The following is a 112,787-nucleotide window of genomic DNA, read 5'->3' on the forward strand; positions in this document are numbered from 1 at the left end:
CGACACTGCTACCAAATAGCCGGTCGCAACACATATCCCATGGCCATGAGCAAGTCCAGCACTGCCTGTTCAAAGAACGCCGGCTCATTGTCGTGCAACCGAGTCAGCAGCTCACCAGCCACGAATTCGTTGTTACGAGATACACCAGTTTCCACCTGCTCTACCGGATCGAGCTCGCTCTCAGCCTCTGGAAGTACGCTTTGCTTATCAGCGCTTACCTCGTCCCCAGCCTTACACCCAGGATTCCGGCCCCGCCACGTTAGCGCCGCTTCCGTGCCCGCAATCTCTCCCAACAGCTGCTTTTCCGTTAAGCCGGATGGATCGCGCGCTAAAAGGTCACGGCCAAAGTCTGTAATTTGAAAGCGCGCCCGCGCCGGTGAAGTAATGGCGTTCGCCTTCTTGAGGAATGTCAACGCCCATCCAATACGGTTTTCATAGAGCGGCTGCCCCGATGCAATGGTCTCAAGGCGTTCCTCATCCGTGATGCCAACGCGCACCGCAGCCTCCTCGATGAGCACGCTGCGCTTAAAACCTCTCCATTTGACGCCAATACGTGAAGCACCGGAACCATGTATCCATGCCACTTCAAAATTGCCATTAGAGTTCTCCTTGGAAAGCGCGGGTGGATAGGGATTCAAACAATTCATTGAACAAATCCCGGCGCTTTCGTAAGTTCCGTATGACATTCTCTATCGAACGCAAATTTTTACTGATTTTTGCACGTAACTCTGCCGGCGGATAAGGGATTTCAAAGCCCCTCACCAATGAGAGGTTCAAATTAGGCTGAGTCCCACCTCGGCCCAAGCCTCTGAGTTCTTCGTAACTATTCAAGAGACACTGATAGACAAAATAATCATCATTAGGATCCCTCGGTGCGACTACCGCGCACGCTTGATTGGTAGCTGCCTCTATCCCCAAATAGCCAACCCGACCTCGGGTCGCACCCTGCCCGTACATCGCCACTACGCTCGACCCTGCTCGATTAAGTTTGCAAGTCGAGCTTTCCAAGGCGTCTACACTGATTTTCTCTTCTGTTCCGAGAATTATGGTTCCTTTCACTTCGGTCGTCTTCACCCATGGAATATCGCCTTGGTAGAACGCCGCATTTTTCCTGCTCGGGGTAGCACCTGTTCCGACCACAGCTATTTCATCCAATCGACGGTTGTCCGAGAGCTTGGAGAATTCACTAAGCAGGTAAGTAGGCAAACGCAATAGCAGTTGAATCTGATACTGTTCCGCATCAAGTGAATGACGAACAGTGTCCAAAATCGCCGCGATGCGGCGCTGCTCGTCGAGGGGAGGGAGGGGAATCTCAAATCGTAGGAACGCTTCTTCCTTGACTCGCTGTCGGTTAGTTGCGCCAAAACTAAGCGCCTTCGCTTTTGCAGCCAAAATGCCACTAGTAGCAAAGTAGTGAAGATACTTTGGCATGCACCTCGACTCATCGATTTCGAAAATCGGGAAATCTTTAGAAACGACTGCTCCATCAAGAGATTTAGGAATAAGCGCGAAGGCACCGTTACGGGCGTCGATACGCGAGTAAATGAACTGTCCTTCTTTCACTCGATAGCCAGTGAAAACAGCCGGTGTCTTACCTGCTCCAATATTTCGCAGCACGGCACCCTCGCCATGCATTTTGACTGTTACAAAGGACTCCGTCTCTGGGGATGCAATCTTTTCCGGGACTCCAGCAGCCCGGAGCACATCCCCCAACCGCACCATCGGCCAGTCGTGCTTTGCCGTGTCTGCCATGTTATTTCCCCTCGCTGAGCATGGCCTTCAGGTTGGCAAGGCCATGGGTGATGTCGCGGTCGAGTTCTTCGATTTCGGCGATGATGTCCATGGGGTCGCGGGTTTCTTGTGCTTCGAGGACGATCTCCTTGTAGCGGTTCATGGAGAGGTCGTAGTCGGCTTGGGCGATCTCCTCCTTGGGCACGGTGAAGGAGTAGTCGGTGCGGGCGCGCTCGCGCTCGTCGGTGGTGCGGGAGTGCCAGCGGGCAACCACGTCCGGAAGGTTGTTGAGCTTCAGCTGCTCGTCGGTGAGGGTGACGGGCGTGGGGTCGTCGGCACGCGCAGGATCGCTTAAGTCCTGGATGTGGGAGGTAGGGGAGGGGCCGAGCAAGGGGCGCTCGAGAAGCGGAGTGCGTTTGTCATCCAGGGAGTAGCCATCCGCGGTGACGTCATAGAACCACACCTCGTCGGTACCACCGGAATCGGTGCGGGTAAAGCACAGCACGGCGGTGGACACGCCCGAGTAAGGCTTGAACACGCCGGAGGGAAGTTTGATGACAGCGTCCAGGCGCTGATCCTCAACCAAAATTTTACGAAGGGCCTTATGCGCCTTGGTGGAGCCGAAGAGAACGCCTTCAGGGACAATCACCGCAGCGCGGCCGCCCGGCTTGAGCAGCTGCAGGAAGCGGTGGACAAAGAGGAGCTCAGTTTTCTTGGCCGTGGTCACGGACTTGAGCTTGGGATCGATGGAGTCCTTATCCAGGCTGCCCGCGAAAGGCGGGTTGGCCAGGACAAGGTCGAAATCCCCAAACTTTGTGGGTAGCTTCTGCAAGGAATCGTGGTGCGAGATGTTGGGCTCTTCAAAACCGTGCATAAACATGTTCATCGCAGCAATGCGGACCATGGTTTTGTCAAAGTCAAAACCCGTCAGGCCCTTCTTGATGAACTTAGAGCGCGTGTCCTTGTTGTAGAGGTCTTCGCGGTGATGCTGAGCAACCCAATCGTTGGCGGCCACCAGGAAGCCCGCGGTGCCACAAGCCGGGTCGATGATCCGCTGCGTTGGCGTCGGCTCCATGAGTGCGACGAGGAGCTCAATGATGTGGCTGGGTGTACGGAACTGACCATTCGTGCCCGAGGTGGACAGCTTGTCCAGCATGTACTCATACAAGTCGCCCTTCATGTCTTTGTTCGGAAAGCGCAACTGGTCAATGAGCTCCATGACTCGCGAGAGCGTGGCCTCAGATTCAATCTCGAAGGAGGCGTTAGCCATGTGCTCCTGGAAGTCGGTGCCGCCCATCTCCTTGAGGAAGGGGAAGACCTTGGTGATGATGGTGGCCTTGCGGCGGGCGATGTCACGGTCTTCGATGAGGTTGCGCCACCGCAGATCCTGCTGGCTCGCATCAAAGATGTCTTCCGTCGCGGTGGGATCCCCCAACGCCCGGCGCTTATCAATCTGGACCTGACGCTCGTCCAAATCCTTGATGAAGAGCAGGTAGGTGAACTGCTCGATGACGGAAACGGGGTTAGAAATGCCGCCGGACCAGAAGGTGTCCCAGATGCGGTCGACGTTGTTCTTAAGGGCGCCGGTAATCATGTAACTCAGGGTAGCTGTCATGCGGAGCCATGCCGGCTATTAGCTCGCGGTAGGGGACTGCCTCCGAGTCTGCCCCACGCAGGTTTTAATACTAAACCTTCTTCACCACAGCAGGCTTGAGCTTCATCGCGCCAAAACCATCAATCCGGCAATCGATGTTGTGGTCTTCCTGGCCGGTGCCGGCATCGACGTTGAGGCGGATGCCGCGCACCTTGGTGCCGGCCTTGAGCGGCTGCTGAGCGCCCTTGACCTTAAGGGTCTTGGTAACGGTGACCGTGTCGCCGTCGGCAAGCACATTGCCCACGGAGTCGACGATGGTCGGTTCGCTTCCTTCCGCGGACGAGGCATCGGCAGCATCGGCGGAGAACTCATGCGCGCACTCAGGGCAGACGATGAGCGGCGGCATTTCGTAGGTGTACTCAGAGGAGCATTCGGGGCAGGGCGGCAGAGTTGCGGCCGAAGTATCAGACATAGGGGAGAGTTTAGCCTGCGTAGCGCGAAAAGATGATCCTTCTCTCATTCCATTGATGGATACCCCGGTGGGGTATAGGATTGGGTCAACACAATCGGACCTATTCGGAAGACTTATGAAACGCCTCATTTCTCTTGCGGCTGTGTGCGCCGCAGCCATCACCCTGTCCTCTTGCTCTACTGACAGCCCCGTACCGAGTGAAGCCTCGAAGGGCGACGCTGCCGCCACTGACATCCAACAGGTGCCTGCCGAGGAGATCCTCGCCGAGTTCGACCTCGAAGGGTTGGATGGCCAGGAAATCGTGGACAAGCTGGATCACCAGTCCAAGGACGAGCGCAATAGCGATCTCCTCGCATCCGTGCGCCCGAACGAGCTCATCCTCGCTACTGAACAGGGCCAGGCCTCCCTGCCCTTGCCGGAGGACAAGTTCTACGTCTCCATCGCGCCGTACATGACCCAGACCCATGACTGCTTCAACCATTCCCTGACCACCTGTACCGGTGAGCTCAGCAAGGAGGACATTCACGTCACCATCACGGATGACGAGGGAAACGAGCTGGTCAACGAGGACACGACGACGTTCGACAACGGCTTCATTGGGTACTGGCTGCCCGCCGACAAAAAGGGCACCATCACCGTCGAGAAGGACGGCAAGACCGGTGAGGTCCCCTTGGACACCTCCGAGGAGGGCGCAACCTGCATCACCACCCTGCAGATGACCTAATCCGCTCATTGACCCACCACGGTGAATCCCACGTCCTGGGGTTCACCGTTTGTCGTTTTATGGTGTCCACGCAGTGCTTGCCGACGTCAACAGTGTTCTGGGCAAGTCCCCATACGGCCACTCCCTGAAGAAATCTCCGAGCAGGCAATTGACCACAACAAGTCCGCTGGTGTCGTCAACTCTGTTCCTTTTAGCCACGCCACCCCGTCGGCGCCGGCTTCTTGGGCGCAGGCGTTGTGGCTGCCCTGCTCGGCGCCATCGCCGCATTCCTGCAGTCTGTCGGCGTGGTCAAGGCTGACTTCTCCGCTCTGCAGAAGATGTTCCGCTAAGCACTACAGCACTATGCACTAAAGGATGCGCTGAGCATTCAGCCCCCACGTAGGCCCTCCGCTTCGGAAGCGGAGGGCCTACTGCGCTTACTGGGAGGACTCCTCTAGGCAGTCATACAGGAAGTCCATCAAGGTCGTAGCGTCATCGGATCGGAACAGTTCATCGAGGGCAAGGTTGAATTCCAGCCTTCTCGCATTAGGGATATTAAGTGCTGCGTAGCCATTGCTCATCAAGAGGCCTGACGCCACAAGCCGTGCGGTTCGCTTGTTTCCATCGAAGTAAAACTGGCTACGCGTGGCAGAGCAGAAATAGGCCAACGCTTGCTCGACTGGGTTTTCAAGCCCTTGGAGGGACACCGGCAAATCGGCATGGGCTTCACCCAATTCATCAGCAGGGTCGAAAGGGATGAACCCGCCATCCATGAGCCGCACTCCACCGCCATCTCCTTCCACATGGCCTTCACCACGGAAAAGACCAGCGTCCAGGGCCTCGTTCCTTGCTAGCACGGCATGGAGTGCGTTACTGGTGGCTTTATCCACCGCACATTCCTCTTTGAGGACCAGCTCATGGAGCAGGTTGAAAGCTTCTGACAAGTCCAAGATCTGTTGCTGTTCAGCAAGCGCCTTTCCGCCCACGGTGACGCCATCGAGCAACGTACGGACTTCTGGGAGGGTAAACGTGTTTCCTTCCAGCGCGGCGGCATTCCACACCAAGTCAGGAAGTTGCTTGGTTAATCGAAATAACGCACGGTCGGTCCCCAACTCCGAAACGTGCGGCCGCTCATGGTGTTCCCAGCTCACTCGGCTCGTTGCCCTTCTCATCACCTATGCCCCTCCGATGTAGTTTTCTGCGCACACATCAATGGCAAGCTGATGCGGTGATACGTAGTGTATTCCGGCTTCATTAGTTGCGCCGGTGAGCTCTTCACCAGCGACAGACACGAGGGTGATTCCTCCGGATACGGGCTCAGAACTGGCACGGATCCGAGTGGGCAATGAAGACACGATGTCTGCTGGATTTGTGCACCAGATCAATGTTGATTGAGGTTCTTCTTCACCTGCGATCTGCCCCGCGACTCGTTGCGCTGCAAAAGCACCCGACATCGCCCAAGTTTGCCCACTCGCATCAACCGCTGAAGCAATCGTTATGGGATTTGACGGTAAGAAGTGGAGAGCCCCGTGGCGACCATATGGGTTGGAGGCCCACGCGGCCCGTTCCATGAGAGCCTGGTAGCTGCCACCGACGGCCGCAGCGTCACCCCACTGCACAAAGCGGTCAATCCAGGCTTTAACGTCTGGTTCTTCGCTGCTGAGCTCCCCCAGGAGAACTCGGGCGGCTGTCGCGGCGGCGGCATCGCTCATGCGGTGCACCTGTACGGAAACCTCGTATCCGAGCACGCGCATTACCTTGTCCAACCCGGCCAAACTCGGTTGAGCTGCCCCACGCAACCACAGATTGAGCGTATTTCGTGACACTCCCGAGCGCCGCGAGATTTCACTAAGGCTCAGCGGGCTTTTCTTGAGGAGTTGTAGTGCGTCCATAGCCCCACTATAGCCATCTGTCCTATCTTTAGGACACCTGTCCTGCACATAGGACAACAAGGCCGTCTACCAGCAACATGGCAACCGCACCCCGCTGTGTCCTATGATGAGGCAAATGAGCGCGGAGATTTATTCACTTCCCACAACACCTGTGGTCACTACTGACATCGTCGAGCAGGGCCCCCGGATTTCACTGCGCCGGGGCAGCAACATCCTCATGCTGGAGCTGCCCGCTACCTACCCAGAGGCAGACCTGACGGATCCGCGGTGGGTGGTCAAGTCTCATTTCATCGACCGCCCGCACTCAGTGCGCGAATTCGCCACCGAAGAGCCGCTGGAAGTCGGCATCCCTGGGCCTTTTACCCGCATCGAAGTCACCCTGCGCGATGGCGACGAGGACCTCATCGAGACCGTCACCTTTACCGGCATCACCGATGAGGCGCCGTTTATCGTCTATGACCGCACCACGCTCATCGCGCCGCAGGGCACGCTGGAGGCCGCTGAGCCCCTCGGCATCTGGGCCGGCTGGGAAGCGGGCCCGCTGCCGGATCAGGTCAGGGTGCCGCAGAGGGAGCCGGTGGACGTCGCCAAGCACGGCGATTTCGAGTGGGACTTTGACGTCGCCATCCTGCCCAACGCCCGGGGCCTCGACAACGAGCCCGTGTTCACCAAGTCGCCGCGCGTGCACCTCATCGCGGAAGGGGAGTGGCGCATCGATCTCACCTACGCTCCCCTCGGCGGCGAGCAGGAGGAGATTTCAGAGCAGACCTTCGACGCGGGCATCGCCGAGCCCTTCCCGGGCGATCTCTACGAAGACCCGTGGGTGGGCCGGTACAAGGTGTCGCTGTGGCACGACGAGGAGCTTGTCGACGTCCGCTTCATCTCCCTCGCCGAGGGCCTCCACATGCGCGCCACCAACGACGGTCCGCGCGGCATGGACTTCCGCATCATCGACGCCCTCGGCGCGCACTCGCGCTTCAGCTACACGCTGGCCTCTCCGCCGAAGAAGCCCATCGCGCTGGAGAAGGGCCTTCGCACCCTCGAGGACACCGAGGTCTCGCGCCGCGAGGTGGTGGCCAGTGAGGCTGGCTATGAGCTGGAATTCGATGTCTGGCCCGAGGCCCTGTTCAGCCGCGTCAAGCGCATCGGCCTGGAACCCACCGAGCACTCCGATAAGCCGGTGATTTTCGCGGGCCAGCTTGATCAGGATGACATGTTCACCGTCCACTCGCCGCGCCCGCTCCCGCTGGCCAAGTTCGTCACCATCGATGGCAGGCAGAAGATCAAGGAGCTGGCCCGCACGTCGAAGACGACGCAAGCGGTCACCAGCCTCGCCGTGCCCAATGCCGCGCTGGCCAACGCCGTGCGCAAGCAGCCAACGGCGGAGCTTTTCCTCATGTGGTCCACGCTGTCCTATGAGGACTACCTGGACTCCCTTCCGGCGGAGGAGCGCGCGGCCCACCAGGCCCGCAGCTTGGAGCGGCGCATCGTGGAGTATGAAGCTTCCGCGTCCACCAGCCTGATTTACGCGGCGCTGGCAACCATCCGCAAGTCTCCCTTCGTCAGCCGCGGCCTCCTCGATGCCGATGCCAACATTGTCATCGAACAGAACGCTGAGCCACCGGCAGAAGTAGTAGGGTGGGCCTGGCCATTGGCTGAACCAACAGTTGCACCGACCCAGCTCACCGCAACCGAGGACGGCTTCGAACTGCCCGCAGACCTCGCTGAGCAGGGCTCATTGCTTGTCGACGTCCGCGAGCTCCGCGCCGACTCTAACCTCGCCGCCCCCGCTCGCCCCTCCAGCGCCTCCATCGTGATCACGCCGGAAGGCTCTCCCGCAGCTCTGGCCTCAAAGGACTGGACTCCGGAACAGCTGTGGGGCACCTTCCGCGCGCTTCACGTGCTCTCGCAGCGCAGCCCGAACCCGAAGCTGCAGGCGATGTTCGACAGCACGATTGATCGCCTGCGCGCCCAACCGGAGGACGCGCTCCACGCCCTGGCGCGCACTGGCGTTAGCGTGAACCAGCAGGCCCGCTCGCTCGCGCGCACGCGCTTGTTCCACTCGCCGCTGGAGCCCACCGCCGAGTCGAGCGCCGATAGCTGCCTGGATCTTCTGCTCGATCCTTCCGCCAGCGAGAACGCGGAGCTGAACGCCGTGCGCGAATCCGGCGCCGATGGCCTGACCCGCCCGATGCTGCTGAATGCAGCGACCATTCACAGCCCCACGCCGCCCGTCGATGATCTGATGGGGGAGGCCGGCCGCGTCGCCGCGCTGCGCGAGTGCTTTGCCAACAACGGCGCACTCGATGCGCTGGGCACCATCGAGCACCTGCGCAAGGACGCCACGGCACTGGCCTCGCTGGTGCAAAACGCGGGCGTTGACATGTCCGTCAGCCACACCCTTATCGCGCTGGGCGCCTTTGCCAGCGGAAACACGGCTGATGAGCTCAATGCCGCTGCGTGGATGCCCTACATCTCTTATGCCTTCGCACTGGCGTCTCGCGCCGCGGCGAACGACATCATCATGGAAAGCCCCCTGCTCAAGGAGGACATGCCTATGCTTGCCGACGTCCTCCCCCTCGCCCCCCGCCTCTTCTTCTACGACCTCGTGACCGCCGAAGCTCTCTTCCGCGATCGCGACATGTAAGCGCGTGAGGTGTGCCACAATGAGTGAGCATGAAAGTTATCTCCACGAACGTCGCTGTCCGCCGCCCCGAGCCGCACGGGCGGCACGAGTACACGGGCATCGATAAGCAGCCGCGCCCCTTCCTGGACTTGGAGGTCCCCGGGCCCGCCTACGGTGACGGCTCCGGCGTGGTGGGGGATTCCATCGGTGACCACGCCCACCACGGCGGCGCCGAGAAGGCCGTCTACGCCTATGCCCGCGAGGAGCTTGACTACTGGGAGGGCACGCTCAACCGCGTTCTGCGTGACGGCTACTTTGGGGAGAACCTCACTACCGAGGGGATTTCCTGGCCGAATATGCTCATCAACCAGCGCATTCAGGTGGGGGAGTGCGTGCTCGAAGTCTCTATCCCGCGCCAGCCTTGCGCCACCTTCTCCGGCTGGATGGACGAGCCCGGCTGGCTCAAGTCCTTCACAGAGCGCGGCGATTGCGGCTCTTACCTGCGCATCATCGAGCCGGGCCGCATCAATCCCGGCGATGAGATCACCCTCATCAGCCGCCCCGACCATGGCATCACCATGGGCATGGCCTTCGCCGCCAAGATGGGGGACAAGGACCTAGCCCGGCGCGTCGTCGACGCCGGCTGCCTCGCCCCAGTCCACCACGATCAGCTGGTCAAGAGCCTTGAGCCCCGCGGTTAGCTAGCCATTCATAGGTTGTCGCTTGTGAACCGCGCGTGCCATCCATACGCACGAATCGTGCCTTCACCAGTGACTTCAGCGCATATCGGACCTGCGCTCGAGTAAGGTTTGTGGCTGTTTCTATTTCGCCGATAGACAGCGGTTGTGCCGCCGTACGCAGCGCCTCCGCTACGCGCGGGGCGTTAACACCCAGGCGTTCCAAGGTCACTGGTGCATCCACTCGTCGTTCCGGGCCGGTGCCTGATTCCTCCTTGCGTAGTGGCTCCCAGATACGGGCCTCTCCACGAGTGTCCGGCCGCCACATCTTCACCGTAAATTGCACGCCAGAATCTATCAGGTCAGGCTCCGGTAGTCCTTGCTCTCGCGCGGCATCCAGCATGAGCTGCACGCCGCCGCCTTCGCCCTCAATAACAAAAGAGCCATCGTCTGCTTTGAGATATCGGCACAGTCTATAGAGCCGCTGGTTAATCTCCTGGCGCGCCAGATCTCTCGACTTGAGCTGTTCAACCGTCAGATCCCGTAGGCCTCCTGGACTGGAGATAACCATCTTGTCCGGCAGTAGGCGGACATCAATCGATTTACCCGCACCCAACGTATTTGGCCCAAGATCACGGTGCACCAATGCATTAGCCACGGCCTCTCGAATGGCCGGAAGGGGAAGTTCAGGAACTTCCACCATTGATCCGTCCTCTCGATATCGCCGTACGGCGGCTAAACGTTGCCTTACCCATCCCATTACCGAGTTCAACAGCACCGGAACGGGCCCCTCAAAGGTCTCCAACCCCAGCACTCGCCCGTGCTTCGAACCATTTGGTAGCCTTTGCGCCACCGTTACTGCTAAGGAGGGAAAATGCCCTTGGGGATAGAAACCCAGCGCATACAGGCCAGCAAGCGTCAGCTCTCCAGTCGCGGTCGTCACCGCTAGCGCCCGTAAGACGTCCTCATCTTGAGTAAGTCCCGATAGTCGCCGATTCTTTTTCCGCGCCTGAACCAAGAAATCTTGCACCACGTCGCTATCTAGGTCTGCAAGGCTCGTGCCTTCCACAATCGTCGTGTCATAGGACACTGCCTCTTCGGCATGCAGCTTTGCCACGTCCATCATGCGCAGCTCCGAGGCACTCATACGGTAGTCCCCATCAGCCATTCGAAGATACGCTTCTCCCCTGTAGATAGCAGGCTTATCAATAATCGGAAGACCCGTAACCTCCGCAATCACGACATGCGTGCCATCTATTGCCACACTGTCGGTATGCACTGTGACTGGAGGGGTGATGGCATGACGCGCCTGCGAGGCCAGAGCAGCCTCCATCTCCGAAGGATTCTCAATGCCAGTGACAATGAATCCTTCCTTCTCATTGACACCGAGAATGATAAGGCCGCCACTCGGCATGTTTGCGAACGCGCACAATGTCTGCGGTAGAGAGTCCGGAATGCCCCCTTGAGCGGTTTTGACCTCGACTGTTGTTGAATCACCGCCGCGCAACTCAAGCTCAGCCAATAGCTCTCTCAGCTGATTCTCGGACCAATTGTTCACGATGAATACCCGCCCTCAATGTTAACAATGACGGCTCAATGCTAACTTCATTCCTCTTCAATGACAAGAGTTCTCATTGATCTTCCCATTGAGGTGTCATTGACATTCTCATTGAGGCCAAATTATGGCCCTGAAACCCCGTATGTTTAAGCTTTATCTAGCGCATAAACCGCAATGAGTGGTTGGATAAGAGTTATCCAACCACTCATTTGCTGTCTGACGAATGGATAGCCTCTACAAGCCTCACTACGTTACCGAGAGCTGGATCCCCGAATCAGGCTCCGGCATTCCCCGGCGCGATAAGGCCGGAGGCCCTTTTTAGGTCTATGTCCCTGACCATCTTGTAAGTAAGGCATGGAGTTTTCCCCAGAGCTCACCAGCCGGGCAGCACGTATCGAGCGAGAGATCTTGGATCTCAACCGTCATGCTGCTTCTGGCCAGTTGGAATCTGTGGCCCGCTTACTCATGCGTTCTGAGGCGATTTCTTCCTCACGCATTGAAGGTATTGCGCCCAACGTCGACAAGGTTGTCCTCGCGGAACTCGCCCAAAAGGAGGAAGTCCGCGGCTTTAAGGAAAGCGCGGAAGAGGTTGCGCGTAACCTCACCGTTCTGTGTTCCATTGAGAAGAGCTTTGCCACCGAACCAACATCTCCATCGGCCTTCTTGAAAAGCTCCAAAGAGAGTTGATGGGGGAGAAGGGCTCTATCCCCACTGGTCTCCGCACTATTCAAAACTGGATTGGTGGAAGTAACCACACACTCTTTGGGGCCGAGTTCATCCCAGCGCCCCCACGTCTAGTCCATGACCTCGTAGACGACTTATGTCTTTACCTCGATGGCGCTTCGCGCGGTGCTCTCATCCAGGCCGCGATTGCTCACGCTCAATTCGAAACGATTCACCCATTTGCAGATGGCAACGGCCGTGTGGGCCGTGCTCTCATTCATGGGATTCTTCTGCGTCGCGGACTTACTGAATACACCATTCTGCCGGTATGCCTCGTCCTCGGTACGTGGTCCAAATCGAAAGCTACCTGCCTTTTCGCACCATCAAGCGTGGGAAAATCCTCACCATGAAGCGCACGTATAAGTGGGAGCATGTCGAGATTCCCCTCATCCGGAACTAGGCCGCAGTTCATTTTTTAAGAGCCGGTTTGATCGCTTCCGGAGTGCAATACGGCGATGGATACGAGGCCACGTGGGAACTGCGCGCCGCGGAGAACTGGGTGACTGAACGTGTGTCGGTGAACGTTGAAGGCGACGGATGGGGGCGAAGCCTCGAGCTGTTTAGGTCCGAGCAAGGCGTGTGGTCGGCGGAAACCAATGAAGAGGGCGCCCAGCTTGAAGATCTGCCCTCCCCCGGTATCGTCCAGTCAGCCGACCTGAAAGCCGCACTCGATTGCGCTCTCGGTCTGTGTCCTCTCACCAACACAATGCCTATTCGTCGCTTGACGCTGCTTGAGACTCAGGTTCCGAAAACGCAGCTGATCATGGCTTGGATTGATATACCGTCCCTCCAGGTGATCGCATCAGACCAGTACTACAGCTCCGTCGATTCTGAAACTGTCCGATATGAAAGCGGAACACGGGGAGTCGACGTCGAGTTGGAGGTCGACGGTGGCGGCGTGGTCGTACACTACCCTGATCTCGCACGGCGGGTCTGATCCGGAAGCAACTCTAACTAAGCTGGGCGGTATGAACGACCTGACCATCGCACCTGGCCCAGGGATCCCCAGGGGTCTGGTCATCGTCGCCGCCGACCTGACGGAGCGGTTCGCGAAGTCGTCGGGACCAGGTGGCCAAGGCGTCAATACTACGGACAGCAAAGTGCAGCTTTCCGTCGATATCGCTACGTGCTCATCGCTTTCCGACGCCCAGCGTCGCCGCGTCCTCCACAACCACGAGCACCGCCTAGACGGCACCGTCCTTACCGTTACCGCATCGACCCAGCGATTGCAGGTACGCAACCGCGCTGAGGCACGCGAACGCATGGCCGCCCTCTTGCGCGAGGCGCTCGCTCCGCCTCCTCCCCCGCGGCGCAGGACCAAGCCGACGCGGAGCTCGGTGCGACGCCGTCTCGAAGCGAAAAAGCGGCGCTCGGAACTCAAGTCCACGCGACGGCGGCCCCAAATTCCCTAGTTCGAACCATCCGCATGCATATCCTCACGCTGACGGACCTGGTTCGGGTAACCGCTACGCTGAGACAGCTTGGACTGGTTGAATCCGCTCGATTTCCGAGAGGATCTTGTCTTCCGCCACGTCCAAGTCATATTGAGCCTGTAACCCGAGCCAGGAACTGGGGGTTCATCTCGAAAAACTTCGCTAGACGAAGGGCCGTGTCAGCGGTTACAGCGCGCTTACCGTGAACAATTTCGTTGATCCGGCGGGGCGGAACGCCGATGGAGACGGCGAGCTTGTGCTGGGTGATCCCCATTCCTTTGAGGAAGTCCTCCATGAGGATTTCACCGGGGTGAACCGGAGGGAGCTTGTCAGTGGTAGTCAACGATCTCAACCTCCTCTGGCCCCGCCGATCACCTTTCAACGCCTCGAGCCGGTTTCCCGGGGGAATCCGCTCTCGATTCCACAGACGCTCAGTGTCCTTGTCAGCGAACGACTGGATCATGCTTCACCTTATCCCCCATAACGCGAAGCGTCAATAACGCTACGCGTTAAATTTGAACTCCACGGTATGTAGTTGCAAAGTTACTTTCTCGTCAGCCTGCAACAATCAGAAAACTATAATTACGTCAGCACACAGAGAACATATGGGCGCATGGAAACACGTAAAGGTTTTGCGGGATGGCGTGGACGTCAACGTGAAGATTCTGGAGAACCTCGCCGCCCACGTCGCTCCCGCGTTGGGTGGCAGCCGAACCACAAAGGATCAGTCATCTGCTATCCCATCGACTAATTCCTGCAGATCGCAGGACCTTCGCGCAACCGTCAGTTCAGTGCATTTTGAATAGTTCAGCGCACGTTGTATTGTTCAGTACATGCTGACTATTGCTTCACGCCTCGACGTCATGAACCGGCTCGGCCGGGCCATGGCTGATCCGACGCGTTCCCGAATCCTGATGACCCTACTCGACGGTCCGGGCTACCCGGCCGAGATTTCGCAAAGCTTGGATCTGACGCGCTCGAACGTCTCGAACCACCTGTCCTGCCTACGCGATTGCGGCATCGTCGTCGCTGAGCCGGAGGGCCGTAAGACCCGCTACGAAATTGCCGATCCGCACCTCGCGGCGGCGCTCGAAGCGCTGGTCAACGCGACGCTGGCCGTCGACGAGAATGCCCCCTGCATCGACACTGAGTGCTCGGTGCCCGGCTGCGGCGAGAAAGGAACGGACGCATGAGTTCAGCATGTGGATGCGAACACGAACCCGCCACGGAGATCGAAGAGCTCGATCGGCCATGGTGGAAGGACCCCGAGCTACTGCTACCGATCTTCTCCGGCGTAGCCCTCATTACAGGACTGGCGCTGGACTGGTCCGACTTGGAGACGCCCGCAACGGTACTGTATTGGCTTGGCCTGCTGTTGGGCGCTTACACGTTCGCACCTGGAGCGATCCGGAACCTTGTCACGAAGCGCAAGCTCGGCATTGGCTTGCTTATGACGATCAGCGCGGTCGGCGCGGTGATCCTTGGTTTCGTCGGAGAGGCCGCGGCGCTGGCGTTCCTGTACTCGATCGCCGAGGCGCTTGAAGACAAGGCGATGGACCGAGCCCAAGGCGGACTGCGGGCACTGTTGAAGCTGGTACCGCAAACCGCGACCGTGCTGCGCGACGGTACGACGGCCGAGGTCACTGCGAAGGACCTTGAGGTTGGCGAGCTAATGGTCGTACGCCCCGGGGAGCGGATCGCCACGGACGGCATCATTCGGTCCGGACGCTCCAGCCTTGACACCTCAGCGATCACCGGAGAATCCATTCCGGAGGAGGTTGCGCCCGGCGACGAGGTACCCGCGGGAGCGATCAACTCCGCCGGTGTGCTGGAGGTCGAGACGACCGCAGCTGGAACGGACAACTCGCTGACCACACTCGTCGACCTCGTCGAGCAAGCGCAGGCGGAGAAGGGTGACCGCGCCCGGATCGCCGACCGGATTGCCCGACCCCTCGTGCCCGGGGTGATGATCCTGGCGGTGCTGGTCGGCGTGATCGGCTCGCTGTTGGGCGACCCCGAGACGTGGATCACCCGTGCGCTGGTGGTCCTGGTCGCAGCGTCGCCGTGCGCGCTGGCAATCTCCGTGCCGCTGACGGTCGTGGCCGCTATCGGCGCGGCCAGCCAGTTCGGAGTAGTCATCAAGTCCGGCGCGGCGTTCGAGCGACTCGGCGGCATCCGTCACCTAGCGGTAGACAAAACCGGAACCCTTACCCGCAACCAGCCCGAGGTTACCGGAGTGGTCCCGGCAGACGGATTCGATCGGGCGCAGGTGCTTTCCTTCGCGGCGGCGGTTGAGCAGCAATCGACGCACCCCCTCGCCGCGGCGATCGTGGCAGCGGAGCCCGAAGCGCCCACCGCCTTGGATATCAGCGAGGAAGCCGGTCAAGGCATCGGCGGCACCGTCGAAGGCCGACGGGTGCTGGTCGGCAGCCCCCGATGGATCGACGCCGGGCCACTGAAGGCGGACGTTGAGCGCATGGAGTCCGAAGGCCAGACCTGCGTCCTAGTCACCGTCAATGACGCTCTCGCCGGGGCGATCGGGGTACGCGACGAGTTGCGGCCCGAGGTGCCCGATGCCGTGCAGTCCCTGCACGACAACGACGTAGAAGTGAGCATGCTTACCGGCGATAACACTCGCACCGCCCGGGCGCTAGCTGAAATCGCCGGAATCGACGACGTGCGCGCCGAGCTGCGACCGGAGGACAAGGCAAGCATCGTCGCCGAACTCTCCTCCAAGACGCCGACGGCGATGATCGGCGACGGCATCAACGACGCGCCGGCACTGGCGGGCGCAACGGTGGGCATTGCGATGGGAGCAACCGGCTCTGACGCCGCGATCGAGTCCGCTGACGTCGCCTTCACTGGCCACGACCTCCGGCTGATCCCGCAGGCGCTGCAGCACGCCCGCCGAGGCAGCAGGATCATCAACCAAAACATCGTGCTGTCTCTGGCCATCATCATCGTGTTGATGCCACTGGCGATCAGCGGTGTACTGGGCCTGGCCGCCGTCGTCTTGGTACACGAAGTCGCCGAAGTCATCGTGATCTTGAACGGCCTGCGGGCTGCACGAGCGAAACGCTGAGGCTGTAACCGGCAAGTCTTATAAGGGTTAAACCACGCGCCGAGCGCACACACGTTGGACCAGGCGAGTCATTCGAGTTCACCACCTGGTCCTTCTCGATGCGTGCAGGCACGGGAACTGTGGGTGAACCTAATAGTTCAACGGCCCGATAACGCTTGCAGATTCTTCACACGAGGTAGCGGAATGGACCGAGGCCGAACGAAAACCGGAGTTAGAGACAGCGCTCTTCAACATACCCCCAATAACGCGAAACGTCATTAACGCCTCGCGTTACACGTTGAACTTGAACTCGACGGAGTGTCGTCGATAAATAACCATTTGATGCGCGCGTGCGGAATTAACAACGAAATACCGCTAAAACAGACAACATATGGGGTGCACAGAAACACATATAAGTTCTGCGGAAAACCTATAGGGTGCGTCGCTAAAAACCGCTGTGCGCGAAAAACATAAAGGGTTTACGGACCCGGTCCCAGACCCCTCAATACTCTGAGCCGGAAGAATGGAAAGTGGAAGGTTGATGTATCCCCACTATTTATTTTTTCCGTTTTTCGGAGTACATCGGGAGCTACAACTGCGGACCAGCTCTGTGTGAACTAGATGAGAAGGCGCAGCAGCGAATCATCGACGCTGGACAGTTGGTGCTGCGGGCACGCGAGCGGCACCCCCAGCGGTCACTCGCGGAGCACTACAACCCGTTATCGATGGACCCAATTCTGCTCAAGGCTCACAACAACTTGGACCGGGAAGTCGATAAGGCTTTCGATGTGGCACGCAAACTCACCAACGAGCGCCAGCGCCAGGAGCTACTGTTCGCCAGCTACGGGGAGTTGGCGAGGGGCTATGTCTCCTCGCTTTCATCAAAATCGAAACCACCAGCAGGGTCGTTCCCCGTGCGGGTGATTTTGATCGGTCCCGCTGCTGGGTGTAGAACCCTGTCGCTGGCAACGCCGGGAACTATGACTGTGCCCGACGAGAACACGTCACTGCCATAACGCGGCTCACGGTAGACGAACATGGGTCGTTCACTACTACTGGTGGATTTCGGTTTTGGTGGTGGGGGGATTACCGCCGCCGGCCTCGATTTTTCCGTTGAGGAGGTCGTTGACTACTTCCCGATGGTGAAATGGGCCGATGGTGAGGTAGAGAGGAACCAGTCACCTGGAAGAGATCGATCCAGTCGCTGGTGTGCAATCTGGGAGGTAGGGTCGCGGGGTCGATTCCTCGCGAGCGCAACCATGATTGTGTCTCTGAACGTGATGAAAACAACCCTGCCCTTCGGAGAATTTCCCCTATCCCGCGTCCCCGGGCAGTGAAAACGGTGTGCACCATCGCCTGAAAGGCTTTGCGCTGCTCTATCGGAATCTTCGGGTCACCCACCCGGCGGATCACTAAGATCCCCCCGTCAACGTTTGGCTGTGGCCGGAAAGCAGACCTTGGTACTCGGGAACCAAGGTGAAACGTGAACCATGGGGACCACTGAGCCGTCATCATCGTGCTTGCACCTACCCCGGCCCGGCGGCGAGCGACTTCCCACTGCATGAGGAGTACAGCGTCAGTCCATGCCGGCGCATGCAACAACTTTCGAAGAATGGCAGTGGTGAGGTGAAAGGGAATGTTTCCCACAATGACGCAGGGAGTGGCGGGTAACCGGAAGTTAAGGAAATCATCATGGACCACTTCGACCGCCGCCGAGGCGGTCTTTTTTGTGAGTTTGGCAGCTAGTTTTGCGTCTACCTCAACTGCCGTTATCGCCCTCCCCAAGTGGGCCATCGGGTGAGTGAGGGCACCGCTTCCTGGCCCGATCTCAATGATGGGGCCGGAGGTTTGTTTCACAAGATCGACGATGGAGTTGATGATCTTGTGGTCTGTGAGAAAATTTTGGCCATGCTCGTGACGGCCGTATCCGTATGCAGACATCAGGTGTGCTCCTTGGAGTTGAAACGGAGCCGGGCATGACAAATAGCCGCCCGGCTAAAGGACCGGAGCGGTTTCTAACCTGCGGGAGGGAGAAAACCGCCTTAGCGGCTGGTGAGCGGCCGCATGAAAACGGAACCTGAAATCAACATGGGCCTATCGTATCCAATTAATTTCGCAGGGTCCAATACGGTGAGAAAGAAGACAACCGCACCGCAACAGTGCAAGACCTCTCTGGATTGGAATTTGTCCTACCTTCGGCTCGTCGTACAGACGCCACTGGCGTATTTTGTCTCTGGGCAACGAGGGGGAGTTACCCCCACCTCCGGATGTTTTTAAGGTGCACCCCTTATTACGCTGTGGTGCGGGAGTAGTTTTGTCCGACTGATCGGACTACCCACCGACGTGGGGCGGGTAGTTCGAGGTCCCAGCAGATGATCGCGTCGATTTCGCCGCGTTCAAAGGATGCCACCATGGCGTCGTAGTCGGGGCGAGCCACATTCTTCTTTGACGCGGAAATGGACTGATCGACGTAGTTATGTCCTATGTCCAACGTCCAAGCCACGCTGCTTTGCAATGGCTTCACAGTCCTGACGCTGCCGGTCGATGGTGAGGCCATCCACGTCAGCGTCTCGCGAGATACGAAGGTAAATAGGAGCGCGTGTTGCCAAACGCTTTTAATAAGGCCCTTAGCTAACATTGAACTTAAACTCGACCACGTTCCGTAGCCGAATAACCTTTGGAGCCGCGCCGTCAGTTAGCAGAGATGTGGCACCGCAGCGCCTAGGCAAGAGGAGGCAGATGAGTATCGACGATATCGCGGACCACGTCGATGTCGACGCCGAAATACTGGTGCACCAGGATGTTGCGGAAATCCCGAATCTGAGGCCAGACGATCTCAGGGTGCGCGCCGGTGATCTCATCGGGAAGATGGTTCACGGCTTCGCCGGACTGCGACTCACAGCGGCACCGCCTCGGCGAGCGTCGAAGCGGATACCGGGTGCCTGAGCAACTGGGCAGGAAACACGTCGATGCCATCGCGCCCGAACAGAGCGCGACTCTCCTCGAGCAGACCAGACGCACGCATCAGGAGACGTCCCTCCGCAGGGTCCATCCCGACGAGGATGTCGATGTCCGATCCTGCAGACGCGGTGCCGCGCGCGACGGACCCGAACAACTTCGGGTTGGTCGCGCCGTACCGATCGATGAGCACCTGGAACTAGTCAAGACGCGCAACGAGAATCCCGCGTAGGGCAAGCGTCTCAGGCGTCATGACGGTCTCAGACATGCTTCCGGGGGAAACGGGCCCGGCAGCACGTCGACATGGAGCTTTGACATTGAAGCGGAACTCCACCGCGTTCTTAAGGGCCGACGACATTCTCCCGTCTCACCGCCGCACCAGGCGGCACTGACGCGCTGCCACCACTTACAGCCGGTCGTCTCGCCCGCCCGCCATGACGCACTCAACGAACGAGCGATAGAGCAGGCTTACACGCGTCTCGCACTAAACGACCGGGCAGCAGCGTCACGGAGGTTCCGAAGTAGCGGCTATCGCAGTGCACCTAAGGGTTTGGTGAGGGAACCAGCCATTCGGCAGCGGTACGGAACGTAGCCCTCAGTTGCGGGTGCTCCCGCACGATCTCTCGCTGCCGCTCCGCCGGCAACCCGAGCTCGTGCAAGACGTTGAGGATTACGACCGCGGTCGTCACCTCGACGACGGCGATCAGCTCCTCGATGGAATGGTTGGGCGTTCTGCCCTCGTGCGCGAGGTCATTGCGGGCGCGCGTCGTCCACTTCGCCCAATGGTCGACATCCGGTAAGAGCTGTGCGATCGCTTCCTGATCGGGTCGCGCGGCGAGGGCATGGAGCCGATCACGGAGGGTCGGGTCGTTGCGGATCGCCCCCTTGAACCTGTTTCGGTGCTCATCGGGAACCTGCGCCAGCATCGCCTCTCGCATCGCCCTGAACTCCGCGTTGGGGAACGGTTTCTCGTCGATGCGGAGGTTGCGGTGCAACACCTCGGCAGCATCGACTGCCGTCAGAAGATTGTTCTCAACAAAACGGGCCGGTGCGTAGCGCAAGCCCAAGATCATGTTTGTCGCTGCCTCCAGGCGGCCATGGGCCTCGCACCATCGGGGCATGACCTCCTCAAATGGGATCGAGCCGCAGGTGAAGAACATTCGGTGGTGATCGACGACTTTCGCGTCGTGTTTTCCAAGCGCGGCCGGTGAGTAGAGCACATCGGCACGTCGGCGCGGCAGCGGGCGGCCATCAGGGAAGTGCGACTCGGTACCGGCAACTTCCAGTCGGAGCCAGATCACTCCGGCCGCGCGATGCGTCGCCAGGGAGATCAGGTCCTGCACCAGGCTCGCCTCCTGCAGAGCAACACTCAGAGAGAATGGTTCGGCTGGCACGACGCAGATGGACACCGTGTCCCGCATACGTCCGACGCTTCCTCCCTTGCGCTGGTCGAAGAATGGAAGCGTGTGCGTGTGCTGAAGGCGATACTCAGTGTCGTCGACCACGACCGATTGCGCCTCGACCGGCTTCACCGAGATACGCCCGGTCCCATCGATCTTGCCGTCGGGAGCCCCGAGGGATCCTTCGAACACAGAAGACGCCGCCCAGAGACTCAGATCCTCGACTGAGACTTCTGCCCTAGCGAACGCCGGATCCGCGTCACCGCTGACATGCGCGCCGATGATGGCGACCGTCGCGGTCACGGTCTGCTTATCAGGGCTCGCCACTCGCGCACCCATGGTCCTTCTGGTGCTCCTAGGAACACAGCCAAGCAGTGTGATCTCCCTGAGCTCGGCCACACCGTGCATGACTTCCCAGGTGCGGGTTCCTTCGTGAACAGCAGTCCATCCAGACGAGTCCGTCGTCAAGATCCGATCCTCGAAGGTGCCGATCAGCGACAGAGAGAGACCATCTTCCGGGTCGTACCGTAGGACACCCGGGACCTTCTCGCTAGGGGCTTCCGGCAGCCACCACACGCCAGCCCACTCGCCGGCCTTGTCGAGGTTGAGAGGATCATTAGGCATCGTACTCCCGGTCCCGGGCTCCTTCCTGTCTTGCGGCCAGATGTCAGGTCGAAAATCTTTACTCCACCACATGCCCCCCACGTAGGACAATCTACAGCGAGATCATGGTCAACTGAGATCGGATGCGGCGACTGGCACACAATCGCAGTTCGACGCGACGGCACAGCCCTCGCAACTGGCAACAATCAGCGAGGGCAGACCGACGTCGCCCGGTGGACACACGTGTCCGGGGTCTTTGCCGGCTACCTACACACCGTCGGCTTACACGAAGACGGCACCGTCGTCGCCGTCAGCGACGACAGCAGAGGCCAGTGCGATGTCCAGTCATGGACCGGCATCACAGCGATCGCAGCCGGAGCGAGACACTCGCTCGGGCTGCGGGCGACCACACCGAGCAGCAATGCAATGTCAACGCCTGGGCCGCTCGACCACAGATGAACTGAAGTCCAGCGTGCCCGATAATCGGCGGTCGATCACACGTTGAATCTAAACTCCACGCAGACGACATCCTCAGCCTGCTAGACCTCGCAGACCGCCAGCTCGCCAGCAGCCGCTTTGACACGAAGCTCTCACCGCCTACCGGGCGCGCAGTTCCACGGGCACAGCCTTAAAGCTTGCGGATAAGCTCTGCATCAGCCACGAGGTTTTGCGTGAGCTTCTCAGCTTCAAGCCCACTCAAGTCACAGCTGTCGAAACGGGCCAGCCAGTCGGCCCGAACAGCGGGGGAGTCGAACCAGGTTGCGCGCTCGGCTTCAATATCCTCGATGCCGCTCAAGGTACGGCCGTCGCGGGTGCGGATCTCGAGGTCGTCGACAAGCGGGGCAATCGCTTGAAGCCCTGGGACGATGGCTTTAAAGCCCGACGTATGGGAAACCTCATTGGTCCAGCGCGGGTAGCGGCTCACACGCTGCGCCTCCAGGTAGCGCTGGACGACGCCCAGCCTTGAGACCTCCTGCGCCACCGCCAAGCCCACGACCTTCACGCGGAAACCCGCAGACCGAAACTTGGCTATCTCACCCGCGATGAATTCCGGGTTGGACAGCGTGTTCTCAATGATGAGGGAGTGCCCGTGCTGCCGACCATATTCAATCAGCGAGGACATCCAATAGGGCACCGGTCCATTGGTGAGCACGTCCATGCGCAGGGGGTCGCGCTCCATGATCTCGTCGAGGGCGGGGTGCAGCTTCCGAACCTCATCGGAATCAAGGACCGCGTGACCATTCTTTACAGATTCAATAGCCGTTGATTTGCCTGACGCTGGCTGCCCCGCCACATAAATGACCTCTGGAACAGCCGGACCATGAGCATTCGACCGACCAAAATAGCTAGTTTGCAGAGTCTTTAGCCGTTGCTCCATGACCTGCGGATCAACGGGGAAGTCAGCGGCGGAAAGCATAGGCTATGCCGCTTTGTGCTCGGAGGAGAGGGCTTCAAGCCGCTGCGCAAAGAGAGCCGCAGCGGCGCGGATGGCTTCAATGTCGGTTGAATCAACACCACTGACTATGTCCTCTACCAGCCAATTCTGACGAATCCACCATTGTGATTCAACATCGTTGCCTGCTTCAGCGGCCCGAGTGAGGTAGGCAGCTTTCAGCGAGGACGCAACCTCCTTCATGGCGTCGAAGGCTGCGTACTCGATCTCCGGGACTTTGGCGGTGCTCATGGCGCTAAGAATAGCAGCGCCATGGCGGTTTTAGCCGTTGATGATCTGCGGGTACGCCAGGCCCTTGAGGCCCTCGGTACCGAACTCCACACCGTAGCCGGAGGACTTGATGCCACCGAAAGGCACGCGCGGATCCACAGCACCGTGGGCATTGATCCAGGTAGTGCCTGCCTCCAGCTGCGCAGCGACGTCCAGAGCGCGCTCACGGTTGGAGGACCACACGGAGGAGCCCAAGCCCACGTCAAGCTTGTTGGCCTGCTCGATGGCCCATTCCAGGTCTGTGTACTTCACGATCGGCAGCGCAGGACCGAACTGCTCCTCGACGACCAGCGCGTTATCCGGGTCGATATCCGCCACCAGGGTGGTGGGGTAGAAGTAGCCCGGCGCGTCGTAGTCCGGGTCACCACCCAGCAGCACGCGGGCGCCGGAATCCTTGGCGGCGCTGACAAGCTTGTCCACGATGTCGAACTGCTGCTTGTTCTGCAGCGGGCCGAGCACGTTCTCTTCCTCGAGGCCCACGCCCATCGGGGAGGCCTTGGCTACCTCGACGAGGGCTTCGCAGACGGCGTCGTACAGCGACTCCGGCACATACACGCGCTTCATCGCCGCACAGGTCTGGCCGGTGTTGATGAACGCGCCCCAGAAGAGGTCGCCGGCGATCTCCTTCGGGTCAGCGTCATCCAGCACGATACCGGCGTCATTGCCGCCGAGCTCCAGCGTGAGGCGGGTGAGGTTGTCCGCGCTGGCCTCCACGATCTTCTTGCCGGTGGCGGTAGAACCGGTGAACATGATCTTGTCGACGCCCTCGTGGGTAGTCAGCGCCGCGCCAACCTCACCGGCACCGCTGACGACTTGGAGCACACCCTCCGGCAGCACGGAGTTGACCACCTTGAGCAGGCCCAATACGGAGAGCGGGGTGTACTCGGAGGGCTTGACGACGACCGCGTTGCCCATACGCAGCGCTGGCGCAATCTGCCAGATGGTGATCATCATCGGCCAGTTCCACGGGCCGATAGCACCGACGACGCCGAGCGGGCGGTAGTTGACGGTGGCGGTGATGTCATCATCGACGGCGGTGTAGTTGGGGTGCTCGAAGGAGGCGGTAGCATTCAGCCAGCCGGAGCAGGCACCGACCTCGAAGCGGGCGTTCGGGCCGTTGAGCGGCTTGCCCTGCTCACGGGAGAGAAGCTCAACGAGTGCCTCTGCATTAGCGTCGATGGCGGCGGCGGCCTTGGTGAGAAGCGCGCACCGTTCTTCGTCGCTAAGCTTGGCAAAGTCCTTCTGCGCTGCGCGTGCGGTCTCCACCGCAGCGTTAAGGTCCTCAACGGTGTTCTCTGGCGCGCGGCCAACAACCTCTCCGGTGGCGGGGTTGAGGATTTCGCGTCCGTTCTCGTCCGTGATGGCGTTGAGCAGATCAGCGTAGGTGGCGAACTGAGTCATGAGATCTCCTTGTGAAGAAGTCGTGGGCCCGCGAACAAAGCCCGAAGAAACTTTTATTCGGCATGTTACCTGCACCACATCAATCCGCTTGACTCTGCGTGCATACAATTTGTCCACAAATGTGTGAGCTCTCACGATATGATTCCAGCTATGTCTGCTTCAGCCGTTGAGCATTTCGATATCGCGTCATGGCGCACCGCGTCTTCCGATTCCTTTGGTCAACTCGACGTGGACACCGAAGACCCCGCTTCCTTTCACGCCACGCTGCGGTCAACGAAGGTGGGGGATATTTCCCTCTTCGATATGTGCACCTCGCCCCATACGGTGAACCGATACAAGGTTTCTACCGACGAGGCTCCCTTTTGCAAGCTCAGCCTGCAGATTTCTGGCTCATCAACCATGAGCCAGGACGGGCGAACGTGTGAATTGCATCCAGGGGACCTAGCTCTGTACGTGACCCAACGGCCCTACACGCTGCGCTATCCGGAGGAGCAAAACACACTCATCGTGCACTTCCCGCAGAGCTTCCTCGATATTTCACCAGCGCAGATCCAACGCCTCACAGCGAACCCCATCTCCCGCTCGCACGGCTTGGGTGCGGTGGCAGTTCCCCTCTTTGAGCAACTGGCCAAGAACCTGGACCTATTGAAGGGCCCGCACGCCACCGCCTTGGTCCGCTCCGCGCTCACCATGCTGGTTTCGGTCCTCGCCTCCGATGTGGCCGATGAACCCTCAGCGGGCACACTGTTGTTCAACCAGGCAACCGCCTACATCGAGAAGCACCTGGGCGACCCGGACCTAGGCCCCAGCACCATCGCCCAAGCACTCTTCGTGTCGGTGCGCCACCTCCACGCCAAGTTCTCCGAACAAGGCCTCTCGGTCGGCAGCTACATCAGAACCAGGCGCCTCGAGCACATCCGCCGCGAACTCGTGGACCCGCGGCACTCCGAAGAATCAATCAGCCACATCAGCGCCCGCTATGGCCTGCACGATCCCTCGCACCTCTCGCGCATCTTCAAGGCGGAGTATCACGAATCACCGAGTGCGTATCGTTCATACAATCAGGCGCAGTAACTTTTCCCATTTAAATTGGCCTTCATTAATGCAGCTACACTGCTATTTGCACCGAAGGCAATGCCCACATGTAGCCGCAAAGAGCCCTCACCCTAATAAGTATGTCGCGGCCTTTTCAGCGATCATGATAGAGGGCGCATTAGTGTTTCCCGTCGGCACGAGTGGCATTACAGAAGCATCGGCGATTCGGATCCCCTCAAGCCCATAGACCTTAAGAGTGCGCGGATCAACTACAGCCATCGAGTCAATTCCCATCTTGCAAGTTCCAACTTGGTGGTGATACGTGATAGCGGTGCTGCGAACATAGTCCTCAAGATCCTCGTCGGCTACATCTGGACCTGGGTAGACTTCCTCGGGCCCCCACTCGGCCAATGCCTGCTGGCGGCCAACTTCGCGGCACTGCTTTACGGAAGCTACCAATGCATCGACGTCTGCCTGCACCGACAAAGCGCCGAAATCAATAGCAATGGGATCCGAGGGATTTGGCCCCGTCAGGGTCAACTCACCGCGACTGGCAGGCCTAACAATGCCACCCATTAGCGTAAATCCATTATCTGGCCCCTCCATGCCTTCGTTGTACATGGGGATTGAGAAATATAGCGGCTGAGTATCAGGGACGGCAGCCTCAGGACGCGACTTTGAAAACACGTGTACCTCGGCTGGCAGAACTTCCGGGACGGGTACTTCCTTCTTCGTCGTAGTGAAGATAACAGGGGAGAGTAAGTGATCATGGAGATTCTTGCCTACGCCAGGAAGATCATGAGTCGAGGTAATCCCCAACGCCTCGAGTTCTTCTGCCGGCCCAATACCGGAACGCAGGAGGATTTCCGGCGAATTCAACGCACCCGCACAAAGAATCGTCTCATCAGCACGAAGCTCCTGAAGTTCACCAGCAACTTCGACATTAACGCCAAGGATGGCACCACTTTCAACGAGCAGTCCGTGGACGTGCGCGCTTGTGATAATGGTGAGATTGGGTGCATCCTCGACTGGTTTCAGGTACGCGTGCCAAGTGTTGAAGCGGTTTCCGTTGCGAACATTTGCCTGAATCTTGCCCACGCCTTCCACGTCACCGGAGTTGTAATCCTCGTTAAGTGGAATACCCGCTTCCTGAGCTGCTTGGAAAAAGTCATTTTGAAGCGGGTGACGAGTGTAATTCTCCATTACATCAAGCAATCCCTCGCTTCCACGGACCTCCGAAGCGCCACCATCGTAGTTTTCAATCGATTTGAAAACGGGCAGCACGTCCTCCCAGGACCAGCCGTCATTGCCTAAATAGGCCCATGTGTCGTAGTCCTGCTTAGCGCCACGGACCCAAATGGTGGCATTGAGCGCATGCGAGCCGCCCATTACCTTTCCGCGGGGAATGTGCAGGCTCCGGCCAGCTGCCCACGATTGAGGAACCGTACGATAGTTCCAGTCTTGAGGTGAACCCCAAAGGAGTCCCAAGGTGTGCACCTTCTCAATGTCGGGATTGACGTCATAATCGCCAGCTTCAAGAACTACGACATTCTTTCCCGCGTCAACAAGCCGACGGGCAATAACGCACCCGGCTGACCCAGCTCCTACAACGATGTAATCAAAGCTCTTGGTTTTTTCTTGAGACAAATTCAAACCTCCCTGGGTGCAGACGACTCCGCGTGAGCCGATGACTTGGAATATATTCTGCGACACATCAACAGGGCTTGAGTGATAGCGCACACACTTTGGCTAAATGTGCAGAATGCATACCAAGAAGAGATTGAAGAAAAAGAAAGCCGCCCCGTAGGGCGGCCTTCATCAGTATCGCGAAGCTATTGCACTAGTTATGCATTCGCATAAGGGTTAGGCATGGCAATGTACTGCAGCGACGTGTACTCTTCGATGCCCTCGGCACCGCCCTCGCGGCCCATGCCGGACTGCTTGACGCCACCGAACGGGGCGGCGGCGTTGGAGATGACGCCAGCGTTGAAGCCCATGAGGCCGAACTCGAGGCCGTCGCCAACGCGCCACATACGGTTGGAATCCTCGGTGAACACGTAGGAGGCCAGGCCGTACTCCGTGTCATTCGCAAGCGCGATGGCTTCCTTCTCATCGGAGAAGGTCAGAATCGGAGCGATCGGTCCGAAGATCTCCTCCTGGGCAACGCGGGCATCACGGGAGACGTTCGTGAGAACAGTAGGGGAGTAGAAGTAGCCCTTGCCCTCGCCCGGCTTGCCACCGATGAGGACCTTGGCACCCTTGGCCACGGCGTCGTCGACAAGCGCGGTGATGTTATCCAGTGCCTTCTTCTCCACAAGCGGACCGCAGGTAACGCCCTCATCAAGGCCATTGCCCACCTTGAGCTCACCGATGCGCTTGGCGAACTTCTCCGCAAACTCATCAGCGACGGACTCGTGAACGATGAAACGGTTAGCCGCGGTGCAGGCCTCACCGATGTTGCGCATCTTGGCGCCCATTGCACCCTCAACGGCCTGGTCGATGTCAGCGTCCTCAAAGACGATGAACGGAGCGTTGCCGCCCAGCTCCATCGAGGTGCGCAGGACGTTGTCAGCGGCTGCCTTGAGCAGGGTCTTGCCCACCGGGGTAGAGCCGGTGAAGGAAATCTTGCGCAGGCGGGAATCCGCCATGATCGGCTCAGAAATGGCAGAGGCCGACTTACCGGAGACCACGTTCACCACGCCTGCCGGAACGCCGGCATCAATCATGGTCTGTGCGAAGTACTGGGTGGTCAGCGGCGTCAGCTTGGCCGGCTTCACCACCATGGTGCAACCAGCGGCGATGGCCGGGGCAATCTTGCGAGTAGCCATAGCCAGCGGGAAGTTCCACGGGGTAATAAGCAGGCACGGACCCACGGGCTTGCGGCGGGTAATCATGCGCAGGGTGCCCTCCGGCGCCGGCAAGGTGCGGCCGTAGTTGCGTACGGCTTCCTCACTAAACCAGCGCAGGTACTCAGCGCCGTAGGTGACCTCACCATAGGACTCCGCCAGCGGCTTGCCCATCTCAAGGGTCATCAGCGCAGCGAACTCATCCTTGCGCTCCTGCACCAGGTCAAAGGCGCGGCGCAGCAGGTCGGAACGTTCACGCGTAGACGTGCGTGCCCACTCATCCTGCACGGCGCAGGCGGCATCCATAGCCTTCTTCGCGTCCTCAGAAGTAGCGGACGCAAGGGTGGCAATAACCTCACCGGTTGCCGGGTTTTCTACATCGAAGGTGGAGCCATCGGAGGCGTCCACCCACTCACCGTTAATCAGCAAGCCGGTCGGAACCTTGGCCAGCAGCTCGTCAATATTGACCTTGTTGTTTTCACTCATGGTTCTTTTTTACCCTCCCAAATGGAATTTGTCTGCCAGTTGGCGCGCCGCACCTGAAAGAAGCTGAACATCAGCCCCAACCAGGGCAAATGATGCTCCAGATTCTAAATATTTCTGGGCCTGCTCAAGGTTGAAAGCGTTGACGCCTACCTTCTTTCCGGAAGCGCGGACTGCTTCAAATGTGTGATTGACCGCCTCGAGTACATCCGGATGGGTCTGCTGGCCCAGAAGCCCCATCGAGGCCGCTAGGTCCGAGGGCCCGACGAAGATGTTGTCCACGCCTTCGACGGCCACGATGTCTTCCACGTTCTCCACTGCGGTCGCAGACTCGATCTGCACCGTGAGGCTCACCGTGTCCGAAGCGTTGGTGAGGTAGTCCTCCACGCCGTTCCACCGCGAGGAGCGGGCCAGAGCCGAGCCGACTCCGCGTACACCGCGGGGCGGGTAGTGCATAGCCGCGACTGCCGCCTCAGCTTCCTCGGCCGTATCAATCATGGGCACCATGAGGTTTTGTGCGCCCAGGTCCAGGTACTGCTTGATCAGCGCCGTGTTGTTCACCGGCACGCGAACCACGCGCGTCAGGCCATAGGCATCGGTGGCGCGCAGCAAGGAGAGGATGGTTTCGAGGCCATAGGGCGAGTGCTCGCCGTCGATCAGCGTCCAGCTAAAGCCAGCTGAGGCGATGATCTCTGCCGCGGCCTCCGAGCCAGAACAAATCCATGCGCCAACGAGTGGCTGCTCGGCCTTCTCGAGGACGTCCGCGAAGGTGGGCGGCAACTTTACTGGAATCGGCATGTGATGGACCCCAACTTTCCGTAGTCTGCGTGGACGGTATCGCCCGGTTCGACCCACATGGGCTTGGTGAAGGAACCGGCCAGGATGATGTCGCCGGCGGCCAGGCTATCGCCGTGCGCGTGGAGCTTATTGGCAAGCCATGCCACACCCATGGCCGGGTGGTTCAGCACAGCCGCGGCCACGCCCGTATCTTCGATGGACTCGTTGCGATAGAGCAGCGCGGACACCCAGCGCAGGTCGACGTCCGCGGGATCCACCGGGTTGCCGCCGTAGATCATGGCGCCGAGGGCTGCGTTATCCGAAATGGTGTCGACAATGGTGCGTCCCTCCATCTCGATGCGGGAGGAGAGGATCTCCAGAGCTGGGACGACGTACTCCGTCGCGCGCAGCACGTCGAAAATGCTGCAATTCGGTCCCTTCAGCTCTTCCTTGAGCACGAAGGCCAGCTCGACCTCGATGCGGACGTTGGAGAACTGCGCGTGCTCGATAGTGGAGCCGTTCTCATAGACCTGGTCTTCAAAGATTGCGCCGTAGTCTGGCTCGGTGATTCCCGTGGCCTCCTGCATAACCTTTGAGGTCAGGCCAATTTTGCGGCCCACAAGGCGGCGCCCGCTTTCCTCACCGCGGCGTACCCATTCGCGCTGCACCGCGTAGGAGTCCTCGATGCTCATCTCCGGGAAACGGGCAGTCAGCAGCGGGACCATCGTGCGGTCCTTTTCGGCTTGCGCCAGTTCATCTGCGATAGCGATGTGCTGTTTCTCATCCAGCATGTACTTCGCTCCTTAAGGTGTTGTAGAACGTATTTGTTCTGTTTAACAGGTTTGTTGAACCTGAAGGTTTCACGTGAAACGACAACGCGGCCCCGCGTTATGTGCGCTTGCTTCTCGACGCCACGGGGCCACGTTCATCAACCTGAGTACTTAGGTCGTTTTAGAGCTGGTGTCCCAGCTTGTACTCGCCTTGCTTCCACTCCGGCATCTCCTCCGCATCTTCCTTGCGGGTGTAGGAGAAGCCATCCGCGCCAATGGTGGCCTCCAGCTCGGACTCATCCTCACGGGCAACCAGCGGCACCGGGTTGCCGTCCAAGTCGAGGACGGTGGAGCCATCGCGGTACCAAGAAGGAACAACCGGGGTTCCCCACCAGTCGCGGCGCTGGTTATCGTGGACATCCCAGGTCACGACCGGGTTATCCGGGTCGCCGGTGTAGTAGTCCTGGGTGTAGATCTCTACGCGGTGGCCGTCCGGGTCGCGCAGGTACAGGTAGTACGCATTGGAAACACCGTGGCGGCCCGGGCCGCGCTCAATACGGTCGGACTCGCGCAGCGCACCCAACTTGTCACAAATCGCGATGATGTTGTGCTTCTCGTGGGTAGCAAACGCGATGTGGTGCATACGCGGGCCATCGCCACCGGTCATGGCGGTGTCGTGCACCGTCGGCTTACGGCGCATCCATGCGGCGTAAACAGTTCCCTCCTCATCGCGGATGTCCTCGGTGGTGCGGAAGCCGAGCTCCTCCATGTACTTCACAGCGGAAGGAACGTCCGGGGTGATCTGGTTGAAGTGGTCGAGGCGAACAAGCGCGCCAGGGATGTGGGCATCGTATGCCCAAGCCAGACGCTCGACGTGCTCAACCTCGTAGAAGAACTCGTACGGGAAGCCCAGCGGATCCTGGACGCGGACGGAATCGCCGATGCCCTTAACGAAGCCATCCTTGTTACGGCGCACCTCGCAACCGCGCGCCTTGTAGAACTCCTCCGCAAGGTCCAGGTCTTCCGGGGAACGGACGCGGAAGGAGAAGGCAGCGACGGCAGCGACGGGGCCCTGACGCAGCACGAGGTTGTGGTGGATGAACTCCTCGAAAGTGCGGAGGTAGATTTCGTTCTCGTTCTCCTCGGTCACGACGAGACCGAGGGTGTCAACGTAGAACTTACGGGAGGCAGCGAGATCGGTAACGATGATCTCCATGTAGGCACAACGCAGAATGTCGGGGGCCTGAATGTCAGCCATGATGGCTCCTTAGTTAGTTAGTGGTGGGGGAGTAGAGAGTGGACGGCTTAGTCCTGCTTGCCAAAGACCGGGTTGTGTACCTTGTCCAGGTTGATGTGAACAGCCTGCTGGTCGGTGTAGAAGTCGATCGAGCGGTAGCCGCCCTCGTGGCCCAGGCCGGAGGCCTTGACGCCGCCGAACGGGGTGCGCAGGTCACGGACGTTATTGGAGTTGAGCCACACCATGCCGGCCTCAACGTTCTGAGCGAAGTTGTGGGCGCGCTTCAGATCCGAGGTCCACACATAGGCGGCAAGGCCGTACTTCGTGTTGTTGGCCAGCTCGAGGGCTTCTTCATCGGTATCAAACGGGGTGATGGCCACGACGGGGCCGAAGATCTCTTCCTGGAAGATGCGGGCGTCCGGCTTGACGTCAACGAAGACGGTCGGCTGAACAAAGTTGCCTTCCTCGAAGCCCTCCGGGCGCTCGCCGCCGGCGGCCAGGGTGGCCTCCTGCTTGCCGATCTCGATGTAGGAGGTGACCTTCTCGTAGTGCTCCGGGTGGACCAGAGCGCCGACCTCGGTGGTGGGGTCGGAAGGCAGGCCCACCTTCACGCGCTTAGCCTGTGCGGTGTAGCGCTCCACGAACTCGTCGTAGATATCGCGCTGAACCAGGATGCGGGAACCGGCGGTGCAACGCTCACCGTTAAGGGAGAAGACGCCGAAGATGCAGGCATCGATCGCGGTCTCCAGGTCGGCATCGCTGAAGACGATGGCGGGGGACTTGCCGCCCAGCTCCATCGACAGACCCTTGAGGTGAGGGGCTGCGTTGCCGAAGATGATCTGGCCGGTGCGGGACTCGCCGGTGAAGGAAATCAGCGGGACGTCCGGGTGTTTGACCAGCGGGTCACCTGCATAGCCTTCCTCACCAAAGCCGTTGACCAGGTTAAAGACGCCCTTCGGCAGACCGGCCTCCTCAAAGATTCCTGCCCACAGCTGTGCGGAAAGCGGAGTGAACTCGGCTGGCTTCAGGACGACGGAGTTGCCGGTGGCGATAGCCGGTGCGAGCTTCCAGGACTCCAGCATGAACGGGGTGTTCCACGGGGTAATCAGGCCCGCCACGCCAATCGGCTTGCGGTTGACATAGTTGATCTGGCGGCCCGGCACCTTGTAGGCGTCGTCAGCCTGCGCCACGATCAGGTCTGCGAAGAAGCGGAAGTTCTCAGCAGCGCGCTTAGCCTGGCCGTTGGCCTGGGTGATGGGCAGGCCGGAGTCGAAGGACTCCCACGCGGCAAGCTTGTCTGCGCGGGTTTCGACAATGTCCGCAATCTTGTTCAAGACGCGGGCGCGCTCGCGCGGCAAGGCCTTGGACCACGGGCCGTTCTCGAAAGCATCCTTAGCGGCGGCCACCGCCTTCTCAATGTCTTCCGGCTTGCCGGAAGCAGCCTTGATGTAGGGCTTGTTCGTGACCGGATCCAGGACCTCGAATTCATCACCATCTACCGACGAGACAAACTCGCCATTGATGTAGTGAAGAATCTTCTCGGGGAGATCGGTGGGCTTAGCTGCATCGTTGTTCGTAGCCATAGGTGGTTTACACTCCTTAGTCGTTTTTCTTGCGATAGGTGCTGAGGGTGGTCAGTCTGTGTTGCCTGGCCACCTTTTCTATGTAGGTGGGTTCCGCGCCAGCCTCGATGAGGCTGAGCAATTGCTCGTGTTCTCGTGTGGACTCTTGGGCTCTCTCGGGCACGTACCGAAAGGTGGAGACGCGGTGGTATTCCAATTGCTTCCATTGGTCCACCACCAAGTTCTTCAGCCTCTCGTTCGGGCACTTGGAGAAGAGAACGCTATGAAATTCTTTGTTGAGCTGGGTAAATACCTCTGGATCGTGGTGGATATCAAGCTCCCGCATGCGCTGATTAATCTCCCGCGCCTGGGCAATATCCTCTGGGCCAAGATGCGGAGCGGATTGCGCCGTGGCGTTGGCCTCCACGGTGGCAACGATGTCCATGGATTCGTAATAGGCCTCGCGGTTATACGTGGTAACGCTGGCACCGACGTTGCGCTCGTAGGTGACCATTCCTTCCGCCTCAAGCTGGCGAATGGCTTCGCGGACGGGGACCACGCTGATTCCCAAGTCATCCGCGATTGCTGCCAGCACGAGGCGGTAGCCGGGTTCATACTCGCGAGTACGAATCTTTTCACTTATCCAGTTATAGGCTTTCTGGGACTTGCTCTCCCCAGCTGGTGCCGCGGGTTCCGTCATTGACCACCCGCCTTTCCATCACGGAACGCGATGTAGGCTTCCTTGTTCGCTCCGGTCGGCGGGAAGAGGCCATCCAAGCTGGCTCCCGTCTCCACCTGGGAAGCAACCCATTCGTCCTCGTGCTCCTTGGCCAGAGCGGCCTCGGCGACTTCGGCTGCGATGTCGCGGGGAATCACCACGACGCCGTCATCGTCGCCGACGATGATGTCACCGGGAAGGACGGTGGCGTTACCGCAGGAGACGGCGATGTCGCTATCCCACGGAACGTGTTTGCGTCCGAGAACGCAGGGGTGCGCGCCCTGGGTGAAGACGGGAAGGCCAATCTCCTTGACGGCCTCGTAGTCACGCACGCCGCCATCGGTCACAACACCAGCAGCACCGCGCACCTTGGCGCGCAGCGCCAGAATGTCACCGAGCGTTCCGGAGCCGGATTCCTGACGGGCCTCAATGACGATGACCTCGCCCTCCCTGACCGTGTCGAAGACCTTCTTCTGCTCGTTGAGGCCACCGCCATGGGACTTGAACAGATCCTCACGGCCGGCCACGAAGCGCAAGGTGCGGGCGACGCCCACCATCTTGGTTCCCTTGGCTTGCGGGTACACGCCTTCGATCACGGATTGGTTGATGCCGCGCTTGCGCAGCTGAGCAGACAAACCGGCGGTGGGGGCCTTCTCCAGAGCAGACTTAAGCTCCGGGTCGAGGCCGCCCTCATCCTTGGGGGGAAGGCCAGCAGACTCGCGGTCACCGTAGGCATCCTCGCGCTGCTTATCGTCAATGTAGGGCAGATTGCCCAGCTGCGGATCGAAGGAGGCGGGGACTTCCTTCACGGTGGTCTTCAGCTTGCCGGAGCTCACGCCTCCTGGAACGTCGACCTCAACCTCTACGACGTCACCAGGCTCGATGACGGAAGATCCTGCAGGGGTGCCGGTGAGGATGATGTCACCGGCCTCCAGTGTCATGTGCTGGGAAAGGTCGGCAACAAACTGGGCGAGAGGGAAGATGAGGTCTTCGTCGGAGGACGTTCCCTCTTGGACAACCTCTCCGTTGACCCACGTGCGAAGGCGAAGGCCCTTGGGGTCGATCCCCTGGGCGTCGATAAGCTCCGGCCCAATGGGGGTGTACCCATCGCGCGACTTGGAACGGGTATTGGAGCCCTTGTCCTGAACCTTGTAGTCGTACAGGCCAATGTCGTTCGAGGCGGTCACGTAGGCAACGTGCTTCCACGCATCCTCGAGGGATACGTTGCGGGCCGGAGTGCCGATGATAAGTGCGATTTCGCCTTCGAAGGCCAACAGTTCGGTTCCTTCGGGGCGCTCGACTACCCCGTCCGACTCAGCCAGCGTGCTCGTCGCCTTGAGGAAGTAACTCGGGGTCTTGGGCCAGCGACCGCGCTGTGCCGCGCGGGACTCAAAGGCCACATGGACAGCGATCATTTTGCCCGGTTTAACCGGCAAGAACTCAGGTACAGCCATGAAGAATCCTTAATTGTGAACAAATCCTTGCCCAGATCGTATATTATCCCTAGCACCACCGCAAGTGGTTCAACTCACACGTTTTTCCGTATATGGCACACCCCATGCCGAAAGGAATCTCACTATGTCGCACGCAACTGTCACGCCGACAATATCGACGGCTGAACGCCGCCGCGTCGTCGCCGCGACGACCATCGGTACCGCCATCGAGTGGTACGACTACTTCCTCTATGCAGCAGTGGCCGGACTCGTGTTCAACCACCTCATGTTCGGCCCGCTCGAAGGTGGCCTGGCCACCATCATCTCCTTCCTGACCGTTGGCTTGTCCTTCCTGTTCCGCCCAGTCGGCGCCTTCCTGGCCGGGCACTTCGCCGACCGCTTCGGACGCCGCGTGGTCCTCATGGTCACGCTCATCGCCATGGGCGGCGCAACCACCCTGATTGGCGTTCTGCCAACCTATGAAACCGCTGGAATCTGGGCGCCGATTCTCCTCATCACCCTGCGCATCATCCAGGGCATCTCTGCTGGTGGCGAATGGGGCTCCGCGGTGCTCATGGCGGTGGAACACGCCCCGACTGACAGGCGCGGCCTCTACGGCGCAGGCCCCCAGATCGGCGTACCCGCCGGCCTGCTGCTCTCCTCTGGCGTGCTATCCATCATGAACACCATCGCGCCTGGCGACGCCTTCATGGACTGGGGCTGGCGCGTTCCCTTCCTCCTCTCCTTCGTCCTCGTCTTGGTGGGCTACCTCATCCGCATGGGCGTCGACGAATCCCCGGTGTTCGCGGAGATTGCGGAACGCGAAGAGGAAGAAGCCACCAACCCCATTGGCACGCTGTTTAAGAAGTTCACCCCGCTCGTCCTGGTCGCCGCGCTCGTCTTCGCAGGTAACGGCACCGTCGGGTACATGACTACGGGCGGCTACATCCAGCGCTACGCCACCGACCCCGAGGGCCCCGTCGCACTCGACCGCGGTGATGTCCTCAACGCCGTGACCGTGTCTGCCTTCTCTTGGGCCTTGACCACCTTGTTCGCCGGTTTTGTCTCGGATTACATCGGCCGCCGAAATACCTACCTCCTGGGATTCATCTTGCAGGGCATCGGCGCTGCCGCCCTCTTCCCGCTGGTCAATACCGGAAGCCTAGGCCTCCTCTACGGCGCACTCCTCTTCCTCACCGTGGGTCTGGGCCTGACCTACGGCGCGCAATCCGCGATGTACGCAGAACTATTCCCCGCCTCGATTCGCGCCACGGGTGTGTCCATCACCTATGCCCTCGGCTCGGTCCTGGGCGGCGCCTTCGCCCCCATGATTGCCGCTTCGCTCGTCGAGGCAACAGGTACCACTTTTGCGGTGTCGGGCTACCTCGTATCTGCTTCGATCGTCGGCTTCATCTGCACCTTCATCCTGCGTGAGCGCAAGGGAATCGCGCTCGGCGCGGAACACGAGGCCGAGCAATCCCGAGGACACTTCATTTTCAGCCCGCGCTAGACGACGCCCCTCCACATGAGCCCTCACGATTTCACAAGGGCCATTGTGCGAGGCGGGCATATCATATATGATTCCCTTCTAAGACCCAGCTCACATCTCAGAGACGCCTTGAACTGAGTCACCACCCACAAGAGCAAAGATCACATGGCAGTAGGGGAGTGGCCGCTACCCCCACCACCCCTTCGTTCTCGTTCATTACAACCGCTGACTAAGGAGTCCACAGTGCAGTTCCACCACAATGGCTACGTTTCGGAAGACCCCCGCGTGCACGAGCCCGCCGGGTACGGCGTCGATCGCGCTTCTGAACTTCCAGATGAAATGGACGTTCTCATTGTGGGCTCCGGGCCCGCAGGCATGATCGCTGCGGCACAGCTCGCGATGTTTCCCAACGTCAATACGCGCATCATTGAGCGTCGCCCGCATCGCCTTGAGCTCGGACAAGCTGATGGCATCCAGTCCCGCTCTGTAGAGACCTTCCAGGCCTTTGGCTTTGCTAAGGAAATCACGGAAGAGGCCTATGAAATTACGGAGATGGCCTTCTGGAACCCGGATCCGAATGATCGCTCCAAGATTGTCCGCGGTGCCTGCCCTGTTGATGATGAACAAGGAATCTCCGAATTCCCACACCTCATTGTCAACCAGGCCCGTGTGTTGGATTACTTCGCCCGCTATGCACACCGCGCGCCCGGCCGCATCACCCCGGACTATGGCTGGAATTTTGTCTCCCTAGAGGTAGGGGAGGGCGAATACCCGGTGACGGTGCACCTCGAGGATGTCGACGGCAACCCGCGCGACGTTCGCGCTAAGTACGTCGTCGGTTGCGATGGCGCTAAGTCACGCGTCCGCAAGTCCATCGGCCGCTCGCTCAAGGGCGACCAGGCTAACCACGCGTGGGGTGTCATGGACGTTGTCGTTGACACCGATTTCCCGGACTGGCGCACCAAGTGCGCCATCCACTCCCAGGCCGGTTCTATCCTCCACATCCCGCGCGAGGGCGGCTACCTCTGCCGCGTGTACGTCGATCTCGGCGTGGTGCCAGAGGATGACAACCACAAGGTCCGCAACACGCCGATTGAGAAGATCATCGAGAAGGCGAACGAGATTTACGCCCCCTATTTCGTCGACGTCAAGATGGTGGCGTGGCATTCCGTCTACGAGGTGGGCCACCGCCTTGTCGACGCCTTCGACGATAACGACGACGACCCACGCGTCTTCCTCACCGGCGACGCCTGCCATACCCACTCGGCAAAGGCGGGACAGGGCATGAACGTCTCCATGCAGGATGGCTTCAACATTGGATGGAAGCTCGGCCACGTCCTCGACGGCCGCGCGCCGAAGGAGCTTCTCAGCACGTACCACGGTGAGCGCCAGCCGGCCGCCCAGAACCTCATCAACTTCGACCGCGAGTGGTCGACCCTCATGGCCACCCCGACAGAGGAGCTCGATGATCCGGAGGCAGTGGAGAAGTACTACGTTGCCGCGGAGGAGTTCGCCGCCGGCATGATGACGCAGTACGAGGAAAACCTGATCGTCGGCACTACCCAGCACCAAGATCTGGCTTCCGGCTTCCCGGTGGGCAAGCGCTTCAAGTCCTTTGAGGTCCTGCGCCGCTGCGACGCCTACCCTCAGCACCTGGGCCACCAGCACACCGCAGATGGCCGCTACCGCATCTACGCCTTCGCCGATGCCCCCAAGGCCGGCGAGGACTCCACGCTGAGCCAGTGGGCCGAGAAGGTCGGGCCCATCCTGGCCAAGTTCACCCCCGAAGGGGCTGACGAGAATACCTACTTCGATGTGAAGGCCATCTACCAGCAGACGAACCACCACGACTACGAGATTCTCGACGCCCCTCTTCTCTTCCGCCCCCGCAACGGCAAGTTCAATGTTCCGAATTGGGAGAACGTCTTCAACGCACTCCCCGGGGACAAGGACATCTTTGAAGGCCGCGGCATTTCCCGTTACGGAGCCGTCGTCATCGTTCGCCCGGACCAGTACGTCGGTGCCGTCCTCCCACTCGATGTTCCATCAGCGGTCGAGGACTACTTCTCCTCCGCGCTCATCAAGCTCAAGTAGCCCCTCATTCACGTTCAACTCTCGCTGCACTCCTTAGGGCCCGGCATCGTGCCGGGCCCTTTTTGCCGCCTTGCCGAAACCACCCTCATGGACACAGGGGGTCGGGACCGCCAAGTACAGCACCTAGGTTTCACGTGAAACACTCACGCATCGGTCCCTTCAGCTCGTCCATCCGCTTACCACGGGGGTACCCGCCGGTGCATTATCTGTACGGCGGAAGGTATCGGTGTTAGAGTCAGTGATATGAAGAACACAGTTAACCTTTGGTGGTGGCGCGCGTAACCCGCGGGCCTCGTTGTTCTCCCATATTTAAGGCCCGCAGCTGCGGGCTTTTCGGCGTTTTGCTCTCTTGCGAAGCTCGCGGCAGCACACAAAACCGTTGAAGAAAGACAGAATATGCCGTACACAGCCACACGCGAGGTCAGGTACACACCCGACGCCAGCGCACTCTTTTATGCCCTCGCCACCCCACAGAACTCCCTGCTCTTAGAGTCCGCGGACATCGAGTCCAAGAAAAACCTCACGTGCATCGCCATCACAAAGGCTGCACTCAAGGTGGTGTGCCGGGGCCAGGAGGTCACCGCCACCGCGTTGACAACGTCGGGCGGCCTTCTTATCGACGAACTCCGCGCGGACTTCCAATCACGGATCATCCACAGCTCAGAAGGCAGCGTCACCTTCCGCTTCGATCTCCCCACCGAGCACGATGAGCGCGCCCGCCTCCGCGCCACCTCCACCGCTGATATTCTGCGCACGCTGCAGTTTAGCCAGCTCTACTCCGGCGAGTCACTCCCATTCCTTGGAGGCGGATTCGCCTTCGACTACGTCGCGACGTTCGAGGAACTGCCACCGGTACCGGACGGCCCAAACGCGTATCCGGATTATGAGTTTCTCGTCGCCGAGCATGTCCTCACGGTGGACCACCTCACCAAGAGAGCAAAGATTGAGGGGTGGGGCGTCGACAAGCGCGCGCTCGAAGCGGAGCTCGACCGTACCGCTGCCACCGAGCCCATCACCCCAGAAGCCCCCGCACCGTGCGAAACCATCAGCGCACGCGCCAGCATCGATGACGCTGCCTTCCGCCGCCACGTCGAGCGCCTCCAAGGCAACGTGCATGCAGGCGATATTTATCAGGTGGTCCCTTCCCGCGCCTTCAGCCTCGACTGCCCCGATGCCTTCGCCGCCTACCGCACGCTGCGGAAGACCAACCCCTCGCCGTACATGTTCTACCTGCGCGGGGAGGAACACGAGCTCTTCGGTGCGTCCCCTGAGTCGAATCTGAAGTACACGGCCTCCGACCGGCAGGTGCAGCTCTATCCCGTGGCCGGCACCCGCCCGCGCGGTGCGACCCACGAGCTGGATATCCGCAATGAACTGGAGATGCGCACCGACTCCAAAGAGGTCTCGGAGCACATCATGCTCGTGGACCTGGCCCGCAACGACCTCGCCCGCGTCGCCGTCCCCGGCACCCGAAAGGTCGCCGACCTGCTCCAGGTGGACCGCTACTCGCGCGTCATGCACCTGGTTTCCCGGGTCATCGCCACGCTGCACGAGGATTTCGACGCCCTCGACGCCTACCGCGCCTGCATGAATATGGGCACGCTCACCGGCGCTCCGAAGCTGCGCGCCATGGAGCTCATCCGCGAAACCGAAGGTACTCGCCGCGGCTCCTTCGGCGGCGCAATCGGCTACCTGCGCGGCGATGGCTCGATGGATAACTGCATCGTCATCCGTTCCGCCTATGTCAAGGATGGCACGGCCGTCGTCCAGGCCGGCGCGGGCGTCGTGCGCGATTCCGTCCCACAATCCGAGGCCGACGAAACGGTCCACAAGGCCTACGCGGTGCTCAGCGCCATCGCCCAGGCACACAACGCATCTCTGGAGGTCATCCGATGAATCCGCACGTCGTCCTCATCGATAACCACGATTCCTTCGTCTACAACCTCGTCGACGCCCTCGCCGGCTATAACACCACCGTCTTCCGCAACATCGTGCCCGTGGAGGAGGTCCTCGCCGCCCAGCCCGATATCATCCTCCTCTCGCCCGGCCCGGGTCATCCCCGCGACGCCGGATCGATGATGCAGCTTATCGACGCCACCCTCGGCCGCATCCCCATCCTCGGTATCTGCTTGGGCTTCCAGGCGCTCCTTGATCACTTCGGCGGCACCGTCGAGCCCTGCGGCCCAGTCCACGGCTCATCCGTACCCATAACGCTGACCGACGCCGGCGCCAGCCACCCTCTCTTTCAGGGTCTCACCACCGACTCCGAGCCCGATAACCCGAACTATGTTGGCCGCCTCATCCCCGTTGCGCGTTACCACTCCTTAGGCTGCGCGAACGTTCCCGCCCAGATTCGCAGCCTCGCCGAGACCGAGACCGCCATTGGCCCCGTCACCATGGCGGCGGAAACACTCGACGGCATGGCTCTCGGCCTCCAGTTCCACCCAGAATCACTCCTCACGCCGACGGGACCGATCATGATCGAGCGGTGTATTAATCAACTTTCTGTTCACCCCACCATTGAAGGATCCAAGTAATGACTGATAATAAGGCATTGACGACATTGCAAGCCTTCCTCGACATCCAAGAGCCGACCCTGGAGCAAGCCATCGAGGTCTTCACCCCACTGACGGTAGGGGAGTATGACGATATCCATATCGCCGCCCTCCTGACCCACATCCGCACCCGCGGAGAGACCTTCGCTGATGTCGCCGGCGCGGCACGCGCTTTCATCAAGGCCGGCCGGCCATTCCCTGTCACCGGCAAGGGGCTCATGGACACCGCGGGAACCGGCGGCGATGGCGCTAACACCATCAACGTCACCACCGGCGCTTCCCTCGTCGCCTCCGCGGGCGGAGTCAAGATGGTCAAGCACGGCAACCGCTCTGTCTCCTCCAAGTCTGGCTCAGCCGACGTCCTGGAGGCCCTCGGCATCCCGCTTGATCTCGACCCAGACCGCGCAGTCCGCCAGCTCGAGGCATCCAATTTCACCTTCCTCTTTGCGCCGGCCTACAACCCGGCCGTCGCCCACGTGCAACCGGTGCGCAAGGGCCTCGGCGTCTCCACTCTCTTCAACACCATGGGCCCGCTCCTGAGCCCCGGCCGCCCGGAGTTCCAAATCATGGGCATAGCCAACCCCGAGCAAGGCCAGCTCATCGCTGAGGTCTTCAAGGAGCTCGGCCGCACCCGCGCGCTCGTGGTCCACGGTGCTGGCACCGATGAGATTGCCGTTCACGGTACCACCCAGGTCTGGGAGCTTCGCGACGGCACCATTAGCCACTACGAGCTCACCCCCGAAGACCTCGGCATTTCCCGCCATGACTTGTCCGACCTTGCCGGCGGCAACGGGGAAGAAAACGCGAAGGCCCTCCGGGCGGTCTTCGCCGGTGCGGGCAAGCCGGCCCATCACGACGCGATCGTCGCCACCGCCGGCGCCATGTTCTATCTCAACGGCACAACTGACACCATCCAAGACGGCGTCGCGCACGCCAACCAACTCATCCAGGACGGCACCGTGGCCGCATGGCTGAAGAAGCACGAGGAGGCGAACTATGGCTCTGCCGACCGTGCTTGAGGGGATCGTCGCCAAGCGCCGCACGCATCTACCAGCCATCCGTGAACGCCTCGCCCACGTGGACCTCACGACTCTCCCGCGCTCCGAGCGTTCCTTCTACGACGCGCTCAACGGGACCAACCGTTTCATCATGGAATGCAAGTCCGCGTCCCCGTCGCTCGGCCTCATCCGTGAGCATTATGAACCGGGAGCCATCGCCCGCGTGTATTCGCGCTATGCCTCAGCCATCTCTGTTCTCTGCGAACCGGACCGTTTCGGTGGTGACTATGCCCATTTGCAGACCGTGGCGCTGTCCACGCACCTGCCGGTCTTGTGCAAAGACTTCATTATCGATCCGATCCAGGTGTATGCCGCGCGTTACTTTGGCGCCGACGCCATACTGCTCATGATGTCCATCGTCGACGATGAAACCTATGCAGAGCTCAAACATTTGGCAGATTCCCTTGGGCTCGACGTTCTCACCGAGGCGATCACTGAGGACGAAGTCGAGCGCGCCACTGCCTTTGGCGTGGACGTCATTGGCATTAACAACCGCAACCTCCACGACCTCAGCATCGATCTCACCCGGTCCGAGCGCCTGTCTCGCTTTGTGCCCTCCGGCAAAGTTGTGGTTTCGGAATCCGGCATCCGCAACAATCAGACTGTGCGCCGCCTTGGGTCTCATGCCAACGCATTCCTTGTCGGCTCCCAACTCACGGGTACGCCTGATATCGATCGTGCTGCACGCGAGCTTGTCTATGGCCACAATAAGGTCTGCGGACTTACGGCGTGGTCTGCAGCTCAGGCCGCCCGCGCCGCCGGCGCAGTCTACGGCGGGCTTATCTTCGAAGAGGCATCGCCGCGCAATGTTTCACGTGAAACCGCGCTCGACATCATCGCCCACGAACCCGATCTCAGCTACGTCGCGGTCTCTCGCCGCACCACTGGCTGGGAGGAGCTCGCTTTCGACGGCATCTCCGCCCTGCAGATCCACGCCCCTTACCAGGGAAGCACATCCGCCGAACTTCAACTCATAGAGTCCGTCCGCGCGGTAGCGGGGGAGCGGCAGGTATGGCGCGCCATCGATATGACAGCGCCGCACGGCCCGGAGCTCGCCACTGCGCTTGCCGACGCCTCCGACATGCTCATCCTCGACTCTGGCGCCGGCGGTACGGGTAACTCCTTCGATTGGTCAACAATTCCCGACAACGTCAAAGAAAAGGCACTTCTCGCGGGTGGCCTTAAACCCGACAACCTTCACGATGCGCTAGGCGTTGGCACAGCCGGACTGGACATCAACTCCGGCGTCGAAATTAACGGCAGAAAGGACACCGCGCTCATCGCTACGGCCTTCAACACCATTCGTCACTTTACGTATTAACCCTTAACCCAAACCTACCCAAAAGGAACACCATGACTAACCCACAAGACGCGAGGGAAACCCTCCTTCCCGCGTATTTCGGCGAGTTCGGCGGACAGTTTGTCCCCGAGTCTCTCATTCCCGCACTCGACCAACTCGAGAAGGCCTTCGTCGAAGCGCAAAACGATCCCGCCTTCCGCAAAGAACTGTCCGGCTATCTTCGTGACTACCTTGGCCGTCCCACCCCTCTCACCGAGGCAACTAAGCTCGGTGGAAAGGCACGTATTTTCCTCAAGAGGGAGGACCTCGTCCACGGCGGCGCCCACAAGACCAACCAGGTGATTGGCCAAGCGCTCTTGGCCAAGCGCATGGGAAAGACCCGCATTATCGCTGAGACCGGCGCGGGCCAGCACGGGACCGCGACTGCGCTTGCCTGCGCGCTGCTCGATCTTGAGTGCGTCATCTACATGGGCGCTAAAGACGTCGAGAGGCAACAGCCCAATGTCTACCGCATGGAGCTCATGGGCGCGAAGGTCATTCCGGTGGACTCCGGATCTGGCACCCTCAAAGATGCCGTTAATGAGGCGCTGCGCGATTGGACCGCAACGTTCCACGAATCCCACTACCTGCTCGGCACCGCTGCCGGCCCCCATCCTTTCCCCACGATTGTCCGCGAGTTCCACAGGGTGATTTCCGAGGAAGCCAAGGCCCAAATGCTTGAGCGCACGGGCGGGCTTCCCGACGTGGTCGTCGCCTGCGTCGGCGGCGGCTCCAATGCCATCGGCATGTTCGCGGATTTCATCGACGAGGAGTCGGTCGAGCTCGTCGGCGCCGAGCCTGGGGGAGAGGGCCTCGATTCCGGACACCACGGTGCCACGATCAACAATGGCACCATTGGCATCCTCCACGGCGCCCGCTCCTACCTCATGCGCAATGCCGACGGTCAAGTAGAGGAGTCCTATTCCATCTCCGCCGGCCTCGATTACCCCGGCGTCGGTCCACAGCATGCTCACCTGGCGCAGACGGGCCGCGCCACCTATGTCGGCATCACCGACGCGGAGGCACTTGAAGCGTTCCAAATCCTCAGCCGCCGCGAAGGCATCATTCCCGCCCTTGAATCCTCACACGCCCTGGCCTATGCGCTTAAGCGCAAAGATGAGGACATCACCATTCTCGTTTCCCTTTCCGGGCGCGGCGACAAAGACATCGACCACGTCCGCCGCACCCTCGACGCGCACCCCGAATTCAAGATCACGGAGGACAAGTAATGAGCCGATACGAGAAACTCTTCTCCAACCTTGCCGCCCGCAATGAAGGGGCCTTCGTTCCCTTCATCATGTTGAGCGATCCCGACCCAGACACTGCCCTCGACATCGTTCGCGCGGCCGTCGCCGGCGGGGCCGATGCGCTCGAACTCGGCGTCCCCTTTTCGGACCCTGTTGCCGACGGTCCCACCATTCAGGCCTCACACATCCGCGCGCTCGAAGGAGGGGCAACGGTTGATTCCGCCATCGCCCAAATCCGCCAGATTCGAGCCGAATTCCCAGACCTTCCGATTGGCATGCTCATCTATGGCAATGTTCCCTTCACTCGTGGGTTGGAGACCTTCTACTCCGAGTTTCAAGAAGCGGGTGCTGATAGCATCTTGCTTCCCGACGTCCCCGTCCGCGAAGGCGCACCTTTCGTCGCCGCCGCCGACAAGGCCGGCATTGACCCGATCTTCATCGCCCCGGCACAAGCCTCGGAGCAGACCCTCCAGGGCGTGGCTCAATACTCGAGGGGCTACATTTACGCAATCTCTCGCGACGGCGTCACCGGCACCGAGAAGGAATCGGAAACCCGCGGGCTCGTTGATGTAGTGAACAACGTGAAACGCTTTGGTGGGGCACCGATTCTCCTTGGCTTTGGGATCTCAACCCCTCAGCATGTCGCCGATGCCATCTCCGCTGGCGCAGCTGGGGCCATCACCGGATCTGCTTTAACGAAGATTGTCGACGCTCACCTCGACGAGAACAACAAGCCCACCGACGGACTCGCCTCTGCAGTCACCGACTTCGTATCCAAGATGAAGGCTGCTACCAAGCGTGCCGTTGGCTAAGCGCTTTCCCGAACAATCCTGACCCACCTCGGCCTCTTCCATCACGTCGTGCGCCACCACGCGTCACGATGGAAGGGGTCGTTTCACGTGAAACAGCGCGTGTTCCATATGCACAAGCCCATCGGCTACCGTCGTTGTAGCCAGCAGTCACTAATAATGCCGCCTTCTGTGCCTTCCAAAGCCTCCTTGATTCCCTAATCCCCAACAGCGATAGTCTCTTGGCCCTCAGAAGGGGATACCATCGGATGCGTTCGAGTAGCGATCCGCCGGGTCCGTCCTGTCGAAGACCTCGACCAACTCTCCGCCATCAAGCTCAACCTTCAAGGCTTTGGCCTCTTCGTGCATCTTCCGCCGGTGAGCAATGACATCTTCCGCGACGGTTCGTGCCCACACCTTAGACGCCGGGGCCAGAGGACCGGTTGCTTCAGTCACCGCCCAGGTGCCGTCCTCAAACAACCAGACAACATCACCAGTAACTGGGTCCAGGATATAGAAAGCCCGTCCGTCAGTTTTCATGTTGTGGTGGTGCTGACAAAGGGCAACCAGGTTAGATGGGTGCGTAGGGCCACCATCGGCGTAGTTAATCCTGTGGTCCAGTTGGCATGTCCAAGCCGGTCGATTACAGCCAGGCGCCCGACAGGTCCCGTCGCGCCCCTCGACATACTTTCGCGTGAAATCTGAGGGCTGGTAGCCTTCACACGGTTCTGGCGCTTCACTAAAGTCTCTCGTCACAGTCCTCGACGCTGGGACTCCTTCACCGGTCCAGCCGTGTCCCTGAACATAGACCGGCGCTCCCTCCACGTCAGTGGCTTTGAATTCATGCACAACAACTTTTCCAGCCTCCGGCTGAATCTTGCCCGTAATGAGGAGAACTAAGGCATCCGCCATTGAGACGTCATGCTCTTTTGCGGCCAGCTTGATTGTCTCGTGGATTACGACGCCGACGTTACTATCGACCTCTAACTGGATCGAGGCACGTTCTCCCCGGGTGAGGAGTGAATACCGGTTCTTCTTCCGCTTATCCCGGAACGCGATCGAATCATCCAAGACCTTAGCGATGTCGCGCACCTTGCGCCGAATCTTTTCAGCGCTGGGAAAGACCTGGTTGGGTTTAGTCGGTGTTAGCCACGCCTCCAATTGACTATCGATCTCTGAGAGAACTGACTGAATAGGGTTGCCCAGCTTTGCCAGTACTTGATCAATAGCAACCAAGGCTTGCATATCGAGTAGGAATTCAGAATCTTGCAACGCCTTCACCTTCGGCAATTCACTGAGACGAATAAGCCCCATGACATTCCGAGCCACATGTGCCGGAGACTTTCCCGTCTTTTGGCCAAGGGTCATAAATGCAGTGTCTGAATCTGCGTCGAGGGGTGGCTGGACACGTGACCAAAACTCATACTCTGTTCTTCGCATGAGTTGACCCGCCATACATTCTGGATCATGCGGGTTTGAGTGAGAAAAATACGCAGTAGGTACCGAGGTTGAAGAATTTGTTGTGATTCCCATGGGGAGCTGCATCCCTAAATTAGCCGGATAATTGCTTCCCCCACTCCCACCTTTAGAATACATGTTCTAAGCTCGTCCCAAAAGAGCCATTTCGGTTTTCGTCAGAGTTTTTGGGAGCTCCTTGCACGACCGAGCGGCCCGCGACGTCGGCAACAAGGCATACAAAAATCCCCCTCCCGCAGCCAACCTTCCAATTGATTGGTCTAAACGTATAGACCGGAAATGGAACGCAAGCTAGGGAAGGGGGAAGCTTTCAGGGTTTCACGTGAAACCTAAGCTTGAAACCTAAGCTTTGCTGAGCTCCTCGTCGGCAGCAGAGGCGTCGACCTCGGCCTCCAACCCATCAATTCTATTACGAGCGAAACGGTCAACAATCATGGCGATAGCGCCGTCGCCAGTAACGTTCGCGGCCGTACCCACGGAATCGATAGCGATGTAAGCGGCAATCATCAGTGCCACCATCGAATCATCAAAGCCCATATTGGATTGCAACAGACCAACAGCAACCATCACGGCACCGCCCGGAACACCGGGGGCCGCGATCATCATGATTCCAAGAAGAAGGATGAAGCCCAAGGCCTTACCCAAATCTGCTTCCATACCATCAGCCATGTACACAATCGCGAAGGCGTACAACGTCAGCTTGATCATCGAACCAGAAAGGTGGATGGTCGCACAGAGGGGGATAACGAAGCCAGCAACGGGCTTGGAAATGCCGTTCTTCAACGTGGCGTCCAACGTCACCGGAATCGTCGCCGCCGAAGAGGAAGTACCCAACGCGGTGAAGTAGGCCGGTGCCATGTTCTTCAATGCGCGGAATGGATTCTTACCCGCAATTGTGCCGGCGATGATGTATTGAAGCACGAGGTAAACCAGCGTCATGAGGACCGCAAGCAAAAGAACCTTGGCGAAGGCAACGAGGACCGTCCCGATATTGCCATTCATACCCAAGGAGAGGAACATGCCAAAGATATAGAACGGCAGGAGGGGAATCACAAAGCCCCAGATCACCTTGATGACGACGTTCTCAAATTCTTTAGTAATCGCGTAAAGGTTGTCGGATTTCACAGTGGTCATCGCCACGCCAACGCAGAAGGACAACAGCAGCGCCGTCATAACTTCGAATGGAGCCGGCATCTCAACGGTGAAGTAGGGCTCGAGCGCTCCGGCATCGATGTCAGCCACATCAGTGTTGAGCGTCTGCCCACCTAGCAACGTGGGGTACAGGACCTGGGTCAAACCGTAGGCAACGAGGCCCGCCACGATAGTGGAACCATACGCAATTCCGGCAGTAATACCCAGCCACTTGCCGGCACCGCGCCCGAGGCCCGCGATTGCCGGTGCCACGAGAGCAAGAATCAGAATGGGGATGAAGAAGCCAAGAAAATTCGAGAACAGTCCGTTGTATGTTGCGAAGGCCCTGCCGAACCACTCGGGGGCGAATTGGCTAACTATGATGCCCAAGACTATCGCTACGATAATCTTGAACAGCAGAGAGTTGAGAACACTCTTGAATGTCATGATTGAGTCTTTTCTATGGTTGATACCACTACGAGTTTCTCGCCCGGCGATAAACGCTTATTTATCTACCAAGCGACACGAAATGTATATTACAGCACGAAACGAATAAATTGAACCAGCTTTCTCGCTAGCTAGGAGGCGGGATAGACTTAGACGCATGCTCGTAGTCGGAATCATCTTCCTCATCCTTGCCGCGGTCCTCATCATCGTCGGCGGCCTTGCCACACTCCGTAAACTCCCCGGCAACAGTGTTGTTGGATTGCGTCTCGCGGAGATCCGAAAAACCCGGGAGGCATGGGACAACGCCCACGCTATTGCGGGCCCGTTCTGGTTCCTGGGAGGCATCGCTCTCGTTTTCGGTGGCGTTATCGCGCTTCGCGCCGAAGGTTGGATGTGGCTAATCCCCGCACTCACAGCCGTCGTAGCTATCCTCGCGCTCTCCATCGGCTCCAACATGGGTGCCCGCGCGGCCTACCTGTGGGACCAAGCCCATAAAGACGACGATGGTTGCGGCGATTCCTGCAACTGTGGCGACGGCGGCTGCGGGGGAGAGGCGCCGGCTGTCGACGTCTCCGCGATCCGTGCCGCGGCACAACACGCCGACAAGACGGGCCGAGACTAGAGCGGCTTTTTAAGCACAGTGACGTATTCTGGGCAGACAAACGTCCCTATGTGATTTCATCACAAACTATATTTTAGGTGGCCAGCACAACAACGGGTAGACCCGATGATTGGTTCGGCCACCTTTCTTTGTCCTGTGCGAGCACTGAGAGTTAAACATCAATCACGTGGGAACACGGCAGTGTGACGTGACAACAGGAGTCGGGCGGCGCACGATCGTGGTCATGACCAAGAGCACCAAAACTAAAGCGCTACGGCTCGTCGCTGCAACAGCGCTCAGCCTCAGCATCCTCGGCGCGGGGGCCACGTATGCACTCGCCGGAGAACGTCGCGGAGCACACAACGAAGCTGGGACGATCTATAGCGATGTCGGCACATCATACGGTGCCTACGATTTCAGCGGCAGCAGGGAAGAGGAGCTTCCCGTGTGGGACGGTAAACTTAGCTAACGGCACATTGTCCTCTCCCTACACAGCCAATGAATCAGATAGAGTAATCCACATGACTACGTGTTCACGCCGCCTTTTCCTGCTCGGTACTGCGACCACCTTAGCCGGGGCCTACCTCGCCGCCTGTGGCAAGGAGCCTTCCGCGGAAGTCGCAGCGACGGAAATCCCCGTTGGCTCCGCCATCATTGTGGACAAGGTGATCTTCGCTCAACCCACCGAGGGAGAGTTCAAAGCATATTCGCAGACCTGCCCGCACCAGGGTTCCCTCATCACGAAGATTGAAGGCTTGACCGCCACGTGCACGAGTCACTACTCAAGCTTTGACCTCAGCAGCGGCGAAGTCACCGGCGGCCCCAGCCCTAAACCGCTCACTGAGTACGGAGTGGAAAACAACGGGGGAACAGTCAAAAACGTCTCCGCCTAATGGATATCCCTGGCGACTCAGGGGGTTTGAAAAGATGTTTCACGTGAAACCGTGAGGGGCGTCTAGACTCTCTTCTATGATTGAGCGCCTAAAAAGACTCGACCCCCTCATCGTCCTCATCCTGTGCGCCGTCGCAATCGCTATTGCTTTTCCCGCGCGGGGAAGCTTTGCAGACAGCTTCGATGTCCTCACGAATATAGCGATCGCCCTTCTCTTCTTCCTCTACGGCGCCCGACTCTCAACGCGCGAAGCCATCAACGGGATCAAACACTGGAAGCTCCATCTCACTATTCTGGCGTTTACCTTTGTGGTCTACCCAATCATCGGCCTCGCGCTGCGCCCGCTCACCGCGTTCATCCCAAACGATCTTTACTTGGGAATTCTCTACCTCACGCTTGTACCGTCAACAGTGCAATCGTCGGTAGCCTTTACCTCGATCGCCCGCGGAAATGTTCCCGGAGCAATCGTCTCTGCGTCTGCCTCAAACCTCGCTGGAGTTCTGCTTACGCCATTGCTCGTCATGGCACTCATGGGGGCCGGCGATGGGATACACATCGATAGCTCTGTTTTCTTTGAGATTTCTGTTCTTTTGCTCCTACCTTTCGTGCTCGGCCAGCTCACCAGAAAATGGGTGGGCAAACTCGCAGCAAGCAAAGCCACGAAAGTGGTGGACCGAGGCTCCATCGCGATGGTCGTCTATGCGGCCTTTTCTAAGGGAATGGTGGACGGGATTTGGGCGTCGATTAGCGTATGGCAGATTCTGTTTCAGATTGTCTTCTCAACAGCATTCGTCTTCTTTATGCTCTGGCTCACCAAGGCGGTCAGCCAGAAGCTGGGATTCGACAGAGAAGACACCATTGCTATTCAGTTCTGCGGGTCAAAGAAGTCCCTGGCCACCGGATTACCCATGGCCTCGGTGATCTTTGCCTCCGGCGGCACCTCATTGGGGCTGCTCATCCTTCCCCTCATGATTTACCACCAGGTCCAATTGATGATCTGCGCGTCTATGGCGGCACGCTACGCCCGGGTAGAGTGAGAGCACATGAAAAAGCTTTATGTTCGCACCACCATGACCATCCCGGAGGTCGGCACCGCCACACACATCGCGGAGCTTGAGGAAATCAACGCTGAGGCCTGCTCCATGCTGCGCATGATCGCCCTCGCTCCGAATGACTCCATCGTCGGCGCTGCAACACCGGAGACCTCAGTGGGCAATGCCGAGGTCCCACAGCGCGTGGTTCCACACCCCGACACCTACGACGCATTCCCCGACATCAACGCCGAGCTTATCGACGCCTTCCAGTTCCACTCGTTGTGGACAGAGGCCATCGCCCTCTACGGGGACTTTTAAAGCACCACGTTCACCAACAGCATGTACACGGCGGTGCCTCCGAAGATGGACAAACCGGAGTTGCGACGCCACAGGTGCAGCAGGGCAGTAGCCGCGGCGCCTACAAGGGGAGCCACAAAGCTTCCCGTGTCTTGGGTCTGACTAAACAAGGTGTAAACCACCAGGACCGTCATCACGCCCACGGGCATAGTGAAGCCCAGCATGCTGATGAATTGGCTATCCTTCAGGGCCTTCACAAAGACGAAGGGAAGCCAGCGCAAAACAACCGTCACCACCCCGACGGGGATAAGCACGGCGAGGATGCTGCCCAGGGTTACTCCAGCTGGCATTAGGACTCCCTGCGTAGAATCATCGCGCTGTCGGCACGAGGGGAAAGGTAGCGCACCACCAGGAGCAGGAAGTAGGCGCTCAGCGCCACCATGAGTAGCTGCCCTGGAAACAGACAGCCCGCGAGGACACCCAGGACCGCCGCGGACAGGGGAAGCGAGTAATCCTTGTTGTTCTGGAAGGAATCAATCGCTAGGACAATGAACAAGGCGACGAGGGCGAAATCCAGACCCTTCACCGAGGGCGGAATAGCCTGGCCTGCCAGCGCACCAATGATGCCCGAGACAACCCACAGCACCTGGCAGAAAAGCTGCACGGTGAAGACAAATGCACCACTCGGGCGCGAGCCGCGGGGAAAGGCGGAGAGGACGGCATAGGATTCGTCGGTCAGCGCGTACGTGGAATAGGCGCGGCCGAAACGATTCCGAATCTCATCGCGCGGAAAGGTTAACCCGTAGAAGATGTGGCGGAAGTTCACCATGAAACCCGTCACCGCGGCAACGGCGGGCGTCACGCCGCCGGTCACCATGGAAATGGCGAGGAACTCCATCGAACCAGCGTAAATAACGATAGAAAAGATGGGGGTCCACCACCAGTCGAAACCGGTCTGGACCATGAGCACGCCGAAGGCGAGGCCCAGCGGCACCACCCCCACGGCAATGGGCATGCAGGTCCGTATTGCCTTGATGATCTCCGCACGCATGGCAGAGATGTTAGCGCAGGGGGTCGAGAGGAACTCTAATTATCTTCATCGATATAGCGCGGGAAGGTGGCAAACAACGGCAGGGGCATGGCTTGGCGGCGCATGACATCTGACCACGTATCTGTCGATCCGGAGGAGACCACGTCCTGGGGCAGCGCAGGGGCCACGTACCACTCACCGCGATCGATTTCCTCATCGAGTTCGCCCGGTCCCCACTCGAAATGACCGGCGAAAAAGCGCATACCTTCCACCAGTTCGGTGACGGCATCGGGACCCACGCGCAGATCGACGAGTGCCACCCGTGGGGCGAGGCGGCTCAACGAAGGCTGTTTCTCGATGTCGACGCCCTGTTTGGTCAGCGCCACGCCGATGGCCGCCTGCTGGTCGTGCGGGCCGCCGATGTAAAGGGCCTGCGGCTTAGCCACCACGGGCAGCCACTCCGGCATGACGTTGAAGACCGCGACCTCGGAGCGCTTAGTCAGATCCACGCCATACGTACGCCCGGCATGTTGCTCGGTGATGAGGATGACGGAGCGATTGTACTGGGGCGCGAGGACGTCGGGAGCCGCCACGAGGAGCTGGCCAGGGGCGGGATCATTGCGCTCGAGGGCGTTGAAAAGTCTGTCTGCGTACATCCCTATCTAGAATTCCACCACTCGCGCAGCTTCGCAATAGCAACCTCGCGCTCCAGCGGGCCTTCTTCGAGGCGCAGCTCCTTGAGGTAAGACCAGGCCTTGCCTACCTCCGGGCCGGGTTCAAGGCCGAGGATCTCCATGATCTCGTTGCCGTCGAGATCCGGGCGCACGCGAGCGAGGTCTTCCTTGGCCGCGATATCCGCGATGCGTTCCTCCAGCTGGTCATACGTGCGCTGGAGGCGGCGGGCCTTGCGCTCATTGCGGGTGGTGCAATCGGCACGCACAAGTTTGTGCAGGCGCGGGAGAAGATCGCCGGCATCGGTGACATAGCGGCGCACGGCGGAATCGGTCCACTGGCCATCGCCGAAACCGTGGAAACGCATATGCAGGTAGACCAGCTGGCCGATGTCTTCGGTCGTTGCCTTGGGGAACTTCAGCTTGCGCAGGCGCTTGCGGGTGAGCTTGGCACCAACCACCTCGTGGTGGTGGAAGCTGACCTTGCCGTCGGTGGTATCGCGGGTATCCGGCTTGCCAATGTCATGAAGCAGGGCAGCCCACCGCAGGATCAGGTCGGGGCCATCTTCTTCCTGGTCCATGGCCTGGCGCAGCACGGTCAGCGAGTGCGCGTACACGTCCTTGTGCTGCGCGTGCTCGTCGGGAGCCATGCGCAGCGCCGGAATCTCCGGAAACACATAGTCCGCAATACCTGAGTCAACGAGCAGGTCAATGCCCTTCCACGGCGCGACACCGCAGATGAGCTTGTTGAGCTCCACCTGCACGCGCTCCACGGTGATGCGCTGGATTTCGCCCGCCATGTCGGTCATGGCATCGCGCACGCGCTGGGCGACGTCAAACTCTAACTGCGCCGCGAACCGCGCAGCGCGGAGCATGCGAAGAGGATCATCGTGGAAGGAAATCTCCGGCGCATCCGGGGTATCGAGGATGCGATTCGCCAGGTCATCGAGTCCGCCCATCGGATCGTGGAATTCGCGGGTACCGTCCGGACGCAGCTCGATGGCCATGGCATTGACCTTGAAATCGCGGCGCACGAGATCGCCCTCGAGGGTGTCGCCGTAGACCACCTCGGGGTTGCGGGAATCACCGTCGTAGCTATCAGAGCGGAACGTGGTGATCTCAATCTGCTGGCCCTTATAGGCCGCCGAGACCGTACCGAAGTCGATGCCGGTATCCCACACGGTTTCGGCCCACTCCTCCAGAATCGAATACACAACGTCGGGCCGGGCCGGGGTGGTGAAGTCGAGGTCATTGCCCAGGCGGCCGAGCAGGGCATCGCGGACAGAGCCGCCGACGAGGTAGAGGGGGGCGTCGTGAAGCGCAAAGCGTTCCACCAGGCCACTGAGGAGGCCACTGAGCTGGGCGACGGTGGCGTCCGCGCGAGCAAGAACGCCGATTAGCTGAGTGTCCTGAAAATTCACGGATCGAAGTCTACTACGATTAGCAGGGATGACTAAGAACACGCCAGGGTCCAAGCGCCGCCGCCGGCGGGGCGCGGGCCACCGGAACCACCGCACGGGACGCCCCCAGCGCACGTCCACCAACCGCATGACCACGCGGGATGAGACGTCCGCAGGCGGACTCGTCGTGTCCGGATTGGCGGAGGCCGTCGACGAAGACGGCAACGTCGACCTGTCCCAAATCTATGTGGCACTCATCGGCAGGTTGGACCGCCGCGGGCGCCTGCTGTGGTCCATGCCCAAGGGCCATGTGGAAAACGGCGAGGCCAAGGAACTCACCGCCGAGCGCGAAGTATGGGAGGAGACCGGAATTCACGGCAAGGTCTTCGCGGACCTGGGCATGATTGATTATTGGTTCGTCTCCGATGGCGTGCGCATTCACAAGACCGTGCACCACCACCTGCTGCGTTTCGTGGACGGCATCATGAATGACGAGGACCCGGAGGTCACCGAGGTGTCCTGGATCCCGGTCTCCGAGCTCATCGAGCACCTTGCCTATGCGGACGAGCGCAAGCTGGCCCGCATCGCCCACGACCTCCTCCCTGATCTCGCGCGAAAGGAAGCTGCCGCAGGAAAGGCGACTCCGCGGTGAGTTGGCGCGCAGCGGTTGCCATCACGGCGCTGGCGGTGGGCTGCGCCGTCCCCGTGGCCCAGGCACAAACTCCCGACGCCGAGAGCAACGACTCCCACTATTGGCTCGGCTCCCGCGGCCCCGATGAGCTCGAACTCAGCTTGCTCAGCGCGACGGAGGCGCGAGTAGGTGAGACGCTTAAAGTCCAGCTGCGCATCCACAACCCAACCGAGAGCGCCGTTGATGACTTGCAAATAACCTCCCGACGCAGCAATGCTGTGAACTCCACGACGGAGGCCCGCCAAGAGCTCGCTGCGGGATCCTTTCCTTATTATGGGGCTTCGCTCGGCGCAGGAGCACTGGAGCCGGGGGAGAGCCGCGACGTAACCGTGGAGGTCCCCACCGCGTTGGGAGATGACTCCACGCTGGCCATCACCGATCCCGGCGCCTACCCACTGCTGTTTACGCTCACCGGCACCCGCGACGGCCAGGCCGCGAGCTTTGCGGAAGAGCGGACCATCCTGGATTTCAGAGGCGAAAATCAGGATCCGACGCCCGACGCAGAAGACGACAGCAAACACGAGTTCTCACTGATCTATCCCGTGACCGCCCAGGTCGACGTCGTGCCGGGAGATACCGGCGGCGAGGAGCTCATCTTAGAAAGCGAGCAGCTCGCTGAACAGCTCTCACCGGGCGGGCGCCTCGATCAGCTGCTCGACGCCTACCTGCAGCATGATCTGCACGGTTCAGGCTGCGTGGCCCTGGACCCCGCGCTTGTCGACGCCGCCGACCGCATGTCCGCCGGCTACACCGTCAACGAGACCCGCCCCTCCACCGCTAAACACCCCACGCGCCTGCGCGATTCCTGGTTTAGCAGCGCCGATTCCGATCGCGGCAAGCCGGGCGCGGGCGCCCAAGACGCCGCCGCGTGGCTGGAGAAACTGAAGAAGGTGGACTGCCGCATGCTCATGCCGTGGGCTAACGCAGACACCGATGCCGTGGCCCAGGTAGGAAACGAGTGGCTCACCCACGAGGCCGTCGAGCAGGGCGCTGACACCATCGAGCGCGTCCTCGGTGCCCCGCTCAGCACGCCACTGACCGCGCCTGCCTCAGGGACAAGCGAGCACGCGATGCCCGTCCCGCTGCTGGTGGCGGATAATTCCGAGTGGGCCGGTAAGGCCGCCACCTTTGATGCCTCCCTCGGAGCCCTCTTGGCCCAGACCGGTTCTAAGCCGCAGACCACTGGGTACTCCAACCCGGAGCTGCGCTACGACTTTTCGATGGATTCAGAGCAGGCGAGGGCGCTGACGGCGGGGGCGTCGATAAGCGTGGCGTCCGCGCAAGAGGAGACCGTGGCCAAGCTGCCGAACTTCCAGGACCCTGCCGCCGCGCGCGCGGTGATGGAAGCAGCGCAGCGCCTGCTCAATTCCGGGCGCCTCGAGCCCCGTCCCGTTGCCGCGCTGCCCATCGAGCCCGGCAGCGGCAACCCCGGAAGTCCCTACCCAGATCCCGCAGCTTTCCACGACGCCGAGATCACACAGGTGACGCAGCAGGCGCGCTATACCGATGAGCTGATGTCCATCATGGTCAACGATCCCGGTATCGCCATGACGCGCTATAACTTCACGGCACCCCTGCGCCGCGATCTCCTCACGGCGCTCAGCGCTACCGACCGCTCCAGCCTCCACGGTTTTCCATCCTCGGTGGAGCAGAGCCGCTCCCGGCTGGAGAAAAACGCGGATATGCTCCGCGAGCTCCGCGCCTCCGTGGCGCTCATCCCGCCGGGCAACGTCTTTACCCGCGTTTCAGAGTCATCACCGCTGCTCATCGTGGCGGAGAACGGCCTGCCGCTGCCTGTCGACGCCCACCTAGCCTACGACGCCCCCGACGGCGCCACGTTGAACACGCAGGACTTGATTCACATCCCAGCCAAGGGATCTATTACCGTGTCCATGACCGCTGACCTGCCCAGCAACGTTGACCAGATGTCGCTGCGCCTGTGGCTTGCAACACCATCTGAGCACCTCATTTCGGATCCAATCGATATCACGGTGCAGACGCGTGCCGGTATCGTTAGCGTCTATGGAGTCGGCGCGATCGCCGCGCTCGCCCTCGTCCTTGCCGCATTGTTCCGGCTGGGTAAGTGGAAGAAAAAGAAGTCTCACGGATAGTTTTCTCAATGACACATGAACCTAAGTCTGGTGCCCGCCGACGCATTGTCACGCCTTCGCCACCGGCGCCGGTACCGGAAAAGCGCGCGCCGAGTGGCGTCGTTGCTGTCGACGACGAACTCGAGGACCGCTCGGGACTGAAGGGCAAGGCAGCCGCTGCCTCGAGTGAGCCCTCCGGCGAAAAGAACTCCGACGGCGCCGTCGTTCGCGCGACCGGCTCCATGGCCATTGCGACGATGATTTCCCGCATCACGGGATTCATCCGCAACGTGCTCATCGGCTCGTCGCTCGGCCCGGCTATTTCCTCCGCCTTCACCACGGCGAACCAGCTGCCCAACCTCATCACGGAGATCGTGCTGGGCGCGGTGCTGACCTCGCTCGTGGTGCCCGTGCTGGTACGCGCGGAAAAGGAAGACGCTGACCGTGGCGAGGACTTTGTCCGGCGCCTCTTCACGCTGGCCTTCTCCCTGCTGGCCACGATCACAGTGCTTTCCTGCATCTTTGCCCCGCAGTTGACACGCATGATGTTGCCGGAGGACGGCGAGGTCAATGCCGTGCAGGCCACCTCCTTTGCCTACTTACTGCTGCCACAGATCTTCTTCTACGGGCTCTTCGCGCTCTTCCAAGCGGTGCTCAACACGAAGAACATCTTTGGGCCGGGCGCGTGGGCACCGGTGGTCAATAACATCATCTCGATTACGGTGCTCGTGGCCTACCAGCTGCTGCCGGGCAGTCTGCATCCCGATGCGCCTTCGCCGATCACGGACCGGCACGTGCTGCTCCTAGCCCTAGGCACCACGGCGGGCGTGGTGGTGCAATGCCTCATCCTTTTCCCTTATCTCAAGAAGGCGGGCATTAACCTCAAGCCGCTGTGGGGTCTGGATGACCGCCTCAAGCAGTTCGGCGGGATGGCCATGGCCATCGTGGCCTACGTAGCGGTTTCCCAGCTGGGTTACGTCATCACTTCCCGCGTGGCGGCCCATGCTGACAAAGAAGCGCCGTTTATCTACCAGCAGGCATGGCTTCTCCTGCAGGTGCCCTATGGCGTCATTGGCGTCACGCTGCTCACCGCAATTATGCCGCGCCTGTCCCGCAACGCCGCGGACGGTGACGTCAAGGCCGTGGTTCGGGATCTCACGCTGGGCACGAAGCTGACGTTTATCGCCCTGATTCCCATCGTCATCTTCATGACGGGATTCGGCATCCCGATCGCCCGCGGCCTTTTCCAATACGGCGCCTTCAACGCCAAGGCGGCCGAGGTACTCGGCCTCACGCTGAGCTTCTCTGCCTTTACCCTCATCCCATACGCCCTCGTGCTACTGCACCTGCGCGTGTTCTACGCCCGTGAGGAAGCGTGGACGCCGACGTTTATCATCGCCGGCATCACGCTCACCAAGTCGGTGCTCTCCCTGCTTGCCCCACACGTGGCGGATTCCCCCGACCGCGTGGTCGTCCTTCTGGGCACTGCCAATGGCTTCGGCTTCGTGGCCGGCGCGGTGATCGGCGGCTTCCTGCTCAAGCGAAAGCTGGGCAGCCTGGGTGGCCGCGCGGTTATCGCGACGACTATCTGGTCAGTGCTGGCCTCCCTCGTGGGCCTCGTGGTGGCCTTCGTCATCAATTACGTCATCAACCTCGTGCTCCCGGAGCAGGTGCCGCCGTTCGTGTACCTGCTGAAGCTTGCCGTGGCGGGCCTCATCTTCGTGGCTGTTACCGGCATCGTGCTTTCGCGCTCGGGCTTGCCGGAAGTCATCAACCTTGGCCGCCAGCTGCAGCGCATCCCCGGCATGTCCCGCATCATCAAGATCGAGCATGCCGAGGCCATCGAGGTCGAGGCCCCAGAGCAGCTGGAGATCCAGCCGATCTTCAGCGTGGATGCCTTCAACTCCTCGCCGGTACCGCCGCCGATGTCCGCCGGTATTGTCCGCGGGCCGCGCTTGGTGCCGGGCGCCCCGGTCTCCGATGGCCGCTTCCGCCTTCTCAAGGACTACGGCTCTGCCGCGGGTACCCGCTTCTGGAAGGCCCGCGAGCAGGCCACCGGCCGCCTGGTATCGCTGACATTCGTGGACACCACGGGCGAGGCCCCGATGGCACCGGCCACCCCGGCGGTAGCCGCCCGCCGCTCCGCCGAAGTCTCCCGCGCCACGCGCCGCCTGGCTGAGATGGAACTGGATGCCATGGCGGAGAACATCGACATCCTGTCCTACCGCCAGGGCTGCCTCGTCGTGGCGGACTGGGTGGAGGGCACCTCCCTGAAGACGGTCTCGGAGGATGAGGACCTCGATCCGCGCGCCGTCGCCCACGCCTTAGTCCCGCTGGTGCGCACCACGGCTGCTGCCCACGCGGCGGGCCTCGTGCTGGGAATTGAGAACCGCAACCGCATCCGCATTTCCACTGAGGGCATTGCCACCCTGGCCTTCCCCGCGGTGCTGCACAGCAACGATGAGGAGACTGACCGCTCGGCGCTGGCCTCCGCCATCTCGCTCCTCGTGGAGTCCACCAGTCCGACACCGGAGGTGCTACAGGAGATTGCTGCCGACGCCGAGGAGGGCCAGGACTCCGATCTCGAGGACATCGCCAACCGCTTGGCGGCCTTCGCCGGCGATGGCGACGAGGGCGAGGAGACCCTCCAGATTCCAGTCGAGGAGACCCCGCGCAAGGAGGACCCGAGCCCCGCACCGGGCTTCGGCGGCCGCGGTTACTCTGGCTCCGGCATCATCGTCCTAGGCGCGCTGGCCACCCTCTTCGTCGTGGCAATGGCCGCGCTCAGCGTGTGGATCCTGTCTCATGTGGGAAATGAAAAGACTTCCCCAGTGGTGACGAAGAGCGAATCGACGACTGAAACCTCATTCCCCAACGTGCCGCCGGTGCTCCTGAAGGACGTCAAGACCACCTCCGTTCCGGAGGGCAAGGAAGTATCTGGTTCATGGTCCACGAAGAAGGCAGACACTGGACTCCTGCTCAGCATTGACAAGCCCACGCAACTCCGCGCGCTACCGCTTCAGCAGAGCAAGTCCACCGGCGCCAAGTACGAAGTCTATGGCGTTAATACCAAAGATTTTGACCCCACGGATCCTGACTCCGGCAAGCTCACCGAGCTCGCACACGGCACGCTAACCAACGCGCGCCAAGACATCGAGCTCAAGGAGAAGCCCGTGGCCTTCGACGGCGCCCTCATCGTCTTCACCGACATGCCCAAGTCCGGCTCCGTCACACTGAAGGAGGCCACCCTGGTGGGCATCCCAACCAACTAACCCACCACCTCACGCATTTCCCCAGACCTCGATCCCGAAACTCCCTGCTCGCTGACTCAGACGCGCCACGCGCTTGACGACGCCCACCTGCAGGTTTCGGGTAGCAGGTCTGGGGCTTTAGTGTTCTTGCAATTTCTTCCCTTGACAGATAAGTGAAGGAGCGTATAATTCTTGTTGTCACGTCAACAATCTAGAGAAACCTAGAAGAAACGAGGAACCCATGACTATCACCGCAGGAACGTACGCACTGGACCCGGCACACACCACTATCGGCTTTGTTGCCCGCCACGCCATGATCACCAAGGTGCGCGGCAACTTCAACGAGTTCGAAGGCACCCTGACCGTAGGGGAGAACATTACTGACTCCGCCGCCACCGCCACGGTGAAGACGGCGTCCATCGATACCAAGAACGCTGATCGCGATGCACACGTAAAGAATGAGGACTTCTTCGACGTAGAGAAGTTCCCGGAGATGACCTTCACCGCGACCAAGTTCGACGTTAACGACGAGGGTGAGGGCACCGTCACCGGTGACCTCACCATCAAGGGCACCACCAAGTCCGTTGATTTCAAGGTAGAAGAGACCGGCGTGGCCGAGGATCCCTTCGGCAACACCCGCCTTGGCTTCGAGGCTAAGACCTCCATTAACCGCACCGACTTCGGCATCGACTTCAACGCTCCGCTGAAGACCGGCGGCGTGCTCGTCTCCGAGGAGATCAAGATCGAGCTCGAGGTTTCTGCCATCAAGCAGTAGGCCGTCAGGCGTGATACCTCGCCTTGAGAAGTAGTTTTTAGTTGTTGCCCGTAGTGCCCATTTCGGCACTACGGGCAACAACTTTTTGACGACTAAGGCGCCACAACCGAGTAATAAACAACTCCGGGCAGCTTACCTGTGATACGCACCGCAGCGACGTTTAAGATGTAGCGCATGACTACCGCAAACCTCACCCATGCAGAAGCCACCGCCCGCAGCACCGCGCTGCGTTTGAGCACCTACGATCTGCACCTCGACGTCACGAGCGCGCCAACCGACGCCGACTCCTACGAGGTCACCTCACGTATTACGTTCACCACCACTAAGCCCGAGACCTTCGTGGATTACTTGGGCAAGGCCGTGCACGCAGTGCGCGTCAACGACAAGGAGGTGGAGAACACCTTCGACGGTGGACGGGTCTACCTGAGCAACCTTCCAGTGGGGGAGGAACTCACCGTGGAGATCACCGGCTCCTCCTATTACTCCCGCACCGGCCAGGGCCTGCACCGCATGCACGACCAGGCCGATGACACCACCTACCTCTACTCGCACCTCGAGCCATCCGATGCCCGCCGCATCTTCCCCTGCTTTGACCAGCCGGATCTCAAGGCCAGCTACGAGGTGCACCTCACCGGCCCGGAAGGCTGGCAGCTGCTCAGCAATCAACCGGAGATCAGCCGCGAGAAGACGGATAGCGGGGAAGTGGCACACTTCGCGCCGACCCCTCTGCTGTCGACGTATTTGACGGCGTTTGCGGCGGGGCCGTACGTCGAGAAGCACAGCACCTGGACCGCCCCCGATGGCTCCTTGGAAGTGGAGCTGCGCGCCTTTGCCCGCGCCTCCATGGCCGAATACCTGGATGATGAAATCCTGCAGGTCACAGCACAAGGCATGGACTTCTTCCACAGCAGTTTTGGCTACCCGTACCCGTGGGGCAAGTATGATTCCATCTTCGTTCCGGAATACAACCTGGGCGCCATGGAGAACCCCGGCCTCGTGACCTTTACGGAGCATTACCTCTTCCGTTCTGCCGCCACCCGCGCGCAGCATGCCGGGCGCACGAACACCATCCTGCACGAGATGTCGCACATGTGGTTCGGTGATCTGGTCACCCCGCAGTGGTGGGATGACCTGTGGCTCAAGGAGTCCTTCGCGGAGTTCATGGGCGCGGATTCCTCGGTCCACGCCACCGAATACACCGAGGCGTGGGTGAACTTCGCCGGGCAACGAAAGAACTGGGCGTACCTGCAGGATCAGCTGCCCACCACGCACCCGATCAAGGCCGAGATCCCGGACGTCGATGCCGCGCGCCAGAACTTCGACGGCATTACTTATGCCAAGGGTGCAGCGGTGCTCAAGCAGCTGGTGCACTACGTGGGCCGGGAGAACTTCTACGCCGGCGCGCGCGACTACTTCCAGGAGCACGCCTTTGCTGCCGCCACCTTCGAGGACCTGCTCACGGCGCTGAAGAAGCACACCGACCGCGACCTGGACGCCTGGTCCACAGCCTGGCTGCGCACGTGGGGCCCGGACACGCTCACCCCGGAGCTGCACACGGACGGCGATAAGATCCACGAGCTCGCCATCGCGGTGGAAGCCGAGGACACCACGCGCCCGCACCGCCTCAACGTGGCACTCTTCGATGACTCCCTGAACAAGTACGCCACCCTCGACGTCGATCTGGAGGGCGAGCGCACCATCCTCGATGAGGCATCGGGGCTGCAGGCGCCGGCGTTGCTGCTGCTTAACGACGGCGACCACACCTACGCCAAGGTCCGCTTCGACGAGACCTCCTTGGAGACCATTCGCACGCGCCTGTCTGAAGTTCCGGATGAGCTTTCCCGCGCGGTCATCTGGACTTCCCTGTGGAATCTCACCCGCGATGGCGAGTGGCCAGTGCGTTCCTACCTGGACACGGTGCTCAACCACGCCCCGGCGGAGTCCAACCCGACGCTTCTGACCACAGCCTTTGCCAATGCCCGCTATGCCATCGACCACTTCGTGAGCGAGGATGACCGCGAAGAGATTCGCGCCGATTATGCCGAGCGCCTCTGGGAGGTTCTGCAGCAGGCGCCGGCAGGCTCCGATGCGCAGCTCACCGTCGCCCGCGCCGCCATCCAGGCCTTCGCGGCCAACCCAGCAGAATCCGGCACGCCACGTCTGCGCGCGCTTTACGACGGCTCCCTCGACGGCCTCGCCCTCGACCCGGACATCCGCTGGGCCATCCTCCGCGCCTTGGCCGCCCGCGATGCCGTGAACTCCGATGAGCTGGAGGCGGAGAAGGAGCGCGATAACACGCTCACCGGTGCCGCCGCCTACCTGGGCGCCTCCCACGCTTTCCCATCTGCCGAGCTCAAGCGCGAAGTCTTCGATCTCGTACGCACGCCGGGTAAGTACTCCAACGCGGAGGTGGATTCCCTGCTCGCGGCGTTTAACGCCCCGTGCTCGGCCCACCTCACCGAGGCCTTTGCCCAGGAGTATTTCGACTCTCTGGCGAAGCTCTGGGAGGAGCACCCCATCGAGATTGCTAACCGCCTCGTGCGCGGGCTTTACCCGGATCTCGCGATGGCCGACGCCGCCACCAGCGAGTTCCTGAGCAGCGAACGCCCTCGGGCGCTGCGCCGCGTGCTGCTGGAATGCCAGGATGCGCTGCGTCGCGCGCAACGCGTGCGTGCGGCGCAGTAGACGCGGCGCGTAGCGGACTGCAGAATCTTCCCGTAAACTCACAAGCACATTAACGGGGGACAATCACACACCATCGGCTTCGGCCAAGGGACTGTGTTGACCCATGTGTCATTGCTCAAGTTTCCGGGGGGATTCTTCTTGTCAGCTCAGCCGACCGATCGTGAACTCGTCGACGCCTTCATTGGCGGAGATACTAAGGCCTTTTCGGCAATCGTCGAGAAGCACCGTGCGCGCCTGACGGCCATGGCGCGGCGCTATACGCGCAACGATGATGATGCGCAGGACATCGTGCAGGAGGCACTGCTCAAGGCCAGCTGCAACATGGCCTCCTACCGGCACGATGCCACGCTGAGCACATGGCTGCACAGGCTGGTGATGAACTCCGGCTATGACTTCCTCAACCATCGCTCCAACCGGGAGAACGCCTCCCTGGATGCAGAGATCATTGAGGATGACCGCAACTACGCACTCGCGCACAATCCCAGTGAGAACTTGGCGGAACGCATCACGGTGGCCCAAGCGATGGAGACGTTGCGCCAGGACCAGCGAGAAGCGCTGTACCTGACCGACGTAGCAGGCTATCCCATCGATGCGGTGGCCAAAGTGCAGGGCGTTGCGCCAGGCACGGTGAAATCGCGGCGAGCCCGGGCTCGGCAAGTGCTGCGTGCGGCGATAGACTGAGGCCGAGTAGAATCTGATTCTTGATCGGAATTGTCGTCTCAAGGGAGTTTTTTGTGACCATCCACGATGTCGCCATCGTCGGCTCCGGCCCCGCCGGCTACACCGCAGCACTCTACGCAGCACGTGCCGAGCTCAATCCCATCGTCTTCGAGGGCTTTGAATACGGCGGCGAACTCATGAACACCACCGAGGTGGAGAACTACCCGGGCTTCCAGAAGGGCATCATGGGCCCCGAGCTCATGGAAGAAATGCGCGCCCAGGCCATCCGCTTCGGTGCGGACCTGCGCATGGAGGTTGTCGATTCCGTCGAGCTCGAGGGCGAGGTGAAGAAGCTGCACGTCGGTGACGAGGTCTTTGAGGCCCGCACCGTCATCCTCGCCACCGGTGCAGCGCCGCGCTACCTGGGCATTCCGGGTGAATCCGAGCTCGCTGGGCGCGGCGTGTCCGCCTGCGCCACCTGCGATGGCTTCTTCTTCAAGGGCCACAACATTGCCGTCGTCGGCGGCGGCGATTCCGCCATGGAGGAGGCCACCTTCCTCACCAAGTTCGCCGAAACCGTAACGATCATCCACCGCTCCGAGAACTTCCGCGCCTCCAAGATCATGCTGGAGCGCGCCAAGGAGAACCCACAGATCAAGTGGCTGACCAATACCACCGTTGAGCGCGTCCTGGATAAGGACGGCAAGGTTGGCGGCCTGGAGGTCAAGAACGCCCTAACCGGCGAAACCAGCGAACTCGATGTCACCGCCATGTTTGTGGCGATTGGCCATGACCCGCGCTCCGGCTTCCTCGAGGGCCAGGTGGCCACCAATGAGGCTGGCTACGTTGTCGTGGAGCAGCCTTCGACTAAGACCTCGCTGCCCGGTGTCTTCGCCTGCGGCGACTTGGTGGATGACCACTACCAGCAGGCCATCACCGCGGCTGGCTCCGGCTGCCGCGCGGCCATTGATGCGGAACATTTCCTCGCCGATAACCGTTAATAGTCACATGAGCAACATTAAGAACGTCACTACTGATTCCTTCCGCGCGGACGTCGTGGAGGCAGGCAAGCCCGTCGTCGTGGACTTCTGGGCTGAATGGTGTGGGCCGTGCAAGAAGTTGTCCCCGATTCTCGAAGAGGTCGCCGAAGAACTCGATGATGACGTCTCCGTGGTCAAGGTCAACGTGGACGAGGAGCGCACCCTGGGTGCCATGTTCCAGATCATGTCGATCCCATCCGTGCTGATTTTCAAGAATGGTGAGAAGGTCGACGAGTTCGTCGGCCTGCGTTCCAAGGCCGACATCGTGGCGCAGATAAAGAAACAGCTCTAACTGGTATTCTTTAACTCGTTGATGGCGCACTGCGGTGCGCCTCCTTGATCACGAAAGGGGTAGGTGTGAATCGCGTTTTACGTGTAGGTGACCAGAGCGTTCGGGTCGCCGAAGCACGCGCAACCCTTGCCCGCCTCGGCCTGATGACTGACTACCAGGGGACTTTGTCCGACTGGAAGAAGCAAAAGTACTCCGAAGCCGATAAGCACTTTGATAACAATTTGGCCGAGGTCCTCAAGGCCTTCCAGCAATCCCGCGGCATCGTGCCTAGCGGCGATATTGATGACCTCACTCTGCGCGAGCTGCGCCAGGCTTCCTACACGCTGGGCGCCCGCGTTCTGGCCTATGAACCGGGCAACGTGCAGGTGGGCGATGACGTAGCACAGCTCCAAGAACAACTGCAGGAGCTTGGCTTCTACCAAGAACGCATCGATGGCCATTTCGGTGCCCGCACCTACGCGGCGCTGGCGGAATACCAACTCAACTCTGGCCTGCGCAGTGACGGGATCTGTGGCCCTGCCACCATTAACGCCCTCAACCTGCTGGGTCGGCGTATCACTGGCGGCTCGGCGCACAATATCCAGGAACGCGAGCGCGTGCGCAATGCCGGGCCAAAGCTGGCCGGCAAGCGCGTTGTGATCGACCCCAGCCTGGGTGGCCTCAACAAGGGCCGCACGGTCAGGGGACGCTTCGGCAACATCACGGAAGAGGAGATCCTCTGGGACTTGGCCGAGCGTGTTGCCGGGCGCATGATCGCCGCCGGCATGGAGACCATCATCTCCCGCCCGCGCAACGATGACCCATCGATCCGTGACCGCGCAGACATGGCCAATGCATTCGACGCCAACCTGGTTATTTCACTGGCCTGCGATGAATACCCCACGGAGAAGGCCAACGGCGTAGCCACCTTCTACTTTGGGTCGGAATCCGGCAACTCTTCCCTCATCGGTGAGACGCTCTCCGGCTTCATCCAGCGTGAGATCGTTGCCCGTACCGAGCTGGGTAACTGCCGCAACCACGGCCGCACGTGGGCGTTGTTGCGCCTGACGCAGATGCCGGTGGTGCAGGTCGTGCTGGGTTACCTGACCAGCCCCAAGGACGTGGCTATCCTTACCAACCCGGACCGCCGCGATGACATCGCCGAGGCCATCGTCGTCTCCGTCAAGCGCCTCTACCTCTTGGACGAGGATACCGCCGTGACCGGCACCTACCGCTTCGACGAGCTGCTGCGCGCCGAGCGCTCTTCCTAAAGGGCTTAGGCCAAAGCGCGGGCGAGGAGGTCCTCCACCGCGGCTGCGGTCAGCAGGTCGAAAGCCGGTGGAAGCTCGAGGCGCAGGCGCGGGGTAATAGGGTGATCGCGCACCACCATGAAACCGGCGGACTCCAGCGTCTCCACAGGTAATAGGCCTATGCGAGCGGGTTTCTCGCGGAGGAGCTCTTCGGCCTGGCGGGCATCACGAAAGCCAAAGGCCTCAACGGCGCTAGCCTCGCGTGAGGTGAGGTGCATGATGGTGGCGTCGAGAAGCACTGCTTCCAAGCCCTTCGCCGCGCGGTGCGGCTTTACAAATAGCGAAGTCACCAGGACCGCATCCTCCGAGACGGGGGAAGTGGGCAGCTTGGCCACACCGGGGGCAAGCTCAGGCGGACAGAAGAGGAGCGTGGCCTCATCGCCCACGGTAAAACCGCACTCGCCGCAGCGCAGCAGGGTGGCGCTGATCCATGCCTCCTTTTCAAATGCAGGGTCAGCGACCGTGGTTTTCAGCTCCCAAAAAATAGATCGGGCCGCCAAGGGGTTGATAGCAACACCTTCCTTGACGGCCTGAACGAGCATGGCGAGCTAGCTGCCTTCTTTGCCCTCAATGAGCGCTAGGATGCGCTCGAAATCCTCCTGGTCACCGAATTCGACGACCATCTTGCCCTTGCGCTTGCCCATGGTGACGGTGACCTTGGTGTCGAAGCGATCAGCCAAGCGCTCGGCGGAGTCCGTAAAGAACTGCGGCTGCGGGGCAGCGGGCTTCTTGGTTGGCTCGGCTGGCTTGCCATCGCGCTTGTACAGGGTGACGGCTTCCTCGGTGGCTCGCACAGAAAGGCCCTCGGCCACGACGCGATTGGCAATGAGCTCCATGGCCTCTGCATCCGGCAAACCCAGCAACGCGCGGGCGTGACCGCCCGATAACGTACCCGCGGCAACGCGCTTCTGCACGTCCACCGGCAGCTTGAGCAGGCGGATCATGTTGGTCACCTGCGGGCGCGAGCGACCAATGCGGTCAGCCAACTCATTTTGGGTAACCCCAAATTCTTCAAGAAGCTGCTGATAGGCGTGTGCTTCTTCCAACGGGTTGAGCTGCACGCGGTGGATATTCTCCAGCAGAGCGTCCCGCAGGAGGTCATCATCCTTGGTATCGCGGACGATAGCCGGGATGGTGGCCAGGCCCGCCTTGGAAGAGGCGCGCCAGCGGCGCTCACCCATGATGAGCTCGAAGCCGCCCTCCTCGGAAGGCCGGACCACGACCGGCTGCAACAGACCGAATTCCTTGATGGAGTGGACCAGCTCGGCCAGGTCATCCTCGTCGAAGACAGTACGCGGCTGCTTCGGGTTGGGCATGATGTCACCGACGGAAATCTCGCGGTAAGTCGCACCAATCACCGAAGGCTTGGCCTGACGCTTCTTCGAACCCGAGGATTGCTGGATAGTGGGCGCACCCTGCACCCTTTTCGTGCCGGCATCCTTAGGAGCGCCGGTGGACGCACCGAGAATGATATCTGCGGCGGAATCTCCCAAGCGTGGCTTGCGGGAGGGCGCACCCGGGCCGGACGGGATGAGCGCGGCCAAGCCCTTGCCCAAACCGCCCTGGCGCTGCTCCGGCTTGTGGTCTGCCTTCTTATCTGCCACGGTGTCCTATCCTTCCAATTCCGCGAAAATCTCTGGGCTCACGCCAATGGCACCCGTGGTGGGGTGCGGCGTGTAGTCCCCGCGCTTATCCAACTCGCGTGCGGCGGCGGCGTAGGCGCGGGCGCCTGTCGACGACGGGTCATAAGCGATAACCGTCTTACCATAACCCGGCGCCTCCGAAACGCGAACGGAGCGCGGGATGACGTTGCCTAAGACGACGGCGCCGAACTGCTCGCGCACTTCATTGGCCACCTGCTCTGCCAGCTTGGTGCGGGCGTCGAACATGGTGAGCAGCACGCCGGAGATGTGCAGATCCTCGTTGAGGTGCTCACGGATCATGGAGATATTTCCCAGCAGCTGGCCCACGCCCTCCAGGGCGTAGTACTCACACTGGATGGGAATAATGACCTCTTCTGCGCACGTCATCGCATTGATGGTGAGCAAGCCTAGAGATGGTGGGCAGTCAATAAAAACGTACTCAAAGCCATGCTCTTCGAGGAAGCCGTTGTGCAGGGCGTCATACAGGCGAAACTCGCGGCGAACCAGGGAGACCATTTCAATCTCCGCGCCGGCGAGGTCGATGGTGGTGGGGATGCAGTAGAGGTTTTCATCGTCGGGGGAGTGCTGCATCGCATCCTCCGCGCTGCAGTCACCCAACAAAACCTCATAGCTGGATTTGGTGCCGGAGGTGTGCTCCGCGCCCACCGCGGTGGAGGCATTGCCCTGCGGGTCCAAGTCGATCACCAGGACCTTCTTGCCGGCCTCAGCGAGCGCGGCGGCAAGGTTGACGGCGGAGGTGGTTTTACCCACGCCACCCTTCTGGTTCGCGATGGTGATAAGACGAGGATGAGTCATGCCGTCTACTTTAGTTCACGCGCGGGACACGGATAATGGTGGTGCCGTGGATGGTCATGACCTCGGCTTTTCCGCCACCGGCGCGCTTGATGTCGGCTGCGTCGCGCTCCAGCTCCTCGTGCACCGAGGAACCCTTGAGAGCGATCATCTCTCCGCCCTTGCGAACCAGCGGCAGGGACCACTTGGCCAGCTTGCCCAACGGGGCCACCGCGCGGGAGGTCACGATGTCGGCACCCTTAACGGCCTTCTTCACCGGGCCTTCCTCGGCGCGGCCGCGGATGACGGTGACGTTATCGAGGCCCAGCAGGTCGACGACCTCGTTGAGGTAAGTGGAGCGCTTCAGCAGCGGCTCGATGAGGGTGATTGTCAGGTCAGGGCGCGCGATGGCGAGCGGGATGCCGGGCAAGCCGGCGCCACTGCCGACGTCGATAAGCGTGGCGCCCTGCGGCATTACCTCCGCGACCACGGCGCAGTTAATGAGGTGGCGCTCCCACAGGCGCGGGACCTCGCGGGGACCTATAAAACCACGGGTGGACCCGTCCGTAGCCAGCGAATCGTGGTATTTCTGCGCGAGCGGCAGACGCGATCCGAAGACGTCAGACGGGTCCAGTGGCACAGTGTCGGACACAGATTCAGTCACTGTGAAAACTCCTGGGTTACGTTCTAGTTGTTCTTGCGGCGCTGTTTCTTAGAGCGGTGATCCTTCTTGCGTGCGCCCGGCTTCGGGGCAGAAGTGCGCTTGAGCTCAGCCTTGGCGGCTGCCTCTTCTTCTTCCTCCCGGTCCATCTTGGCGTAGACAATGCGGGTTTGGAAGAAGGTCCACACGGTGTTGGCCAGCATGTAGAAGAGCAGGCCGATGGGCCAGATGAAGCCGGAGAACACCAGCATTGCCGGCATAAACCACAGCATCATCTTGTTCATCATGGCCATCTGCTGCTGCATCATCTCCGCGTTCTGACCCTGCGGGGTAGCGGTCTTGCCGGCCGCGCGGCGCGCCTCCTGACGGTTCAGCGTCATGCGGGCGTTGAAGTGGGTCAGCGTCGCAATGATGGCGATGAGCGGCACGATGATGAAGGCCGCCTGTGCGGTGGTGGCTTCCTTAACAATCTCCAGACCGGAGTTGAGGCGCAGGTTGGCCACGAGCGGGACACCGAAGATCTTGGCGTCTACGAACTGCTTCACCAGCTCAGGTTCGAAGATGTAGTTCGCAATGGAGGCGTTCATCTCCTCCGACATTGCTTCACCCGCCGGGTGGCCCACGCCACCGGCGACGGCAACGGTGCGGTCGAAGGAACGCAGCACGTGGAACAGACCAATGAACATGGGGATCTGCGCGAACATCGGCAGACAGCCCGCCACCGGACGAACGCCGGCTTCCTTGTAGATGCGCTGCATCTCTTGGGCAGCCTTGGTCTGGTCATTGGCGTACTTGGTGCGCAGTTCCTGAATTTGCGGCTGGATCTCCTGCATCTTGCGTGAAGAGCGCAGCTGCGTGATGGTCGGCTTGACCATGATGGCCTTGAGCGTCCATGTCAGAAGAACGATGGCGATGATCCAGGTTCCGCCCCATGCGGAATCAAGGACGAAGCTCAAGAGCCAATGCCAGAACCACAGGACGGCTGAAATTGGCCAATAAATGAAATTAAGCACGAGAGTTGTTTACCTCAGTTGTTGTTTGGTCGGTACCGGATCAAACCCGCCCGGGTGCCAGGGACCGCACTTGCATAACCTGGCGAGGGCCATGCCCGTCCCCTTGAAGGCTCCATGGATGGAGATGGCTTCGAGAGCATAGGCACTGCACGTCGGTTCAAAACGACAGGTGGAGACCATCTTAAGGCCTGACAAGTGCTTTTGGTAGAAGCGCACCCCGTGAACTAGGACTCTCCCGAACCCGCGGGCTTCAGGAATCTCCTCTCCTTGAGAGTTCAGATATCCCATGTGCTTAGTGCTTTGCGGATATCACGCTCAAGGCGCTCACTGGTGGCACTACCGCTAGCGGGCAAGGCGCGGATAACAATGTCAACATTGGCGGGCAATACTGTCCCGTTGACGCCATCGCGCATGAGGGACATGCACACATGACGAAGCCGCCGGGAGGTGCGGTGGCGAACCACGGCATTCCCGACGGCCTTCGACACGATGAGGCCGAACCGCGGCCCAGTGGCCGCGATGTCGTCTTCACCGTCGTTAAAGCGCAAATGCACGACGACAGTGCGCGTGCCCGCCCGGCGCCCGCCCTTGATGGTCCTCCGAAATTGCCTCGGGGACGTGAGCTTGTGCTGGGCTGGAAGCATGAATTAAGCGGTGAGCTTAGCGCGACCCTTCTTGCGACGAGCGGCGACGATGGCGCGGCCGGCGCGGGTGCTCATGCGGGTACGGAAGCCGTGCTTACGAGCGCGACGACGGTTGTTCGGCTGGAAGGTACGCTTACCCTTTGCCACGATTAACTCCTTGAAGTTGTTGGTGGATGGCACAGCCACACGCCGGTGAGGGCGGTGGGCATAAACATCCACTGATGAATGGTGTACGTGGGGATGTGGCTTCGCACGTGAAGCGCCGTGAGGCGTGGCGAGGCATTCCCACATGCAACATGTGCACCATGCACTGTTGCGATAGACCATCACAGGTTACGTGACAGATAGTGCGCGAAACAAATCGACACACTGGGTGTCCCCGAAATTACAAAGATGTTTTTATCCGCAGCTAGAACGCCACTTTTTGCCCACATGCTGCGCGACAAGTGCCCCCTCTCGCCGTTCTTGCGCCGCGCTTGGCGCCACCGTGCCGAGCGCGCATAAAAGTGCGTTAGACAGCGCCCCCATAACGCGGTACAACTGAGGAATCGAATTCCACAGTCACCCACAGGGTGTGGATAACTCTCAATGAAGACTTGAGACTTTTGCTGTTTATGCAGGTTAACTGCATTGAGGAGCCGATGTACAGTTATCCACAGCTATGAGATAGGCTGTGGATAAACCACCTATCCACACTTGTGGATAACTTTGTGGATTCCGAGGTTACACACCAAAACATCGTGTGGAATCTTCGGTGGAAATTACAACTTCATGTGATTTCTCATCCTGTATCTCTCCTCATCCATCCGTCCATCCCCGATCCCCAACCCACAGTCACGCAGTAAATACTCAGCTCCCAAAGCCTCTTCTTCAGGGAACCGAGTAGGTGTGGCCGGCCCCGGCCGATGACACCGCGTGAACTGTGACTACACAGAAGGTAGGCGTTTTGTCTGATCCGCAAGCAGCCCTCCGGGCCAGCTGGAAAGCTGTGGTCAGTGATTTACTGGCTCAGTCCGAACAACCAAGTTCGGACGTACCCAATTTCTCCCATAGCCAGCGCCTCAATCTTCAACTTGTAGAACCCATCATGATCGGTGATGGCTACGCGCTGATCGCCGCCCCGCACGAGAACGCCAAGAATGTCATCGAGGCCGAGCTGGGGGAGTACATCACCCGCACCTTGTCGCAGCATATGGGGCGCCCTTGTTCTTTGGCCGTGACCATTGCGGCGCCGCCGCAGCCGGCTCACGAAGAAGCGCCAGAAGCGCCCGCACCCCAGCGCCCCATCCAAACCGAGGCGCCCGAGCACGGCATGGGGCACCAGGCACAGGGTTTCCAGCAGCCCATGCCGCCCACTCCATCTGCCCAGCCAGAGACGCCAAGCCACCATCAACCGCGCTCCTGGGACACCGCGCATTCTCCGGCTAGCTTGGATGAGTTGGCACAGCACTACAGCGATCAGCAGAGCGGCGTTCCGAACGGCTACCCCGAGGCAACCGGGCCGCGCATCCCGCGCGAGGAACCGGCGCACAACCCGAACCGCGAAAAGTCCCTCAACCCGAAGCACACTTTTGAAAACTTCGTCATCGGGTCCTCCAACCGTTTTGCCAACGGCGCCGCCGTGGCCGTGGCCGAAAACCCCGCCCGCGCCTATAACCCTCTCTTCATTTGGGGCGGCTCCGGCTTGGGCAAAACCCACCTGCTGCACGCGGCCGGTAATTACGCCCAGGTCCTGCATCCGGGCCTGCGCGTGAAGTACGTCTCCTCGGAGGAATTTACCAACGACTACATCAATTCCCTGCGTGATGACCGCCAGGAATCCTTCAAGCGCCGCTACCGCAACCTGGACATCCTCATGGTCGATGACATCCAGTTTCTAGAGGGCAAGGAGTCCACGCAGGAGGAGTTCTTCCACACCTTCAATGCGCTGCACCAGGCCAATAAACAGATCATTTTGTCCTCCGATCGCCCTCCGAAACAGCTGACCACGCTGGAGGATCGCCTGCGCACACGCTTCGAGGGAGGACTGATTACGGATATTCAGCCGCCAGACCTGGAAACGCGCATCGCCATCCTCATGAAGAAGGCCTCCGCGGACGGCACCGACGTCGATCGCTCGGTCCTCGAGCTCATCGCCTCTCGCTTCGAATCCTCGATCCGCGAGCTGGAGGGCGCGCTCATCCGTGTTTCTGCGTATTCTTCCCTGGTCAATGAACCGATCAGTTTGGAGATGGCGGAGATTGCCCTGCATGATCTAGCCCCGGACTCTGCGGATCGCCAGATCACCGCGGCGGCCATCATCGAGGTCACAGCGGATTACTTCGACATCGACGTGGATACCCTGCGCGGTTCTGGTAAGAAGCGCGCCGTCGCCCACGCCCGCCAGCTGGCCATGTATCTGTGCCGCGAGCTCACAGAGCTTTCCCTGCCGAAGATTGGTGATCAATTCGGCGGCAAGGACCACACCACCGTCATCTATGCGGACCGCAAGATCCGTAAGGAGATGACTGAGAACCGCAACACGTACGACGAGATCCAGGCCCTAACCCAACGCGTGAAGAACCACAACCAGCGCTAGCACCACGCAGCGCTTGGCGACGCCCCTGCCCACCTCCCGCAATTTCCTCCCCGCGGGCGTGGGTAGGGGCGTCTTTGCTATCCACCCAAAAGTTATCCACACCGTTATTCACAGCTGTGTAATTTCATTGTTGTAATTTGTAGATCCTTATCACGTTTTCTTCTTCCACAGCAGATCAGAAGGGTCATCGCCCTTGTGATTAACTCTGTGATCAGCGCAGACAGATCTGGGGATGAATTGTGGATAACTTTGACCCCGACCCAGTTACTCACATTTCTTGTCATTTGATCACAGTGATCCCACACCCTGACTCACAGATCGTTTCACCGTGAAGAGCTTGGCTTTTAGCGGGTTGTCCACAGATCCCACAGCGCTTATTACTACTTCTATTTTGTTTTCTCCCTAACCAAGAAGAAAAAGGATGTGTGTGATTCGTCGGCGCCCTGCACGGTCGCGCGCTTGAATCGCAAAGCACGGAAGGTGAATGACAAAATCCTGTGCTTCGGCACCGATCCTGTAAGTTGGAGTGAGCTTGCAAGAATCTTCCATCCGCAACTAGAGGAGCGTCTCACCATCATGGAGCAGTCCGTGTCATTTCGCGTTGCCAAAGATGATCTCGCTAACGCCGTAGCGTGGGTCGCGCGCAGCCTTCCTTCGAAGGTCACCCAACCAGTACTGCGCGCCATGCTGATCACCGCGGATGACAATGGTTTGGAATTCACCGGCTTCGACTACGAGGTTTCCACCCGCGTGCGCATCGCCGGCATGGTGGATGAGCCGGGACGCATCGCAGTGGCCGGTAAGTTGCTCTCTGACATCGTTGCTTCCTTGCCCAACAAGGAAATCGAGATGACGCAGGAGGATAACAAGGTTCTGTTGACCTGTGGTTCTTCGCGCTTCGAGCTGCCGCTCATCCCGCTGGATGATTACCCCCAACTCCCTGTCCTGCCGGAGGTCACCGGCACCATTAACCCGCAGCTCTTCGTCGAAGCCATCAGCCAGGTCGTTGCCGCGGCCGGCAAGGATGACACGCTGCCGATGCTCACCGGCGTGCACATTGACATCAATGGTTCTCACGTGGAAATGACGGCAACGGACCGCTTCCGCCTGGCCATGCGCACCTTCGAGTGGGAGCCGGTATCTCCTGACGTCCAGGCCAAGCTCCTCGTCCCGGCCAAGACGTTGCAGGAGACCGGCCGTTCCTTGGACACGCACCTCAACATCCCGGTTGAAATCGCCGTGGGCACTGGTGAGAACATCGCTGCGGAAGGCCTGTTCGGCCTGCATGCGGATAACCGCGAGACCACCACCCGCATGCTGGACGCGGATTTCCCCAACGTTGCACCCTTGCTGCCCAAGACCCACAGCGCTATGGCCAGCATTGAGGTTGCTCCGCTCCAGGAAGCCATTCGCCGCGTCTCGTTGTTGACGGATCGCAATGCGCAGATCCGCATGGAATTCCGCGAGGGCGAGGTGACCTTGGCAGCCGGTGCTGATTCCGGCCGCGCCAGCGAGTCCTTGCCTTGTGCTTTCAACGGCCGTGAGGACTTCGTCATCGCCTTCAACCCGTCCTACCTTAAGGATGGTTTGGCCGTGGTCCACACGGACCGCGTGGTCTTTGGATTTACCGAACCTTCGCGCCCGGCAATCATGATTCCGGAGCCGGAAGAGCTGCCGGCGGCCAACGAAGACGGCTCTTTTCCTACCCCGGAGACTGACTTCACTTACCTCTTGATGCCGGTGCGCTTGCCAGGCTAGGCCATATGTATATTCGCGATCTCGATGTCAGGGACTTCCGCTCCTGGCCCGAGCTCACCCTCAACCTCAAGCCGGGGATCACCCTGTTTGTCGGCCGCAACGGTTTCGGAAAGACCAATATCGTCGAGGCCATCGGGTATACCGCGCATCTTTCTTCGCACCGTGTGGCCCACGATGCCCCCCTCGTGCGCCACGGCGCGCACAATGCCCGCATCTCCGCCACCGCGGTGAACCAGGGCAGAGAGCTCACCGCGCACTTGCTCATCAAACCCCACGCGGCCAACCAGGCGCAGATCAACCGCACGCGCCTGAAGTCCCCGCGCGAGTTACTTGGCGTGGTGAAAACCGTGTTGTTTTCCCCGGAGGATTTGTCCCTCGTGCGCGGCGAACCTGCAGCACGCCGCCAGTATTTGGATGACATCATTGCCTCCCGCACGCCACGCCTGGCGGGAGTGAAAGCTGATTATGACAAGGTCCTGAAGCAGCGCAATGCCTTGTTGAAGTCGGCGTCGCCAAGCTTGCGCCGGGGCTACAGCGACAGTGACGGTGCCTCGGCGCTGGCCACTCTCGACGTGTGGGATACGCAGCTGTCTTCCCTCGGCGCGCAGGTGATTCAGGCACGCCTAGCGCTTGTCGACGAACTCCGCGAGCACATTCCCGCCGCTTATGCCGGGCTCGCCCCGGAGTCGCGACCGGCCGCCATTGACTACAAATCCACCGTGGACATCTCAGACCGCGAGGTTATCGAGGCCATGATGCTCACCGAGCTTGCCACGAAGCGTCAACGAGAGATCGAACGCGGCATCTCGCTCGTTGGCCCGCACCGCGACGATCTGGTGCTCAACCTTGGCACGAGCCCCGCCAAGGGCTTTGCCAGCCACGGCGAGACCTGGTCCTATGCCATCTCCTTGCGGCTGGCGGAGTTCAACCTGCTGCGCCAAGACGGCACTGATCCGATTCTCATCCTTGATGATGTCTTCGCCGAGCTCGATGCGAAAAGGCGCGAAAAGCTCGTTCACCTCGCCGCGGGTGCGGAGCAGGTGCTCATTACTGCGGCGGTGGATGAGGATTTGCCTGGAAATTTGCAGCCCATTGAACGCTTTACGGTCACAGTGCGCGACACCGACGAGGGCCGAATCTCCGAGATCACTCCGTATACGGCGGGCGGTGACGAGGATGACTGAGCAGGACTTCGATCCGGTCAAGGCGCTCTTCGAGCGCACGCGAAGTAATTCCAAGAATCCGCCGAAGCTAAACAAGCCGGCTCCCAAGATGAACCTGACGCCGACTCCTTCGGAGCAACAGCCAACGCCGTATCGGCGTGGCCGGCCCAGCGGACCCGATGGCCGCCGCCGGCGCCGCAGCCTCGAGATCCCTAGCCTCGGCGCACAGATTCAACGAGAGATTGGCAAACGCGGCTGGGAACACGAATTGGCTCATGGTTGGGTCATGGGTAATTGGGAAAACCTCGTCGGCGAGCGCATCGCCGCGCACACGCAACCGCTCACCATCAAAGAGCAGGTTGTCTACGTGGCGTGTGATTCTTCCAGCTGGGCCACCGAGTTGCGCTACCTGCAGCGCCCCATTTTGCAGAAGATTGGAGATCGCCTCGGCCCGGACGTGGTGGTTAAGCTGCACATTCAGGGCCCCAAGCAGCACCGCAACTATGAGGGCCGCCAATGGGTCAAGCCGCAAGGTTCGCAAGATACGTACGGCTGATTTTGGGTGACCGCGAAATTCACGCAAATTTGGGGCTCTCACGGGCGTGCAGTGCCCTTGCGTGGGGGGACACAGTGTAGAATGGCTAGAGTCTTAGATTTAGCTCTAGCCAAAAGGAGAACACGAATCCGTGGCTGAACAACACGCATATGATGCGGGGTCAATCACAATTCTGGAGGGCCTCGAAGCCGTCCGTAAGCGCCCCGGCATGTACATCGGTTCCACTGGTGCCCGTGGCCTGCACCACCTGATCTGGGAGATCGTTGACAACTCCGTCGATGAGGCGATGGCGGGCTTTGCCGACAAGGTCATCGTCACCCTCCGCGAAGACGGCGGCATCGAAGTTATCGATAACGGCCGTGGTATCCCGGTGGAGATGCACGCCTCTGGCGTTCCCACCGTCCAGGTGGTCATGACCCAGCTGCATGCCGGCGGTAAGTTCGACTCCGAATCCTATGCCGTTTCCGGCGGCCTCCACGGCGTGGGTATCTCCGTGGTCAATGCTTTGTCCACCCGCGTCGAGGCAGATATCAAGCGCGACGGCAAGCACTGGTACCAGAACTTCAACAATGCCATCCCGGATGAACTCGTGGAAGGCGATAATGCTCGCGGTACCGGAACCACCATCCGCTTCTGGCCGGACCCGGAGATCTTTGAGACCGTCGAGTTTAATTACGACACGATCGCTCGCCGCCTGCAGGAGATGGCCTTCCTGAACAAGGGCCTGACCATCGTGCTGCGCGATGAGCGCGCCATCTCTAAGGAGCAGGCCGAACTAGAGGAGATCGCCGAGGCTGGCGATGCCCCAGTGAGCCTGAGCAGCCTGGATGAGAAGGGGGAGTCCACTGAGGCTGCCGACGGTGACGAAGACCAGGCGTCCAAGAAAAAGAAGAAGGAAGTCACCTACCACTACCCAAACGGTCTGCAGGACTATGTTGAGCACCTCAACAAGAACAAGACCGCCATCCACCCCACCATCGTTGCCTTCGACGTTAAGGGTGAGGACCATGAGGTGGAAATCGCGCTGCAGTGGAACCAGGGCTACAAGCAGTCCGTCCACACCTTCGCCAACACCATTAATACTCACGAAGGCGGAACGCACGAGGAAGGCTTCCGCGCGGCGCTGACCTCCCTGATGAACCGCTATGCCAAGGAGCACAAGCTCCTCAAGGAAAAGGATGGCAACCTTTCCGGCGAAGATTGCCGCGAAGGCCTTGCCGCCGTCATTTCCGTCAAGGTTGGGGATCCGCAGTTCGAAGGCCAGACCAAGACGAAGCTGGGTAACTCGGAGATTCGAGGATTTGTCCAGCGTTCCGTTAACGAGCACCTCAACGATTGGTTCGATGCCAACCCGGCTGAGGCCAAGGTCATCATCAACAAGGCCGTGTCCTCTGCGCACGCCCGCGTGGCGGCGCGAAAGGCGCGCGAATTGGTACGCCGTAAGTCCGCCGGTGACCTCGGTGGCCTTCCGGGTAAGTTGGCGGATTGCCGTTCCAAGGACTCGAAGCTTTCTGAGCTCTACATCGTGGAGGGTGACTCCGCAGGTGGTTCCGCCAAGGGCGGCCGCGATTCCATGTTCCAGGCCATCCTGCCGCTGCGCGGCAAGATCCTCAACGTGGAAAAGGCCCGCATGGACAAGGTGCTCAAGAACGCTGAGGTTCAGGCCATCATCACGGCCCTGGGCACCGGCATCCACGAAGAATTCGACATTTCCAAGCTGCGCTATGACAAGATCGTGCTCATGGCCGATGCTGACGTGGACGGCCAGCACATCGCTACGCTGCTGCTGACCCTGCTCTTCCGTTTCATGCCGCAGCTGGTTGAGGATGGCCACGTCTTCCTGGCTAACCCGCCGCTGTACAAGCTGAAGTGGGGCAAGGGCCAGCCGGGCTATGCCTTCTCTGACGCCGAGCGCGACAAGCTGCTTGCTGAGGGCTTGGAGCAGGGACGCAAGATCAACAAGGATGACGGCATTCAGCGCTACAAGGGTCTGGGTGAGATGAACGCCTCCGAGTTGTGGGAGACCACCCTGGATCCGACCACCCGCGTGCTTCGCCGTGTGGATCTGGAGGACGCCCAGCGCGCCGACGAGCTCTTCTCCATCCTCATGGGTGATGACGTGTCTGCTCGCCGCTCCTTCATTACCCGCCGCGCGAAGGACGTACGCTTCCTCGACGTCTAAACGCTAGCCCAAAACCCGCAAAGACCAGCACCTCATATGAGGTGCTGGTCTTATTTCGTCGCCAAGCAGGCGTTTAAACAGTACCCATATGGCGCTGCAGAACGCGGCCGATGGTCGCGACGTTGGGCTCCAGGATCGAGGAGGCCTTGCCGCGCAGTGACTTGTAGGTGCGGGCGATGCCAGGCGCGTTCACATTCTCCGCGGCCTTGTCCGCGGTTGCCATGATGGCGGCGGTAATCTCAGCGCTGCGCCCTTCCAGGTAGGTGCCGAAGTCGGACTGCTCAGAGCCTTCGAATTCCTTCCAGTAGGAATCCAGGCTATTGAGTAGTTCCGGAAGCATGTGGTTGATTCCCTTGGACAAGACCTTAGAATCTGCCTTCTTGGCAGCGCCTAAAGCGCCTTTGAAGGCCATTCCGGAAATGCCGGAGAGCGAAGAGACGGTGTCATCGGCGGCCGTGGCCAAGTCCGCCACTACGGCGTTGCGGGTAGGGGATTGGAGAAGCTGGGTGAGGTTTGTCATACAGGCGAGCTTACTGTGCCGGTGCGGTGGAGCCTGCCTTGAGTGCGGCGAGCTGGTCAGCAATCTCCGGGAAGCCGTTGGTGCGGGCCAGGCGCTCGAGGTCGAAGTCGAGGCCACCTTCGTAGAGGCGGTTGTTTTCAGAAGAACCGGAGGACCCGGCCATCCCGATCTGGGCGGCAAACTCATCTGCTTGGGCGCGCAGCGCCGGGACGTTATCCACTACTAGCTTGAGCAGTGCCGCTGCGGCGGCGATGCTACCGCCGATGATGAGCGTCATGTCGATCGGCGTGGAGCCGGTGAGGGAGGAGCCGGCTTCGCCCTGCTCGAAGTCGGGGTTGAGGTTTTTCTGCCAGTCATTGTCGGCGGTCTTAGCGCTCGCAGCTGGCGTTGCGGCGGTGGCGAGGGTGGTGGCCACGACACCGGCGGCGAGGAACTTCTTCAAAGACTTCGAGGGCATAGGGGGATTCCTTCCTACAAGGGAATAGAGACTTCTTTATCATGTTTAACTTACATAACTTCTGCAACAGAAAGATAGACCTCGGCGCAAAATCGCGCGAATTCTTCATTCTTTCCGCTGAGCGCGGGGACAGAACGCAAGACCGTCTCCAGTGATTCCGCCGCCGCATCGCGGTTGCCATGAACGGCAATTCCCTCAATGGTGGCCGTGCTCGCGGCGGCCGCGGCGGCTAGTGCGGCGAAATTACTAATCCGTACCCGATGGGCCCGGCAAAACTCACGGGCGACGAGGAGCAGTTGTTCCACGTTCACTGGCGTGCGCCTCGGGCCTGGCGGATCTCCGCTTCTAATTCTGAACGCCCAGGCAGCAGCCGGCGCGCGGTATCCTGTACGGCGGCATCGGTGAGGGTTCGCGCAGCCGCCGCAACAACGGCGCGGACCACCGCCTCGTGCTTGGAGGTTCCTTGCGCGGAAGCCAACAAGGTCAGCGCATGGTCTTGGTCCGGGGTCAGGCGCAGCGTCATAGCCATAGAGGACATGGTATCATCGTGATACCACAGCTGTGCCACAAACGGCCTTATACGGCCCTAGAAGGTAGGATAGGGCGTTATGAGCGACAATAACGGTGATCTTTTCGATCGCATCCAACCAATTGACATCAATGAGGAGATGGAGTCGAGCTACATCGACTACGCCATGTCCGTCATCGTCGGCCGCGCCCTGCCGGAGGTGCGCGACGGCCTCAAGCCGGTTCACCGCCGCATCCTCTACGCCATGTATGACTCCGGTTACCGCCCGGATCGCGGCTACGTAAAGTCCGCCCGCCCAGTCTCGGACACGATGGGCCAGTTCCACCCGCACGGTGACTCCGCTATCTACGACACACTCGTGCGCCTAGCCCAGCCGTGGAACATGCGCTACCCGCTGGTCGACGGCCAAGGTAACTTCGGCTCCCGCGGTAATGACGGCCCGGCAGCTATGCGTTATACCGAGTGCCGTATGACGCCGCTGGCGATGGAGATGGTGCGTGATATCCGCGAAAACACCGTCGACTTCGCGCCGAACTATGACGGCAAGACGCAGGAACCGACCATCCTGCCCTCCCGCGTTCCGAACCTGTTGATGAACGGCTCCGGCGGTATCGCCGTCGGTATGGCCACCAATATCCCGCCGCACAACCTCAACGAGTTGGCGGAGGCTATTTACTGGCTGCTGGATAACCCGAATGCTTCTGAGGAAGAAGCCTTGGCTGCCTGCATGGAGCGTGTTAAGGGCCCGGATTTCCCGACTGCGGGCCTCATTGTTAGTGAGCAGGGCATCAAGGATGCCTACACCACTGGTCGCGGCTCCATCCGCATGCGCGGCGTGACCTCCATTGAGGAGGTGGGCAACCGCCAGACCATCGTTATCACTGAGCTGCCTTACCAGGTCAACCCGGACAACATGATCTCCAACATCGCGGAGTCTGTGGTCAACGGCAAGATTGCAGGAATCGCCAAGATTGAGGACGAGTCCTCTGACCGCGTGGGCATGCGCATCGTGGTCACCCTCAAGCGTGATGCTGTGGCCCGCGTGGTGCTCAATAACCTGTACAAGCACTCCCAGCTGCAGACCTCCTTCGGTGCCAACATGCTCTCCATCGTCGATGGCGTGCCGCGCACCCTGCGTCTCGATCAGATGCTGGGCTACTACGTTGCACACCAGATCGAGGTCATCGTCCGCCGTACCCAGTTCCGCCTGGATGAGGCCGAGAAGCGCGCCCACATCTTGCGCGGCTTGGTTAAGGCACTCGACATGCTCGATGAGGTCATCGCGCTCATCCGCCGTTCCCCGACGGTGGAAGAGGCGCGTGACGGCCTGATGCAGCTTCTCGGCGTCGACGAGATCCAGGCAGACGCCATCCTGGCGATGCGTCTGCGCCGCCTGGCCGCCCTGGAACGTCAAAAGATCATTGATGAGTTGGCGGAGATCGAGGAGATCATCGCGGACCTCAAGGACATCCTGGCCCGCGAGGAGCGCCAGCGTCAGATCGTCCACGATGAGCTGGAGGAGATCGTCGAAAAGTACGGCGATGAGCGCCGTACCCAGATCGTCGCCGCTTCCGGTGACGTGTCCGATGAGGACCTCATTGCCCGCGAGAACGTCGTTGTCACCATCACCGCTACTGGCTACGCTAAGCGCACCAAGGTGGATGCTTACAAGGCACAGAAGCGCGGCGGCAAGGGCGTGCGCGGCGCGGAGCTCAAGCAGGACGATATTGTCAAGAACTTCTTCGTCTGCTCCACGCACGACTGGATCCTGTTCTTCACCAACTTCGGCCGCGTCTACCGCCTCAAGGCCTATGAGCTTCCGGAGGCCGGCCGCACCGCCCGCGGCCAGCACGTGGCCAACCTGCTGGAGTTCCAGCCGGAGGAGAAGATCGCCCAGGTCATCCAGATTCAGTCCTATGAAGACGCTCCTTACCTGGTGCTTGCTACCCAGCAGGGCCGCGTGAAGAAGTCCCGCCTCACCGACTACGAATCCGCACGTTCCGCTGGGCTCATCGCCATCAACCTCAACGAGGGCGATGCGCTGATCGGTGCCCAGCTGGTCAACGAGGGCGATGACATCCTGCTCACCTCTGAGCAGGGCCAGGCCATTCGCTTTACTGCCGACGACGACCAGCTCCGCCCGATGGGCCGCGCTACCGCCGGCGTGAAGGGTATGCGCTTCCGCGGCGATGACCAGCTGCTGTCCATGTCTGTGGTTAACGACGGTCAGTTCCTCCTGGTTGCCACCTCCGGCGGCTACGGCAAGCGCACGGCCATCGAAGAGTACACCCCGCAGGGCCGCGGCGGCCTGGGCGTGATGACCTTCAAGTACACCCCGAAGCGCGGCAAGCTCATTGCGGCAATCTCCGTGGACGAGGACGACGAGATCTTCGCCATTACCTCCGCCGGCGGTGTTGTCCGCACCGAGGTAAACCAGATTCGCCCGAGCTCCCGCGCCACCATGGGCGTGCGTTTGGTCAACCTGGCTGACGACGTCGAGCTGCTGGCCATTGACCGCAACGTTGAGGATGATGGTGAGGAAGACGCCCAGGCAGTAGCCAAGGGCGAGAAGTCCGTGGAGGACGTCAAGCCTGAGCACCTCAAGCTTGGGGAAGACTCCCAGCAGGACGAAGCTGACAGCAAGGATGCCGATAAGGACGAGGAGTAACCCATGATTGGACGAGAGCTTCACCTAGCCCGGATTTCGCCCATGTCGGCGTTCCGCGTTGGCTTGGCCATGTCCCTCGTCGGCCTCGTTGCCTGGCTCATTGCCGTGTGCTTGTTGTACGTCGGCCTTGACCAGGCGGGCATCTGGGATTCCTTCAATAGCCTCGTCGGCGGTGTTGGCGGCGGCTTTGAGGTCTCCTTCGGATTGGTCGTCTCTGCGGCCGCTCTGTTTGGTGCCATCATCGCTGTGCTGATGACCATCCTGGCGCCCATCATGGCGGTAATCTATAACGCCATCGTGGACGTATTCGGCGGATTCAAGATTCGACTGCAAGACGAACCGTATAACTAGCGAATATCACCGAGAAAAACTACATATGACCAGGCGATTTGTAATAGATCGCCGGTCCTATGTAGAGTAACTACTCGTTCCGGTCAAGGGCCTATAGCTCAGTCGGTTAGAGCGCATCGCTGATAACGATGAGGTCGCTGGTTCGATTCCAGCTAGGCCCACCACGGAACAATGGGGCATTAGCTCAATTGGTAGAGCATCTGCTTTGCAAGCAGAAGGTCAGGAGTTCGATTCTCCTATGCTCCACAGCATAAGTGGAAGGCGCTCGGCGGAAACGCTGGGCGCCTTTTGCGTTGGCTCCTTGACCCGCTTTAGGGGGCGACCTAACCCCCTAAAGCGTTTAGGCCACGTTTTGTCGTTTAGGCCCCTAAAGGGCTTAAGAGACATTTCGTGTGGCTCGATGGGCTCCGGGATAAGCAGGCTTCGCCACCATATGCCGGAGACTCTCTCGAGCAGCCGGCTGGGTGAGCAAGGGGAAGAAAAGAACCCTAGAGCCGTTTATATGAATCGAGGGCTGCTGACCTTTGCTTCGCGAGTTTGGCATGAGCAGTGAGCTACCAATTGCTCCAGCACCCATCTTAATTCAAACATGCATTCGACCTCCTTGCCTTATTCGCGTCATTGCTCTCTTGAACGTCCGGTGGGCTATGTACAATCAGCGGCGTGCATAACTCGTTAACTTCTGTTGAAATCTGCGCTGGCGCCGGCGGTCAAGCTTTGGGTCTCGAAAACGCTGGTTTTGAGCATTTGGTTGCAGTAGAGATTGACGAGTTTGCCGTTCAAACCCTTCGCGTTAACCGACCGCATTGGAATGTTGTTGAAGCAGATGTCCTCGAATTCGATCCTGAGCCTTATGTAGGAGCGGATCTCTTTGCTGGTGGTGTCCCATGCCCGCCCTTCTCTATCGCAGGACAGCAACTTGGTGAAGACGATGAACGTGACCTCTTTCCCCGCGCTTTGGAAATGATCAAGCAGATAGATCCACGCGCTGTAATGCTGGAAAACGTTAAGGGCCTAGGGCAAAAGCGGTTTGAAGAATATCGTGCTCGCATCATCACTCGTCTGGAGCAAATGGGGTACAGCGTCTTTTGGAAGCTGCTTCAAGCTGCTGACTATGGAGTTCCCCAGCTTCGGCCGCGGTTTATTCTGGTCGCAGTCAAAGAAGAATACGCTCCCTACTTCTTCTGGCCGCCAGCGAACTGGCAATGGAAGACCGTGGGCGAAGCTTTAGAAATACTTATGGGACAAAATGGTTGGACAGGTGCCGCAGAGTGGGCTAAAAAGGCGAACAAGGTAGCGCCAACTCTGGTTGGAGGGTCCAAGAAGCACGGCGGCCCCGATGTTGGACCCACAAGAGCCAAAGCTGCTTGGAAAGAACTCGGAGTAAAAGGAACTTCAATTGCCGAGACTGCTCCTGAAGAAGATTTCCCAACTAACCTCGACAAGGACTTACCACGTCTCACTGTTCAGATGGGCGGCGTGATTCAGGGATTCCCTCAAAACTGGATTTGGCAGGGGAAGAAGACCGCGCAATGGCGGCAGGTCGGTAATGCTTTCCCACCCCCTGTGGCTGAGGCCGTCGGCTCGCGGATCGCTGCGGCATTAAATAAAGAACCACTACCTGATGGTGTTTACGCTGCTGAACCAACTCGCGTACCAGATTCACTAAGGTTCTAACTATGACTCAACCAGCCTTAATTACAGCTGCACGTAAACAGTTTCACCAGCAATTAATTGATTCGGGCGTGTTGGCTCTCACTGAAACGCCAAGTGGAGAAAGTATCGCTTCCAATGCTGATAGAGGTCAGCGCGCCAGTAAAGTACTTTCGGCACACATTGCGCGTCAGCTCAATGTTCCTTTAGTTCAAGGTAAGGGCGCCGGACAATCGACGGGGGCAAATTTTGAAAAAGCTGTGCAAAGGTTCCTAGCAGCGACATTTCCTTATATGCAAACAGTTCGTCCCGGGGATTGGATGGTTCAAAATTTAGGTAACTCTAGACGTCAAGACCATCTTGCCCGTTATGAGCCGTATCGTCACTTGGCTGAACTTGCCGAAGCCGTAAAGCAGCATCCGGAACTTGGCGCTGCGCTCGGAAATAGCTACGTCATATCTCCTGATGTTGTAGTTATCCGCAGTGCAGCCTCCGATAATGTTATTAACTCAGACTTGCCGATTGTTGATAAAGAACAAGCACTGCTGTCCCCTTTCCGTGCTTCCAACGGTGAAACACCCGGATTCATACATGCCGTGGTCTCTTGCAAGTTCACTATGCGCTCAGACCGCTCCCAAAACACCCGCTCTGAAGCTTTAAACCTCATACGCAATCGCAAAGGCCGAGCACCCCACATTGTTGCTGTGACTGCTGAACCAACAATGAGCCGTATTGCGTCCTTGGCGCTCGGCACAGGTGATGTAGACATGGTCTACCACGTAATGCTGCCTGAACTTCAACAAGCAGTCTCAGAGGTAGGTTCAGACGATGCTAAGGAACTCATGCGCACCTTGTTAGAAGGTAATCGACTGAGAGACATCGCGGATCTACCTTTAGACTTAGCTGTTTAAAGCTACCAAGTCTTACCTAGCAGCTAAGGGGCAAGTGAACCGCATATTGCTGACGGTTTGAGTTACCTAATTGGCTGTTTCGTGCACTATCGCCTGAAGTACTGCCTGCCGGGCTCGGGATTGGGGATGAGGCGGTCGAGGCTGACTGGCTCGAGGCCCTTCGCGCGCAGTCCGTCGATGACGCAGTCTGCGGCGCCTACGGTTGTGGCGTGAATGTCGTGCATGAGGACGATGGAGCCGGGCTGCGCCCCGCTGACTGCGGCCTCGCAGACGTGCTCAGCATTGCGGTCCTTCCAATCCACGGTGTCGACGGACCAGAGGGCTTGTGCCTGGCCGTTAGCCCTCGCAGCGGCATCCACAGTGCCGTTGGTGGCACCGTACGGGGGACGCATCCACCGAGGGCTCTCGCCCGTTGCTGCCTTGATGGCGGCGGCCCCGGCCTTGATCTCGCCGTCTACGTCGCTGGGGGAGAGCTTGTTGAGCTCACGGTGGGATGCGGTGTGGCTTCCCACGGTGTGGCCCTCAGCCTTCATGCGGCGCAGCAGCTCCGGGTGCACGGTGGCACTAGGGGCTAAGACCATGAAGCTGGCGTGGGCGTCCTTGGCCTTCAGGGTGTCGAGGAGCTGAGCGGTCAACTCGCCGGGGCCATCGTCATAGGTGATAGCCACGCAGTTGGAGCAGGTGGAATCAGCAACCGACTGCGACTGCTGCTTGCCGGATTGTGCGGGCTTCTCAGCTGGCCGCGAGGAGCCGGCAAAGACAGGACTGTTTTGAAGCTCCTTGGGAAGTGCGTCGTAGGCGTCCTGTTCCAGTTGCTTAAGGTCCTTCTGGACGTCGGCGAGCTGTGGCAACTTCGGCTGTTGAATCACCGGCTGGGGAAGCTCCACGGCAGCAGCGGTGCCAGGCAGGGCCGTGGCTGCTGCAAGGGCGATGAGGGAGCGGACAAGAACACTTTTTCGGCGCATGACAACCTTCCACAGACTTTCTTAAGACGCTTTATTGTCTGTCCGGTGAAGGTGGATTATCCCTAGTGACACGCAACTAGAGTGAAAGAAGTTAACTCCTGAGGTTTCGCTAGGCCCGTAATAGGGGTGATTTCGTTGCTTTTACCGAGAGGAGTACGCTCTACAGGTATTGGGGCATTAGCTCAGTTGGTAGAGCGTTGCGTTCGCAATGCAAAGGTCAGGGGTTCGATTCCCCTATGCTCCACAGGGCGCTCACACAGTGAGCGCCCTTTAACTTTTCCGTGCTTTTCCGGTTGGCTTAGTCGACATCCTTAAAGCGCTTGACCAGGACGATGTGGCCGCCTCTTTCACCCACCGGCTCGAAGCCAAGGTGCAGGTAGAGATGGTGGGCGCGGTCATTATCTTTAGCCACCGACAGCGAGATACCTGGGGCGCTCATCTCGCGGGCGAGTTCGGTGGCGGCGTCGATAAGCATGGTGCCCACTCCTTGGCTGCGGAAGCGAGGTTCCACAGCTAGAGCAAGCTCCGGGATGCCTTCAATAACGTGGCCAAAACCATGGCGCTCAGCTGTGCCCCAATTCAGCCACACGCCACCGGCAGGGACGTGGCCCTCCCAGGCGATGAAACCTCCGCGGGAAGGCTCCCAACCGCCGAGGTAGTAGTCAAAGCCTTCCTCGAAACCCGCAGGAAGCTCCTTGTGCTCATCGCCGAAGGTATCGGCGAGGAAATTGATGCGGGCGAGGTAGGTGCGGTCAGCTTCAGTAAGGGAAAGAAGATGCATAGCTTCCATGGTAGGACGCGGCGTGCACCACCTATGAGCCGTGCTCCCACTGGGCATAGGCCGAGGCATAGCGCCCGCCCAGGTTCATCAGCTCGGCGTGGGTGCCATCCTCGACGATCTGACCCTGTTCCATGACGATGATGCGGTCGGCCTCGCGAGCCTGGTCCAGGCGGTGGGCAACGACGAGCGCGGTGCGGCCCCTCGTGACTGCCTTGGCAGCGTGCTCGAGAACCTCGGCGTGTTCGGAGCCGGCCTCGGAGGTGGCCTCATCCATGATGAGCACCGGCGGCTGGCGCAGGATCATGCGGGCCAGGGAAAGCTGTTGCTCGGCTTCAGCACCGATCTCTTCATTACCCGCACCAATGAGCGTATCGAGGCCTTGGGGCAGCCAACGCGACTGCTCATCCAGGCCCACCGTGTTGAGCGCATGCCACAGCTCCTCATCGCTGGCGTCAGGTTTGGCCAGGAGCAGGTCCTCGCGCAAGGTGCCGGAGAAGAGATGGACTTCTTGGGTAATGAGCGCGACGTGCTCTGTAATCCACGTATTGGGCACTGAGGCGGTATCGATGCCATCGAGGCTGATGTTCCCCGCCGATGGGTACTGCAGGCCCGCCACGAGGGCGGCGAGCGTGGATTTACCCGCACCGGAGGTACCCACCAGGGCGGTGGTGGTGCCGGCGGTGAGGGTCAGGGAGACGTCGTCAAGCACGCGTGCCCCGCCGGGGTAGGCGTAGGAAAGGTGCTCGATGGTGATGGTGGGGGCGTCGTGTAGCCGGGGAGTGTCCTTGAGCTCCTTCGTACCAGCGCTGTTGTCCAAGGTGGCCAGGGCCACCGCGCGGCCGAGGGACGTCACGGAATGCTGGATCTCGCCGGCGAAGAAGAGGATGTTGAACACGTGGATCTCCAACCGCATGACCAGCAGCACGGCGGCGGTGGCCTCGCCAGGTGTCAACCATTCCCACATCACCATCGGCACGGACATGAGGACGGAGCCCAGCAGCAACACCGCGAAGGCCAGGGCGCCTTGGCCCAGGATGCGGTTGATGAGCGGCACCTTGTCGCCCCAGGCCTGTACCGTGTCCCAGGAATAGCGCTCCATGCGTGCATGCGCCCAATCCTTCAGGGAGAACTGGCGGAGGGTCTCCAGGGCGCGAATCGTGTCCAGCAGCACGTTGTTGCGGTAGGCCTCCACCGAGGACACCTCGTTGGCCACGGCGGGGATATCCCGCATGGTGCCGCGGATGAAGGGGTAGAGCAGACAACTTACCGCGATGAAAAGCAGCGCATAAGCGGGGTGAATGAAGATCATCATGAGCGCGGTCAGCGGCAGCATGAAGAGCGTGAGCACGAGGCGGTCACCCATCATGGAGATGGTCATGACGACGGTGTCGATGTCCTTGGATAGGCGCGTGATGATGTTACCGGTGCCCAATTCCATGACGGCGGGCACGGGGGCGCCGAGGGCGGAATCCAGCGCTGAGGTGCGCAGATCTACCGAGAGACGGCGGGTAGTGGAGGTAACCAACAAGCGGCCCACTGTGCGGCCGGTGACCTCCACGAGGAAGCCCACCGCGATAACAACGAGCGCGCCCACCATGGCTGCGCGCCCCGTGCCAAGGATGGGGATCTCCACGCCCTGGATGATGTCCACGACGCGGCCAAGCACCTGGGAGACCAGGTTCATCATGATGACCGTAACGGTAAACAGTCCGAAGAAAAGGGCGATGCCAAGCCGACTGGGCGCACTGGGCAGGGTCTTCAGAAAACGGAGACACTCCCGCGGGGAGGCAGGTGCAAGGGCATCCGCGCGATCCTGCTGGCTCATAGCTCCACCACCTCATCGGCGTTGGCGGCCCACGTGGAGGCGGATGTAATGATCACGGTGGTCTTGCCGGCGCGCAGTTCACGCACGCGCTTGGCGACGTCCGCCAGGGTCAACGAATCCAGTCCCGTCGTGGGGTTGTCCAGCACGAGGACATCGGGGTCGAGGGCGAGCGCGCGGGCAAGCGCGACGCGCTGGCGCTGGCCGCCGGAGAGGTTGAGGCCGGCCTCACCGATGGGCGCGGTGGGTAGCTCGCCGTTGGGACCAAGCCCACCGAGGCGGATAACAATATCCTCGCAGGCGGAGGCGTGGAGGGCGTCGTGAAGCTGCGTAGCGCTAGCACTGCGGAGCGGATCGACGTTGTCCTGCAGGGTGCCCTCCAACACGGAGATGCGGTGTGGCGGGCACAAGGCGCCGTGCTCATGGAGGTAGCGCACCCAAGAGTCCACGGTGCTGCGCCCCTCTGTGCTGATAGGCATCCACACGTGCAAGCCGGGGGAGAGGTCAATCGGCGTGCCGGCGGCCTCGGTGGTGTTGGAAGAAAGCTGTCCGAGCAGCTCGCCGACGCGCTCCACGGAGGCACGCGCCCGCGCCCAGTTCTCCGTGAGCAGGCCGAGAGACACACCCAGCGCGGTGAGCGCGGGCGGGACGAGCATGGTGATCGCCATCATCCCGCCGGGGGCGATGCGGCCCTCGAAGGTTTCCCAGGAGGTCCAGGCAAGAATGCCCACGGCAAAGGACGCGGGAACCATCTGGCGCAGCCAGGCCATGAGGGAGGACAGCTTGGCCTCGCGGAGCATGGCACCCAAGGAGTTCTGGGCGGCGTCAGAAAAACGTTGGCGCGCGATGTCCTTGGCGCCGAGGCCTTTGATGACCCGGGAGCCTTGAGCAAAGTCCGTGGCGAGTGAAAGCGCGGTGTTCTCCAACTGGCGGCGGCGCGCGGCGATCCTCGTCAGCGGCTTCGTGGTGGCCCAGGAGGCCAGCGCGGTGGCGAGTGCACCAATCAGCAGCACAGCTGAGACCTGCCAGGAAATCGGGGCCAGGCTGACCACCGCGCCCAAGAGGTAGCCCACCATGACCAGTGGGAAGTTGAGGATCTGCTTGAGTTGGCCGATGTAGTGCGAATCCTCATCCATCGTGTTGAGCAGCCGGCCGGGGCTAATGCCTGCAGTGGAAGCGCTCAGCAACTTATCCAGCAGGTTAAGGCGCAGCGTATGGGTGGTGCGGGCTTGGGATAAGTCTGTGAAGGCATCCGCCGTGGCCTCGCAGATATAGGCGATGAAGAGGAGGATCGCCGTGGCCGCAAGCGGCAGCGCTACGGTGCGCCAGGAAGGCTCGGAGAAGGCATACTGCGTGGTCTGGCCGACGATGACGGAGACCAACGCGCCCAGCGGCGCGTTGATGAGGGTGGCAACGAAGATGCCGATAACGCCGGTGCGCTGGGCGCCGAGCAGACGCCACGTGGCTTTAGCTGGGCGGGAGAAGTTGGTGGTCTCGGTGAGGGAAACCTCGCCGGAAGGTGGCTCATCGGGGAGATACCACGACCACGTCCGCATGCGTGGATAGTGAGTCATAAAGACTCATCCTATAGCGCAAAAAAGGATGGATGAGTGATTCAGATTACGATCGGTGACTCACTGTGGGAACTTAAGCTAGGTGGTAATTTTCCACGTCATAGCCGTTGAACTCGCGGTCGACTCCATAATCATCGACGGAGCTAAACTGCGTGCCGTTTTCAATGGCAAAGCGCAGGTTGTCCACGCGGGTGGACGGATCGCCGCTCACGGCACCTGCGGGGAAATAAAAGGTCTCCCCGTTCTTGAGCTTGACTACGAGCGACTCAAAGCTCATGTCTGATCTCCTTGCCTGCTGTTGATAGGGCTTCCCGCGCAAAACAGCGCGCGGGCACCGATCTATGAGGATCGATGCCGATTAGCCTTCAATTCAAGCAGGTCGGGCGCGCGGGGGCAACGCAGTGAGATCAAGGCAACGAAATGCACACCCCCAAGGTTGGGGGGTTAGTTCTCGTCCTCGGTCTGGAGGCGGTGCTTGCCCTCGGACTCGTGATCATCGGTGATGCGGGAGGTGTCGGCATCCTTCTTGTCGGCGTTGCTGACCTCAATCTCGGTCTCGACGGCGTCCTGGATGGCGGTTTCTTCCTCGCGGTGCTTGGCCAGCTGCTCATCGAGGGAACCCAGCAGCTCTTCATCGCGCTCGACGACGCCTTCCTCGGCCAAGTCGGACTCCTTCTTGGCGTCATCCTCGGTGGTGGAGGTGTAGACCAAGGTGGAACCCTGCGGTGCGGACGGGGAAGAGAAGTCCTCAACGCGCGGCGGGACGGCGGATTCCTTCTCCTTCTTCTGGGTGAAGAAGTAGTAGATGCCACCGCCGATGGCAGCAATGGCGGCAACCAGCGCGGAGATCAGCCAGATCTTCGAGCCCTTCTTCTTATCCTTGCCGCTGATGGCGCGGGCCTTCTTCTGCAGCTGGGCGCTTTGCTTCTGTGCCTTCTTCTCAGCCTTGGAAGCCTTCTTCTTGGCCTGCTTGCGGGCCTTGGTGGCCTTCTTTTCAGCCTGCCTCTGGGTCTTCTCCCACTTCTTGGTGGCCTTGTCCTGGGCGTCTGCGGCGGCAGCGGAGAGCTTCTCGGTTGCTTCCTCGCTGCGCTCCTTGAGCTGTTCGAGGGTGCGCTCGAGGCGGGCATGCGCGGCCTTGGTCACGGCACCGGCTTCGCGGCGTGCCTCCGGGAACCACTCGTCATCGCGCTCTTCCATGCGGGCGGCGGCGGTCTCCAGGACGGAGTAGGCCTCGCGAGCCTTTTCATCGCGGCGTTCCTTGAGGCGCTCCACCAGGGCGGAGGTGGCGCTAATTGCTGTGGACAGTGCGGTGGGGTTCATCGGGAGAGATGCTCCTTTACGTCAATGCTTGAGGCGATTGCTCGGTGGGTAACTGTTTATGGAGTGGTTGTCTGCGCCGGACGGGACACTGCACATGTGTGTCCGCGTTAGCGCTGGATACTCCCTTTCAGCGTAGTGGCGGCAGCTACGTCCTGCCACCACGGGACGAAAGTAGAGAGCGGTTCAAAGAAAATAGACAGCTTTGTACGGAACAGTGGCCTTTTTATTCACCACAGGTTTGGGCAACGGTGCAGCTGGCTGGGTTGGAAAGGTATGACCATTTCCTAAATGCTTTCGCTCAAAATGGACAGCTTGGTACGTTTTCCACCAACAGCACAGATGACCGACCACGATAACCTGCAGAGGAGGTGAGCATGTCCCCGCGACTCTCCGCATCCGCGCCACTAGACCAAATCAGCGAAGATACGCCTAAGCGACCACAGCGCACCGCTCTCTCCTTCGAGGTGATCCCACCGCGCCACGATGCGGACGCCAAAAAGATTGACCGTTTGCTCGACACGCTTGCCGCATATAACCCCGATTACATCGCCGTCACCAGCTCCCAGCGCTCCGGGTGGCTGGAGGGAACCGCGGCCTTCATTGAGAAGATTTCGCGCGATACCGCGATGCGTCCCCTGGCGCACCTGGCTTGTACTGCCGGCACGGAGGAAGAGCTCGTTGGCTGGATCGACACGCTCGTCGACGCCGGCGTGCGCGGCCTCCTCGCGCTTCGCGGCGACCTGCCCGAGGGCGGGATGCCCGAAGGCCACTTGCCGCACGCCGACTCCCTCGTCCGGCTCATCCGCCGCTGGGAATCCGCCCGCGTGGCGCGCTTGGCCGCTGGGCGCTTGGCCGTGGGCGTGGCTTGCTACCCCAACGGTCACGCCGAGTCCGCCACGGCGGACGAGGACATCGACGTTCTCCTGGCCAAGCAACGCCTCGGCGCTGACTTCGCCATCACCCAGCTCTTCTTTGACGCGGAGGATTACGTCCGCTTCGCCCAACGCGCCCGGCTGGCGGGCGTGCGCATTCCGCTCATCCCCGGGATCATGCCGATGACTAGCCGTGCTCGGGTGGAGCGAATGTGCCAGCTGTCCGGGCTGGACGGGCCACCGCAGGTGCTCGATCAGCTCGCGGCAGCGACCTCCCCCGAGGAAGAGAAAGAAATCGGGATGCAGCTTACGGCCTCCCTGGCGAAATCGGTGATGAACGCCGGCGCCGACGGGCTGCACATCTACACGCATAACAATCCAGACATTACGACTGACCTGCTACATCGAATTGGAGTTACCCCATGACCGCACCATTTCCCAAGGCAACGATTGAGGGCTATCCCCGCGTAGGTGCCCATCGTGAGCTTAAGCGCGCGCTGGAGTCCTACTGGTCCGGCAAGATTGATGCCGAGACCTTCGAATCCGCCGCGCACTCCCTGCGCCTCGATACCTACGCCCGCCTCAAGGAGCTGGGTCTCACTGAGGATTACGCCATCCCGGCGGACGTTGCGTACTACGACCACGTCCTCGAGACCGCGCTGACCGTGGGCGCTGCCCAGGGCGAGAGCCTCGATGACGAATTCACCTTGGCCCGCGGCAACAAGGACACCGCGCCGCTGGAGATGACCAAGTGGTTCGACACCAACTACCACTACATCGTCCCTGAAATCAGCGATGACCAGACCTTTAGTGCCCGCCCCCAGCGCGTGCTCAAGATCGTCGAGGAGGCTCGCGCCGCAGGCCACACCGTGCGCCCGGTCCTCGTTGGCCCCGTGACCCTGCTGGCCCTGTCCAAGCAGGCCGAGGGCGCCACCAAGCAGCCGCTCGACCGCCTCGATGAGTTCGTGGACTCCTACCTCACCGTGCTGGAGCAGCTTGCCGACGCCAACGTGGAGTGGCTCCAGCTCGTTGAGCCGGCCCTGGTCGCTGACCTCGCCGCGGCTGACGACGCCACCCTCGCCGCCGCGCTCAAGAGCGCTTATGGCCGCATCCTTAGCGCGGAGAAGCGCCCGCAGGTCTACCTGACCACGCCCTATGGTTCCCTCAATGCTGGCCTTGACGTCATCGCTGAGCTCAAGCCGGAAGCGGTCCAGGTGGATCTCTCGGTGGGCACCTTGGCGCTGGACAATTCCTACCTCGAGCGCGTCGCTAAGCTTGCCGAAGCCACCCACCTCGCCGCCGGCCTCGTCGACGGCCGCAACGTCTGGGCCGCCAACCTGCGCGACCTGCGCGAAAAGCTCGAGACCCTGGGCGAAGGCGTCACCGTAACCACCTCCGTGTCCCTGCAGCACGTCCCGCACACCGTCGAGGCGGAGACCTCCCTGCCGGTCGACGTTGCCACCTGGTTCGCCTTCGCCGACGAGAAGGTCCGCGAGGTCGTCGCACTCGCCGCCGGCCCGCTCGACGCCCCGGAGGCATACGCGCAGGCCGACCGCGCCGTGCGCACCCGCGCCGAGTCCTCCCGCATCCACAACCAGGCCGTGCAGGAGCGCACCGCGCAGCTGCCGGAGGGCCAGGTCCAGCGCCAGCCGGAGTTCGCTGAGCGCAACAAGGCACAGGAGGCCCTCGGCCTGCCGCAGCTGCCGACCACCACCATCGGTTCCTTCCCACAGACCTCTGAGATCCGCGCCGCCCGCGCCGCGCACCGCAAGGGTGAGCTCTCCGACGCCGACTACACCGAGGCCCTGCGCAACGAGGTGAAGTCCGTCATCGAGCTCCAGGAGCGCCTAGGCCTTGATGTCCTGGTCCACGGCGAGCCGGAGCGCAACGACATGGTGCAGTACTTCGCCGAGCTTCTCGACGGCTTCGTCGTCACCGAGAACGGCTGGGTCCAGTCCTACGGCTCCCGCTGCACCCGTCCGCCGATCGTGGTTGGTGACATCTCCCGCCCGAAGGCTATGACCACCGAGTGGGCGAAGTTCGCGCAGTCCCTGTCCGAGAAGCACGTCAAGGGCATGCTCACCGGCCCGGTGACCATTCTGGCCTGGTCCTTCGTGCGCGATGACGTCCAGCAGTCCGTCTCCGCCGACCAGCTCGGCGTGGCGCTGGCCGACGAAGTCCGCGACCTCGAAGAGGCCGGCATCGACATCATCCAGATCGATGAGCCCGCCCTGCGTGAGCTGTTGCCGCTGCGCGAGAAGGACCGCAAGGCCTACCTCGACTGGGCCGTGCGCTCCTTCCGAGTGGTTTCCTTGCAGGCGAAGCCTGAAACCCAGATCCACACGCACCTCTGCTACTCGGAGTTCGGCCAGATCATTGACGCCGTCGCCGGCCTCGACGCCGACGTCACCTCCATCGAAGCTGCCCGCTCCCGCATGGAGCTGCTCGAGGATATCGATGAGAAGTTCCACTCCGAGATTGGCCCGGGCATCTACGACATCCACTCCCCGCGCATCCCGTCCGTGGCGGAGATGGCCGAGCTTATCCGCGCGGCACTCAAGAACGTGCCGGTCGAGCGCCTGTGGGTCAACCCGGACTGCGGCCTGAAGACCCGCGGCTACGAGGAGACCGAGGCCTCCCTGCGCAACCTGGTCCTCGCCCGTGACGAGGTCCGCGCCAGCCTCTAGGGGTTTAAATCTTTGGATTTAAACCTTTTAAAAGTGGTCCATCGCCGTCAGCTCACTGAGCGCGGCGATGTCTCCGTTTCCGGCCCTATCGAAGTGCAGTGCCTTGAGCCCCGCTGCACGTGCACCCTCGACGTCATTAGCCACCGAATCACCAATCATGAGCGTGGAGCCAGGCTCTACCTCTAGGCGCCGACAAGCCTCGAGGTAGGCCTCTCGGTGCGGTTTTGGCTTAGCCATTTCCACGGTGGGAAAGAGCTCAACGCCTGGCAGGTCGAGCCCGCCCGCCCGTAGTTTTGCCTCCTGCATGTCCCGCGCACCGTTCGTCAGAATGCCGACCTTGAGGCCCAGGGATAGGACGTGCTGGAGGGCGGGGAGGGCGTCGCCAAGCGCCTGCCAGTGCTTTTCATACGCGGCCAAATACTTGGCATATTCCGCCAGCGCCTCCTGCTCCGTCATCTCTGGACGGCCCAAGAATTCGCGGCAGCGCTCCACGCGCTGGCCCTGGTGGGTGACCTCGCCGCGCTCGTAGGCGGCGAACCACTTGCGCTCGATCTCCGCGAAGCGCTCATGGTGCCCGCCCGGCAGCCACTCCTCGACGGCCGCATGCATCGCGGCGGTGTGGTCCATGAGGGTGTCATCGAGATCGAAGAGAACGGCGCGAATCATGCTTGCAACCCTACGCAGATCGCTGACAGCGTCGCGGCGGAACAACGAAATGGTGGAAATTTCCATACAATGGCTGGCATGACTCAGAAGACCGCAACTGCAACGATGCACACCAACTACGGTGACATTGTTATCGACCTGTTCGGTAACCACGCACCGGTAACCGTTGAGAACTTCATCGGCCTGGCTAAGGGCGAGAAGGACTACACCACCCAGAACGCCAAGGGCGAGCAGTCCGGCCCGTTCTACGATGGCGCTATTTTCCACCGCGTCATCGACCAGTTCATGATCCAGGGCGGCGACCCGACCGGCACCGGCCGTGGCGGCCCCGGCTACCAGTTCCAGGATGAGTTCCACCCGGAGCTGCAGTTTGACCGCCCGTTCCTGCTGGCCATGGCGAATGCCGGCCCGGGCACCAACGGCTCCCAATTCTTCATCACCGTGGCGCCGACCCCGCACCTGAACAACCACCACACCATCTTCGGTGAGGTCACCGACGCGGCTTCCCAGGAAGTCGTGTCCAAGATTGCGAAGGTCTCCACCGACCGCATGGACCGTCCGGCTGAGGACGTTGTCATCGAGTCCATCGAGATCGCCTAAGCGTTCTTAGCTTTTCATCTGAGCCCGCTGCCACGTGATGTGGTGGCGGGCTCGTTGTTTTAGGAGTCTGCGTGAAGAACTATCTGAAATCAGCACCGGCCACCCTGGTGCTTATGGTGCTGTGCATCGGTGCCTGGTGTGCCGCGGCCATTCAAGGCTCATCCCTCTCCGCGCCCTACTATCGCAGCATGCTGGCCCAAGACTGGACGCTGTGGGGCCCTGAAGTGTCCGAGCACCCCACAACTGTCATTACCGCGGGCTTTATGCACCTCGACGCCGGGCACCTCTTGGTCAACATGGTGATGCTGTTCTTTGTGGGTAGGGAAGTAGAACGCGCCCTGGGCAGCGCGCTGTACGTGGCGGCCTATCTCATCTCCATTGTTGGCTCTTCCGCCGCAGTGCTGTGGATGGATTTCGGCACACCCACGGTGGGCGCCTCCGGTGCCCTCTTTGCGCTCATGGGACTACTCATCGGCGTGTACCGCAGTCGCGGTTTAGACCTGCGCGCGCCCATCGTCTTGGTCGTAGCAAACGTTGTCTACAGCTTTGTGGCGGAGAACGTCTCCGTGTGGGGGCACTTGGGCGGTTTGCTCACAGGACTGCTGTTGGCGCCATTCCTCTTTCGCCAACGTGCGTGGCTGCGTTGGCTGGGGATTTGGATTATCGGGGTGATAGCTGCTGTTGCAGCGGCGCTGCGAGCTGGGCTTTGGGGATAACTCGGGCGTGTTATCCACCAAAACCTCTGTGCGAAAGAATTCCACATAAGTTATCCACATTGTGGATAACTACATTTTTGTAATTTACCGAACGTGTGGGCCAAGATAACCGCAGATCAGCAGCGTATTAGGTTGTGTTCGAAGTTTTTGTGCGGGCTGTGGGAAGCGTGAAAACACTTATCCACAGGGTGTGGAGAAAGGCTGTGGAATTCGTTCTCCACAGAGTTATCCCCACCCTGTGGATAACTTTGTACCCAAGGTGTTAACAGTGCTCCGGCTGCGAGGTGGTGTTGGGAACTGCGCCCCCTCGTTAGCTCACCACTCCTGCGCGAAAGGCCCAGATCACGAGCTGTACTCGCGAACTAGCTCCAACTTTGGCCATCGCAGATGACAAATGAGTCTTGACCGTAGAGGGCTCCAAATACAGCTCGCGCCCGATTTCGATGTTGGTCAATCCTTTGCCCAGGGCCCGTACGCAATCGAGTTCGCGCGGCGTGAGTAGGGCTGAATCTACCGTGGCCCGCGCTTTCCGCCGACCAAATTCCGCAATCACCCTTTTAGTAACCGCAGCGTCGACCATGCCTTCACCTGAGGCCGCGTGTTTGACGCCTTGGATGAGGTCGATCATTGGGGAGTCTTTCAGCATGACGCCACAGGCACCGGCTTCGAGGGCACCAAAGACGTATTCGTCTAGGTCAAAGGTGGTGATCACGATGACTGCTGGGGGATTGTCTTGCTTGTTAATCTCCGTGGTTGCATAGATCCCGTCCCCGTCAGGCATGCGGATATCGAGGCACACCACATCAATGTCGCGAGCCTTTGCAGCTGCTATCGCCTCATTCCCGGAAGCTGCCTCAGCCACAACTTTGATCTCACCGGTGGCCTCGAAGATTGCCTTTAATCCCTGTCTGATCAGAGGTTGGTCATCAACTAACAAGACTCGAATCATGGCTTCCTCCAGGTAATGAGCACCAGCCAACCATCTTCGGTAGGTTCATTGAAAGCGGTTGCACCGACAGCTCGGGCGCGCTCTTGGATGCTGATGGTGCCACGGCCCGTGGGGCTATGTGTGAAAGTGCCGCGGGTGATTATCCGCAGTTCATCATCGCTCAGCATGACATCAACAGGCGCGCCTGTTGCATGCTTGCGGGCATTTGTCAGAGCTTCTTGGGTGATTCGATAAGCCGCGATCAACTCGCCCTCCGACAAGTGGGAGGTGTCCGAAAACGTTACTGCCTGCCCTAGAGCGCGAACCTCCGAAATTAGCGCAGACAGATTTGTCGGCTGAGGGATGCGGTGTATTTCGGCATCGGAAACCGAAAGCTTGCTAACGGTCGCGCGGACATCCTGGAGTGCCTTCGTCGTCGACGAGGTCACGTGTTGGAGATGCTCTTTGGCAGCGGTGGGGTTGACATCGATGCATGCCTGTGCGGCTTGAGCTTGGATGGCGATGGCTGAGAGGTGATGGGCGGTGGTGTCGTGAAGCTCCCGCGCAATGCGGGCGCGCTCTTCGACAATGGCGTTTTCCTCAGCGAGTTCTGCTTGGCGGGCGAGGGATGCGGTGAGCTCACGGTTATTGCGGACAGCGAGTCCAATAGCAAAGAACACTATGAGGGGGAGCAGCCAGCCCAAGGCTGTGAGCAGAGTAAAAAGCGGAGGCTCGATTCCTCCCAGCGGTGGCATGGCAATGGCGCGGAGGGTGCCGACAATGAGACCCGAGATAATGAGGGAAATAGAGTCGCGAGTTTTTGACTTCGTGTGCAGCGCTAGCGAAAACGCAGCCACCGAGGCAGCGATACCGTTGTAGCCGAGGCTGTGGTCTGCGGTGACGAGACAGTAGAGGGACCACAGAAGCTCAGTAGCAGAAATCCCGAGTAGAACGCTTAAGGGAAATTTACGGCGCCAAAGCAGGAGGATGCCTTTGGTAATGATGGCAACAAGAATCAGCCAGAACTGCGCTGGAGACAATGCGGTATTGAAGGGGGTTGGTTCCATCGAGCTAGCCACTAGGAACCCAACGAGGTCAAGGGATAGAACGATGACAGCGAGAGCGATGTCTCTGGCTGAAAGGCGATTCATGAAGTCCATGTTAAAGATTTGCCCTGTAAAAGCGGGTGAGCCCAAGTCCCATGCTCACAACCGACCAGCCGGCAAGTACAGCAATACCTACCCATGGATTCATAGTCTGCGTTGCCCCCTGTCCACCAGCAATTGACACAGCAGAAGAAGGAAGCCAACTGTAAAGATACGGTTCCCACCCGGCCATGACGCCGATAGTTCCTAAGATCACTCCTGCCATCAACACTGCGACAATAACGCCGATGGCTGGACCGATCCTCCGTATGGCTAATACGACACCGATGATCGCGAGGGTCAGTAGTAGCACGGCCAAGCTGCCTCGCAGCCACACGACAGCGACATTAGAAGCAGAAGCAACCAGAGAAACATCATTCATCGGAGCCGCAACTAGTGCGATCAGTGAGTTAAGAACGCACGCTGCCACGCATACTAGGAGGACGGTAATAAGTACAGCCGCGATCAAAGAACGCACCCATTTCATACGCGAACCAGCGCCAACCACCTTCCACACCACTGCACCACTGGAAAATGGGTAGCTAGCTGCAGTGATTGTGAGTGCAACAATGGCGATGAGGAAGATTGAAATGCCTGTGGACTGGCCAGAACCTGTGATATCGAGGGCGGCCAATTGGAAACTGGACGTCGTGGGGTCGGAGCCGTCGATAAGCGCCTGTACTTGTTGGCCTGTTGGACTGTCACCGACTTGTGGCGGGTCAATTTTCAAAAGGAACGGAAGTGCCCACTGCAGGACAGCGCTGATGCCCGCCATCATAACTGCGAGTATGGCGACGATCAGCACGTTCGGGAGGTGGCGAAGGGTATAAAACTCGGATTTCATGTCTAGCCTTTCGTAGCGTGGGCGAAGTAGGTGGCTTCAAGGTCAGGGATTTCACTGAGAACGCCTGTGAATGTGGTGTGACCACGAGAAATGATGACTACGTCGTGGGCGATTGCGGCCGCTTCAGCCAGATGATGGGTTGCCATGATAATTGCCTTCCCACGGGAAGCTTCCGCACACAAGACTTCGCCCAGCCAACGAATGCCGTCAGGATCAAGACCAGAGGACGGTTCGTCCAAGATGATGATGTCGGGATCTTGTAACAGAGCTCCCGCTAGCGCTATACGCCGTTTCATGCCTAACGAGTAAGTTTTGAGCTGCCGGTCGCAGCGGTGCGACATATCGACAAGCTCTAAAACCTCTTGCACTCGATACTTATCGACGCCATATAGCCTCGCCATTGCTTGAAGATGCTGACGCCCAGTGAGACTGGTAACGAGGCCGCCATCGTCGAGGAGCAGCCCGATGGTGCCATTGATGTGCTTCGTTCCGGTGGCTTTCACCAAGCCGAGGGCAGCCCGGAGCGTGGTGGATTTGCCGGCGCCGTTTGGACCAAGCAAAGCGATGATCCGTCCGGGCGATGCCGTGAGGTTCGCGCCGTGGACAACCTCATGTCCGGCGAAGGAGACGGTGATGTCTCGAGCAGTGAATACGGTGTTCATACCTCTGACGATATTGATCAGGGGCATGAGAAACATCGCCTAAGCAGGCAATCTTTTGCCTCCGCCATTTGGGGGAGAAGCCCGTTAATCGAGCAGAGTTGAGTCGGGCCTAAGAGCCAGCGCCGCCCAGAATCTTGGCCACCAGGTTCAGGCGCGTGCTGGCGCCGAAGATGGTGATGAGGCGTGAGACATGCTTCTTCACGGCGGATTCGGAATAGTGGGTGGCGGCAGCGATCTCAGAATTGGAGTTGCCGGCGAGGAGGAGTTTGAGGACGGCAATTTCGGCGTCGTGAAGCTCGTGGCTCTCAATGGCGGCGGCGACGGGATCGCGTGGGGTGGCGGGTTCCCCAATGTAGTCCACCAAACGGTGCATGGCGGCGGGTGCCACGACGGTGCCGCCCTCCACGGCGGCGCGGACCGCTTCGATGATGGAGCGCGGGCGCTGGTTCTTCAAGATATAGCCCGCGCCGCCCGCCCGCAGGATCTTCAGCATCGTGTCATCCGAGTCGAAGGCGGTGACGGCCAAAAACGTCGGTGGATTTGGCGCGGAGTTAAGGTGCTTGAGCAGCGTAATGCCGTCCATGTGCGGCATGTGAATATCGGCGAGGACGAGGTCCGGCTTGGCTTCTTCAAGCTGGGCTAAGCAATCGGCGCCGTTAGTTGCCTCACCGACCACCGTGATGTCCTCGGTGGTCTGGAAGTAGACGCGGAGCGTCGAGCGAACGAGCTCATCATCATCAACGAGGAAAACCCGAATGCTCATGGGAACAGTTTAGCCGCACCACCAGAGCTGGGGGCTGTTGGAGCAACGGAAGTGGTCAGCGAATTCGCCCGCGAAAGACTTGTAGAAGGTGAATCCGGTGGACTCAGTGTTCTCAGTAGCGGTGTCAACGGTGGTGTCAGCAGGAGCCTCAGCGGCGCTGGCGATTGGTGCGGAAAACAGCGCGAGTGCTGCGGCGGCAACGGCGAGGGAAGTACGCATGTCAAACCTTTTTAAATTTAAGAAACGGCGGACTACCGGGAAAGCTTACTATATTTTTCTGAGGCTGGCGGTGGGAAGAGAAAGGCGTGTGACCCAGTGCTCGCCTTCTTTGCCGCTGCCGAAGCTGCCGTGCATTCGACGAACGCGGCGGGCGATTTCACCCAAGCCCAGATTCGTCGTCATGTATTGGCGTGATTGCTGAGCCGCAATCACGGAAGTGATCACCACGTCGATGGTCTTGGAGGTGCTTGTTGCCTCGATGCTTACACGGGATTCAGGGCGAGCGTACTTGAGGATGTTGATGGCGAGCTCAGAGAACACGAGCGATAGCTTTTCCGGCAGTGCAAGCTGGCCATTCTTGCCCACTGTTATCTGCGGTTCGCACTGAAAACCATGACTGCTCAGGAAGCTGACCATAGTGTCGAGGTCTTCCTCCAAGGACTTGACCCCCTTCGTCACGCTTTCGTTCTTCATCACGCGCAATAGATCGCGCACCTCGCCCATGGCGCGGCGGGCGTCGTCAGCAATTGCCTCTGCGGAGTCGGCCGCTGAGGGATCCGTTTGGGTCAGCGCTAGGGTCTCAGAACGCATAACCACGGAGGTTAAGGTCGCGGCTACCGAATCATGGAGGGCTGTCATAAGCGCCTCGCGCTCTTCTGCGGCGCGTTGCTCAGCGGCAAGACGCTGGTCCCAGGTCCTGCGCAGTACGGCCCCAATGACGATGGCCACCGCATACAAGACGAGCGGTATCGACAGGCTTAACGGATCGAAAACAGGCAGATAGTTTATCGAAGGATCCGTCGTGACGATGTAGGTGTACGCCACCGCTGGGGGAACCGCCCACAGCCAGCGCGTGCGAAACGCCACGATGCCGACGATGACGGGGCTCCACGCCAGGAGCAGGAATGACCGCCAATCGGAAAACCACATCGCCAGCGCAAAAAGCGCACCGTACCCGCAGGCCGCCACGCGTGGGTAGCGGACGGCCAGCGGCGTCAGGGTGACGCCGAGGCCAGCGAGGACGAGTGCGCCGGGGGTGAGGAAGTTTTTATCCACCGTGACGGTGAGCATCACCAAAATGATGCAGCCGACGCCGGCGATGCTATAGAATTTCGAGGAGTTCATCGGCGGCGCTGAAAGCTAACGCCAACCCATCGTCATCAGGAGACCGATGATGGCCAAGCCGAAGCCGATGCCGTAGTTCCACGGCCCCAGTGCCTGCATGAACGGAATGGACTCGCCCGCCAGGTAGTTCACCACGAGCCAGAGCAGGCCGATGAGCATGAGGCCCAGCATGATGGCGATGTACCACTTCGGGGTGCCCTCAGAGTTGATCTTGACCGGGGTGCGGTTAGTAGCAGAGCTGGAGGACTGCGGGAGTGCGGAGCCCTCCGTCGTGATCTTGGACTTTGGCATTATTACACCTTCACGAAGAATAGGGGTGGTTAATCTGTGGGATACCTTAGCAGCTGCGGTACTGAGAGCTACTGCGGCAGCAACGCTGCCGGGTCAAACTCCCAGAAACGGACCTGGATGGTCTGATCCTTGCGGATGACATCGCCGCGGCTTGCCGACGCCCACCCAATCTTGTTGCTGTCGATCGGGTTCGACGTCGGGATGCGCTCGCCTACCTCCAAGGAGCCGGACCAGCCCTTGGCGCGCAGCGCGGATTCAGCTTCCTGCTGCGTGGAGTGCACAAGCTCCGGTGCCTGGATGAGCATCGCGTTAGAGACCTCCAGCGTAACAGGGCTGCCCTTCGGAAGCTTTTGGCCCTTCTCGACGACCTTGAGCACCTGGTTTTCCGGCAGCTCAGAATCCACCGAATTCACGGTGACATCAAAGTCCATGGAGGACAGCATCTCAACCGCGCGATCGCGGTCCATGCCGCTGACGTCCGGAACGCTGACTTCCTTCTGGCCCTTGGACACCGTTATGCGGACCTTCGAACCCTTGGACAGCTGCGCGCCGCCCGCTGGGTTCTGGGAAATGATCTCGCCCGCGGGGGCTTCATCATTCACCTGCTCCACGTCGCTATTCAGCTCCAGGCCGGCTTCCTCCAGCGCAGTGGTGGCTTCATCCAGCTTCATGCCGGTGAGGTCTGGGACCTCGGTGACTTCCTTGCCGGAAGACACAGTCAACGTGACTGACGAATTCTTCTGCAGCTCCGAACCTTCCGCCGGGTTGACCCGGATAACCTTGCCACGCGGCACATCGGGGCTGGGCTCTTCGTTGACGGTTACCAACAAGCCAAGCTTCTCCAGCTCCGCCACCACTTCATTGCGTGGGCGGTTGGCCACCTTCGGGATCGTGACCATGCCAGAGCGTTTGGCCGCCTCGTGCTGCGCCTGTTCGCGCTCGCGGGCCTCCTGGCGGGAGCTGTCCCAGAAATCCCAGGCAAAATAGCCAATGATGGCCACGAGGGAGGCGGCGAGCAACGCCGCCAGCCACTTGAGACCGGATCCAGATTCCTCATCGTCGGAGGGGCGGGTGGAGGCCACCGGCGCGCGGTGTTGCGCGGACACGGGTGCCACCATCGTGGTGGGGTGATCCTCGTCGTTGACGTGAGAGCGCGCCGCTTCGGGCAGCTGGCCCTGGGATAAGCGTTCGAGGTCATCGCCCATCTCCCACGCGGACTGGTAGCGGTCCGCTGGGTGCTTGGCCATCGCCGTGAGCACAACGGCGTCAACGCCGAGTCGCTGCCGTTCCGTGAGGTCCGCAGTGATGAAGTCCGACGGCGGTGTTGGTTCCTCTTGCACGTGCTGATAGGCCACCGCAAACGGTGTCTCACCTTCAAAGGGAGTGCGCCCGGTGACCGTTTCATACATGACGCAGCCCAGGGCGTAGACGTCGGAGCGGGCGTCGGCAGGCTTGCCCCGCGCTTGTTCCGGGGAAAGATACTGCGCGGTGCCGATGACGGCGGAGGTCTGCGTCATCGCGGACGTGGAATCATCCAGCGCGCGGGCGATGCCGAAGTCCATGACCTTCACCTGGCCGGTGTTGGTGAGCATGATGTTGGCCGGCTTGATGTCGCGGTGGATGATGCCTGCCTCGTGGGAAGACTGAAGGGCATCCGCTACCGGCTTCAGCACGCGCGCGGCTTCTTCCACCGGCATGGGGCCATCCTCACGGACAATGTCGCGCAGGGTGCGCCCCTGCACGTATTCCATGACGATGTAGGGCACCATCAGGCCGTCGATGTCTTTTTCACCCGTGTCGAAGACAGCGACGATGTTCGGGTGGTTGAGCTTGCCGGAGTTCTGGGCCTCGCGGCGGAAGCGCTCACGGAAATTAACATCGCGCGCCATGTCGGGGCGCAGCATCTTGATGGCAACGGTGCGCCCCAAGACGGTGTCCTCGGCCTCGTAGACCTCGGACATACCGCCGGTGCCGATGGACTGGCGGAGGTGGTACCGATCACTGACCATGGTGGGTTACTGGCCTCCCTGTAGTGCGGATTCTTCGGTGGGGTTGTTCTGTGAGTCTAGTTCGGGCTCGAGCGTTGGGCTGTCATTGACCTGTGGCTGCGTCTCCTCCACGGGGAGGGTGGGCAGTTCCTCATGGGTCGTGTGGTGTGTGGTCACGGAAGGGGAAGGGATGACAGAGTGCGTCGTTGTGACGGTGACTTGAGTAGGTTCCTCTTCCACGGTGGTGATCTCGACGGTCTCGGGGCTTTCCGGTTCCTCTTCCACCGTCGTCTCTGGCTCTACCGTTTCGGTCACGATGACCTCGGTGGGCGGAGGCGGCGGAGTTGGAGAGGTGTTACCCCACAGCCTATAGGCCATGAAGCCAATAGCCACGAGGGCGGCGATGGCCACGGCGATGAGCAGCCCAGTGCCGAAGCCCCCCTGCTTGGCAGGGCGCTCTTCAGACTGCGGTGTGGAAACGGCCGGACGCACCGTGGTGGGGTGCGCCATGTTGGCCAGCATCTCCGTGGAGGCGGAAGGCGAGGGTTCGGCTGCGATAGGCGCGAGCGCCGCGGACTTCGGCTGAGGCGGGCGCTGGCCTTGGCGCACGGCAGCAATCGCGTTGGTGAACTCGTTGCCGTCGGCGAAGCGGGTGCCCGGGTCCTTGCGCAGGGCCATGCCGATCAGTTCACGGGTGGGCGCGCTAATCGACGTCGACAAGGGCTCCGGCGCCTGACTGATGTGCGCCAGCGCCACCGATACCGAGGAATCGCCGCTGAAGGGGCGCTTACCAGCCAGCATTTCATAGCCCACGACGCCGAGCGAATAGACGTCAGAGGTCGGGCCGACTTCATATCCCTGGGCTTGCTCGGGGGAGACGTATTGGGCGGTGCCGACGACCATTCCCGTGCGGGTCAGCGGCACCGCGGCGGCGGCCTTGGCGATACCAAAATCGGTGATCTTGACTTGCCCATTTTGGGTAATCATGAGGTTGCCGGGCTTGATATCGCGGTGCACGAGGCCCATGTGGTGGATCACGGAGAGGCCGTGGGAGGCCTGCTCCATGACGTCGAGGGCCAGCGTTTCCGGCAGTGCGCCTTCGCGGGCTAAGAGATCCGCCAGGGATTCTCCGCGAATGTACTCCAAGGCCATGTAGCAGAAGATGCGGCCGTTATCCTCGAGCTCCCGGTAGTCGTACGTAGCTACGACGTTTTCGGAATCGATGGATTCTGCGGCCTTGGCCTCGTTGCGGAAGCGCGAGAGGAACTCGTTGTTATCGGAGAACTCTGGGCGCAGGACCTTGAGGGCGACCTCGCGGTCATTGCGGACGTCGTCCGCCAGCCACACCGTGGACATGCCGCCGTGGCCGACTATCCACTGCAGCTGGTAGTCCTCGCCGATGAGTGCTTGTAGGTGTTCCTTATTATCAGCGCTGTTCACTACTGCTCACCTCCGTATGCGCGCAGGATGGCGCGGCCGATGGGCGCGGAGACTTGGCCGCCGTAGGCATTCTGGCCTAGGTGCCCGCCGTCCTTGACCACGACGCCTACCGCGATGTCCTTGTCCGGATCGAAAGCCACGTACCACGCGTGCGGGGCAAGGCCCTCGCCGTGCTCGGCGGTACCGGTTTTCGAGGCGAAACCGTTCCCGTCATAGCCATAGGTGCTGTGCTCGGAGGCAAACATGAGGTCCTTGATGGTGTTGGCCGTCTCTTCGCTGACGGCTTCGGCAGCCTGGCGTGGCTGGGTGGAGCGCAGCTCATTCATCTGGGCATCGGTGATGCGGTTGATCAGGTAAGGCTCCATGCGCTTGCCCTGGTTAGCGATGGTCCCGGCCATGATAGCCGCCTGCAGGGCGGACATGGTCACGTCGCGCTGGCCGATGGAGGATTGGGCGACTTGGGCGCCGTCGCCAAGCTCGCCCAGCGCACCAGCGGAAGTCTCCACACCGAGCGAGTACTTCTCACCCACGCCGAAGCCCTCCGCATACTTGCGCAACTCATCGGCGCCGATGCTCTCTGACATCTGCGCAAAAGCCGTGTTGCAGGACAGCGCGAAGGCCGTATGTAGGGTGACGCTCTCTGCGCCGCCGCAGGCTCGGTTGCCGTCGTTGGTCAGCTCCGTGACGGAATCGGGCAGCGTGATGGAGGCGGCGCCGGTCAACGTGGAGTTCGGGTTGAAACCGTTATTGAGGCCGGCGGCGGTGGTGATGATCTTAAAAATCGAGCCCGGGGGCAGGGTGTCCTGCGCAGCGTGGTTAACCAGCGGCGTGCCTTCTTGATTCTGCAACTGTTCCCACCGTTCGCTGGCGTTGTCACCGAGCAGGTCGGAGACGTTGAAACTAGGGGTGGAGGCCATGGCCAGAATCTTGCCCGTCGAGGGCTGGATGGCCACGGCTGCGCCGTTATAGCCGGGCCCGGCTAGCTGGTCGTAGGCGGCTTGCTGCAGTGCGGGATCGATGGTGACCTCGACGTTCGCTCCCATCTGGGGTTTTCCGGAGAGCGTGTCGAGCCAATTGCGCGCCAGCAGCGAATCATCCTTGCCGTTGAGGATGTCATTCTGGGATGCCTCCAGCTGGGAGGCGCCGAAGCGCTCCGAAAGGTAGCCGGTGATGTTGGCGAAGGCGGGGGAATCGGCAGGGTAGGAGCGGGAGTAGTTTCCCTCGGCGTCGGCAGTGGACTGCGCTAAAACCGTGTCGCCAGCGAAAATCTGGCCGCGCGGGGTCGTGCGCATCTCCAAGAAACCGCGAACGTTCTTGGGGTTATGGGCGTATTTGTCGTCGGAGAACGCCTGGATCACGGTGAGGTTCACCAGGAGCACGGCGGTAAGGATGAGGGCAAAGAGGGAAACGAGGCGGATCGATCTGTTCATCGGCTTGCCTCCTGGACGGCTGGGAATAGGGACGTGTCAGTGGGCGCGTTCGAGGTCTGCTCGCGCGCCGGGCGGCGCGCCGCATTGGAGATTCTCAGAAGGATGGCCAGCAGCATGTAATTGGCCATGAGCGAAGAACCACCCGCGGACATGAAAGGCGTGGTCAGACCAGTCATGGGCAGCAGCGCGGAGATGCCGCCGGTGACGACGAAGACTTGCACGGCCAAGGTGAGCGCGAGGCCAGAGGCGACCAGTTTGCCATAGGTATCGCGGCAGGTCAGCGCGGTACGGAATCCGCGCGAGACCAGCATGGCAAAGAGAATGAGCACGGCGGCGAGGCCGATGAGGCCGAATTCCTCACCAATCCCGGCCAGGATGAAGTCCGAGTGCGCTACCGGAACCATGTCCGGGTGGCCCTGGCCCAAGCCGGATCCGGTAATGCCGCCGGAGGACATACCGAACAGAGCTTGGGAAAGCTGGTAGCCGGTGGAGTCATAATTGCCCAACGGATCCAAGAAGTTGGAGAAGCGCTGCTGGATCTTGTCCGAAACCTGGTAGATGCTGAAGCCACCGACCCCCACGAGGATGACGCCGATGAGCAACCAGCTCACGCGGTTGGTAGCCATAAAGAGCATGCCGAGCACGGTGCTAAACAGCAGCAGGGCGGGACCGAAGTCATTGGAAATGCCCATGATGATAATCGCGATGCCCCAGATCACCAGGATGGGAGCCAGATCTCGCAGGCGTGGCAGAGAAATGCCGAGGAACTTGTAGCCGGCCACCGTGAACAGCGAGCGCTTCTGGGTAAGCAGCATGGCGAAGAACAGGATCAGCAAGATCTTGGAGAACTCGCCCGGCTGGATAGAAAATGGCCCCAGCCACAGCCAGATGCGAGCGTCCACGCCCGGCGGTTGCGGCCACACGAGGGGCAAGGCGAGAAGGATCAGGCCGAGCGCGCCCAAGATATAGGAGTACCTGGTCAGTGAGCGGTGATCGCGTAGGAGAATGAGCACCAGCGCGAAGAGGATGAGGCCGACGATGGTCCACATCACCTGTCGCACCGCCAGCCCGCCGCCATTCGCCAGGTCGAGGCGCTTCAACAGAATGAGCCCGGTGCCGTTGAGCACCGCGACGATGGGAAGCATGAGCTGATCCGCGTAGGGCGCGAGGAAGCAGAGCACCAAGTGAGCGACGGCGAAGACGCCGATGAATCCACCGATGAGGTAGAGGACATCGAGGGTCAGCACGTTGCCCTGCGACAACTCGAGGCTGACCAGGGTGATGGCGAAGACCACGGTGGCGAGCACGAGCAGGCCGAACTCGGTGCCGCGGGAAAAGAACTTACTCATCTACTTCACCTCCCGGCAGTTTCCTTTGGATTCGCTCTTGGCATCTTTGTTTTTCTCGTCCTTCGACGCCTTCGGGCAGGGCTTGAGCGCCTTGTCCGAGAGCTGCGAAAGCTGTGTTTGCACCTCGTCATAGGAGCCGGAGGGCAGGTTGCCCACGGCAGCGCGTTCGGATTCGGGCAAATCCTTCAGCGCGAACGGTGCGAAATCACCGTCGCAGGCGCCGTGCCCCAGCTTGAGCGCATTGTCCTTGTTTAGGCACGCATTCTGATACGTGTGGTGTAGCGGGCGGCCGAAGATCTCATAGTCCGCGCCTTCTTGGATGGTGAGGACGCCTTCTTCATCGGCGGTCACGTAGTAGTTGCTGCCCAGGTAACTTTTCATCCAGAGGCCGCCGCTGATGACCAGCACGATGATGATGGCAAGGCACGCAATGACCTTCCACCCAATCCGGCTTCGCTGTGGCCGCCGCTGTGGTTCGTCCTGGGGCTTCTCCTCAGCGGCCTGCGCTTTTGGGGGCGAGATTAGCTTCGCGGCGCGGCTCGCGGAAGAATCGGGGTGCGTTGGTTCCGGGACGACGCCTTGGACGGCACCGACGGTGATTGGGGCTACGTCATCGCCCTCACCGTCCACGACCTCCGCCACCACGATGGTGACGTTGTCCGGGCCGCCGGAGCGCAGCGCTAGATCCCGCAGGGTGGTGGCGGCCTCTTCGACCGTGCCCTGCTTCAGAGCTTGCTCGATGGTAGAGGCCGTCACCGGATCCGACAGGCCGTCCGAACACAG

General features: G+C 60.4%; 108 protein-coding genes, 3 tRNA genes and 1 pseudogene (1 of these 112 running past the window's edge). 50 read left to right on the plus strand and 62 right to left on the minus strand.

The window, feature by feature from the left end:
- Positions 1 to 8: 8 nt before the first annotated feature.
- The 4 genes from HMPREF2808_RS04970 to HMPREF2808_RS04985 all read right to left on the minus strand — a co-directional run bounded on the left by HMPREF2808_RS04970 (position 9) and on the right by HMPREF2808_RS04985 (position 3,797).
- Positions 9 to 638: a winged helix-turn-helix domain-containing protein gene (locus HMPREF2808_RS04970; protein WP_246818510.1), complete on the minus strand. Its 630-nt coding sequence runs from the start codon at positions 636 to 638 to the stop codon at positions 9 to 11.
- Positions 598 to 1,752, minus strand: a complete 1,155-nt coding sequence (locus HMPREF2808_RS04975) for a restriction endonuclease subunit S (RefSeq protein WP_070624064.1) — start codon at positions 1,750 to 1,752, stop codon at positions 598 to 600. Before HMPREF2808_RS04975 ends, HMPREF2808_RS04970 begins: the two co-directional genes overlap by 41 nt.
- A gap of 1 nt (position 1,753) precedes the next feature.
- Complete coding sequence (locus HMPREF2808_RS04980) at positions 1,754 to 3,325, minus strand: type I restriction-modification system subunit M (protein WP_070624066.1); 1,572 nt, start codon at positions 3,323 to 3,325, stop codon at positions 1,754 to 1,756.
- Positions 3,326 to 3,416: 91 nt separating this feature from the next.
- Complete coding sequence (locus HMPREF2808_RS04985) at positions 3,417 to 3,797, minus strand: zinc ribbon domain-containing protein YjdM (protein WP_070624068.1); 381 nt, start codon at positions 3,795 to 3,797, stop codon at positions 3,417 to 3,419.
- A gap of 115 nt (positions 3,798 to 3,912) precedes the next feature.
- Here HMPREF2808_RS04985 and HMPREF2808_RS04990 point away from each other — a divergent pair, with 115 nt between their 5' ends.
- The gene (locus HMPREF2808_RS04990; protein ID WP_070624070.1) at positions 3,913 to 4,521 is read left to right on the plus strand and encodes a CueP family metal-binding protein; all 609 of its coding nucleotides are present in this window, start codon (positions 3,913 to 3,915) and stop codon (positions 4,519 to 4,521) included.
- Between the two features lie 416 nt (positions 4,522 to 4,937).
- Here the strand turns inward: HMPREF2808_RS04990 and HMPREF2808_RS04995 are convergent, their stop codons facing one another.
- Positions 4,938 to 5,651: a Fic family protein gene (locus HMPREF2808_RS04995; protein ID WP_246818511.1), complete on the minus strand. Its 714-nt coding sequence runs from the start codon at positions 5,649 to 5,651 to the stop codon at positions 4,938 to 4,940.
- Between the two features lie 24 nt (positions 5,652 to 5,675).
- Complete coding sequence (locus HMPREF2808_RS05000) at positions 5,676 to 6,392, minus strand: helix-turn-helix domain-containing protein (protein WP_070533677.1); 717 nt, start codon at positions 6,390 to 6,392, stop codon at positions 5,676 to 5,678.
- Between the two features lie 115 nt (positions 6,393 to 6,507).
- Here HMPREF2808_RS05000 and HMPREF2808_RS05005 point away from each other — a divergent pair, with 115 nt between their 5' ends.
- Both HMPREF2808_RS05005 and HMPREF2808_RS05010 read left to right on the plus strand, forming a co-directional pair.
- Positions 6,508 to 9,039, plus strand: coding sequence for a hypothetical protein (locus HMPREF2808_RS05005; RefSeq protein ID WP_246818512.1), 2,532 nt, complete (start codon positions 6,508 to 6,510; stop codon positions 9,037 to 9,039).
- A gap of 29 nt (positions 9,040 to 9,068) precedes the next feature.
- Complete coding sequence (locus HMPREF2808_RS05010; RefSeq protein ID WP_070624075.1) at positions 9,069 to 9,719, plus strand: MOSC domain-containing protein; 651 nt, start codon at positions 9,069 to 9,071, stop codon at positions 9,717 to 9,719.
- On the opposite strand, the gene HMPREF2808_RS05015 is transcribed toward HMPREF2808_RS05010, so the two are convergent.
- Positions 9,694 to 11,253, minus strand: a complete 1,560-nt coding sequence (locus HMPREF2808_RS05015) for an ATP-binding protein (protein ID WP_070624077.1) — start codon at positions 11,251 to 11,253, stop codon at positions 9,694 to 9,696. The two genes, HMPREF2808_RS05010 and HMPREF2808_RS05015, sit on opposite strands and share 26 nt — an antisense overlap.
- 354 nt (positions 11,254 to 11,607) lie before the next feature.
- Between HMPREF2808_RS05015 and HMPREF2808_RS13690 the strand changes: the two genes are divergently transcribed.
- The 4 genes from HMPREF2808_RS13690 to arfB all read left to right on the plus strand — a co-directional run bounded on the left by HMPREF2808_RS13690 (position 11,608) and on the right by arfB (position 13,388).
- Positions 11,608 to 11,940 (plus strand): Fic/DOC family N-terminal domain-containing protein, encoded by a 333-nt coding sequence (locus tag HMPREF2808_RS13690; RefSeq protein ID WP_005530810.1) that lies wholly within the window; start codon positions 11,608 to 11,610, stop codon positions 11,938 to 11,940.
- Complete coding sequence (locus tag HMPREF2808_RS13695) at positions 11,940 to 12,326, plus strand: Fic family protein (RefSeq protein ID WP_083299186.1); 387 nt, start codon at positions 11,940 to 11,942, stop codon at positions 12,324 to 12,326. The genes HMPREF2808_RS13690 and HMPREF2808_RS13695 overlap by 1 nt, the downstream gene beginning before the upstream one ends.
- Before the next feature lie 77 nt (positions 12,327 to 12,403).
- Positions 12,404 to 12,913 carry a putative glycolipid-binding domain-containing protein gene (locus HMPREF2808_RS05025; RefSeq protein ID WP_246818513.1) on the plus strand — a complete coding sequence of 170 codons (510 nt, stop codon included), beginning with the start codon at positions 12,404 to 12,406 and terminating at the stop codon, positions 12,911 to 12,913.
- 31 nt (positions 12,914 to 12,944) lie between these two features.
- Positions 12,945 to 13,388, plus strand: coding sequence for an alternative ribosome rescue aminoacyl-tRNA hydrolase ArfB (gene arfB / locus HMPREF2808_RS05030; RefSeq protein WP_070624079.1), 444 nt, complete (start codon positions 12,945 to 12,947; stop codon positions 13,386 to 13,388).
- Positions 13,389 to 13,442: 54 nt separating this feature from the next.
- Here arfB and HMPREF2808_RS05035 read toward each other — a convergent pair.
- Positions 13,443 to 13,704: pseudogene (locus HMPREF2808_RS05035) on the minus strand (HigA family addiction module antitoxin).
- Between the two features lie 538 nt (positions 13,705 to 14,242).
- Between HMPREF2808_RS05035 and HMPREF2808_RS05040 the strand changes: the two are divergent.
- The 3 genes from HMPREF2808_RS05040 to HMPREF2808_RS13950 all read left to right on the plus strand — a co-directional run bounded on the left by HMPREF2808_RS05040 (position 14,243) and on the right by HMPREF2808_RS13950 (position 17,486).
- On the plus strand, positions 14,243 to 14,602 hold the full coding sequence (locus tag HMPREF2808_RS05040) for a Cd(II)/Pb(II)-sensing metalloregulatory transcriptional regulator CmtR (RefSeq protein WP_005530797.1): 360 nt from the start codon (positions 14,243 to 14,245) through the stop codon (positions 14,600 to 14,602).
- Positions 14,599 to 16,491: a heavy metal translocating P-type ATPase gene (locus HMPREF2808_RS05045; protein WP_070624081.1), complete on the plus strand. Its 1,893-nt coding sequence runs from the start codon at positions 14,599 to 14,601 to the stop codon at positions 16,489 to 16,491. The genes HMPREF2808_RS05040 and HMPREF2808_RS05045 overlap by 4 nt, the downstream gene beginning before the upstream one ends.
- Before the next feature lie 641 nt (positions 16,492 to 17,132).
- Entirely contained in the window at positions 17,133 to 17,486 is a 354-nt protein-coding gene (locus tag HMPREF2808_RS13950) for a type IIL restriction-modification enzyme MmeI (protein ID WP_016423158.1), read from the plus strand.
- Between the two features lie 70 nt (positions 17,487 to 17,556).
- Here the strand turns inward: HMPREF2808_RS13950 and erm are convergent, their stop codons facing one another.
- The 5 genes from erm to HMPREF2808_RS05075 form a co-directional block, all read right to left on the minus strand.
- Entirely contained in the window at positions 17,557 to 18,411 is an 855-nt protein-coding gene (erm, locus tag HMPREF2808_RS05055; protein WP_070517629.1) for a 23S ribosomal RNA methyltransferase Erm, read from the minus strand.
- A 349-nt stretch (positions 18,412 to 18,760) separates the two neighbouring features.
- Complete coding sequence (locus HMPREF2808_RS05060; RefSeq protein WP_224784272.1) at positions 18,761 to 18,994, minus strand: recombinase family protein; 234 nt, start codon at positions 18,992 to 18,994, stop codon at positions 18,761 to 18,763.
- Positions 18,995 to 19,191: 197 nt separating this feature from the next.
- Complete coding sequence (locus tag HMPREF2808_RS13880; protein ID WP_081636726.1) at positions 19,192 to 19,446, minus strand: HepT-like ribonuclease domain-containing protein; 255 nt, start codon at positions 19,444 to 19,446, stop codon at positions 19,192 to 19,194.
- Positions 19,367 to 19,621, minus strand: coding sequence for a nucleotidyltransferase family protein (locus tag HMPREF2808_RS13705; RefSeq protein ID WP_232745419.1), 255 nt, complete (start codon positions 19,619 to 19,621; stop codon positions 19,367 to 19,369). Before HMPREF2808_RS13705 ends, HMPREF2808_RS13880 begins: the two co-directional genes overlap by 80 nt.
- 349 nt (positions 19,622 to 19,970) lie before the next feature.
- Positions 19,971 to 21,452, minus strand: a complete 1,482-nt coding sequence (locus HMPREF2808_RS05075; RefSeq protein ID WP_070512995.1) for an ApeA N-terminal domain 1-containing protein — start codon at positions 21,450 to 21,452, stop codon at positions 19,971 to 19,973.
- Between the two features lie 30 nt (positions 21,453 to 21,482).
- On the opposite strand from HMPREF2808_RS05075, the gene HMPREF2808_RS12960 reads away from it, so the two are divergent.
- The gene (locus tag HMPREF2808_RS12960; RefSeq protein WP_232745421.1) at positions 21,483 to 21,890 is read left to right on the plus strand and encodes an RCC1 domain-containing protein; all 408 of its coding nucleotides are present in this window, start codon (positions 21,483 to 21,485) and stop codon (positions 21,888 to 21,890) included.
- Between the two features lie 169 nt (positions 21,891 to 22,059).
- Here the strand turns inward: HMPREF2808_RS12960 and HMPREF2808_RS05080 are convergent, their stop codons facing one another.
- From HMPREF2808_RS05080 to HMPREF2808_RS05090, 3 genes are read right to left on the minus strand one after another with little or no spacing between them, the layout of a single operon-like run.
- Complete coding sequence (locus tag HMPREF2808_RS05080) at positions 22,060 to 22,848, minus strand: zeta toxin family protein (protein WP_070563600.1); 789 nt, start codon at positions 22,846 to 22,848, stop codon at positions 22,060 to 22,062.
- A gap of 3 nt (positions 22,849 to 22,851) precedes the next feature.
- Positions 22,852 to 23,115 carry a hypothetical protein gene (locus tag HMPREF2808_RS05085; protein WP_070524133.1) on the minus strand — a complete coding sequence of 88 codons (264 nt, stop codon included), beginning with the start codon at positions 23,113 to 23,115 and terminating at the stop codon, positions 22,852 to 22,854.
- Between the two features lie 30 nt (positions 23,116 to 23,145).
- Entirely contained in the window at positions 23,146 to 24,555 is a 1,410-nt protein-coding gene (locus HMPREF2808_RS05090) for an aldehyde dehydrogenase family protein (RefSeq protein WP_070563603.1), read from the minus strand.
- A gap of 150 nt (positions 24,556 to 24,705) precedes the next feature.
- Here HMPREF2808_RS05090 and HMPREF2808_RS05095 point away from each other — a divergent pair, with 150 nt between their 5' ends.
- Positions 24,706 to 25,629, plus strand: coding sequence for an AraC-like ligand-binding domain-containing protein (locus HMPREF2808_RS05095; RefSeq protein WP_070563606.1), 924 nt, complete (start codon positions 24,706 to 24,708; stop codon positions 25,627 to 25,629).
- Between the two features lie 87 nt (positions 25,630 to 25,716).
- On the opposite strand, the gene HMPREF2808_RS05100 is transcribed toward HMPREF2808_RS05095, so the two are convergent.
- From HMPREF2808_RS05100 to HMPREF2808_RS05135, 8 genes are all read right to left on the minus strand, one after another.
- Positions 25,717 to 27,237: a GMC family oxidoreductase gene (locus HMPREF2808_RS05100; protein WP_070565666.1), complete on the minus strand. Its 1,521-nt coding sequence runs from the start codon at positions 27,235 to 27,237 to the stop codon at positions 25,717 to 25,719.
- A 197-nt stretch (positions 27,238 to 27,434) separates the two neighbouring features.
- The gene (locus HMPREF2808_RS05105) at positions 27,435 to 28,922 is read right to left on the minus strand and encodes an NAD-dependent succinate-semialdehyde dehydrogenase (RefSeq protein WP_070521819.1); all 1,488 of its coding nucleotides are present in this window, start codon (positions 28,920 to 28,922) and stop codon (positions 27,435 to 27,437) included.
- A 9-nt stretch (positions 28,923 to 28,931) separates the two neighbouring features.
- Positions 28,932 to 29,717 (minus strand): HpcH/HpaI aldolase family protein, encoded by a 786-nt coding sequence (locus HMPREF2808_RS05110; protein WP_070563609.1) that lies wholly within the window; start codon positions 29,715 to 29,717, stop codon positions 28,932 to 28,934.
- The gene (hpaH, locus tag HMPREF2808_RS05115; protein WP_070521825.1) at positions 29,702 to 30,487 is read right to left on the minus strand and encodes a 2-oxo-hept-4-ene-1,7-dioate hydratase; all 786 of its coding nucleotides are present in this window, start codon (positions 30,485 to 30,487) and stop codon (positions 29,702 to 29,704) included. The genes HMPREF2808_RS05110 and hpaH overlap by 16 nt, the downstream gene beginning before the upstream one ends.
- 160 nt (positions 30,488 to 30,647) lie before the next feature.
- Positions 30,648 to 31,724, minus strand: coding sequence for a 3,4-dihydroxyphenylacetate 2,3-dioxygenase (hpaD, locus tag HMPREF2808_RS05120; protein WP_070563615.1), 1,077 nt, complete (start codon positions 31,722 to 31,724; stop codon positions 30,648 to 30,650).
- Positions 31,725 to 31,771: 47 nt separating this feature from the next.
- Positions 31,772 to 33,286 carry a 5-carboxymethyl-2-hydroxymuconate semialdehyde dehydrogenase gene (hpaE, locus tag HMPREF2808_RS05125; RefSeq protein ID WP_070563617.1) on the minus strand — a complete coding sequence of 505 codons (1,515 nt, stop codon included), beginning with the start codon at positions 33,284 to 33,286 and terminating at the stop codon, positions 31,772 to 31,774.
- A gap of 16 nt (positions 33,287 to 33,302) precedes the next feature.
- On the minus strand, positions 33,303 to 33,965 hold the full coding sequence (locus tag HMPREF2808_RS05130) for a GntR family transcriptional regulator (protein WP_070565662.1): 663 nt from the start codon (positions 33,963 to 33,965) through the stop codon (positions 33,303 to 33,305).
- Positions 33,962 to 35,437: a fumarylacetoacetate hydrolase family protein gene (locus HMPREF2808_RS05135; protein ID WP_070533647.1), complete on the minus strand. Its 1,476-nt coding sequence runs from the start codon at positions 35,435 to 35,437 to the stop codon at positions 33,962 to 33,964. The genes HMPREF2808_RS05130 and HMPREF2808_RS05135 overlap by 4 nt, the downstream gene beginning before the upstream one ends.
- A 124-nt stretch (positions 35,438 to 35,561) precedes the next feature.
- Between HMPREF2808_RS05135 and HMPREF2808_RS05140 the strand changes: the two genes are divergently transcribed.
- From HMPREF2808_RS05140 to trpA, 8 genes are all read left to right on the plus strand, one after another.
- Positions 35,562 to 36,926 (plus strand): MFS transporter, encoded by a 1,365-nt coding sequence (locus HMPREF2808_RS05140; protein WP_070565660.1) that lies wholly within the window; start codon positions 35,562 to 35,564, stop codon positions 36,924 to 36,926.
- A 222-nt stretch (positions 36,927 to 37,148) separates the two neighbouring features.
- Complete coding sequence (locus HMPREF2808_RS05145) at positions 37,149 to 38,999, plus strand: FAD-binding monooxygenase (RefSeq protein WP_070624082.1); 1,851 nt, start codon at positions 37,149 to 37,151, stop codon at positions 38,997 to 38,999.
- Positions 39,000 to 39,395: 396 nt separating this feature from the next.
- Positions 39,396 to 40,895 (plus strand): anthranilate synthase component 1, encoded by a 1,500-nt coding sequence (locus HMPREF2808_RS05150; protein WP_070624084.1) that lies wholly within the window; start codon positions 39,396 to 39,398, stop codon positions 40,893 to 40,895.
- Positions 40,892 to 41,536 (plus strand): anthranilate synthase component II, encoded by a 645-nt coding sequence (locus tag HMPREF2808_RS05155; protein WP_070565654.1) that lies wholly within the window; start codon positions 40,892 to 40,894, stop codon positions 41,534 to 41,536. Before HMPREF2808_RS05150 ends, HMPREF2808_RS05155 begins: the two co-directional genes overlap by 4 nt.
- Positions 41,536 to 42,573 (plus strand): anthranilate phosphoribosyltransferase, encoded by a 1,038-nt coding sequence (trpD, locus tag HMPREF2808_RS05160; protein ID WP_070565652.1) that lies wholly within the window; start codon positions 41,536 to 41,538, stop codon positions 42,571 to 42,573. The genes HMPREF2808_RS05155 and trpD overlap by 1 nt, the downstream gene beginning before the upstream one ends.
- Complete coding sequence (gene trpCF / locus HMPREF2808_RS05165) at positions 42,551 to 43,933, plus strand: bifunctional indole-3-glycerol-phosphate synthase TrpC/phosphoribosylanthranilate isomerase TrpF (protein ID WP_070624086.1); 1,383 nt, start codon at positions 42,551 to 42,553, stop codon at positions 43,931 to 43,933. Before trpD ends, trpCF begins: the two co-directional genes overlap by 23 nt.
- Positions 43,934 to 43,965: 32 nt before the next feature.
- The gene (trpB, locus tag HMPREF2808_RS05170; protein ID WP_070565648.1) at positions 43,966 to 45,180 is read left to right on the plus strand and encodes a tryptophan synthase subunit beta; all 1,215 of its coding nucleotides are present in this window, start codon (positions 43,966 to 43,968) and stop codon (positions 45,178 to 45,180) included.
- On the plus strand, positions 45,180 to 46,010 hold the full coding sequence (gene trpA / locus HMPREF2808_RS05175; protein ID WP_070563645.1) for a tryptophan synthase subunit alpha: 831 nt from the start codon (positions 45,180 to 45,182) through the stop codon (positions 46,008 to 46,010). The genes trpB and trpA overlap by 1 nt, the downstream gene beginning before the upstream one ends.
- 225 nt (positions 46,011 to 46,235) lie before the next feature.
- On the opposite strand, the gene HMPREF2808_RS05180 is transcribed toward trpA, so the two are convergent.
- Both HMPREF2808_RS05180 and HMPREF2808_RS05185 read right to left on the minus strand, forming a co-directional pair.
- Entirely contained in the window at positions 46,236 to 47,354 is a 1,119-nt protein-coding gene (locus HMPREF2808_RS05180; RefSeq protein ID WP_246818514.1) for an HNH endonuclease signature motif containing protein, read from the minus strand.
- Between the two features lie 450 nt (positions 47,355 to 47,804).
- Positions 47,805 to 49,040 (minus strand): dicarboxylate/amino acid:cation symporter, encoded by a 1,236-nt coding sequence (locus HMPREF2808_RS05185; RefSeq protein WP_070624088.1) that lies wholly within the window; start codon positions 49,038 to 49,040, stop codon positions 47,805 to 47,807.
- A gap of 157 nt (positions 49,041 to 49,197) precedes the next feature.
- Here HMPREF2808_RS05185 and HMPREF2808_RS05190 point away from each other — a divergent pair, with 157 nt between their 5' ends.
- From HMPREF2808_RS05190 to HMPREF2808_RS05210, 5 genes are all read left to right on the plus strand, one after another.
- Positions 49,198 to 49,662: an SdpI family protein gene (locus tag HMPREF2808_RS05190; RefSeq protein WP_070596440.1), complete on the plus strand. Its 465-nt coding sequence runs from the start codon at positions 49,198 to 49,200 to the stop codon at positions 49,660 to 49,662.
- 223 nt (positions 49,663 to 49,885) lie between these two features.
- On the plus strand, positions 49,886 to 50,110 hold the full coding sequence (locus HMPREF2808_RS05195; protein WP_070563654.1) for a hypothetical protein: 225 nt from the start codon (positions 49,886 to 49,888) through the stop codon (positions 50,108 to 50,110).
- A 52-nt stretch (positions 50,111 to 50,162) separates the two neighbouring features.
- On the plus strand, positions 50,163 to 50,534 hold the full coding sequence (locus HMPREF2808_RS05200) for a Rieske (2Fe-2S) protein (RefSeq protein ID WP_070624090.1): 372 nt from the start codon (positions 50,163 to 50,165) through the stop codon (positions 50,532 to 50,534).
- Between the two features lie 76 nt (positions 50,535 to 50,610).
- On the plus strand, positions 50,611 to 51,570 hold the full coding sequence (locus HMPREF2808_RS05205; RefSeq protein ID WP_070624092.1) for a bile acid:sodium symporter family protein: 960 nt from the start codon (positions 50,611 to 50,613) through the stop codon (positions 51,568 to 51,570).
- Positions 51,571 to 51,576: 6 nt separating this feature from the next.
- Positions 51,577 to 51,885, plus strand: coding sequence for a hypothetical protein (locus HMPREF2808_RS05210; RefSeq protein WP_070521880.1), 309 nt, complete (start codon positions 51,577 to 51,579; stop codon positions 51,883 to 51,885).
- On the opposite strand, the gene HMPREF2808_RS05215 is transcribed toward HMPREF2808_RS05210, so the two are convergent.
- The 4 genes from HMPREF2808_RS05215 to HMPREF2808_RS05230 are packed head-to-tail and all read right to left on the minus strand — an operon-like array spanning position 51,882 to position 54,986.
- Positions 51,882 to 52,214, minus strand: coding sequence for a branched-chain amino acid transporter permease (locus HMPREF2808_RS05215; RefSeq protein WP_070624094.1), 333 nt, complete (start codon positions 52,212 to 52,214; stop codon positions 51,882 to 51,884). The genes HMPREF2808_RS05210 and HMPREF2808_RS05215 overlap by 4 nt on opposite strands.
- The gene (locus HMPREF2808_RS05220; RefSeq protein ID WP_070624097.1) at positions 52,214 to 52,915 is read right to left on the minus strand and encodes an AzlC family ABC transporter permease; all 702 of its coding nucleotides are present in this window, start codon (positions 52,913 to 52,915) and stop codon (positions 52,214 to 52,216) included. Before HMPREF2808_RS05220 ends, HMPREF2808_RS05215 begins: the two co-directional genes overlap by 1 nt.
- A 35-nt stretch (positions 52,916 to 52,950) precedes the next feature.
- Complete coding sequence (locus HMPREF2808_RS05225) at positions 52,951 to 53,550, minus strand: YqgE/AlgH family protein (RefSeq protein ID WP_070521889.1); 600 nt, start codon at positions 53,548 to 53,550, stop codon at positions 52,951 to 52,953.
- 2 nt (positions 53,551 to 53,552) lie between these two features.
- Complete coding sequence (locus HMPREF2808_RS05230) at positions 53,553 to 54,986, minus strand: CCA tRNA nucleotidyltransferase (RefSeq protein WP_070624098.1); 1,434 nt, start codon at positions 54,984 to 54,986, stop codon at positions 53,553 to 53,555.
- Positions 54,987 to 55,014: 28 nt separating this feature from the next.
- On the opposite strand from HMPREF2808_RS05230, the gene HMPREF2808_RS05235 reads away from it, so the two are divergent.
- The 9 genes from HMPREF2808_RS05235 to HMPREF2808_RS05275 all read left to right on the plus strand — a co-directional run bounded on the left by HMPREF2808_RS05235 (position 55,015) and on the right by HMPREF2808_RS05275 (position 67,699).
- Complete coding sequence (locus HMPREF2808_RS05235; RefSeq protein ID WP_010188049.1) at positions 55,015 to 55,617, plus strand: NUDIX hydrolase; 603 nt, start codon at positions 55,015 to 55,017, stop codon at positions 55,615 to 55,617.
- A complete protein-coding gene (locus tag HMPREF2808_RS05240) occupies positions 55,614 to 57,767 on the plus strand; it encodes a hypothetical protein (RefSeq protein WP_070624100.1) in 2,154 nt (717 codons plus the stop codon). Before HMPREF2808_RS05235 ends, HMPREF2808_RS05240 begins: the two co-directional genes overlap by 4 nt.
- An 8-nt stretch (positions 57,768 to 57,775) precedes the next feature.
- Positions 57,776 to 61,018, plus strand: coding sequence for a murein biosynthesis integral membrane protein MurJ (murJ, locus tag HMPREF2808_RS05245; protein WP_070624102.1), 3,243 nt, complete (start codon positions 57,776 to 57,778; stop codon positions 61,016 to 61,018).
- 220 nt (positions 61,019 to 61,238) lie between these two features.
- The gene (locus tag HMPREF2808_RS05250; protein ID WP_070521904.1) at positions 61,239 to 61,772 is read left to right on the plus strand and encodes a YceI family protein; all 534 of its coding nucleotides are present in this window, start codon (positions 61,239 to 61,241) and stop codon (positions 61,770 to 61,772) included.
- Positions 61,773 to 61,946: 174 nt separating this feature from the next.
- Positions 61,947 to 64,457, plus strand: a complete 2,511-nt coding sequence (gene pepN, locus HMPREF2808_RS05255) for an aminopeptidase N (protein ID WP_070521908.1) — start codon at positions 61,947 to 61,949, stop codon at positions 64,455 to 64,457.
- A gap of 138 nt (positions 64,458 to 64,595) precedes the next feature.
- Complete coding sequence (locus HMPREF2808_RS05260; protein WP_070521975.1) at positions 64,596 to 65,138, plus strand: RNA polymerase sigma factor; 543 nt, start codon at positions 64,596 to 64,598, stop codon at positions 65,136 to 65,138.
- A 53-nt stretch (positions 65,139 to 65,191) separates the two neighbouring features.
- On the plus strand, positions 65,192 to 66,118 hold the full coding sequence (trxB, locus tag HMPREF2808_RS05265; RefSeq protein ID WP_070521911.1) for a thioredoxin-disulfide reductase: 927 nt from the start codon (positions 65,192 to 65,194) through the stop codon (positions 66,116 to 66,118).
- Positions 66,119 to 66,125: 7 nt separating this feature from the next.
- Positions 66,126 to 66,449 (plus strand): thioredoxin, encoded by a 324-nt coding sequence (trxA, locus tag HMPREF2808_RS05270; RefSeq protein WP_070521914.1) that lies wholly within the window; start codon positions 66,126 to 66,128, stop codon positions 66,447 to 66,449.
- A gap of 65 nt (positions 66,450 to 66,514) precedes the next feature.
- Entirely contained in the window at positions 66,515 to 67,699 is a 1,185-nt protein-coding gene (locus HMPREF2808_RS05275) for an N-acetylmuramoyl-L-alanine amidase (protein WP_070521917.1), read from the plus strand.
- A 5-nt stretch (positions 67,700 to 67,704) separates the two neighbouring features.
- Here the strand turns inward: HMPREF2808_RS05275 and HMPREF2808_RS05280 are convergent, their stop codons facing one another.
- Genes HMPREF2808_RS05280 through rpmH form a run of 8 tightly spaced genes read right to left on the minus strand, consistent with a single transcriptional unit; the run spans position 67,705 to position 72,638 of the window.
- Entirely contained in the window at positions 67,705 to 68,280 is a 576-nt protein-coding gene (locus tag HMPREF2808_RS05280) for a hypothetical protein (protein ID WP_070521920.1), read from the minus strand.
- Positions 68,281 to 68,286: 6 nt separating this feature from the next.
- On the minus strand, positions 68,287 to 69,342 hold the full coding sequence (locus tag HMPREF2808_RS05285) for a ParB/RepB/Spo0J family partition protein (protein ID WP_070521924.1): 1,056 nt from the start codon (positions 69,340 to 69,342) through the stop codon (positions 68,287 to 68,289).
- 6 nt (positions 69,343 to 69,348) lie between these two features.
- Positions 69,349 to 70,197, minus strand: coding sequence for a ParA family protein (locus tag HMPREF2808_RS05290; RefSeq protein ID WP_070624104.1), 849 nt, complete (start codon positions 70,195 to 70,197; stop codon positions 69,349 to 69,351).
- A gap of 10 nt (positions 70,198 to 70,207) precedes the next feature.
- Positions 70,208 to 70,837: a 16S rRNA (guanine(527)-N(7))-methyltransferase RsmG gene (rsmG, locus tag HMPREF2808_RS05295; protein WP_070521930.1), complete on the minus strand. Its 630-nt coding sequence runs from the start codon at positions 70,835 to 70,837 to the stop codon at positions 70,208 to 70,210.
- Between the two features lie 23 nt (positions 70,838 to 70,860).
- On the minus strand, positions 70,861 to 71,847 hold the full coding sequence (gene yidC / locus HMPREF2808_RS05300) for a membrane protein insertase YidC (protein WP_070563695.1): 987 nt from the start codon (positions 71,845 to 71,847) through the stop codon (positions 70,861 to 70,863).
- A gap of 9 nt (positions 71,848 to 71,856) precedes the next feature.
- Positions 71,857 to 72,135, minus strand: a complete 279-nt coding sequence (yidD, locus tag HMPREF2808_RS05305) for a membrane protein insertion efficiency factor YidD (protein ID WP_070444526.1) — start codon at positions 72,133 to 72,135, stop codon at positions 71,857 to 71,859.
- Positions 72,123 to 72,491 carry a ribonuclease P protein component gene (gene rnpA / locus HMPREF2808_RS05310; RefSeq protein ID WP_070521939.1) on the minus strand — a complete coding sequence of 123 codons (369 nt, stop codon included), beginning with the start codon at positions 72,489 to 72,491 and terminating at the stop codon, positions 72,123 to 72,125. Before rnpA ends, yidD begins: the two co-directional genes overlap by 13 nt.
- A gap of 3 nt (positions 72,492 to 72,494) precedes the next feature.
- A complete protein-coding gene (gene rpmH / locus HMPREF2808_RS05315) occupies positions 72,495 to 72,638 on the minus strand; it encodes a 50S ribosomal protein L34 (RefSeq protein ID WP_003847033.1) in 144 nt (47 codons plus the stop codon).
- Between the two features lie 799 nt (positions 72,639 to 73,437).
- On the opposite strand from rpmH, the gene dnaA reads away from it, so the two are divergent.
- The 5 genes from dnaA to gyrB all read left to right on the plus strand — a co-directional run bounded on the left by dnaA (position 73,438) and on the right by gyrB (position 80,728).
- Positions 73,438 to 75,069, plus strand: a complete 1,632-nt coding sequence (gene dnaA / locus HMPREF2808_RS05320) for a chromosomal replication initiator protein DnaA (RefSeq protein WP_070521942.1) — start codon at positions 73,438 to 73,440, stop codon at positions 75,067 to 75,069.
- A gap of 576 nt (positions 75,070 to 75,645) precedes the next feature.
- On the plus strand, positions 75,646 to 76,827 hold the full coding sequence (gene dnaN, locus HMPREF2808_RS05325) for a DNA polymerase III subunit beta (RefSeq protein WP_070521945.1): 1,182 nt from the start codon (positions 75,646 to 75,648) through the stop codon (positions 76,825 to 76,827).
- A 5-nt stretch (positions 76,828 to 76,832) separates the two neighbouring features.
- Entirely contained in the window at positions 76,833 to 78,011 is a 1,179-nt protein-coding gene (recF, locus tag HMPREF2808_RS05330) for a DNA replication/repair protein RecF (protein WP_070521948.1), read from the plus strand.
- Positions 78,004 to 78,546, plus strand: coding sequence for a DciA family protein (locus HMPREF2808_RS05335; RefSeq protein ID WP_070596419.1), 543 nt, complete (start codon positions 78,004 to 78,006; stop codon positions 78,544 to 78,546). Before recF ends, HMPREF2808_RS05335 begins: the two co-directional genes overlap by 8 nt.
- A 130-nt stretch (positions 78,547 to 78,676) precedes the next feature.
- Positions 78,677 to 80,728 carry a DNA topoisomerase (ATP-hydrolyzing) subunit B gene (gyrB, locus tag HMPREF2808_RS05340; RefSeq protein WP_070521954.1) on the plus strand — a complete coding sequence of 684 codons (2,052 nt, stop codon included), beginning with the start codon at positions 78,677 to 78,679 and terminating at the stop codon, positions 80,726 to 80,728.
- A gap of 73 nt (positions 80,729 to 80,801) precedes the next feature.
- Here gyrB and HMPREF2808_RS05345 read toward each other — a convergent pair whose 3' ends face one another.
- From HMPREF2808_RS05345 to HMPREF2808_RS05360, 4 genes are read right to left on the minus strand one after another with little or no spacing between them, the layout of a single operon-like run.
- Positions 80,802 to 81,248, minus strand: coding sequence for a DUF6918 family protein (locus tag HMPREF2808_RS05345; protein WP_070521957.1), 447 nt, complete (start codon positions 81,246 to 81,248; stop codon positions 80,802 to 80,804).
- Between the two features lie 10 nt (positions 81,249 to 81,258).
- Positions 81,259 to 81,705, minus strand: a complete 447-nt coding sequence (locus HMPREF2808_RS05350; protein ID WP_070596418.1) for a hypothetical protein — start codon at positions 81,703 to 81,705, stop codon at positions 81,259 to 81,261.
- A gap of 50 nt (positions 81,706 to 81,755) precedes the next feature.
- Positions 81,756 to 82,016: a cell filamentation protein Fic gene (locus tag HMPREF2808_RS05355; protein WP_070521964.1), complete on the minus strand. Its 261-nt coding sequence runs from the start codon at positions 82,014 to 82,016 to the stop codon at positions 81,756 to 81,758.
- Entirely contained in the window at positions 82,013 to 82,234 is a 222-nt protein-coding gene (locus HMPREF2808_RS05360; RefSeq protein ID WP_070533755.1) for a CopG family transcriptional regulator, read from the minus strand. Before HMPREF2808_RS05360 ends, HMPREF2808_RS05355 begins: the two co-directional genes overlap by 4 nt.
- 79 nt (positions 82,235 to 82,313) lie before the next feature.
- Between HMPREF2808_RS05360 and gyrA the strand changes: the two genes are divergently transcribed.
- The 6 genes from gyrA (at position 82,314) to HMPREF2808_RS12965 (ending at position 87,817) form a co-directional block, all read left to right on the plus strand.
- Positions 82,314 to 84,902 (plus strand): DNA gyrase subunit A, encoded by a 2,589-nt coding sequence (gene gyrA, locus HMPREF2808_RS05365; RefSeq protein ID WP_070596416.1) that lies wholly within the window; start codon positions 82,314 to 82,316, stop codon positions 84,900 to 84,902.
- A gap of 3 nt (positions 84,903 to 84,905) precedes the next feature.
- Positions 84,906 to 85,253, plus strand: a complete 348-nt coding sequence (locus HMPREF2808_RS05370) for a DUF3566 domain-containing protein (RefSeq protein WP_070563718.1) — start codon at positions 84,906 to 84,908, stop codon at positions 85,251 to 85,253.
- A gap of 87 nt (positions 85,254 to 85,340) precedes the next feature.
- Positions 85,341 to 85,417 (plus strand) — tRNA-Ile (locus tag HMPREF2808_RS05375).
- A gap of 9 nt (positions 85,418 to 85,426) precedes the next feature.
- Positions 85,427 to 85,499, plus strand: a tRNA-Ala gene (locus HMPREF2808_RS05380).
- A gap of 417 nt (positions 85,500 to 85,916) precedes the next feature.
- Positions 85,917 to 86,930, plus strand: a complete 1,014-nt coding sequence (locus HMPREF2808_RS05385; RefSeq protein ID WP_118790703.1) for a DNA cytosine methyltransferase — start codon at positions 85,917 to 85,919, stop codon at positions 86,928 to 86,930.
- Positions 86,931 to 86,932: 2 nt separating this feature from the next.
- Complete coding sequence (locus tag HMPREF2808_RS12965) at positions 86,933 to 87,817, plus strand: NgoMIV family type II restriction endonuclease (protein WP_083304460.1); 885 nt, start codon at positions 86,933 to 86,935, stop codon at positions 87,815 to 87,817.
- A gap of 86 nt (positions 87,818 to 87,903) precedes the next feature.
- On the opposite strand, the gene HMPREF2808_RS05390 is transcribed toward HMPREF2808_RS12965, so the two are convergent.
- Positions 87,904 to 88,782: a polysaccharide deacetylase family protein gene (locus tag HMPREF2808_RS05390; RefSeq protein ID WP_070596413.1), complete on the minus strand. Its 879-nt coding sequence runs from the start codon at positions 88,780 to 88,782 to the stop codon at positions 87,904 to 87,906.
- Positions 88,783 to 88,953: 171 nt separating this feature from the next.
- Here HMPREF2808_RS05390 and HMPREF2808_RS05395 point away from each other — a divergent pair.
- A tRNA-Ala gene (locus HMPREF2808_RS05395) sits at positions 88,954 to 89,026 on the plus strand.
- 54 nt (positions 89,027 to 89,080) lie between these two features.
- Here HMPREF2808_RS05395 and HMPREF2808_RS05400 read toward each other — a convergent pair.
- The 5 genes from HMPREF2808_RS05400 to HMPREF2808_RS05420 form a co-directional block, all read right to left on the minus strand.
- A complete protein-coding gene (locus HMPREF2808_RS05400) occupies positions 89,081 to 89,572 on the minus strand; it encodes a GNAT family N-acetyltransferase (protein ID WP_070624106.1) in 492 nt (163 codons plus the stop codon).
- 22 nt (positions 89,573 to 89,594) lie between these two features.
- Entirely contained in the window at positions 89,595 to 91,388 is a 1,794-nt protein-coding gene (locus tag HMPREF2808_RS05405; protein ID WP_070596409.1) for an ABC transporter ATP-binding protein, read from the minus strand.
- Positions 91,385 to 92,959: an ABC transporter transmembrane domain-containing protein gene (locus tag HMPREF2808_RS05410; protein ID WP_070562161.1), complete on the minus strand. Its 1,575-nt coding sequence runs from the start codon at positions 92,957 to 92,959 to the stop codon at positions 91,385 to 91,387. Before HMPREF2808_RS05410 ends, HMPREF2808_RS05405 begins: the two co-directional genes overlap by 4 nt.
- 73 nt (positions 92,960 to 93,032) lie before the next feature.
- Positions 93,033 to 93,236 (minus strand): hypothetical protein, encoded by a 204-nt coding sequence (locus HMPREF2808_RS05415; RefSeq protein WP_070562159.1) that lies wholly within the window; start codon positions 93,234 to 93,236, stop codon positions 93,033 to 93,035.
- A gap of 167 nt (positions 93,237 to 93,403) precedes the next feature.
- Positions 93,404 to 94,279 (minus strand): hypothetical protein, encoded by an 876-nt coding sequence (locus tag HMPREF2808_RS05420; RefSeq protein WP_070562156.1) that lies wholly within the window; start codon positions 94,277 to 94,279, stop codon positions 93,404 to 93,406.
- A 374-nt stretch (positions 94,280 to 94,653) separates the two neighbouring features.
- On the opposite strand from HMPREF2808_RS05420, the gene HMPREF2808_RS05425 reads away from it, so the two are divergent.
- Both HMPREF2808_RS05425 and metE read left to right on the plus strand, forming a co-directional pair.
- Positions 94,654 to 95,577 (plus strand): methylenetetrahydrofolate reductase, encoded by a 924-nt coding sequence (locus HMPREF2808_RS05425; protein ID WP_070562153.1) that lies wholly within the window; start codon positions 94,654 to 94,656, stop codon positions 95,575 to 95,577.
- Positions 95,574 to 97,838: a 5-methyltetrahydropteroyltriglutamate--homocysteine S-methyltransferase gene (gene metE / locus HMPREF2808_RS05430; protein WP_070624108.1), complete on the plus strand. Its 2,265-nt coding sequence runs from the start codon at positions 95,574 to 95,576 to the stop codon at positions 97,836 to 97,838. The genes HMPREF2808_RS05425 and metE overlap by 4 nt, the downstream gene beginning before the upstream one ends.
- Positions 97,839 to 97,865: 27 nt before the next feature.
- Here metE and HMPREF2808_RS05435 read toward each other — a convergent pair whose 3' ends face one another.
- Entirely contained in the window at positions 97,866 to 98,504 is a 639-nt protein-coding gene (locus HMPREF2808_RS05435) for an HAD family hydrolase (protein WP_070562147.1), read from the minus strand.
- Positions 98,505 to 98,573: 69 nt separating this feature from the next.
- On the opposite strand from HMPREF2808_RS05435, the gene HMPREF2808_RS05440 reads away from it, so the two are divergent.
- Positions 98,574 to 99,104, plus strand: coding sequence for a peptidylprolyl isomerase (locus tag HMPREF2808_RS05440; RefSeq protein WP_039672975.1), 531 nt, complete (start codon positions 98,574 to 98,576; stop codon positions 99,102 to 99,104).
- Between the two features lie 71 nt (positions 99,105 to 99,175).
- Positions 99,176 to 99,820, plus strand: coding sequence for a rhomboid family intramembrane serine protease (locus HMPREF2808_RS05445; protein ID WP_070624110.1), 645 nt, complete (start codon positions 99,176 to 99,178; stop codon positions 99,818 to 99,820).
- A gap of 310 nt (positions 99,821 to 100,130) precedes the next feature.
- Here the strand turns inward: HMPREF2808_RS05445 and HMPREF2808_RS05450 are convergent, their stop codons facing one another.
- The 13 genes from HMPREF2808_RS05450 to HMPREF2808_RS05510 all read right to left on the minus strand — a co-directional run.
- A complete protein-coding gene (locus tag HMPREF2808_RS05450) occupies positions 100,131 to 100,769 on the minus strand; it encodes a response regulator (protein ID WP_070562142.1) in 639 nt (212 codons plus the stop codon).
- Positions 100,766 to 101,899: a histidine kinase gene (locus HMPREF2808_RS05455; protein ID WP_168164084.1), complete on the minus strand. Its 1,134-nt coding sequence runs from the start codon at positions 101,897 to 101,899 to the stop codon at positions 100,766 to 100,768. Before HMPREF2808_RS05455 ends, HMPREF2808_RS05450 begins: the two co-directional genes overlap by 4 nt.
- Before the next feature lie 10 nt (positions 101,900 to 101,909).
- On the minus strand, positions 101,910 to 102,737 hold the full coding sequence (locus tag HMPREF2808_RS05460) for a hypothetical protein (protein WP_070533553.1): 828 nt from the start codon (positions 102,735 to 102,737) through the stop codon (positions 101,910 to 101,912).
- 2 nt (positions 102,738 to 102,739) lie between these two features.
- Entirely contained in the window at positions 102,740 to 103,399 is a 660-nt protein-coding gene (locus HMPREF2808_RS05465; RefSeq protein WP_070533753.1) for an ABC transporter ATP-binding protein, read from the minus strand.
- Positions 103,400 to 103,508: 109 nt separating this feature from the next.
- Positions 103,509 to 104,162, minus strand: coding sequence for a response regulator transcription factor (locus HMPREF2808_RS05470; protein ID WP_070523264.1), 654 nt, complete (start codon positions 104,160 to 104,162; stop codon positions 103,509 to 103,511).
- 9 nt (positions 104,163 to 104,171) lie between these two features.
- Positions 104,172 to 104,381: a hypothetical protein gene (locus tag HMPREF2808_RS05475; RefSeq protein ID WP_070533549.1), complete on the minus strand. Its 210-nt coding sequence runs from the start codon at positions 104,379 to 104,381 to the stop codon at positions 104,172 to 104,174.
- A 48-nt stretch (positions 104,382 to 104,429) separates the two neighbouring features.
- Complete coding sequence (locus HMPREF2808_RS05480; RefSeq protein ID WP_070533547.1) at positions 104,430 to 105,506, minus strand: sensor histidine kinase; 1,077 nt, start codon at positions 105,504 to 105,506, stop codon at positions 104,430 to 104,432.
- Between the two features lie 15 nt (positions 105,507 to 105,521).
- Positions 105,522 to 105,797 carry a cell division protein CrgA gene (gene crgA / locus HMPREF2808_RS05485; RefSeq protein WP_070533546.1) on the minus strand — a complete coding sequence of 92 codons (276 nt, stop codon included), beginning with the start codon at positions 105,795 to 105,797 and terminating at the stop codon, positions 105,522 to 105,524.
- 68 nt (positions 105,798 to 105,865) lie between these two features.
- Entirely contained in the window at positions 105,866 to 107,806 is a 1,941-nt protein-coding gene (gene pknB / locus HMPREF2808_RS05490) for a Stk1 family PASTA domain-containing Ser/Thr kinase (RefSeq protein ID WP_070533544.1), read from the minus strand.
- A gap of 6 nt (positions 107,807 to 107,812) precedes the next feature.
- Entirely contained in the window at positions 107,813 to 109,225 is a 1,413-nt protein-coding gene (locus HMPREF2808_RS05495; RefSeq protein WP_070533542.1) for a serine/threonine-protein kinase, read from the minus strand.
- Complete coding sequence (locus tag HMPREF2808_RS05500; RefSeq protein WP_070533540.1) at positions 109,225 to 110,655, minus strand: penicillin-binding transpeptidase domain-containing protein; 1,431 nt, start codon at positions 110,653 to 110,655, stop codon at positions 109,225 to 109,227. Before HMPREF2808_RS05500 ends, HMPREF2808_RS05495 begins: the two co-directional genes overlap by 1 nt.
- Positions 110,652 to 112,004, minus strand: coding sequence for an FtsW/RodA/SpoVE family cell cycle protein (locus tag HMPREF2808_RS05505; RefSeq protein ID WP_070533538.1), 1,353 nt, complete (start codon positions 112,002 to 112,004; stop codon positions 110,652 to 110,654). The genes HMPREF2808_RS05500 and HMPREF2808_RS05505 overlap by 4 nt, the downstream gene beginning before the upstream one ends.
- On the minus strand, positions 112,005 to 112,787 hold the 3' portion of the coding sequence (locus HMPREF2808_RS05510; protein WP_070523235.1) for a PP2C family protein-serine/threonine phosphatase. The gene runs 552 nt beyond the window's last position; the window shows 783 of its 1,335 coding nt (coding positions 553–1,335); its start codon lies beyond the right edge, outside the window; its stop codon occupies positions 112,005 to 112,007.

The sequence above is a fragment of the Corynebacterium sp. HMSC078A10 genome, assembly GCF_001811565.1.
GTDB classification, from domain to species: Bacteria; Actinomycetota; Actinomycetes; order Mycobacteriales; family Mycobacteriaceae; genus Corynebacterium; species Corynebacterium hesseae.

Excerpts from the sequence above, each read along its gene's own strand:
- HMPREF2808_RS04975 (WP_070624064.1), bottom strand. The coding sequence starts at position 1,752 with ATGGCAGACACGGCAAAGCACGACTGGCCGATGGTGCGGTTGGGGGAT.
- HMPREF2808_RS04980 (WP_070624066.1), bottom strand. The coding sequence starts at position 3,325 with ATGATTACCGGCGCCCTTAAGAACAACGTCGACCGCATCTGGGACACC.
- HMPREF2808_RS04985 (WP_070624068.1), bottom strand. The coding sequence starts at position 3,797 with ATGTCTGATACTTCGGCCGCAACTCTGCCGCCCTGCCCCGAATGCTCC.
- HMPREF2808_RS04990 (WP_070624070.1), top strand. The coding sequence starts at position 3,913 with ATGAAACGCCTCATTTCTCTTGCGGCTGTGTGCGCCGCAGCCATCACC.
- HMPREF2808_RS05000 (WP_070533677.1), bottom strand. The coding sequence starts at position 6,392 with ATGGACGCACTACAACTCCTCAAGAAAAGCCCGCTGAGCCTTAGTGAA.
- HMPREF2808_RS05005 (WP_246818512.1), top strand. The coding sequence starts at position 6,508 with ATGAGCGCGGAGATTTATTCACTTCCCACAACACCTGTGGTCACTACT.
- HMPREF2808_RS05010 (WP_070624075.1), top strand. The coding sequence starts at position 9,069 with ATGAAAGTTATCTCCACGAACGTCGCTGTCCGCCGCCCCGAGCCGCAC.
- HMPREF2808_RS13690 (WP_005530810.1), top strand. The coding sequence starts at position 11,608 with ATGGAGTTTTCCCCAGAGCTCACCAGCCGGGCAGCACGTATCGAGCGA.
- HMPREF2808_RS13695 (WP_083299186.1), top strand. The coding sequence starts at position 11,940 with ATGGGGGAGAAGGGCTCTATCCCCACTGGTCTCCGCACTATTCAAAAC.
- arfB (WP_070624079.1), top strand. The coding sequence starts at position 12,945 with ATGAACGACCTGACCATCGCACCTGGCCCAGGGATCCCCAGGGGTCTG.
- HMPREF2808_RS05040 (WP_005530797.1), top strand. The coding sequence starts at position 14,243 with ATGCTGACTATTGCTTCACGCCTCGACGTCATGAACCGGCTCGGCCGG.
- HMPREF2808_RS05045 (WP_070624081.1), top strand. The coding sequence starts at position 14,599 with ATGAGTTCAGCATGTGGATGCGAACACGAACCCGCCACGGAGATCGAA.
- erm (WP_070517629.1), bottom strand. The coding sequence starts at position 18,411 with ATGTCTGCATACGGATACGGCCGTCACGAGCATGGCCAAAATTTTCTC.
- HMPREF2808_RS13880 (WP_081636726.1), bottom strand. The coding sequence starts at position 19,446 with ATGGCATCGACGTGTTTCCTGCCCAGTTGCTCAGGCACCCGGTATCCG.
- HMPREF2808_RS05075 (WP_070512995.1), bottom strand. The coding sequence starts at position 21,452 with ATGCCTAATGATCCTCTCAACCTCGACAAGGCCGGCGAGTGGGCTGGC.
- HMPREF2808_RS05080 (WP_070563600.1), bottom strand. The coding sequence starts at position 22,848 with ATGCTTTCCGCCGCTGACTTCCCCGTTGATCCGCAGGTCATGGAGCAA.
- HMPREF2808_RS05085 (WP_070524133.1), bottom strand. The coding sequence starts at position 23,115 with ATGAGCACCGCCAAAGTCCCGGAGATCGAGTACGCAGCCTTCGACGCC.
- HMPREF2808_RS05090 (WP_070563603.1), bottom strand. The coding sequence starts at position 24,555 with ATGACTCAGTTCGCCACCTACGCTGATCTGCTCAACGCCATCACGGAC.
- HMPREF2808_RS05095 (WP_070563606.1), top strand. The coding sequence starts at position 24,706 with ATGTCTGCTTCAGCCGTTGAGCATTTCGATATCGCGTCATGGCGCACC.
- HMPREF2808_RS05105 (WP_070521819.1), bottom strand. The coding sequence starts at position 28,922 with ATGAGTGAAAACAACAAGGTCAATATTGACGAGCTGCTGGCCAAGGTT.
- HMPREF2808_RS05110 (WP_070563609.1), bottom strand. The coding sequence starts at position 29,717 with ATGCCGATTCCAGTAAAGTTGCCGCCCACCTTCGCGGACGTCCTCGAG.
- hpaH (WP_070521825.1), bottom strand. The coding sequence starts at position 30,487 with ATGCTGGATGAGAAACAGCACATCGCTATCGCAGATGAACTGGCGCAA.
- hpaD (WP_070563615.1), bottom strand. The coding sequence starts at position 31,724 with ATGGCTGACATTCAGGCCCCCGACATTCTGCGTTGTGCCTACATGGAG.
- hpaE (WP_070563617.1), bottom strand. The coding sequence starts at position 33,286 with ATGGCTACGAACAACGATGCAGCTAAGCCCACCGATCTCCCCGAGAAG.
- HMPREF2808_RS05130 (WP_070565662.1), bottom strand. The coding sequence starts at position 33,965 with ATGACGGAACCCGCGGCACCAGCTGGGGAGAGCAAGTCCCAGAAAGCC.
- HMPREF2808_RS05135 (WP_070533647.1), bottom strand. The coding sequence starts at position 35,437 with ATGGCTGTACCTGAGTTCTTGCCGGTTAAACCGGGCAAAATGATCGCT.
- HMPREF2808_RS05140 (WP_070565660.1), top strand. The coding sequence starts at position 35,562 with ATGTCGCACGCAACTGTCACGCCGACAATATCGACGGCTGAACGCCGC.
- HMPREF2808_RS05150 (WP_070624084.1), top strand. The coding sequence starts at position 39,396 with ATGCCGTACACAGCCACACGCGAGGTCAGGTACACACCCGACGCCAGC.
- HMPREF2808_RS05155 (WP_070565654.1), top strand. The coding sequence starts at position 40,892 with ATGAATCCGCACGTCGTCCTCATCGATAACCACGATTCCTTCGTCTAC.
- trpD (WP_070565652.1), top strand. The coding sequence starts at position 41,536 with ATGACTGATAATAAGGCATTGACGACATTGCAAGCCTTCCTCGACATC.
- trpCF (WP_070624086.1), top strand. The coding sequence starts at position 42,551 with ATGGCTCTGCCGACCGTGCTTGAGGGGATCGTCGCCAAGCGCCGCACG.
- trpB (WP_070565648.1), top strand. The coding sequence starts at position 43,966 with ATGACTAACCCACAAGACGCGAGGGAAACCCTCCTTCCCGCGTATTTC.
- trpA (WP_070563645.1), top strand. The coding sequence starts at position 45,180 with ATGAGCCGATACGAGAAACTCTTCTCCAACCTTGCCGCCCGCAATGAA.
- HMPREF2808_RS05180 (WP_246818514.1), bottom strand. The coding sequence starts at position 47,354 with ATGACCCTTGGCCAAAAGACGGGAAAGTCTCCGGCACATGTGGCTCGG.
- HMPREF2808_RS05185 (WP_070624088.1), bottom strand. The coding sequence starts at position 49,040 with ATGACATTCAAGAGTGTTCTCAACTCTCTGCTGTTCAAGATTATCGTA.
- HMPREF2808_RS05190 (WP_070596440.1), top strand. The coding sequence starts at position 49,198 with ATGCTCGTAGTCGGAATCATCTTCCTCATCCTTGCCGCGGTCCTCATC.
- HMPREF2808_RS05195 (WP_070563654.1), top strand. The coding sequence starts at position 49,886 with ATGACCAAGAGCACCAAAACTAAAGCGCTACGGCTCGTCGCTGCAACA.
- HMPREF2808_RS05200 (WP_070624090.1), top strand. The coding sequence starts at position 50,163 with ATGACTACGTGTTCACGCCGCCTTTTCCTGCTCGGTACTGCGACCACC.
- HMPREF2808_RS05205 (WP_070624092.1), top strand. The coding sequence starts at position 50,611 with ATGATTGAGCGCCTAAAAAGACTCGACCCCCTCATCGTCCTCATCCTG.
- HMPREF2808_RS05210 (WP_070521880.1), top strand. The coding sequence starts at position 51,577 with ATGAAAAAGCTTTATGTTCGCACCACCATGACCATCCCGGAGGTCGGC.
- HMPREF2808_RS05215 (WP_070624094.1), bottom strand. The coding sequence starts at position 52,214 with ATGCCAGCTGGAGTAACCCTGGGCAGCATCCTCGCCGTGCTTATCCCC.
- HMPREF2808_RS05220 (WP_070624097.1), bottom strand. The coding sequence starts at position 52,915 with ATGCGTGCGGAGATCATCAAGGCAATACGGACCTGCATGCCCATTGCC.
- HMPREF2808_RS05225 (WP_070521889.1), bottom strand. The coding sequence starts at position 53,550 with ATGTACGCAGACAGACTTTTCAACGCCCTCGAGCGCAATGATCCCGCC.
- HMPREF2808_RS05235 (WP_010188049.1), top strand. The coding sequence starts at position 55,015 with ATGACTAAGAACACGCCAGGGTCCAAGCGCCGCCGCCGGCGGGGCGCG.
- murJ (WP_070624102.1), top strand. The coding sequence starts at position 57,776 with ATGACACATGAACCTAAGTCTGGTGCCCGCCGACGCATTGTCACGCCT.
- HMPREF2808_RS05250 (WP_070521904.1), top strand. The coding sequence starts at position 61,239 with ATGACTATCACCGCAGGAACGTACGCACTGGACCCGGCACACACCACT.
- pepN (WP_070521908.1), top strand. The coding sequence starts at position 61,947 with ATGACTACCGCAAACCTCACCCATGCAGAAGCCACCGCCCGCAGCACC.
- trxA (WP_070521914.1), top strand. The coding sequence starts at position 66,126 with ATGAGCAACATTAAGAACGTCACTACTGATTCCTTCCGCGCGGACGTC.
- HMPREF2808_RS05280 (WP_070521920.1), bottom strand. The coding sequence starts at position 68,280 with ATGCTCGTTCAGGCCGTCAAGGAAGGTGTTGCTATCAACCCCTTGGCG.
- HMPREF2808_RS05290 (WP_070624104.1), bottom strand. The coding sequence starts at position 70,197 with ATGACTCATCCTCGTCTTATCACCATCGCGAACCAGAAGGGTGGCGTG.
- yidD (WP_070444526.1), bottom strand. The coding sequence starts at position 72,135 with ATGGGATATCTGAACTCTCAAGGAGAGGAGATTCCTGAAGCCCGCGGG.
- rnpA (WP_070521939.1), bottom strand. The coding sequence starts at position 72,491 with ATGCTTCCAGCCCAGCACAAGCTCACGTCCCCGAGGCAATTTCGGAGG.
- dnaN (WP_070521945.1), top strand. The coding sequence starts at position 75,646 with ATGGAGCAGTCCGTGTCATTTCGCGTTGCCAAAGATGATCTCGCTAAC.
- recF (WP_070521948.1), top strand. The coding sequence starts at position 76,833 with ATGTATATTCGCGATCTCGATGTCAGGGACTTCCGCTCCTGGCCCGAG.
- HMPREF2808_RS05335 (WP_070596419.1), top strand. The coding sequence starts at position 78,004 with ATGACTGAGCAGGACTTCGATCCGGTCAAGGCGCTCTTCGAGCGCACG.
- HMPREF2808_RS05345 (WP_070521957.1), bottom strand. The coding sequence starts at position 81,248 with ATGACAAACCTCACCCAGCTTCTCCAATCCCCTACCCGCAACGCCGTA.
- HMPREF2808_RS05350 (WP_070596418.1), bottom strand. The coding sequence starts at position 81,705 with ATGCCCTCGAAGTCTTTGAAGAAGTTCCTCGCCGCCGGTGTCGTGGCC.
- HMPREF2808_RS05360 (WP_070533755.1), bottom strand. The coding sequence starts at position 82,234 with ATGGCTATGACGCTGCGCCTGACCCCGGACCAAGACCATGCGCTGACC.
- gyrA (WP_070596416.1), top strand. The coding sequence starts at position 82,314 with ATGAGCGACAATAACGGTGATCTTTTCGATCGCATCCAACCAATTGAC.
- HMPREF2808_RS05370 (WP_070563718.1), top strand. The coding sequence starts at position 84,906 with ATGATTGGACGAGAGCTTCACCTAGCCCGGATTTCGCCCATGTCGGCG.
- HMPREF2808_RS12965 (WP_083304460.1), top strand. The coding sequence starts at position 86,933 with ATGACTCAACCAGCCTTAATTACAGCTGCACGTAAACAGTTTCACCAG.
- HMPREF2808_RS05390 (WP_070596413.1), bottom strand. The coding sequence starts at position 88,782 with ATGCGCCGAAAAAGTGTTCTTGTCCGCTCCCTCATCGCCCTTGCAGCA.
- HMPREF2808_RS05400 (WP_070624106.1), bottom strand. The coding sequence starts at position 89,572 with ATGGAAGCTATGCATCTTCTTTCCCTTACTGAAGCTGACCGCACCTAC.
- HMPREF2808_RS05405 (WP_070596409.1), bottom strand. The coding sequence starts at position 91,388 with ATGAGCCAGCAGGATCGCGCGGATGCCCTTGCACCTGCCTCCCCGCGG.
- HMPREF2808_RS05410 (WP_070562161.1), bottom strand. The coding sequence starts at position 92,959 with ATGACTCACTATCCACGCATGCGGACGTGGTCGTGGTATCTCCCCGAT.
- HMPREF2808_RS05415 (WP_070562159.1), bottom strand. The coding sequence starts at position 93,236 with ATGAGCTTTGAGTCGCTCGTAGTCAAGCTCAAGAACGGGGAGACCTTT.
- HMPREF2808_RS05420 (WP_070562156.1), bottom strand. The coding sequence starts at position 94,279 with ATGAACCCCACCGCACTGTCCACAGCAATTAGCGCCACCTCCGCCCTG.
- HMPREF2808_RS05425 (WP_070562153.1), top strand. The coding sequence starts at position 94,654 with ATGTCCCCGCGACTCTCCGCATCCGCGCCACTAGACCAAATCAGCGAA.
- metE (WP_070624108.1), top strand. The coding sequence starts at position 95,574 with ATGACCGCACCATTTCCCAAGGCAACGATTGAGGGCTATCCCCGCGTA.
- HMPREF2808_RS05435 (WP_070562147.1), bottom strand. The coding sequence starts at position 98,504 with ATGATTCGCGCCGTTCTCTTCGATCTCGATGACACCCTCATGGACCAC.
- HMPREF2808_RS05440 (WP_039672975.1), top strand. The coding sequence starts at position 98,574 with ATGGCTGGCATGACTCAGAAGACCGCAACTGCAACGATGCACACCAAC.
- HMPREF2808_RS05450 (WP_070562142.1), bottom strand. The coding sequence starts at position 100,769 with ATGATTCGAGTCTTGTTAGTTGATGACCAACCTCTGATCAGACAGGGA.
- HMPREF2808_RS05455 (WP_168164084.1), bottom strand. The coding sequence starts at position 101,899 with ATGAATCGCCTTTCAGCCAGAGACATCGCTCTCGCTGTCATCGTTCTA.
- HMPREF2808_RS05460 (WP_070533553.1), bottom strand. The coding sequence starts at position 102,737 with ATGAAATCCGAGTTTTATACCCTTCGCCACCTCCCGAACGTGCTGATC.
- HMPREF2808_RS05465 (WP_070533753.1), bottom strand. The coding sequence starts at position 103,399 with ATGAACACCGTATTCACTGCTCGAGACATCACCGTCTCCTTCGCCGGA.
- HMPREF2808_RS05470 (WP_070523264.1), bottom strand. The coding sequence starts at position 104,162 with ATGAGCATTCGGGTTTTCCTCGTTGATGATGATGAGCTCGTTCGCTCG.
- HMPREF2808_RS05475 (WP_070533549.1), bottom strand. The coding sequence starts at position 104,381 with ATGCGTACTTCCCTCGCCGTTGCCGCCGCAGCACTCGCGCTGTTTTCC.
- HMPREF2808_RS05480 (WP_070533547.1), bottom strand. The coding sequence starts at position 105,506 with ATGAACTCCTCGAAATTCTATAGCATCGCCGGCGTCGGCTGCATCATT.
- crgA (WP_070533546.1), bottom strand. The coding sequence starts at position 105,797 with ATGCCAAAGTCCAAGATCACGACGGAGGGCTCCGCACTCCCGCAGTCC.
- pknB (WP_070533544.1), bottom strand. The coding sequence starts at position 107,806 with ATGGTCAGTGATCGGTACCACCTCCGCCAGTCCATCGGCACCGGCGGT.
- HMPREF2808_RS05500 (WP_070533540.1), bottom strand. The coding sequence starts at position 110,655 with ATGAACAGATCGATCCGCCTCGTTTCCCTCTTTGCCCTCATCCTTACC.
- HMPREF2808_RS05505 (WP_070533538.1), bottom strand. The coding sequence starts at position 112,004 with ATGAGTAAGTTCTTTTCCCGCGGCACCGAGTTCGGCCTGCTCGTGCTC.